This window comes from Rhodococcoides sp. S146-33 (assembly GCF_059489205.1).
The window spans coordinates 571,425-685,658 of the sequence record NZ_JCAJWY010000002.1; the positions used below are offsets into that span (position 1 = coordinate 571,425).

The window sequence follows — 114,234 nt, forward strand, 5'->3', positions numbered from 1 at the left end:
GTGCTGTCGCGGACCAATTTCTCGGACTCGAACTTGGTGCGATGATAGGCCGTCGGAAAACCTTGGCCGAGGTCGAAGTCGTTCTCGGAGAACGTTCCTCGGTAGTCTCCGGCAACTGCGATCGACGAGATGTGGTGCAGGCGGGCACCGGTCCTTTCGGCAAGCGCGATCACCGAGGCGGTACCGGCGACATTGGTCGGTGTCTGCTCGTCGCCTGCGGTCAGGTCGTAGACGGCACCGAGATGGAGGATGTGGTCGATGCCGGACGGCACGTCGGAGATTCCGAGCTGGGGCTCGGTGAGATCACCGATCAACGGACGAATCCGATCGCCGCCGTCGAGCTGCTGCGCGTGTCGCTCGAGGCGAGCCACCGAGGTCGGGCGCACCAGCACGTGGATCACAGCGTTGGCATCACGCTCCAGCAGTCGGGGTAGGACGTTCTTCCCGAGAAACCCGGTACCGCCGGTCACGATGTAGTTCGCCATGCGAGCCGACCTTACTCCGAAGTAAGTTCCTGGGCTAGTGGCCGATACCGGCCTTGTCGTGCACTTTCTTCATCCATGCCGGAGCCCACCAATTGGCCTCACCCATGAGCTTGACCAAGGACGGAACCAGCAGCATACGGATGATGGTGGCGTCGATGATCAGGGCGAGAATGACGCCGAAGCCGAGAAACTTCATGATCGACAGACCCGAGATGGTGAACGCCCCGGTGACCACGATCAGAATCAGCGCTGCTGCGGTGACGATACGTCCGGTGCGCTGAGCGCCGAAGACAACGGCTTCTTCGGTGCTCGCACCCGCCGCGCGAGCTTCGACCATGCGAGACATCAGGAACACTTCGTAGTCGGTCGACAAGCCGAAGATGACTGCGAGGATGAGGACCACGAACGTCGATTCGAGTGGTCCTGGGGTGACGCCGATCAGTCCTGCCCCGTGACCTTCCTGGAACACCCACGTCAGGGCACCGAAGGTTGCGCCCAAGCTCAGGCCTGCCATCAGTACAGCCTTGATCGGCAACACGATCGAGCCGAATGCGAGGAACAGCAGTACCAGCGTCGAGACGACCATGATCGAGATCATCACCGGTAGCCACTTCGCGATGGCCGCGTTTCCGTCGTCGATGTTGGCGCGTCCGCCGCCGACGAGGATCTCGGTACCGTCAGGAGGGGTGATCGAGCGCAGTGCAGACACTGCGTCGGATTGTGATTCGGCCTCGGTCAGTCCGCCGGTCGGTTCGCTGTAGGCCGCCTCGAGGGTCACGAAATCGTCTTTGGAGCCGATGAATTCGGCGCGGGCGATACCGGGCGTGGATTCCACAGCCGAGGTCAGAGCTGCAATGGGTGCGCCCTGAGGCTTCACGCCGTCCAGGCCACGAAGAACGACGGTGGCACCGTCACCGGTCGACTCGAAGTCGGTGCCGAGTGTCTCGAACGCCATGCGCGCAGGGTTGTCTTTCGGCAACGCCGTGTAGTCGACCTCGCCGAGCGAGACCTTGAGGATCGGGGTGGCGATGATCAGCAACCCAGCGACGATGACGGCTGCGACGATCCCTGGATGCTTCATCACACGGGTGACGACACCACCCCAGAACTTGTGTGCCCGTGCATCGCTGCGGTCGGACGCGGTGCGTGACCAGGTCCAGGAATTGATGTGGGTGCCGAGAATTGCGAGCAGTGCCGGAACGACGGTCAGGGACAGGGTTGCGGCGCTCGCCACCGCGGCCATGGCCCCGAAGCCGAGGGATCGGATCACCGCTTGCGGGAAGACGAGCATGCCGGCGAACGCACAGACCAACAGCAGTCCCGAGAAGACGACGGTTTTGCCTGCAGTGGCGACGGTGCGGACGGTCGCCACTGCAGGCGTCGACCCACTGCGTAGTTCTTCGCGGAACCGGCTGACGATGAACAGTCCGTAGTCGATGGCCAGGCCCAGCCCCAACAGTGACGCGACGTTGATCGAGAACGAGCTGACTTCGGTGAACTCGGTGAGGATGCGCAGGATCGCCAGGGAGCTGAGCACGCTCAGGATGCCGACGAACACCGGAACCGCCGCGGCGATCACGCCGCCGAAGATGAAGATCAGCAGCAGCAGTGTGATGGGGACTGCGATGAGCTCCGAGCGGACGAGGTCGCTTTCGAGGGTCTCACTGAGCGACACTCCGACCACGGAGGCTCCGGCGAACTGCGACTCGACGCCGGGTACTTCGAGCTGGGGCGGAAGTTCGCCGAAGGTATTGAACGTGACGCCTGAGTTGGCACCGAGGGACACCGTCACCAGTGCCTTCGTTCGGTCCTTCGAGACCAGGAATTCTTTGCTGACCGGGTCTGCGGTCCAGTACGAATTCACGTTGCCGAGGGTGTATCGACCGGTGAACTCGTCGAGCGTCGCCTGTACTCGGGGTCCGATGTCGTCGATCGTCTCGCCGTCGGGTGCGGTGTAGATCGCCACGATGTCCGGCGTCGGCTGACCGATGCCCTGGACCAGGCGTGCCACCTCCGAGGACTCACTGCCGGCGTCGGCATAGCCGCCCTCGCTCAGTTTCGAGAAGACGCTCAGCCCCAACACCCCGCCGACAGCGACGACGGCAACGACGACTGCCAGCACCCATCGTTTGTGCGATACGACGAACGAGGCCCAACGGGTCACGACGGTGCTCCGGCTCTGTGGAAGGGGTCTGTGGCGACTCGACTGTAGTTGATCGTGTCGGACCCTCGTGCTCTCATTAGAACAAGTGTTCGATGCAGTGATATCGACAAACGGTTGATATCGGCAAACGGCAGTGGCGATGCAGTGAGGGAGGGCTCGATGGGATGGAACGACGGACCACCCACGTGGTCGGAGATGGAACGTGTCCTGTCCGGACGTCCCAAGCCTGCGGCCCAGGGCGATGGCGGCGACAGCCCGGCGTGGTCGCGAAAGCGGGACGTCTACGACCGCACCATCGACAAGCCCGCACTGTCGGTGACGCCGTATGCAGAATTGCATGCGCACTCGGCGTTCAGCTTTCTCGACGGTGCCTCGCAGCCGGAGGAGATGGTCGAAGAAGCGGTACGCCTCGGCCTCGAATCCATCGCCATCACCGATCACGACGGTTTCTACGGAGTCGTTCGCTTCGCCGAGGCGGCCAGAGCCCTCGGCATCGGAACCGTGTTCGGTGCCGAACTATCACTCGACAGCGATCGATCGAGGGCCGGAGCGACCGACCCCGACGGCACTCATCTACTGGTGCTCGCCCGCGGACAAGAGGGGTATCGACGGCTCTCGCGTCGAATCGCGGCCGCGCACCTCGCCGGCGGGGTGAAGGGTAAGCCGCAGTACGACATCGACGAGCTCACCGACGCTGCAGGCGGGCACTGGCAGATTCTCACCGGTTGCAGAAAGGGGCATGTTCGGCAGGCACTCGCGCGCGGTGGTCCGGAGGCAGCCGAGGCCGCGCTGCGCACTCTCGTCGACCGCTTCGGTCCCGACCGCGTCACCGTCGAACTCACCCGGCACGGAATTGCGGACGACGACGAGCGCAACGATGCGCTCGCGACTCTGGCTCGTAAGTACAGCCTTCCGATGATCGCGACCACGGCCGCGCACTACGCGAGTCCGCGCAGTAGGAGATTGGCCATGGCGATGGCCGCGGTACGCGCACGCAGCAGCTTGGACGAGGCCGCCGGTTGGCTGGCGCCGACGGGCGGCGCACATCTTCGGTCCGGGGCGGAGATGGCCGAATTGTTCGCGCACTATCCGGGCGCGGTGCGCGGTGCCGTCGAACTCGGTCGTGAGTGCTCGTTCGATCTGAAACTGATCGCGCCGCGCCTGCCGCCGTTCGAGGTGCCCGACGGATACACCGAGATCAGTTATCTGCGGCGACTCACGTTCGAGGGCGCGGCCCGACGCTATGGCCCGCAATCGGCGAATCCGGCGGCGTACTCCCAGCTCGAATACGAGCTCGACATCATCGAGCGGCTCGAGTTCCCCGGTTATTTCCTGGTGGTCCACGACATCGTCGATTTCTGCAAGACACACGACATCCTCTGTCAGGGAAGAGGTTCGGCGGCGAACTCTGCTGTCTGCTACGCCATCGGTATCACCAACGTCGATCCGGTGGCCAACAAGCTGCTGTTCGAGCGGTTCCTCGCACCCGAACGCGACGGACCACCCGACATCGACATCGACATCGAATCGGATCGCCGCGAGGAGGCGATCCAGCACGTCTACGCCAAGTACGGCCGCACCCATGCCGCTCAGGTGGCGAACGTCATCACCTACCGCGGCAAGTCCTCGGTACGAGACATGGCCCGTGCGCTCGGCTTCTCGCAGGGGCAACAGGACGCGTGGAGCAAGCAGATCACCCGCTGGTCCGGAATCGGTGATCAGGAAGGTGACGGTATTCCCGAGTCCGTCCTCCAACTCGCGCGGCAGATCGAGGGGTTCCCGCGGCACCTCGGCATTCACTCCGGCGGCATGGTGATCTGCGATCGGCCGATCGCAGACGTCTGCCCGGTGGAGTGGGCGACGATGGAGAATCGCAGTGTGCTGCAGTGGGACAAGGACGATTGTGCCGCAGTGGGTTTGGTGAAGTTCGACATGCTCGGGCTCGGCATGCTGTCGGCGCTGCACTACATGATGGACCTGATCGCCGAGCACAAGGGCATCGACATCGACCTCGCCTCGATCGACCTGTCCGAGCCCGAGGTGTACGAGATGCTTCAACGAGCCGATTCGGTGGGCGTGTTCCAGGTCGAGTCACGTGCGCAGATGGCTACTCTGCCGCGGCTCAAGCCGCGTAACTTCTACGATCTGGTGGTCGAGGTCGCCCTGATTCGTCCCGGTCCGATTCAGGGTGGTTCGGTGCATCCGTACATCAAGCGTCGCAACGGACTCGAGCCGGTGATCTTCGAGCACCCGTCGCTCAAGAAGGCGCTCGATCGAACTCTCGGCGTACCACTGTTCCAGGAACAGCTGATGCAGATGGCCATCGATGTCGCCGGTTTCAGTGCCGCCGACGCCGACCAATTGCGTCGCGCCATGGGATCGAAGCGATCACCGGAGAAGATGGAGCTGCTGCGCGGGCGATTCTACGACGGGATGCGCGATCTGCACGGAATCACCGGTGAGGCAGCCGACCGCATCTACGAAAAGCTGTCGGCGTTCGCCAATTTCGGCTTCCCCGAGAGTCATTCGCAGAGCTTCGCCTCGTTGGTCTTCTATTCGTCGTGGTTCAAGTTGCATCATCCAGCTGCTTTCTGCGCAGGCTTGTTGCGTGCCCAGCCGATGGGCTTCTACTCACCTCAATCTTTGGTCGCCGATGCCAGGCGGCACGGGGTGCTGGTGCACGGTGCCGACGTGAACGCCAGTCTCGGCCATGCAAATCTCGAGGGAGACGGCCTCGAGATACGCATGGGTTTGGCCGATGTGAAGTTCATCGGTACCGCACTGGCTCAGAAGATCGTCGATGCGCGAGACTCACAGGGGCAGTACACCTCGTTCCTGGATCTGACGGGTCGCGTCGAACTGTCGGTTGCGCAGGCGGAATCCCTCGCCACGTCCGGCGCCCTGGGGTGTTTTGGAATCACGCGTCGAGAGGCATTGTGGGCTGCCGGCGCGGCGGCGGGGGAGCGCCCAGGCCTGCTCCCCGGCATCGGTGCGTCGACGAAAGCGCCTGCGCTACCGGGTATGACGGACCTCGATCTGGCGTCGGCCGATGTCTGGGCAACCGGGGTCTCGCCCAATTCCTATCCCACCCAGTTCTTTCGAGATCGGCTCGAATCTCTCGGGGTGGTTCCCGCGAATCGGTTGCTGCAGATCCCGGACGGAGACAGAGTCCTCGTCGGCGGTGCGGTGACGCATCGCCAGCGGCCGGCCACGGCGGGAGGTGTCACGTTCATCAACCTCGAGGACGAGACCGGCATGGTCAACGTCGTGTGCTCGGTCGGATTGTGGGCCAAGTACCGCAAGCTGGCGATCACCGCCCCGGCGTTGCTGGTTCGCGGCAAGGTACAGAACGCAGAGGGCGCGGTGACCGTGGTGGCAGACCATCTGCAACTGATGGATCTGCGAGTGGCATCCAGGTCGAGGGACTTTCGCTGACCGGGCCACACCGCTCGCGTGCACAATCGAGTGGTGAAGCTGCTGCTGATTGCCGACACTCATCTCCCCAAGCGTGCTCGCGACCTGCCCGACGAAGTGTGGGCGGCCGTCGACGACGCAGATGTCGTGATTCATGCCGGTGATTGGGTGGACCTCGCATCGTTCGAGGCGCTGTCACAGCGGGCACGTCGTCTGGTCGCGTGCTGGGGAAACAACGACGGCGACGACTTACGGGCTCTGATGCCCGAACGCGCCGACGTCTCGCTCGGCGGGGTTCGCGTCACAGTTGTGCACGAGACCGGTGCCGCGACGGGCCGTGAACGACGCATGGCGGCGACATACCCGGAGACGGACGTTCTTGTGTTCGGGCACAGCCACATACCATGGGACACATTCGCGGACAACGGTTTACGGCTGCTCAACCCAGGATCTCCGACGGACCGGCGTCGACAACCGTTCTGCACATACATGACGGCTGTCGCCGAGAACGGAGAGCTCGACGAAGTCGAACTGCACCGCATCGCACCTCGTTAGTGGCAGCCGAGGCGTTCACATACCGCCGGCCACCCTGATGACGGTTCCGGTGACGTACCGCGCGTCGTCGGAGAGCAACCACGACACCGCACCGGCGATCTCGTCCGGCACACCGGGGCGGCCGAGGGGGATGCTCGACGCCATCTTCCGCGGCCGCTGCCGATCTCGGTGGAAGTCGGTCTCGATGACGCCCGGTGCCACGGCGTTGACGCGGATGTTCTGCGCAGCAACCTCTTTGGACAAACCGACGGTCAACGTGTCCACAGCAGCCTTGGCGGCCGCGTAGTGCACGTACATTCCGGGACTACCGAGGGTGGCGGCAGCGGAGGAGATATTGACTATTGCTCCACCAGATTCGGCCATCGCTTCGATTGCATATTTGCAGCAGGTGAGGACGCCGACCAGATTGACGTCGAGGTCTGCTCTGATGGTCTCGATGTCGTTGTCCGCCAGCATCCCGACGGCGCGTGCCGAACCGGCGTTGTTCACCACACCGGTGACCGAGCCGATCTCCGCGGCCGCTGTGAACAGATCGATCACCGCTTGCTCGTCGGTGGTGTCGGCGCGCACGGCGATCACCGTTCGCCCGGATGCCGACAATTCCGTGGCCAACGCTTCCGCGGCGGCGGCACCGGAGCGGTAACCGATCACCACATGGTGCCCGTCTGCGACCAGTCGTCGGGATATCGCAGCACCGATGCCGCGGCTGCCACCGGTGACGATGGTCAAGGGAGCGCTCATCGTTCGACAATAGCCACCGCGGAGAGGGCACAATTGCAGCAGCAGCGATCGCATTCGACGGAAGGAGGCTGCGGTGATCGATCGGCCGGAGCTGGCCGCTTTTCTACGGCAGCGTCGTGAGTCGTTGCAGCCCGAGGACACCGGCCTTCCGCGTGGGCAGCGCCGGCGAACGCGGGGCCTTCGGCGCGAGGAGGTCGCCGAACTCTGCCACATGTCCACCGACTACTACGCCCGGCTCGAACGTGGGTCCGGTCCTGCTCCGTCGGAGCAGATGATTGCGTCGATCGCGCAGGGTTTGCATCTGTCGCTTGACGAGCGTGATCACGTGTTCCGCCTCGCCGGGCACGCTCCTCCGGCACGCGGAGCGTCGAGCGACCACATCAGCCCCGGATTGCTGCGGATCTTGGACCGACTGAACGACACCCCCGCCGAGATCGTGTCCGAGCTCGGTGAAACTCTGCGCCAGTCGCCGCTGGGCGCTGCATTGACCGGGGATGCGTCGTTGCGAACCGGGCCGAACCGGAGTCTGGGATATCGCTGGTTCACCGACCGAGCTGTCCGACAGACGTACCCACCAGAAGAGCGGGAGGCGCTGTCCAGGGTGTACGCGTCGGGGCTGCGTGAGATCGTCACACTTCGCGGACCTGAGTCGACCGCAGCCCGACTGTCGGCCGAGCTGCAGGAGGTCAGCGAGGAATTCCGAACCCTGTGGGAGAAGCGCGAAGTGGGGGTGCGCCCACCCGAGACCAAACGGTTCCTGCACCCGACGGTAGGCATGCTGCACTTGAACTGCCAGACCCTTCTCGATCCGGAGCAGGCACATCGTCTTCTGGTGTACACGGCGGTCCCCGGTAGCGAGAGCTACGCCAAACTGGAACTGCTCGCGGTGGTGGGAACCCAGGTCCTGACCTGATCCACGGTATCGGTCGTACACGGTGTCGGTCGTATCAGTGGATCGAGAAGTCCTGGATAAGCCCGACACCGCAGTCGAACATGGGACCTGCACGTTCACGCAGAACGATCTCAACCACCCGAGGAGCTTGAAATGGGCCGCATCGCAGATCTATCCATCCCCGACCTCAACGGGAAGCGCGCCGTCGTCACGGGAGCCAGCGACGGGATCGGCACGGTCATCGCGACGCAACTCGCGCGCGCCGGAGCGGAGGTCGTCATGCCGGTGCGCTCTGCCGCCAAAGGGAAGCGCGCAGCCGAGTCCATCCGGGCTGCGGTACCCGGCGCACAGGTAAGCACCCGCGAATTGGACCTGTCGTCACTGGATTCGGTTGCAGCGTTGTCGAGCGAACTCGTCGCCGACGGCCGGCCTATCGACGTGCTCGTCAACAATGCGGGAGTCATGCAGCCACCCGAGCGTCAAGTGACTCAGGACGGATTCGAGCTGCAGTTCGGAACCAACCATCTCGGTCATTTTGCACTCACCCTCGCTCTGCTGCCGCTTCTTCGGGCCGGTGGTGCGCGAGTCACTCATCAGACGAGCATCGCCGCACGATCGGGGACCATCAACTGGGACGACCTGAACTGGGAGCGGTCCTACGCTGTCATGAAGGCATACAGCCAGTCGAAGCTCGCGGTGGCCTTGTTCGCCCGGGAACTCGACTCACGCAGCAGGGCCGGTGGATGGGGGATCACCAGCAACATTGCCCATCCGGGCATTTCACCGACCAATCTACTTGCGGCCCAACCGGGTCTGGGGCGCCCGAAAGACTCCGCAGGACGACGGCTCATCGGTGTATTAGCCCGCGTCGGCATTGCGGGAACAGTGGACAGCGCCGCGCAACCAGGTGTGATCGCGGCGGCAGGTACAGCCTCTCGCGGTGATCAGTTCGTCGGTCCTACCCGGCTGATCGGCGGGCCGCCGGCCGAGGTCGGGTTGTGGAAGCCTTTGCGCAACATGGACGACGCGCGACGACTGTGGGAAGCGTCCGAACAGCTGACCGGAGTGCGATTGACGTCCTGAAGCGATCGATGTCGGCTGCGTCGCACCATCGTCAGTGCGGCGTCGGAGCGGGTTCCCGGGCGTGGTCGACGAGATCGTGCACCAACCCGATGATGACGTCCATCTGGGCAATGACCTCGACCCGTAAGCGATCTTGCTCTTCTTCGGGCATGTTAGGTGCGTCGGGCCTGTCGAGAGACATCAGCAGGTCGATGTTCGTGCGCAGCGCTGTCAGGGGCTCCATGAGACCGGCACCGGCGTCGACGATCAGCCGTCCCTGCCTTGACCGCGACCGAGACAGGGACGCCAACATCTCGTTGAAGCTGTTGGCGAGCGATGCGAGTTCGTCGTCTCCGTTGACGTCGATGGGCTCGAAGTCGCCGGTCCTCGCAACGCGTTCGGTGCCTGCGCGGAGGCGGGTGACGGGTCTGAGGCCGGTGCGGGCAACCGCGGTACCGGCGACGCCGGCAAGCGCGACGAGGAATCCTCCGACGAGGACGAGAGCCAGAGTGAGTTTGGCAAGGAGGCGTGATGCTCCACTGAGCGATTCGGCCACCATGATGGTTTCCCCGGAGGCCGTGCGCTGGGCGGATATGTAATAGCCACGTACTTCGCGCAACGACCGATCCGAGCTGCCGTCTACGACCGACTTCTCGGGGGCATCCAGAACGCCATCGGAGTTCATGAAGGGATCGGCACCGTTCGATGAGGTCATCAATTCCCCGCCGGTCGCGACCAGTGCGACTTTCGCTGTGGAATCTTCGGTCGCAAAACCGAACAGGTAGGGCGAAGCGCCCGACGCTGCACTGGCCATCAGGGCGTCGCTGTTTCGCCCGACGCGGTCGATGACCTGCGAACGAAGGGCCTGTTCCGCGACGAGATAGATCGCCAGAGCACTCACCGCTACGGCGAGCGCCGCCACACTCATCGTCAGCACTCGTATCCGGCCGTGCAACGACAGCGCCCTCGGGCGAGCGGTTGCACGTGAGTAGCTCATCTCTCGAGTATGCAGGTCGACGGATGATGACGATTTCGCAGGCCGCGCAGATCCACCCGGTGTGCGGCCAAGGTCGACATTCGTTCGTGTTCGGCCCTTCCCTCCGCTACCGATACTGCCGAGCACCGGAAGCTGGATCTGATGCCGTTCCAGAGGGTCACTGATCAGAATGGCGGGGCTTCGGTGTCTTCGGCTGTTGGTTCTGCTTCCTGCTCGTGGTTGTCCGGTTGCTGGGGGTAGGCGATGATGCCGGATCGTCTGGGTTTGGTGGGGATGTGTGGGCGCAGGTCGTTGTCGAGGATGGGGACGGCTGTGCCGTTGGCGGGCAGTGTGATTCGGGTGGTCTTCGAGGTGGAGGTCCAGAGGATCGCGCCGCCCGGGAGCATGACGGCGCTCCAGTAGCCGGCGGTTTTGACGGTGTGGTGGAACTCGCAGAGACATTGCAGGTTGTTGACCGTCGTCCAGCCGCCGCCCAGTGGGTCGGCGTGATCGAACGGGATCAAGTGATCGAGTTGGCAGCGGTCTGCTGGACGCTGGCAGCCGGGGAAGCGGCAGTGGCGGTCGCGGAGCCGAACGGCGGCGGTGGTCAGGGCATCGGGTCGGTAGATCAGGGCCCGGTCGGTCAGTGGATCCCGTGCGACGGACGTGCCGAGGGTGGGGTCGGCCGCGATCGCTGCTTCGAGAGCAGCGGCGAGGGAGGCGTTGCCGAGGTAAATACCTGAGGGTGTGCGGGCTGCGGGCGTGTGGCCTACTGCGTGGATCGTCCTGTCGTCGCGCGGGCCTGCGATGGGCATGTCGAGGGCAGAGCTGTGCCGTGTGCCCTTGCCGACGGGTGTGTGGGTACAGAACAGCGCTGCAGCGGAGGCCAGAGATTCCAGGCGATGCGGGTGCCGGTCGTCGCTGGCGGCTGCGGCTGCGGGTGCCGGGTCTGTTCCTGATGCCGGGCCTGTTGGTGGTGCCGGGCCTGTTTCTGGTGCCAGGCCCTCAGCTGGTGTCTGGCCGGAGGCTGCGGGGCCGGATGGTGTTGCAGACGAACGTGATTGCGCACAGCTCGATGCGATATCAGGTGCCGGCGATGCCTGTTCCGGAGACAATCCTGAAGCCGGCGCGGTTTCCGAGGGAACAGCTGCCTCGGGGTCGGTGGCCGACGGTGCGTCCGCCTGCGGGTCGGTCACCGGTGTCCCTGCACGTGTCGCTGCGTTCTTCCGGACAGGCTCGGCGGCATCAGTTTCGGGAATTGCCGACGGATCGGTCGCAGGTACGGGTGTGGACTCGTCGTCCTCCTCGGACCCGGCAGTCTCGTCGACCTCGCCGGTCTTCTCGTTCTCCTCAGGCCCGCCAGTCTCGCCCATCTCGTCTGCCGGCGTCTCTGGTGCCGGAGTGTTTTCCGGCGCACGTTCAGATGCGGGTGCACTGGCCGAAGTCGGTGAGGTCGAGGGACCAGCCTTCGCCTCCGAATCCGTCGCCGACCCGCCTTCCACATCATCAGCAGCATCTGCCGAGTCTGCGTCTGCGTTCACGTCGGTGTCTGCGTGCGTGTCTGTGTCCTCATCCGTCACCGTTCCCGCAGCGGATCCCGCATCGGATCCCGTTGCCGTCCCTGCTTTCTCGCCGCCGCTGCGTCGTTCCCATTCCCCGGTCTCCGGGTTCTGCACCGCCAGGCCGAGCTTCTCCGCGAGAGTGACCGCCTCGGTGAGCAGGACCTGCCATTGACTGTTACGCGCCAACTCTCGTGCGAGATCCGGGTCGATCGAACCGTGACCGGCCAGATACGCAGGGTTCGCAAGCAACCCGATGAGGGTGGCGATGTCGACGGTGACCATCGTCAACGGCACCCGACGATCCGGCAACGCTGCATCTTTTCTCGGGCAGTCCTCGCGTTGGCACAGGCATGCCAGTCGGGGTTCGCCGTGCATCCTCGCCATGAACGCATCACACAACCGGTCCTGCTTGCCGCGAGGATCTTTCGGACAGAGCGTGTCGGCCATCTCCTCGAGCAGCTGCCACGCCGCCGCGGCCTCGGGTGCAGTCAATTCCGCTCGGATCCGCGCCAACTCACCGGCCGGGTTGTAGGAGATGTGCCTGAATCGTTTCGCGAACTCGCGTAGTGCTGCCGCTTCCTCCGGGGCGACTCGCAGCAAGATGTCCCAGATTTCCGTCTCGAGTGGACCGGGCGAATTGCGGCGGGCGGATTCGACGATCTCGTCCTCGACCATGCGCACGATCTCGTCGGAGAGGTTGTCGAGGATCCGGCACACCGTCCGCACTCGCGGAAGATCGATCTCCCCGGCCTCGAATGCTGTCCGTACCAGGGGTAGTCGCGTGTGCAGGGCAACACCGACGGAGATGTACGATTCGGCGACCGTCGCCGAGCAGCCCAACGCGGCCGCCATCTCGGTGCGCCCGTACCGGCTGTAATGCTTGAACTTGGAATCGTGGGTGATCCAGGTCCGATGAACGTCGTAGCAGGCGGCGATCTTGCGGAACGCATGCTGGTTTTCTGCCTGCGCAGCGGCGGTCAACGCCTCCAACGACACGATCGGTACAGCCATCCCCATTCACCCCCCGGTGACCCGAAACAAGAACGCATGTTCGAACAAGATGAACAGTAACCCGGGGCACCGACAGAAACGGATAAAGCCAACGAGGAGTTGATTCGCCCTGTTCAGGGGGATGACCGACGGTGTCGCCTCGCTCGTTCCACCGTTGACCTGTGCTACGCCGCTTCCAATGCCGGACCCAACCCGTCGCCGAGTTCGGTGAGGCGGTCGGAGCTCTCGGCTTCTTCGAGAAGTACTCGAGCGTCGACGACTTACGGCGAAACCTGGCGGCTGCAACGCTGGTGCTGGCGAGATGTTGTCCGTACGTCGCCCGAGTTCGAGGGAGTCGAGAGGCCCATCGGGAAGTCTCCGCAGGAGGCGCGGGTTTCATCGCAGTTCCCAGAGATCGACCACGACCATCGTCGATCGGCGGGGGTGCATTTCCACGGTCGAAAGGTGGTCCCGGTCGGGTGCGAGCCCATTGCCGCCCATAAGCGTGCAGAGAAATGGGCCCTACTCGACTTAATTCGCCACTTCGAGGACGCATTGCCGACTCGAGGAACATGATCGAGGGCACGATCGTCGTCACTCTGCTGGAACGTCGAAACCTCGACGCGGTGGCCGCTCATACCGCACACGGTGCGTCTTCCACAGTCTCTGAGTTCGCTGCGACTGTGTTGTCAGCACGCGTCGGCGGAGCCGATCACCTCAAGCCTTGGCTTCGGGTAACCGGCTCCGTTCGACGACCGGGGATCGAGTCCCCGAAGATCAGCTACCGAGGACGCAGAACTGACCGCTGGAAAGATTCAGCGCCAGAGAGAGCGGTCCGACGCAATCGACACCCCGGCCCTCGGAGGTGGCACCGGAGCCCCACCCGGCGACGGCGAGAGTGGTCTGGCCGGCGTCGGCCCACGAGTGTGCGATGCCTCCACCCAGTGCGAAGGCGTAGGCCGTACCCGCGTTCTTGCTCGCTCCGAGTGCGACGCCGAATCCGTTGGCAAATGTGGCCGTCGATCCGGGACCGTCGTTGACGCTGACCGCGGTACCGCTGTCAGCGGCACCGGCGGTGGCCCGGCCGGTGCCCTCCGAAGTGGCACCGCAACTCGCGGTGCCGTCGACCTGGATGTCGTTGGCCGAGGGCGGAGACACGCAGTTGACTGGGGCGGCCGACGCGGTGGCGGTGCCCATCAGCGCTGCGGCGGTCATTCCTGAACCGAGAGCGAATATTGCTGCGGTACGGGCAATTCGGTTACCGAACCGACTCGACGATCGCGTGGTGGAGGAGTAGGAAGAAGAACGGCGGGGCTGGGAAACAGAGAACAACAGAAAGCTCCTTCACGAACGAAACGGGTCGATGCGGCACACCGTACCCCGCTCGAGTCCTTCACGGCAGCATGCTGCCGAGGTTTGTATAACGGTGCCGCTGGCATCCGGGAATGAATCGTCGCGGAAGTGAGGTTTCCGGACCCTGGCCAAAGCTGTTTGCACCGCCGATCGAGCGCCGAAGGCAGTGTTCCGGCCAGCGGTGAATAAGTCGAATCCAATTCTCTTACTTGCTATTTAGATATTCGGATCAGTCCTGTCCGTCGTGTCGGGCTGGGCTTGGAGCGCTGCCCGGGCGTGTGCACCGACGCCCGTCCATCGCCAGGAAATCGTTACCGACAGCTGTCGACCGGCACTGGGCGCGGGCACGTCGAACACCGCCGATCCCATAGAGGCAGGATCGACGATATCGAGCTCTGAGGGGAGCCGTCGCGGTTCGGTGTCACAGCAGAAGTGTCCGGCCATTTGTCGACGCTCACAATTGATTTCGCGTAACAGAACGGGGCGGCCCGGCCGAAGCCAGGTACGTGGTGAATCGGTCCGTTGTGCTGCAGATGTCATGAAACGCACGCTAGGGCTTCGAGCGCACTCGAACGCAACCCCGTCAGACGCTGCCCTCGTACCCGTGTTGCCGCCATGCCTCGTACATCGTCACCGCCGCTGCGTTGGCGAGGTTGAGTGATCGACGGCCGGGAATCATCGGTATGCGAAGGCGGTCGCTCACGTGTGGGTCGTCGAGAACCTCGTCGGGGAGTCCTGTGGGTTCCGGACCGAAGAGGAGAACATCGCCGGGCTCGTACGCGACGTCGGAGTAGGAGCGTGTGGCGTGGGCGGTGTAGGCGAACACTCGCGTCGGTGCCAGAGCCGACCAGGCCGACGGCAAGTCTCGGTGCACGGTGACGGACGCCAGATCGTGGTAGTCCAAGCCGGCACGTTTGAGCTTCGGCTCGGACATGTCGAAACCGAGCGGACCCACCAGGTGCAGTTCGCATCCGGTGCCGGCGACCAGGCGAATTGCGTTGCCGGTGTTCTGGGGGATTCGGGGCTCGAAGAACATCAGTCGAAACACCCGGTTCACTCTGCCACCACGAACCGAGGGAGTATGGGGCAGGTGGACGACGAGCAGATCATCGGTGAAGATTTTTCCGACTCTCGACTGGACGGGCAGGAGTGGAACGGCAGGCAGTTCGTCCGGTGCACCTTTCGTGATGCCGACATGAGCGGAGTTCGAACCGACTCGGTCGTGTTCACCGAATGCGATTTCACCGGCACCGACCTGACCGAATCGATCCACACGAATTCTGCTTTTCGCTCGTGCACCTTCACTCGGACAAATTTGCAGCACAGTACATTTCGCCACTCGACCATGATGGGTTCGGTGTTCGTGGACAGCCGGATGCGGCCCGCGACCTATGACGAGGTCGATTTCACTCTGGCGGCGTTGGGCAACGTCGACCTGCGCGGTCTCGACCTCACGGGGTGCCGGATGCGGGAGACGAATCTGGTGTCTGCAGATTTTCGGAAAGCAACGGTGCGTTCGGTCGATTTTTCCGGGGCCCGTACCGTCGACGCCAAGTTCGACGAGGCCGACCTACGCGGAGCCGTCGCCGATCCGTCCCTGTGGGTGAGCGCGAGCGTCCGGGGTGCCAAGATCGAGCTGATGCAGGCCGTGGCATACGCGGGAGCGCACGGTCTCGTCGTGGAAGGCTGACGCGGTCTTCGGACCGGCGCGGCACGGGTGACCCCGAGCCTGGAACAATGGCCGGGTGACTGCAACGATCCTCGATGGCAAAGCGACCCGTGACGAGATATTCGTCGATCTCACCGCCCGCGTGGCAGCGCTGCGGGAGCAGGGCATCACCCCAGGGCTGGCCACTGTCTTGGTGGGAGACGACCCGGGTTCTGCGGCGTACGTCCGGGGCAAGCACAACGACTGCGCGAAGGTCGGGATCACCTCGATTCGTCGCGATCTGCCCGCGGACATCACCCAGGCGGATCTCGAAGCAGTGATCGACGAACTCAACGCCAACCCCTACTGCACCGGATACATCGTGCAGCTGCCGTTGCCGAAACATCTCGACGAGAATGCTGCTCTGGAACGGATCGACCCGGACAAGGACGCCGACGGCCTCCATCCGATCAACCTGGGCCGTTTGGTGCTCGGTAAAGACGCTGCGCTGCCGTGCACGCCCCGTGGCATCGTGCACCTGTTGCGTCGCTACGACGTGGCACTCGACGGCGCGCACGCCGTGGTCATCGGCCGCGGCGTCACTGTCGGTCGCCCCATCGGTCTGTTGCTCACGAGACGTTCGGAGAACGCCACGGTCACGTTGTGCCACACCGGGACTCGCGATCTTGCCGCTGAAGTCTCCCGCGCTGACATCATCGTTGCTGCCGCTGGGGTTCCGGGACTGATCACCGCAGACATGGTCAAGCCCGGTGCCGCCGTGCTCGATGTCGGCGTGACCCGCACCGAGGACGGATTGCGCGGGGACGTTGCCGACGGTGTTGCCGAGGTAGCAGGTTTCCTCTCGCCCAACCCCGGCGGCGTCGGACCTCTCACTCGAGCGTTCTTGCTCACCAACGTCGTCGAGCGCGCCGAGCGCACCGCAGCCGAGAGCTGAGCGATCCGAGCATGAACGCCGCCGAGGATGCACGAGCTGAATCCGACCAGGGATTTCGTGCAGCCGTAGCCCGCAACCTGCCGATCGTCGCGGTGTCGGTCGTCGTGCTGGCGGCGCTTGTTCTGGTGTTGGCGGATCGCTGGCGGCGCGGCGCGTTCATCTTCGGATGTGCGGCGCTACTGGCCGCGGTGCTACGACTGTGCTTGCCCGAATCTCGGGTAGGAACCCTGAGCGTGCGCAGTCGTGCATTCGACGTGCTCGCGTTGGGTTGCGTCGGCGGAGCGATCGTGTTCTTGTCGCTGTCGATCGATCCGCTCGGAACCGACTGATTCCCGCAGCGGAGCCGCAGAAGTGTCAGCGGCGTCCGAGGCGAGCGAGCTCCATCGTCTCGGCGAGCAGCTTCGCCACCGAATCGGCTTCGGTGAGGAATCCGTCGTGCCCGTCGCGGGATTGGATCACTTCCAGTCCGCGGCACTGGGGGAGTTCGCGAGCGATCTCCTTCTGCAAGCGCAGTGGATAGAGACGATCCGAATCGACGCCGCCGACGATGGTCGGAACCGGTACCGACGCAAGAGCTTCGGCTACACCGCCGCGGCCACGACCGACGTCGTGACGGTTCATCGCCTCGGTGAGCAGAACGTACGTCGCCGCGTCGAACCGATTGACCAGCTTGGCGGCCTGGTGCTCGAGGTAGCTCTGAACCGAGTAGCGACCGCCGGCCCACGGATCTTCGTCGTTCTGCGCAGAGTTGCCGAACCGAATGTCGAGTTCGCTCTCGGTGCGATACGTCAGATGGGCGATGCGTCGTGCGATGCCCAGTCCGGCCGTCGGAGATGTTCCGGTCGCGTGGTAGTTACCGCCGAGCCACCCCGGATCCGCCTTGATAGCGGCGATCTGCGTTGTCTGGGTGCCGATCTGATCAGCTGTCGCGCGGGCGCCGACTGCCAGAACCAGTGCAGCTGCCACACGATCGGGGCGACTCACGATCCATTCGAGGGTCCGCATGCCGCCCATCGAGCCGCCGACGACAGCGGCGAACCGGTCGATGCCCAGTGCGTCGGCGACGGCTGCCTCGGCCGCGACCTGATCGCGGATGGAGATTTCGGGGAACGTCGAACCGTACGGTGTGCCATCGGGTGACAAGCTGCTCGGCCCGGTGGTGCCGCCGCACCCGCCGAGCACGTTGGTTGCGAGCACACACCACTCGTCGGTGTCGATAGGGCGCCCGGGCCCGACCATTCCGTTCCACCAACCGGGCAGAGCATGATCGGCGTCCGGCGGGCCGGACACGTGCGAATCGCCCGTCAGGGCATGTTCGACCAGAACGACATTGCTGCGGTCGGTGGCGAGTTCGCCCCACCGCTGCACCGCGACGGTGACCTGGGGAATACGAGCGCCGTTCTCGAGATCGAGACCGCCGATGTCTATGGTGCCCAGCCGGCCGTCCGGAGACGGAAGAACCGCCTCCGGACGAACGCCTGTGTCGCAGCTGTGACTCAAGATGCCGCCGCGCTGAAGCCGACCTCGAGGTCGGCGATGATGTCGTCGATTCCTTCGATTCCCACTGCCAGGCGAACCAGGCCGGGTGTCACTCCCGATGCCAGCTGCTCTTCGGGAGTCAACTGGGAATGGGTGGTGGACGCGGGATGAATGACGAGTGAGCGCACGTCTCCGATGTTAGCGACGTGGCTGTGCAGTGTGAGCGCGTTGACGAACTTCTTGCCCGCGTCCACTCCGCCCTTCAACTCGAAGGCGACGATCGCACCCTGCCCCTTGGGCAACAACTCCTGGCCGCGTCGGTACCACGGAGACGATTCGAGTCCGGCGTAGTTGATCGAGACGACGTCGTCGCGGCCGGCGAGGAACTCGGCCACCTTCTGTGCGTTCGCCACATGCCGCTCGATTCGCAGGCTCAACGTCTCGATGCCTTGGCTGATGAGGAAGGCGTTGAACGGCGAGACCGCCGCACCGATGTCACGCAGCAACTGCACGCGTGCCTTCAATGCAAATGCGGGCGCGCCTAGATCGGCGAAGACCACACCGTGGTAGCTCGGATCCGCGGTGGTGAAGTTGGGGTGGCGGCCCTGGGTCCAATCGAAGGTGCCACCGTCGACGATGACGCCCGCGATGGCCGTGCCGTGCCCGCCCAGATACTTGGTCGCCGAGTGCACGACGATGTCGGCACCGTGCTTCAGGGGCTGTAGCAGGTACGGCGTCGCTACCGTGTTGTCCACGATCAACGGGATGCCGTTCTCGTGGGCTACCGCCGAGATACCGGGGATGTCGAGAATGTCGTTCTTCGGGTTGGAGATCGATTCGCCGTAGAACGCCTTGGTCGACGGCGTGATCGCGGCACGCCACTGCTCGAGATCATCGGGATCGTCGACAAACGAGACGGTGATGCCCAGCTTGGGGAGCGTGTAGTGGAAGAGGTTGTACGTGCCGCCGTACAGCCGCGGGCTCGAGACGATGTGGTCGCCTGCTTCCGCGAGGTTGAGAATCGCGAACGTCTCGGCGGCCTGACCCGATGCGAGCAAGAGCGCGGCGACGCCACCTTCGAGGGCGGCGATGCGCTGCTCGACGACGTCCTGCGTCGGGTTGATGATGCGGGTATAGATATTGCCCGGCTCCGCCAGACCGAACAACGCGGCCGCGTGATCGGTGTTGTCGAACGTGTACGAGGTGGTCTGGTAGATCGGCAAGGCGCGAGCGTTGGTAGCGCCGTCCGGGGTCTGGCCCGAGTGAATCTGCTTGGTCTCGAAGCTCCAGTTGGCAGCCGGATCGGTGAACGGATCCTCGGTGGGTGCTCCGGTGGCGTCGACGATGTCGGGGGTCGAATCGGTCATGGCTGGTGATACTCCGTTTTCTTGAGACGAGTCTGTCTACGACGAATCGAATGTCGAATGATGCTCGAGAAGTCGAGCGTTACGGGGCGTATCGGTACAGCAACACATGAGAGAACCTCCTGACAGGCCTCGGCCCCAGGAGGCCGAAGATTCAGTGGGTCCGCTGCCTGCGGACCCGCGCTTGTCGATCCGGTACTCGCGTGCCGGATCGGCCTGGTCGTTCACCCGGGGCACCCCACCGCGGTTGGAGGGTTGCCGGCCAGCAAGCCGGGGCTCGATGCTGGCACTCATGACCTGGCGAAGATGTTACCGGGTGCGGACATGGCACAGAAACAAGGGCTCGGTGCGTCGGCCGGTGGGGCTCGAGCAGATGCTCGGGTGAGGACAATCACCGCGCTGCGACTCGAAAACCAGTTGCCCGAGGGAAGACAATGAACGGGCTGGCTGTTCTCTTACTCGGTTGTGCTGTGCTGAATCGATTCGGCCGGCCGCCGTTCTTGTTGCTCACTCACCCGATCGAAACGAAGGTAGTACCGCTGTGACTGTCACCGATTCCGCTTTGTCCCGAGTCAGCGCTGTGCGCGGCAGGGTGTCGAGTGGTCTGAGTGTCAGTCATCGACCGCACTCGACCCGTCGCAAACTCGCGATGTTGGCCCTGTCCATCGGCGGCTTCGGCATCGGCACCACGGAATTTGCGTCGATGGGCTTGCTGCCGGACATCGCCACCACGATGGGGATCTCCGAGCCTTCCGCGGGTCACATGATCTCTGCCTACGCGCTGGGCGTCGTGGTCGGCGCGCCCACCATCGCTGCCCTGGCTGCGCGCGTTCCCCGGCGGATGTTGCTGCTGGTGCTGATGGTCGCCTTCACCCTGGGCAACATCGGCACGGTGTTCGCACCCAGCTTCAACGAGCTGGTCGCTTCGCGATTCGTCGCCGGCCTGCCGCACGGCGCGTACTTCGGAGTGGCTGCGCTGGTGGCTGCACACCTGGCCGAGCCGGGTAAACGGGCCAAAGCTGTCGCGATGGTGATGATGGGCCTTTCGGTCGCCAACGTCGTCGGCGTACCGGTCGCAACCTGGATCGGGCAGGCGCTGGGTTGGCGCAGTGCGTTCGCTCTCGTAGCGGTCATCGGTGCCCTCACGGTCGCCGCGCTCGCTGTGTGGATGCCGCGCCTCGACGCCATGCCGACCACCAGTCCCATCACCGAACTGGGTGCGCTGCGCCGCAGTCAGGTCTGGATGACCCTGTTCGTGGGCATCGTCGGATTCGGTGGCATGTTCGCGGTGTACACCTACATCGCGTCGACGCTGACCGATGTCGCCGGCCTTGCTCGCGCGCTCGTTCCGGTCGCCCTGATGATCTATGGACTCGGGATGGTTGCAGGCAACTACGCGGGCGGCTGGCTGGCCGACCGATACCAGCTCAAGGGCACTTTCGTCGGCCTGGCTGCAACTGCAGTGTTCTTGGCGATGTTCGTGGCAGCGGCCCACAATCCGGTCACCGCTCTGCTTCTGGTGTTCCTGATCGGCGCGTCCGGCTCCTCGGTGGTTCCGGGGCTGCAAACGAGATTGATGGACGTGGCCGAAGACGCTCAGACGCTGGCCGCGTCGCTGAATCACGCCGCATTCAACCTGGCCAATGCCATCGGAGCCGCAGTCGGTGGTGCCGTGATCGCCGCCGGATTCGGCTACACGGCACCCGCGGCCGTCGGCTCGGGCCTGGCGGTGGCCGGTCTCGGTGTGCTGGCCACCGCCATGTGGATGGACAAGCGCGCGGCCGCGAAGTAGGCCGCCCGGTTCTGTCAGCCGGTGATCGTCGCTGCCGTTCCGTCGAGTGCGTCGGTCAGCGCCGGGGTCAGCTTGTCGATCACATACGGCAGGCTCAGCACGCTTGTGAAATAGATCGCCCCGGCCGTCACCCCGTCGGTGAAGACCAGATTGCCGTCCTGCACCGGCTCCAGCGCGTTGTACACCGCTTCTTTCTCCAACTGCGCGCGGTCGCCGGGCCCCTCGGTTCCCCAGATCAACACGTCGGCGACGTCGAGTACAGACAGGTTCTCCAGCGGAATACTGGCTTGAGCGCTACCGTCGGCCGGAACGTACGCGTCGATGTCGTCGGGGATCGCGAAGCCTAGCTCGGTGAGAAAGTCGGTGCTCAGTCCGTCCTGGTACGCAATCGCCTTGCCCTCGTAGAACGCGTTCTGCAAGAAGATCGCTTTCTTGCCTGCGAATTCCGGGTGGGCGGCAGCGGCGTCCGCGAACTTCTGGTTCACTCCGTCGATCAAGGCATCGACCTCGATCTTCCGGCCCAGAGCGCGTCCGATTTTCTCTGCCTGCACGTCCCACGGCTCGAAGTAGGCGGTCGACGCATCGGACTGCGCGAGCGTCGGTGCGATGTCGCTGAGAGTGTCGTACGTGTCCGCCGTCAGGCCTGCATTGGTGGCGATGATCAGATCGGGCTCGAGTGCGGCGATCTTCTCTGTCTCGAATCCATCGTCGTTCGAGAGAACCTCGGGCTGCGCGTCACCGAGCGCTTCCTGGGCCCACGGCCACGTTGCGTAGGGCTGTTCGCCGTACCACTCGGTGACGCCGACGGGTACGACGCCGAGCGCCAGGACGGTGTCCTGCTCGGTGTACCCCGCCACGACGATGCGAGTCGGTTCCGCGGGAACGACGGTCTCGCCGAACGCGTGCTCGATCGTGACCGGAAATGCGGACGAGCCGGCCGTGGAGCCCGTGCCCGTGCCCGCGGCAGGCGACGGCTCGTCATTCGAGTTCGAGCAGGCGCTGAGGAGCCCCGTGGTGGTCAGCGCTATCGCGAACACCGCCAGAGTCGTGCGGAATGGTCGGGTGTGCATCGACATGCCTTTCGGAAGGGTTGGCTAACAAACAGTAGGATAGCCGACCCTAATTCTTCTGTGCGGCCGAGCACGGAATCGACTTGACGGTAGGACCCGAACCTTCACTGAACCTCCACATTTCCCGACGGGCTCCTCCTTGTGTGCCCTCTAGGGTCAGTTCTCATGAGCCGCACAGTTCTCGTCGTGGACGACGAGCCCACGATCTCCGACGCCGTAGCGGCGCGACTCCGTGGCGAGGGGTACGAGGTCGTCACCGCAGCCGATGGCCCCGCCGCGGTCGAGGCCTGTGCACGATTCGATCCCGACCTTGTGGTTCTCGACCTGATGCTGCCCGGTTACGACGGGCTCGAGGTGTGCCGTCGAATTCAAGCGTCCCGGCCGGTGCCGGTGTTGATGCTGACGGCCAAGTCCGACGAGACCGACATGCTCGTCGGCCTCGGTGTCGGCGCGGACGACTATCTGGGTAAGCCGTTCAGTATGCGGGAGTTGGTCGCTCGCGTGCACGCGTTGATTCGGCGCGCCGAGCGATCGGCCACCGTCGAATCCCACTCCGTCCGAATCGGCGACCTGCAGATCGATCACCGTGAACGACGGGTGTCCAACGACTCCGGCGACATCCATTTGACCAGAACGGAATTCGACATCCTGGCTTATCTCGCTGCCCGTCCCCGGACCGCTGTCTCTCGAGAGACTCTGCTGTCGCAATTGTGGGGCTGGGACGATTCCGCGAGCAGCCGAACCGTCGACTCTCACGTGAAAGCATTGCGCCGCAAGCTCGGTGGCGATCTCATCCGAACGGTGCACGGTGTCGGGTATGCCGTGGAGTCGCCGCGATGATGCGCATGCTGCCGCGCCCGTTGGATCCCTTGCGCTCGTTCAAGCTCAAGGTCTCGTTCGTCGTAGGCACGGTGTTGGTCTTGGCGAGTGTCGTCTTCTGGATCGGGGCGGGCTGGCAATTTCGCTACACCCTGCTCGCTGCGCTCGTGGTCTCCTTGGCCGCAACACAATTCGTCGCTCACGGAATGACGTCGCCGCTACGCGAGATGACCTCGGCAGCCAGGGCGATGGCGCGCGGCGACTACTCGAAACGCGTGCGGGCGACGTCGCGGGACGAGGTGGGAGAGCTGGCCACCGCGTTCAACACCATGGCAGACGATCTGGAAGCCGCCGAGAAGTATCGCCGGGAACTGATCGGCAACGTCTCGCACGAGTTGAAGACGCCCATCGCTGCCCTGCGTGCGGTGTTGGAGAACATGGTCGACGGGGTGACCGACGCGAATCCCGCAACGCTGTCCGTGGCACTGCACCAGACCGAGAGACTGGGCGATCTGGTCAGCGAGCTGCTCGACCTGTCGCGAGTGGAGGGCGGTGTCCTCACCATTGCCCCAGAGGAGTTCGCGGTGCGGCAGTTCCTCGATGATGCGATCTCCGTTCACCGAGAACGAGTGTCGATCGTCGTCGCGCCCGGTGATTCGACCGTCGTGGCCGACCGCTCCCGTATGACACAGGTGATCACCAACCTCGTCGACAACGCGGTGCGGCATTCCCCCCATTCGAGCACTGTGACGCTGCGGGCCCATCGAATCGAAGGAGCGTATGCCTTCGACGTCATCGATCAAGGCCCAGGCATCGCGCCGGCCGACCGCAGTACGGTGTTCGATCGATTCACCCGCGGCGGATCCACCGACGGCGGAACAGGTCTCGGCCTCGGCATCGCCCGCTGGGCCACGGAACTGCACGGTGGAACCATCGAAGTTCTCGACAGCGAATTCGGCTGCCATATCAGAGTGGCCATCCCCGAGCACTGACTTTCTCGATCCATCCGAACCGCGACTGCTCGTCTCCGGACTGCAGCCGCCGACCTTCCATGCCCGAAACACAGAAAAGGGACGAGCCATGAGCACGATCGACATTCCGATTCATCAGAGTACGAAGCACGGGCGCTTTCCCTGGGGGCCGCGCACCTGGCCGGTGCTGCGGTATTCGCAGCCTCCTCGCGCGGCACTCCTCGGGTCGACTCTCGCCGGCCTGATCGGGGCAGTGACGTTGGTGAACATCATGTTCGGTGTGGCGATCACTGCCCTGGCCTTCGTGGGCGTGGTGCTCGCAGTGCGCAGCGGCAGGCTGTCGCGGTGGGAATGGGCGGGCGTGGCAGGGGTACTGGCGTTGGCCAGCGTGTCCGCCCTCCGAGCGGCCGAATGGATCGTGACGATGTCGACGACGCTTGCCATCGTGGTCGGGGTGGTGGTGCTCTCCCGCGCCTGGACCTGGACGGGAATTGCGCTCGGCGGTGTTCTGCCGTTCTTTCTGCCGGTGCGGGTGGCGCGGTGGACCCGACGCGGAGCCGGTTCGATCGATCTGCAGGGGCCTCGCCCGGTGCGGATCGGCATGGTGGCCGTCGTGACTGTGGCGCTCTGCGTCGTGTTCGCGGCGTTGTTCGGTGCGGCCGACAGGCGTTTCGCGGATGCACTGGGCGCGGTGACGCCCGAGTTCGATGCCGCATCGATCGTCGGACGCACCCTCGTCTTCGTATTCACCGCAGCAGGTGCGCTGGCCGTGGCATACGTCGCACTGCATCCGCCTCGGTTCGACCGCCTCGCACCGTCGTCGCGTAGAACACTGCGGTTGTGGGAGTGGATGGTTCCCCTGGGGGCGGTGGACGCGCTGTTCATCGTGTTCGTCGGATTCCAGGTGCCGACGCTGTTCGGCGGCCAGGGGCACGTTCTGACTACCGAGGGTCTGACCAACGCCGAGTACGCGCGGCAGGGCTTCTGGCAGTTGCTCGCGGTGACGGTGCTGACGTTGCTCGTCATCGCGGTCACCGTGACCAAGGCCGAGCGCCTCGCTCAACGCGACCGAATTGCGTTGCGTGTGCTGTTGGGCGCGCTGTGTGTCCTGTCGATGGTGATCGTGGCGTCGGCGCTGCATCGAATGTCGTTGTACGAGGCGCAGTACGGGTACACCACTCTCAGATTGTTCGTCACGGCCGTCGAGTGGTGGCTGGGATCGGTGTTCGTGCTCCTGCTCGCGGCCGGCGTGCGGATGTCGGGTCGCTGGATTCCACGAGCGGTGGGCGTCGGGGCGGTGCTCACTGTGCTCGCATTGGCGGCCCTGAATCCCGATGCGTACATCGCGCGCCACAACGTGGAGCGATTCGAGCAGACCGGCCGCATCGACTCGTTCTATCTGGGTGGGTTGTCGTCCGACGCCGACGCGGAGCTCGATCGACTTCCGGATTACATCCGTCCGTGCGTACAGGCCAGGGGCCCCGTGTTCACCGGTGATACGTGGCACCTGTGCACAGACCCGTCGGTATCTGTACCCTGAGTAACGACTCGGATCAGCGGCACGCCAGGGAGGTGGGGGATGAAGTACCAGAGCTTCGTCGTCACCTCGCTGCTTCTTCTGTCGCTGCTGCTGACGACGCCGGCCACGCCGGTGGACCTGGCACTCGTTCTCGTTGCGGCACTAGCGGTCTCGATGCTGCTCACACGCCGTGTCGATGTTCTGACCCTCCTTCGCCGGTTGTCGAACGTCGGACCCACCGCCGAGGAACGTCACCTACGAGGTGCGTTCCGCCGTCAGCATCGCCCGGATGCTCCGGGCCGTCCACAGCCACGAGCACCCGGCGCCCTGGTGGGGGCACTCTAGTTTCGAGTTCCCCCACGACTTCGCAACCCGTTGTCCGCGAAGCCTGCTCGAGGAACCGACGATGCTCGTATCTCGATCACACCCATGTCGCCTGGATGTTCGACGCCACGCGACCACACTCGTCGGCGTCATCGCCGTCCTGCTTGTTGTCCTCACAGTTGTCGACGCTCAACCTGCCGCCCAGATTGCGATGTTCGGTGCAGTGGTGGCGGCATCGCTGCTGACCTTCGGCGCGCCGGTCGATCCTGGGGCGGTCGCACCACGGTCGACGTGCGCCGGAGCTGCGGACGGCCGACGTCTTCGAGGATCCTTCCGTAGGCAGGAGCACCCCGATACTCCCGGCCGCCCCATGCCGAGAGCGCCCGGTTCGGTCTTTCGACCGGACCGGTGGCTCGTATTCTGCTGAGTCACTGCGAGATCCGGTCGAGACGCCTTCCGACCGACTTTCTCTCACAGTGAGGTGCTCCACCATGCTCGATTTCGTCTACTATCCCGTCTCCGCAGTCCTCTGGTTCTGGCACCGAGTCTTCGGCTTCGTGCTCGGACCCGACAACGGCTTCGCCTGGGCATTGGCGGTGATCTTTCTCGTCTTCACTCTGCGAGCGGTGTTGATCAAGCCGTTCGTCAGCCAGATTCGTTCTCAGCTCCTCATGAAGCAGCTGAAGCCCCAGCTCGAGGCCATCCGGAAGAAGCACTCCGGGGACCGGGCCCGGCAGGCCACCGAAACCCGGAAGCTGCAGCAGGAACACGGATTCAACCCCCTCATGGGATGTCTGCCACTGCTGGCGCAGGCCCCTGTGTTCATCGGCTTGCTTCACGTGCTGCGCTCGTTCAATCGAACCGGTACCGGATTCGGTCATCTCGGTATGACGGCGCAGGAGAATGCGAACACCGCGAACTACGTCTTCAGCGCCGGCGATGTGCAGTCCTTTCTCGACGCACGGCTCTTCGGTGCCCCGATCTCGGCTGCTGTCAGCAGCTCTCAGGAGGTTCTCGAAGCGTTCGGTCCGTTCGGGGGAGTGCCGTCCGTGTGGAGTATCGCGTTCGTTGCGGTGCCGTTGATGATCGTCGCTGCGATCGCGACGCATCTGAATTCCCGGGCGTCGATCGCCCGTCAGGACGCGACGGCGGCTGTGAACCCGCAGACGGCGATCATGAACAAGCTCACGCTCTGGGTGTTTCCGGCCGGGGTGCTGGTCGGCGGCTCGTTTCTACCGGTCGCGGTGCTTCTGTACTTCATGAGCAACAACATCTGGACCTACGTCCAACAGCACGTCGTCTACCGGCGCATCGATCGTGAGCCGGTGGTGGTGCCGGAGGTGACGTCGACGGTCACCGGTCCGAAGCCGGGGGCCAAACCTCGGCGTCGATGACCGGTCTGCGGAAATACCGCCGACGGACGGCGAACTGCCGTCTGTCGGCGGTCTCCGCTACGGTCGTCGGCGTGCCGATCACAATTTCCACAGTCAACGTCAACGGAATACGCGCTGCTGTTCGCAAGGGAATGCTGCCGTGGCTGGAGACCACCGATGCCGACGTCATCTGCCTGCAGGAGACTCGGGCCAACGACGGAGAACTGACCAAGGCGCTGGCACCGGCCCTCGATGCGGGGTGGCACCTTGCGTCGGCCGAACCGTCGGCGAAGGGTCGGAACGGTGTGGCGTTGCTGTCGAAGGCGGCACCCGATGCGATTCGCGTCGGCATCGGCGCTGTCGAGTTCGCCGATGCCGGCCGCTACATCGAAGGTGATTACGGAGATGTCACCGTGGCGAGCCTGTATCTGCCGTCGGGCGAGGTGGGTACCGATCGTCAGGACGAAAAAGAACGCTTCATGACCGCGTTCGCGAAGTACCTGAGTAAGTCGGCCAAGGCCGCGAAGTCCGCCGACCGGGACGTGGTGGTGTGCGGCGACTGGAACATCGCCCACACCGAGGCCGATCTGAAGGCCTGGAAGACGAACCGGAAGAACTCGGGGTTCTTGCCGGAGGAACGTGAGTGGGTGTCGAAACTGCTTGCCGAGAAGGCCCCGTGGACCGATGTCGTCCGGGCGCTGCACCCGGACGTCGAGGGGCCGTACAGCTGGTGGTCGTACCGAGGGAAGGCATTCGACAACGACGCCGGTTGGCGGATCGACTACCAGCTGGCGACGAGTGACCTCGCCGAGCGCGCCAAGGAAGCAATCACCGAGCGCGCCGAGGCGTACGACCAGCGATGGTCGGACCACGCTCCGGTGACGGTGCGCTACCGCTAGGCAAGATCCAGGTGTCGATCGCGCCGTGAAAAGATTGCACCATGTCTTCTCCCGACTCCATCGATACTCCGCAGGGTCCGCGTCGGCGGGTGCTCTCCGGCATCCAACCGACTGCCGATTCGTTCCATCTCGGCAACTACCTGGGTGCGGTGCGGAACTGGGTGGAGTTGCAGGACGAGTTCGACGCGTTCTACTTCATTCCTGATCTGCACGCCATCACTGTTCCGCAGGATCCCAAGGAACTGCGTCGGCGCACCAGAGTCGCTGCGGCGCAGTTGCTCGCAGTGGGTATCGACCCCGAGAAATCGACCTTGTTCGTACAGAGTCAGGTGCCCGAGCATGCGCAGTTGGCGTGGGTTCTCAACTGCATCACAGGGTTCGGCGAAGCGGCGCGGATGACGCAGTTCAAGGACAAATCGGCCAAGCAGGGCCGTGATCACACCAGCGTGGGGCTGTTCACCTATCCGATTCTGCAGGCCGCAGACATCCTGCTCTACCGACCCAACCTGGTTCCGGTGGGTGAGGATCAGCGTCAGCATCTGGAGTTGACACGTGATCTGGCGCAGCGATTCAACACCCGGTTCAAGAAGACGTTCGTTGTGCCCGACGCACACATCATCAAGGGCACCGCGAAGATATTCGATCTGCAAGATCCCACCGCGAAGATGAGCAAGTCCTCTTCCAATCCGGCGGGCATCATCAATATTCTCGACGATCCGAAGGTATCGGCGAAGAAGATTCGCTCGGCGGTGACCGACAACGAGCGCGACATCGTGTTCGATACCGAGAACAAGGCCGGGGTCAGTAATCTGCTGGTCATTCAGTCTGCACTGTCGGGTACGAGCATCGACGATCTCGTGACCGGATATGCCGGAAAAGGCTACGGCGACCTCAAATCCGACACCGCTGATGTCCTCACCGAGTTCGTAGTTCCGCTACGTGAGCGGATGGACGGGTTCATGGCCGACGTCGCCGAGTTGGATCGCATCCTCTCGGCGGGGGCCGACCGCGCCAGAGAAGTGGCGAGTCGAACGCTGGCTCAGGTCTACGACCGAGTGGGTTTCTTGCCCCCCGGCGCATAGCATTTACCACACACCGGGTTTCGCAGCGCAGCGATGCGGCGACACTCTTCGACAGCGGCCGACGACAGCGAAAAGGTGAGCGCGATGCCCGATTTCAAGGCCATGTTCGACGATCGGCGAGCCCGGTGGCCCTGGCTGGACCACACTGTCGTTGCAGCGCAGCGTTATCAAGGTCAGAAGGGTGACTACTACGCGGCCGGTATGACGTACTTCAGTGTGCTGGCATTGTTTCCGCTGCTGATGGTCGCGTTTGCGATCGCCGGCTTCGTACTGGTGAATCAGCCCGACTGGCTTGCCGAGATCCAGTCTCAGATCGCCGAGAACGTGCCGGGCACTTTCGGTGAGACCATCAACGACCTGATTCAGTCGGCCATCGAGTCACGCGCGAGTGTCGGTGTCATCGGCCTGCTCGGTGCGCTGTACGCCGGTCTCGGGTGGATCGCCAACCTTCGAGAAGCGCTGACCGCCATGTGGGAAAGCCAGCACGAGCAGGGTGGCTTTCTGGCGACGAAGGCCAAGGACTTCGCGGCGTTGCTCGGACTCGGAACCGCATTGGTTCTTTCGCTGGGCCTCTCGGCTCTGGCCGGTGGCGGCGTCATGCGCCGCATCCTCGAGTGGGCGAATCTCGACTCCGTACCGGGCGTGGGAGTTGCACTGCGCATATTTTCGGTGCTCCTCGCCTTGGCGGGCACGTGGGCACTGTTCACCTGGGTGATCTCACGCTTGCCGCGCGAACCGGTGTCGTGGCGCAGCGCCGCCAAGGGTGCACTGCTGGCCGCAATCGGGTTCGAGATCTTCAAGCAACTCGGTGCCCTCTATCTGGCGTCGGTGACCAGCGGTCCCGCAGGCGTCGTATTCGGACCCATCATCGGTCTGTTGGTGTTCGTGTTCACGACTTCACGGCTGGTGCTGTTCTCCACGTCGTTCGCCGCGACCACTCGCGAAAGCCTCGCAGAAGCCCACGTTCCGGCACCGGAACCCGCCGTGATCAACACCAGGGTCGAGGTCAGCGACGGGCCGGGTGTAACCGGCGGGCTGGCGTTGGTGGGTGCGGGTGTTCTCGCCGCGGTCGGAGTCGCGGGACTGCGCAACCGACGCCGCTGATACCTCGCGACGGCGGACGACCGAAGAGTCCGATCACCGGTTGCGCGAGAGCCGTCGAGCGCCCCAGAGCAGCCCGATCACCACGATCGCACCGATGACACCGATTGCGATGCGGACCACAGTGTCACCCTGGGCCTGCATCTCGGACTGGCGGGAACTGGACCCCGATGCCGTCGCGGGCGGCTGGGCCAGAGTCGGCGTCGCCTCGCTCGCACGGGTACTCGTCACCGCCGATACCGACTGCGGTTCGACGAGATTCCCGACAGTGCTGTTCGGGCCGAGGGCAAACCCGTAGTCCAGCAGTCGTGCCGCCTGCTCCCACGGACGTATCGGCAGCACATCGCCCTTCATGATGGTCACCACGAGGCGTCGACCATTGCGTTCGGCCCCGGCGACGAACGTCTGGCGGGCGTCGTCGGTGTACCCGGTCTTGCCGCCCAGAGCACCTTCGTAGTTGTAGAGCAGCTGATTGTCGTTGGAGAGTGCGAAGCCGGGTCGGTCCTGATCCTCCGGGATCGCAGGATCTTTCGGGTAGCCCGGAAACTGCACCATCGGCGTCGAAATCAGTTGCGCGAACGTGGAATTCTGCATTGCGGCACGGAAGATCAGGGCCAGATCGTACGCGGAGCTGGCCATCCCGGGGCCGTCGAGACCGGACGGCGTCGCGGTACGCGTGTCGAGTGCGCCCAGCTCTGCGGCCTTGGCATTCATCTTGTCGACAGTGGCCGCGTCCCCGCCGAGTTGGGTCGACAATGCGTGCGCCGCATCGTTTCCCGATGCCATGACCAATCCTTGCATCAGCTGCACATTGGTGTAGACGCCGTTCTTGCCGATGCCGACGGCGCTGCCCTCGGCTTCGGCATCTTCGGCGGTTGCGGTGATCTGGGTGCTCAAATTCAACTCGTCCAGTGCGACGAGGGCCAGCAGGATCTTGATCGTGCTGGCGGGTCGGTACCGTCCGTGTGGATCCTTGGCCGCAAGAACCGCACCCGAGTCCATGTCCGCCACCACGAACCCGGTGGCCGAAAGGTCTGCGGGTAGCGGGGGAGCGCCGTCCGGCACCACGGCTCCGCACTCGGCGAGGCGTTCGCCGCCGACGGCCTCAGCGGGGATCGGGAGTGGTTGCGGGGCAGTGCTTCCAGGGGCCGGTACCTCGGATAGGTCGATCGCCGGGGGAGGTGACGCGGCGTACGGGCATCTGTCTGTGTCCGGCGTCGTGAACGGCGGTGTTGTCGTCGTCGGAACCGCCGGCTCGGCGACAGGCTGCGCCATGGCCGGGCCGGCACCGATACCGACGAGAGCCATCGATATCGCCGACACGGCCAGCACACTTCTGATCCTTTTCATCGCGAATCACCATAGGCGCTGGGTGGCTCGTCGACGCGGCGACTCGCGCTGGCTGACCGACACCTACCCCATGGGTCCGCAGAGACGTCGTCGTACCGGGACGGACCAGCCCCGTGAGGCGGATGAGACGATATTGCGGGCAACGTCGATGCCCGTCCCGACAAACGAGCTGCGACTGTGCTCCGTATATTTCGTTTTCCAGGTAGTGACCGGACCGGCCGGGCCAGGATCGTTCGGTCGTCCGAGAGGAAGTGCAATGACGTTTCGACAGAGGCTCGACGGTGAGCCCACACCGACTCGGAACCGGCCGGGCCGCAGGCCGAGTGCGGTTGTACTGGCTGTTACCGCCGCACTGACCCTCGCTGCCTGCTCGAGCACCGGCGGTGCGCCGCGATCGTCCGACGACGGAAACAATGCGGGCGTTGCCGACACGCCGACCGCGACGATAGCGATGATCACACACGAAGTGCCCGGTGACACGTTCTGGGATCTCGTGCGTAAGGGAGCCGAGGCTGCGGCGGCCAAGGACAACATCGAACTGCGCTACTCCGCAGATCCCGAAGCGCCCAATCAGGCCAACCTCGTGCAGAGTGCGATCGACTCGAAGGTCGACGGCATCGCGGTCACACTGGCCAAGCCCGACGCGATGGCCCCGGCAGTCGAGACAGCCACCGCCGCAGGCATTCCGGTGGTCGCGTTCAATTCCGGCTACGACTCCTGGAAGGACATGGGAGTCCAGCAGTACTTCGGTCAGGACGAGACCATCGCCGGACAGGCTGCTGGGGCTCGCCTCACCACCGACGGTGCTCGCAAGACCCTGTGCATCGTCCATGAGCAGGGTGCAGTGTCGCTCGAGGCGCGATGTTCCGGCGTGACGCAGGGCTTCGGTGGTACCACCGAGATCCTCAACGTCAACAGCAAGGACCTGCCGTCCGTCGAGTCGACCATCACCGCAAAGCTGCAGCAGGACCCGACCATCGACCACATCATCGCGCTGGCCGCTCCGATCGCTCTGACTGCGGTGCAGTCCAAGAACAATGCGGGGAGCGACGCCACGATCGTCACGTTCGACACCAACGCCGCGCTCGTCGATGCGATCGAGGCCGGCGACGTCGCGTGGGCCATCGACCAGCAGCCGTACCTGCAGGGCTACCTGGCAATCGACTCGCTGTGGCTCTACCTCAACAACGGCAACACCATCGGCGGAGGCACCCCGGTACTGACCGGGCCCGCGTTCATCGACCCGACCAATATCGATGCGGTCGCCGAGTACGCCCGTAACGGCACACGCTGAGTGCATCGCCTCGGCGCGGAAGGAACATCATGCCCACACAGGCCGATCCGGCTACGACCGAACACGACGTCGCAGCAGACGAGCGAGTGAAGAGACGGAAACCGTTGCAGCGGTTCTTGATTCGCCCGGAGGTCGGAGCCCTGTTCGGTGCGGTCGCCATTTTCGTCTTCTTCTGCATCGTGGCACCACCGTTTCGGTCGCCCGAGGCACTGGCGACCGTGCTGTACGCGTCCTCGACCATCGGCATCATGGCGATCGGTGTCTCCCTGCTGATGATCGGCGGAGAATTCGACCTGTCGACCGGTGTGGCAGTGACCTTCTCGTCCATCATGGCGTCGATGCTCGCCTACAATTTGCATCTGAACGTGTGGGCGGGCTCGGCGTTGGCGCTGCTCTTGGCACTGTCGGTCGGCGTGTTCAACGGCTATCTGGTGATGCGAACCAAAATTCCGTCGTTCCTGATCACCTTGGCGTCGTTCCTCATGCTCACCGGCATCAATCTGGCCGTCACCAAGCTGGTGACCGGACAGGTTGCGACGCCGTCGATCTCGGACATGGAAGGGTTCGATTCAGCCAAGGCCGTGTTCTCGTCGTCGTTCTCGGTGTTCGGGGTGTCCATCCGCGTCACTGTCGTCTGGTGGATCGTGTTGACGCTGGCGGCGACCTGGGTCTTGATGCGAACGCGCACCGGCAACTGGATCTTCGCCGTCGGCGGGAATCATGAATCGGCGCGAGCCGTCGGGGTGCCGGTCACGAGGGTCAAGATCGGCTTGTTCATGTTCGTCGGCTTCTGCGCCTGGTTCGTCGGCATGCATCTGCTGTTCGCCTTCGATACGGTGCAGTCCGGTCAGGGAGTCGGCAACGAGTTCCTGTACATCATCGCGGCAGTCATCGGCGGCTGTTTGCTCACGGGCGGATACGGCACAGCCATCGGCGCATTCATCGGCGCGTTCATCTTCGGCATGACCAATCAGGGCATCGTCTACGCCGGGTGGAACCCCGACTGGTTCAAGTTCTTCCTCGGCGCGATGCTGCTGTTCGCAGTCATCGCCAACAACTCCTTCCGCAACTTCGCGGCGAAAAGGTGATTCATGATTTCCTCCGCGAATGCGCCCGTCATCGAACTTCGGAACGTGGGCAAGAGTTACGGCAACGTCACTGCGCTGCAGGGAATCGATCTGCGCGTCGGTTCCGGTGCAGTCACATGCGTTCTGGGTGACAACGGCGCAGGAAAGTCCACCTTGATCAAGATCATGGCCGGCCTCCTTCAGCAGTCCGAGGGTCAGTTGCTCGTCGACGGCGAAGCTACGACCTTCGGCTCGCCGAAAGACGCCCTGGACAAGGGCATTGCCACCGTCTATCAGGACCTGGCGGTCGTATCCCTGATGCCGGTGTGGCGCAACTTCTTCCTCGGCCAGGAGTTGCGTCGTGGGAAGGTCCTGAAATCACTCGACATCCAGGCCATGCGCGCGACGACCGTCGACGAGCTCCGCAGATCGGCATCGATCTGCCCGACGTCGATGCCCCCATCGGCTCCCTCTCCGGTGGACAGCGACAGTGCGTGGCCATCGCTCGCGCCATCTTCTTCGGAGCGCGCGTGCTCATTCTCGACGAGCCGACGGCCGCCTTGGGCGTCAAGCAGTCGGGCATGGTTCTGCGTTACGTTTCTGCGGCCCGGGAGCAAGGCTTCGGGGTCGTGTTCATCACCCACAATCCACACCACGCGTACCTGGTCGGAAACCACTTCGTTCTACTCAACCGTGGCCGCCAGACGCTCGACTGTGCGTACGACGACATCTCGCTCGATGACCTCACCGAGCAGATGGCGGGTGGCGACGAACTGGCGACCCTTACCCACGAACTGCGTCGCTGACAGTGGTGCAGGCGGGTCGCATGCGTGAGAAGTGGGCTCGGCGGGTAGAAGAGGAACAAGGGCACCTGATGGCAGGTGCCGGACGAAGGAGCCGACCATGAGCGAGCACGAGCCCCTCGGACCGCTGTCGCCCGATTTTCTCGAGTCCGATTTCTACGGATATCAGGGGATGCTCGACGACGCCGAGATCGAGGTGGTGCTGCGCACACGTCGGTTCCTGCAGGAGGAGGTCGCGCCGCGGGCGAATGAATTCTGGGAGAAGGCGAGCTCGCCGGTACATCTGTTGCCGATGATCGCCGAGCTCGAGATTGCTGGTCTCGGTTACGAGTTCGACGATCGAAAGGCCTCCCGCAAGCTGCTCACCGGATGGCTGGAGATGGAGTTCGCGCGAATCGACCCGTCGACGGGAACGATGTTCAGCGTGCACAGTTCGCTGGCAATGAGCAGTATCTCGATTCTCGGCTCCGAGGAGCAGCGCGAGCGGTGGTTACCTGCCATGCGCCGAATGGAGACGATCGGCGCGTTCGGTCTGTCCGAACCACACGGCGGGTCCGACGTCGCCGGCGGGCTGGAAACCACGGCCCGACTCGAGGGCGACCACTGGATCCTCAACGGCAGTAAGCGCTGGATCGGCAATGCCACCTTCGCTGACCTGACCATCGTCTTCGCCAAGGACGAGGCCGACGGCGAGGTCAAAGGCTTCGTGGTCGAAAAGCACTTCGAAGGATTCAGGGCCGAGAAGATCGAGGGCAAGTACTCCCTCCGCGCGGTCGAAAACGCCGACATCCATCTCGAGAACTGCCGAGTTCCGGTCGCCAACAAGCTCGCCGACGCCAACTCGTTCGCCGATACCGCCAAGGTGCTTCGGTTGACCCGCGGAGGAGTGGCCTTCCAGGCTGTGGGCGTCATGATGGGTGCCTACGAGCGAGCCGTCGCGTATGCACGTGAACGCGAGCAGTTCGGATCACCGATCGCGTCGTTTCAGCTGATCTCCGATCTGATCGCTCGTATGACGGCGAACATCACAGCCTCGCTGGGCATGGCGATTCGCGTCTCTCAATTGCAGGACAACGGCATCCACTATGACGAGCATGCCGCGCTCGCGAAGACGTTTTGTACGACGCGGCTGCGCGAGGTGGTGAGTTGGGCGCGAGAAATAATGGGAGGCAACGGAATTCTGATCGAGCATGATGTCATCAGGTTCTTCGCCGACGCCGAGGCGCTGTACTCGTACGAGGGCACCGCGCAGATCAACAACCTGATCGTCGGCCGCGGTGTGACGGGCTTCAGCGCGTTCGTGTGATGTCGGTACGTGACGCCACTTCGACGACCCGGTCGATCATCTCCATGTTCAGCACTGCGTCATGGGCATCCAACGGTATCGAAGCGCCGTGCAGGACGTGGTTCGCAAAGGCCTCGAGCTGGTAGGTGTAGGACGAGCGTCTACCGAGGTGCTCGGTTCTGCGGTCGCCGTTCACGATCGTCGTCACGCGATCGTCCTCGTTCGGCTTGATGAAGTTGTGCGCCAACGCTTCTCCGCGTGTGCCGGTGATCTTGATTCGGAAATCGTACGCCGGTGCGGCCATGGAGCCAGTGACACTTCCCGTGACACCGCCGGGGAAAGCCAGATCGACGTCGAAGGCGGCGTCCACTCCGGACGGATGTGGGGTGAGTCGGGCTGCGGTGACGCTCGGCCGGCCACCGGCCATAGATCCGAACAGCCGTTGCACATGCAGGCCGTAGCACCCGAGGTCCATCAGGGCACCGCCGGCCAAGTCGGGCCGCCATCTGGGGTCGTCATCGGCCGGGGCAGGCATATGGGTGATCGTCTCGATGCGAAGTAGGTCGCCCAGGGTTCCGTCACTCGCCAACTGCTGCAGGCGCTCGGTGACCGGGTGGAACATGTAGTGGAATCCCTCCATCACCGGGACTCCGGCTCGAGACGCTGCTTCCACAACCAGCTCGGCCTCGGATGCAGTGCTAGCGGAAGGCTTCTCGGTGAGTACCGGTTTCCCGGCTCGGACCGACGCGAGATTCCACGGTCCGTGCATCGCATTGGCGAGCGGGTTGTAGACGACGTCGACCTCCGGATCGTCGAGGACGTGCTGGTAGGAGTCGAGAACCCGCTCCACTCCGTGTCTTTCGGCGAAGCTTTCCGCTCGTGTGCGGTCGCGCGCTGCGCACGCAACCAGTCGGTAGCCGAGAATGTGAGCCGGTTCGACCAGCGCCTGTTCGGCGATCCGGGACGCACCCAATACGCCGATACGCAATGCGCTCACGAGGGTGCCCCCGCACGCAACCGCACGATATTTCGCAAGAACTCGACACTGGCCACGACATCGCGAACCGGCCCTTCGCCGGACGGCTCCTCGGCCAGGATCGTGTCCTGTTCCAGTACGAACCAGCCCTCGAAACCGGCGTCGAGCAGCTGATTCACGACCGAGGAGATGTCGACGTCGCCGGTGCCGAGCGGTGTGTACATGCCTCGAGCTACCGCCTCGGTGTAGGTGAGCTCGCCCGATTGCACCCGAGTGGCGAGTGGTAAAGATACGTCCTTGAGGTGGGCGTGGGTTATACGTTCGGACGCGATGGTCACCAATTCCACTGGATCGGTTCCACCGATGAGTAGGTGGCCGGTATCGAGACACAGCGGGATGCTCGATCCATCGAGCACTCGGAGCACTTCATCGCGTTTTTCGATCATGGTGCCCACGTGTGGATGCAGGACGGCACGGATGCCTCGGCTGTCGGCGGCAGCACGCAGCCGATCGAGGTTGAGCAGCAACGTCGTCCATTGATCGTCGTTCAGGACGGGTCGTGAGTCGTAACCGTCACTGCCGGTGGCAGCGGCGAGCACGAGAACCTCGGCGTGACTCGCGACGAACGCGTCGAGCAGAGGCCCAATCCCTTGTACCGGGTCGTGATCTCGCTCGTGCAGCAGCACCGGCGCGAACCCGCCCACGGATGTCAGGCCGTAACGTTGGAGAGTGCGTGCGAGTTCGGCGGGCTCGGCAGGGAGGAATCCCTCCGGTCCCACCTCCGTGGCCGTCAGTCCCGCGCCGCGCATCTCGGTCAGCACGCGGTCCGACGGGATTTGGTAGCCCCAGCCGGGAACCTCGCACACTCCCCACGAGATAGGTGCTCCGGCAATACGAATGGCGGTCATGGACGTACCTCGTCGATCCGCACCGGTCGGTGCTGTTGTAGGGACAGTGTTGCGGCCTCGGCGATCCATGCGACTTCGAGGGCGTCGCTCGCCGTGCACGGTGAGGGGATGTCCCCGGTGACGACGCGCAGGAAGGCAGACAGTTCGGCCCGGTAGGCCGACTCGAACCGGTCCATGAAGAAGCTGTGCGGTGTGGAATCGGGGAACGTTGCACTCGCCTCGAGGTTGCGCACCGGTAACTGCTGATCCCATCCGGCCACGACGGTGTCGTCGCTGCCGTGGACCTCGAGGCGGCAGTCGTAACCGCGTCCGTTGTATCGAGTGTTGGATACGACGCCGAGCGTGCAGTTCTCGAAAGTGATCGTGGTGGTTGCGGTATCGACGTCGCCGACTGCGGAGAACTCGGGATCGCCCTGGTTGGACCCGGCCGCGTACACTTCGACGACCTCGTGTCCGACCACCCATCGAACGATATCGAAATCGTGCACACTGCAGTCTCGAAAGATTCCGCCGGAGGTGGCGATGTACGACATCGGCGGGGGAGCAGGATCGAGGGTGGTCGAGCGGACGGTATGCAGCCGGCCGAGCTCGCCCGAGACCACAGCGGCCTTGGCGGCGACGAAGGCGGGATCGAATCGGCGGTTGTATCCGATCTGAACCGGCACGGAGCCACCCGAGATTCGCTGCACCACAGCGAGACTCTCGGCCGCGGTGAATGCAATGGGCTTCTCGCAGAACACCGGTATCCCGGCATCGACACACGCCAGAACCAGCCCCGCGTGCGCTGACGTTGCCGCGGCGACGACGATTCCGTCGACCCCCGACGCGATCATCTCGGCCGCGGACGAGGCCGCTGTGGCACCCGATTTCTGCGCCACTGCCTCGGTCACTTCCCGACGCTCGTCTGTGACGACGAGGCTGTCCACGCCGTCGAGTGTGCTCAGCGTGTCGACGTGGAATGCGCCGATACGTCCGAGTCCGATGACACCGATTCGCGAGCCCATCAGTCCTGCCCTCCGATGACCGTTTGATCCCAGTCGATGACGGAACCGGTGACTACTCCGCTGCGCGAGGAGAGCAGTAGGACGACGAAGTCGGCAATCTCGTCCACCTGGCCGAGCGTGCCCATGGGAACACTGTTGTTCGCGGTGGCGGCCCAGTCGTCGTCACCACCGTGGAAGCGCTTCTGTATCTCGGTCTCGCCCTCGGTTTCGGTCCAGCCGATGTTCAGCCCGTTGATACGGATGCGATCCCACCGGTGCGCGTAGGCCGCGTTCTTCGTCAGACCGGCCAGTCCTGCTTTGGCCGCGACGTAGGGGGCGAGGAAGGATTGGCCGCCGTGCTCGGCAATCGAGATGATGTTGACGATGGTCCCGGCTGCACTGCGCGAGAGCATGTTCTGTACTGCAGCTTGCATCGTGAAGAAGGGGCCTCGCAGATTGACGCCGATGTGCTGATCGAACAACTCCGGAGTGGTGTCTACCAGCGTGCCCCGGGTGGTGAGCCCGGCGGCATTGCACAGCGCGTCTATTCGTCCGAACTTGTCCACCGTGTGCTCGACCGATCGTCGAGCGGAGTCGGGGTCCGAGACGTCGGCCTCGATGAAGTGTGTGGTGTGGCCGGCGGCGTTCAACTCGTCCTGCAACGCCGAACCGACGCCGACACGTCGGCCGGTGAAGGCGACTGCAGCTCCTTCTCGAGCAGCGGCTCGTACGACGCCCGCACCGACGCCTTGGGTTCCTCCACTGACGAGAACGACGCAGTTCTCGAGAAGGGGTGTACCGGACAGGAAGGAATTCATGCGTTCAGTGTTGCGGCCGATGAGGTTATGATCAACCGTCGAAACCCCTCAAAAAGGCATCAGGAAACGAGGTCGGTATGAGGCATCGATTCAAGGTCCGTGAGATCGCGCAGCAGGCCGGTCTCAGCGAAGCCACCGTCGATCGTGTTCTGCACGACAGGCCGGGGGTGCGGCAGGACACCAGAGCCGAAGTGCAGCAGGCGATCACAGACCTGGACAAGCAGCGATCGCAACTTCGCCTGAACGGTCGCAAGTTTCTGTTCGACGTCGTGATGCAGACGCCGCCACGATTCTCGGCCGAATACCGTGCGGCGATCGAGGCCGAACTGCCGATGCTCTCGCCTGCGCTCGTCCGATGCAGGTTCCACTTCCGAGATACCGAATCGGTACCTGCGATGGTCGAGACCCTCGAGAAGCTCGTCGCCCGTGGCACTCACGGAGTCATACTCAAGGCCCCGGACGATCCCGACGTCGCTCAGGCAATCGACGCAGTGGTCGGCACCGGTGCCCCGGTGGTGACATACGTGACCGACGTACCGGCCTCGAATCGCCTCGGGTACGTGGGCATCGACAATCGCGCGGCAGGTGCCACCGCCGCGTTTCTGGTCGATCAGTGGCTCGGGGACGTGGATCGGGACGTGTTGATCACCCTGAGCAGCAATACCTTTCGTGGCGAAGAGGAACGCGAGATGGGATTCCGAACGACTCTGCGCACCCTGGCTGCAGAGCGGGGTGCGGGAGTCGGCCGTACCGTCGTCGAGCTCGCCGGTACCGACGGCCTGGACGCGACCGTCGAGACCCTCGTCCGGGAGGCTCTCGGCCGGAATCCGGCGATCGAAGCCGTCTACTCGATCGGGGGCGGGAACACCGCGATCGTCAGAGCATTCGAGGCCGCAGGGCGCAGGTGCCGGGTGTTCATCGGCCACGACCTCGACGAGGACAATCGGGTGCTGCTGCGGTCCGGGGCGGTGTCCGCAGTTCTGCATCACGAGCTACGTGCCGACGCACGGTTGGCCTGCCGAATGATCATGCAGGCACGGGGCGCACTGGACGGCGTGGTCAACGAGGCCTCGCGGATCCATGTTCTGACCCGCTACAACAACGGGTGACCTGTCAGATGCGCCTGCGCCGCTCCTGATCCTCGAGCAGTGCCGTCAACTCGCGAGCGGGCATCGCGGCGTCGACGGCGCGTGCGACGAGTTCGGCCTGCGTCTCACCTGCCAGGCCGGTCGTCGGTCGGTCGCGATCGAGATTGGTGGGGAATGCGTATCCCTCGGCCGACGCCGCAATGACGTTGCCGACGGACGCTGCGCTGCTGCTCGACGCCATCCGAAGCAGGGACGGATAGATGGCCTCGACTATGGCCTTGCGGTCGACCGTGTCGATCGCGCGACCGAACGCAGACGACACCTGCAGTAAATTCGCTATCCGGCGAATGCCCGTCGAGGTGTTGTGGCCGGCAGCATGGAACAGTGCCGGATTGAAGAAGACGGCGTCGCCGACCCGAAGCGGCAGTTGAATGTAGTTCTGCGCGAAGTACTCTCGAAACTCGGGCAAATTGAAAGCGATGTAGCCCGGTTCGTACCGCTGTGAGAACGGTAAGTACATGGTCGGTCCACTCTCGAGCGGCATGTCGCAGTGTGCGACGGCTCCCTGCAGAGTCAGGGCAGGCGACAGTCGGTGCACGTGCGCGGGGAATGCAGCGGCGGTGTCGACCGACATGAATCCCAGGTGGTAGTCACGATGCGGATTCTGTGCGCGACCGCCCGGGTTGACGACATTGACCGACGATGTCACCTGGTACATCGGTCCCAACCAGGCATGCGATACCAATGCGAGGACGTCGTTGGCGTAGTAGTCGGTGAACACCTCGGGTCGATCGACGGCCAGCTTCTGCAATGCAGACCAGACTCGATCGTTGGCACCGGGCGGAGCGAAATGATCGCCCGAGTTCATCCCTGCTGCGTGCTGACCGGCGATGGTGTCCATGAAGTAGTCGGTGGCCTCGCTCACACGGTGGGTTTCGGTGAACGCGCCCTCGAACACGACGATGCCGGGCCCGGTGAGCAGAGCCTGGGCCAGCTCGTTCTGTACCGACTCGCGTGTCGGGGCATCGAGGCCCTCGACCGAGCGGGCGTCGTAGATCAGAACGTTCTCGCGCACACCCGTTGCATGCGGATAGTGCGCGAGGTCGAGTTGCTCGGATACCGATTCACGGAATCGATCGATGTCGCAGTCGTCTTCGCCGAGCCGTCCGGTCCGGGTTGTGCTCGTGTAGGTGGTCATGATCGAAGTCCTTTCGAGGGCCAGGTGCAGAGTTCGACCTCGAGCCTGATCCCTTTCCACCTGCGAATCAACCCTAAAAACCCATCAGAAACACCTCATGTCGCCCGACTGCCGACATCGAATGCCGCGGGGCCGGCATACCGATGCAACACGAAAGCCCCCACGCAGACTGTCTGCGTGGGGGCTTCTGTGGTTCCCGACCGGGAACCGACGATCAGCGAGCGAAGAGCAGCGCGCGCTTGACTTCCTGAATTGCCTTGGTCACCTGGATGCCGCGGGGGCATGCGTCGGTGCAGTTGAAGGTGGTCCGGCAACGCCAGACACCCTCCACATCGTTGAGAATGTCCAGACGTTCGCTTGCACCCTCGTCGCGGCTGTCGAAGATGAACCGGTGTGCATTGACGATCGCAGCGGGTCCGAAGTAGCTGCCGTCGCTCCAGAACACGGGGCACGAGGTCGTGCAGCACGCGCACAGGATGCACTTGGTGGTGTCGTCGAACCGGGCGCGGTCCGCGGCGGACTGGATCCGCTCACGGGTCGGCTCGTTGCCCGTCGTCATCAGGAACGGCTTCACGGCGCGGAACGCGTCGAAGAAGGGTTCCATGTCGACGATGAGATCCTTCTCCACCGGCAGGCCCTTGATGGGCTCGATGGTGATGTTCAGCGTCTTCGACGAGTCCTTGGGGAGCATGTCGCGCATCAGCACCTTGCAGGCGAGACGGTTGACGCCGTTGATCCGCATCGCGTCGCTGCCGCACACGCCGTGAGCACACGAACGACGGAACGTCAGAGTTCCGTCGAGGTAGCCCTTCACGTACAGCAGGAGGTTGAGCAGACGGTCGGTCTCCAAGGTGGGCACCTGGAAGGTGTCCCAACGCTGGCCGTCACCGCTTTCGGGGTTGAAGCGAGCGATCTTGAGGTTCACCATCACCGCGCCCTCGGGCACGGGTGGCAGATCGGACTCGGTCTTCTTGTCCAGGGTAAATGCGCTCATATCAGTACTTCCGCTCCATCGGCTCGTAGCGGGTTTGGATTACCGGCTTGTAATCCAGGCGAATCTCGGTGAGCAGACCTTCGCCCTCTTTGTAGGCCATGGTGTGCTTCATGTACTCGGCGTCGTTGCGCTCGGGGTAGTCCTCGCGAGCGTGACCGCCCCGCGATTCCTTGCGGTTGAGCGCTCCGACGACCGTGACCTCGGCCATTTCGAGAAGGAAGCCGAGTTCGATGGCCTCGAGCAGATCGCTGTTGTAGCGCTTGCCCTTGTCCTCGACGGTGATCTTGTTGTACCGCTCCTTGAGCGCCCGCACATCCTTGAGCGCCGTCTCGAGGCGCTCCTCGGTGCGGAACACCGATGCGTTGTTGTCCATCGACTGCTGCATCTCGGTACGGATGTCGGCTGCGCGCTCGTGACCGTGATCCGACAGGATGAGTTCCAGCCAGTCCTGGACCATCTTGGCCGGCTCCTCGGGGAGCGGGGTGAAGTCGACGGAGTTTGCGTACTCGGCCGCGGCGATGCCGGCACGACGTCCAAAGACGTTGATGTCGAGCAGCGAGTTGGTGCCGAGACGGTTGGCTCCGTGCACCGAGACGCACGCACACTCGCCGGCGGCGTACAGCCCGGGGACGATATCGGTGTTGTTGCGGAGCACCTCGCCGTGAATCTTGGTCGGGATGCCGCCCATGACGTAGTGACAGGTCGGGTAGACCGGCACCGGCTCCTTGACAGGGTCCACACCGAGGTACGTACGTGAGAACTCCATGATGTCGGGGAGTTTCTCGTCGAGCACTTCTTCGGGAATGTGCGTGACGTCGATGTAGACGTAATCCTTGTTGGGGCCACCGCCGCGTCCTTCGAGCACCTCGAGCACCATCGAACGAGCGACGATGTCGCGGGGCGCGAGGTCCTTGATGGTCGGTGCGTAGCGCTCCATGAAGCGCTCACCCGACTCGTTGCGCAGGATGCCGCCCTCACCTCGGACGGCCTCGGAGATGAGAATCCCCAGACCGGCGAGACCTGTCGGGTGGAACTGGTGGAACTCCATGTCCTCCAAGGGAAGACCCTTGCGGAACACGATGCTCATGCCGTCACCGGTGAGGGTGTGGGCGTTGGACGTGGTCTTGTAGATTCGGCCCGAACCGCCCGTGGCGAAGATGATCGACTTCGCGTGGAAGATGTGCAGCTCGCCGGTCGAGAGCTCGTAGGCGATGATGCCCGTTGCGACGGGACCGTCGTCTGTTTCGGTCAGACACAGATCCAGTGCGTAGAACTCGTTGTAGAACTCGACGTCGTGTTTGACGCAGTTCTGGTAGAGCGTCTGCAGAATCATGTGGCCGGTGCGGTCGGCTGCGTAGCACGCACGACGAACCGGTGCTTTGCCGTGGTCGCGAGTGTGACCGCCGAAGCGACGCTGATCGATCTTGCCCTCGGGTGTCCGGTTGAACGGAAGACCCATCTTCTCGAGGTCGAGAACGGCGTCGATTGCTTCTTTTGCCATGATCTCCACCGCGTCCTGATCGGCGAGGTAGTCGCCGCCCTTGACGGTGTCGAACGTGTGCCATTCCCAGTTGTCTTCCTCCACGTTCGCCAGAGCGGCGCACATGCCACCCTGGGCTGCACCGGTGTGCGAACGAGTGGGGTAGAGCTTGGTCAGTACGGCGGTGCGAGCGCGGGGTCCGGCTTCGATCGCAGCACGCATACCGGCACCGCCTGCGCCGACGATCAGTACGTCGTAACGATGTTCCTGCATGTAAGCGTCAGTGTCCTTAGCTCGCCGAGATGTTGGGATCGAACGTGAAGATGACGTAGGTGCCGACGCCCATGATCAGGATCATGGACAGCACCAGCAGCGTCGTCAGCCAGAATCGCGTCGAATCCTTGCGGGAGTAGTCCGCGATGATCGTGCGTAGGCCGTTGCCACCGTGGAGCTGAGCGAGCCACAGCATCGTCAGATCCCAGAACTGCCAGAACGGGCTGGCCCAACGACCGGCGACGAACGCGAAGTTGATGCGGTGCACACCGTCGTCGAGCATCAACATGATGAACATGTGACCGAGTACGAGCACGACGAGTGCCAGACCCGAGAAGCGCATGAACAGCCACGCGTAGAGCTCGAAGTTGCCTTTGCTCTGCCGACGCGGTGAGCGGGGGTTGGCCAAGCTGGCCGGACGGTCGTAATTCGTGCCGAGGACCTTCGCCTCGGGACCCTGCGTCGACATCAGTGACCACCCGCCGTGAACATGTTGTAGAAGATTCGTCCCGCGCCCGGGATCATCACGACGAGCCAGACGACTGCGATGACCCAGAGCATCGGCTTCTGGTACTGCGGTCCCTTGGACCAGAAATCGACCAGCATGACCCGGATGCCGTTCAGTGCGTGATACAGCACTGCGGCCACGAGGCCGAGTTCCATCAGGCCGACGAGCGGGGTCTTGTAGGTCTCGATGATGGCGTCGTACGTTTCGGGATTGACCCGAACCATCGCCGTGTCGAGGACGTGGACGAACAAGAAGAAGAACGTCAACACGCCAGTGATGCGGTGCAGAACCCAGGACCACATGCCCGGATCCCCGCGGTACAGAGACCGCTTACGCTCCTTGACCGGAGCGACTTCCGTCGTGCTACTCATCGAGTGCAATGCCTCCAACGTCGTTGGTGGACGCTTCGAGCCCGGTGGACGGGTCTTGTCCTGACTCGATTTGTCGCGATTCGGCCCTAGTGCTGGTTGTACTAGCCGCTTACTTGAAACTGTAAACCCATTCGAAACACGGAACTAATTCGACTCGAGGTTCGTACGGTGCCGAAATTCGGTGTTAGGTTTGCCTTCCCAATTCGGACACGACGATTCGGGCAGTTCTCTGCATCAATTCAGACAGCGTGATTGGATGGGTAACCATGGATGAAATCGACTGGAATACGTTGCGCGACAACGCTCATGAAGTAATGCGTCATGCTTACGCCCCGTACTCGAACTTTCCGGTCGGTGCGGCCGCTCTGGTGGACGACAATCGAATAGTCACCGGGTGCAATGTGGAGAATGTCTCATACGGTTTGGGGCTCTGCGCCGAATGCGGGTTGGTCTCGAACCTGCACGCGACCGGCGGCGGCAGACTGGTGGCCTTCTCCTGCTGCGATTCTCGTCGTGAGATCCTGATGCCGTGCGGGCGGTGTCGGCAGTTGCTGTTCGAATTCGGCGGCCCAGATCTGCTCGTCGATACCAACTCGGGACCGCGTCGACTGGCAGAGTTGCTGCCGGATGCATTCGGACCCGACAACCTCGACGAAGGACGCGTGAACAACCATGCCTGACGCCGTATCGATCATCAGCGCGAAGCGCGACGGCCGCGTTCTCGACGACGAACAGCTCGAGTGGGTGATCGCGGAGTTCACTCGCGGAACCGTCGCGCCGGAACAGATGTCGGCACTGGCGATGGCAATTCTGTTGCGCGGATTGTCCCGTCGGGAATTGAGCACGTGGACCGGCGCGATGATCGCATCGGGCACCCGCATGGATTTCTCGGCATTGCCGCTGCCCACCGTCGACAAGCATTCGACCGGCGGTGTCGGAGACAAGATCACGCTGCCGTTGGCCCCCCTGGTCGCCGCGTGCGGGGCAGCTGTTCCACAGCTGTCGGGTCGAGGCCTGGGGCATACCGGCGGCACGCTCGACAAGCTCGAGTCGATTCCCGGGTGGCGAGCCGACCTCAGCGGTGAGGAGATGCATCGCATCCTGGCCGATCCGGCGGTGGGAGCCGTCGTCTGCGCCGCCGGTGCCGATCTGGCTCCCGCCGACAAGAAGCTTTACGCCTTGCGCGACGTGACCGGAACCGTCGAGTCCATTCCGCTGATCGCCAGCTCGATCATGAGCAAGAAGATTGCCGAGGGCACCGGTGCCCTCGTATTGGATGTGAAGGTCGGCGCGGGCGCGTTCATGAAGAACGTCGACGATGCGCGCGAACTCGCCACCGCGATGGTCGAGCTCGGAACCGATGCGGGTGTGCGCACCATGGCGGTTCTGACGTCCATGGACATCCCGCTCGGGCTCACCGCAGGCAATGCGCTCGAAGTGCAGGAGTCTGTCGAGGTGCTCGCCGGAGGCGGCCCCGCCGACATCGTCGAGCTGACGATCACGCTGGCCCGGACCATGCTCGCCGCGGCCGGTATCGAGGGCATCGATCCGGCCGACAAGCTCGCCGACGGGTCCGCCATGGATCGGTGGAAGGCAATGATCGCCGCGCAGGGCGGGGATCCCGACGCGGCGCTGCCCGTCGCCCGGGAGAGCCAGGAATTCAAGGCAACCCAGGACGGCATCGTCACCGGCCTGGACGCGATGGGCGTCGGGCTCGCCGCATGGCGGCTGGGGGCAGGCCGCGAGCGTCAGGGTGAGCCGGTGCAGAGCGCAGCCGGTGTGCGGCTGCACGCCAAGCCGGGTGATCGGGTGCGGGCCGGGGATCGGCTCGCAACCCTGTACACCGACACTCCCGAACGGTTCGAGTACGCGCAGCAGGCACTCGACGGCAGCTGGGAAATAGGTGCCACGGCTGTCGAGCCGAGCCCTCTCGTCATCGACCGCATCGGCCAGTAGCAGTCTCGGTCAGATCAGGTTGCCCGCCTCGGTCAAGACGCTGCGCAGGATCTGTTCCATCTCGTCGAACTCCTTCTGACCACAGATGAGTGGCGGAGCCAGCTGCACTACCGGATCGCCGCGGTCGTCGGCGCGGCAGTACAGCCCTGCGTCGAACAGAGCTGTGGACAGGAACCCGCGGAGGATGCGTTCTGCTTCGGCGTCGTTGAACGTTTCCTTCGTGGCCTTGTCCTTGACCAGTTCGATGCCGTAGAAGAACCCTTCGCCGCGCACGTCTCCGACGATCGGCAGGTCGTGCAGCTTCTCGAGCGTCGAGCGAAACGCCGGTGCGTTGTCTGCGACGTGGGCATTGATGCCCTCGCGCTCGAAGATGTCGAGATTGGCCATGGCCACCGCTGCGGACACGGGATGGCCGCCGAAGGTGTACCCGTGCGCGAAGCTGGACGTGCCGTCGTCGAACGGCTCGAAGAGCTTGTCGGAGGCGATCATTGCGCCGATCGGGGAATAGCCCGAGGTCAATCCCTTGGCGCAGGTGATGATGTCCGGGACGTAGCCGAAGTCGTTGCACGCGAACATGGATCCGATCCGTCCGAACGCACAGATCACCTCGTCCGAGACCAGGAGGACGTCGTAGCGGTCGCAGATCTCGCGGACCCGCTCGAAGTATCCGGGAGCGGGAGGGAAGCACCCTCCGGCATTCTGGACCGGCTCGAGGAACACCGCGGCCACCGAATCGGGGCCTTCGAACTCGATGGCCTCGGCGATGCGATCTGCAGCCCAGATTCCGAACGCCTTCGGATCGGTGTCCAGGGGAGCCGGAGCGCGGTAGATGTTGGTGTTCGGCACCCGGAACGCACCCGGTGTCAGCGGCTCGAAAGGCTCTTTGAGCGCCGGAATTCCGGTGATCGCGAGCGCACCCTGCGGGGTGCCGTGATAAGCAATGGCCCGCGAGATCACCTTGTGCTTACCGGGCTTGCCGACCTTCTTGAAGTACTGCTTGGCCAGCTTCCATGCGCTCTCGACGGCCTCGCCGCCACCGGTGGTGAAGAAGACCCGGTTCAGGTCGCCGGGGGCGTACCCGGCGAGGCGTTCGGCCAGTTCGATGGCCGGTTCGGTGACGTACGACCACAGCGGGAAGAATGCCAATTCCTTTGCCTGCTTTGCCGCCGCCTCGGCCAGTTCCTCGCGGCCGTGACCGACCTGAACCACGAACAGGCCCGAGAGCCCGTCGATGTAACTCTTGCCGTTCGAGTCCCAAATGGTCGCGCCTTCGCCGCGGGTGATGATCGGGGGCGTGACCCCGGCACCGTGGCGGGTGAAGTGACCCCACAGGTGCTTGGCTGCGGAGGCGTCGAGTTCGGCTGTCGTTCGTGTCATCGGGTTCCCCAATTGTATTGCTGCTTGACGAGTTTGAGATAGACCAGGGTTTCGGTACTGGTGACACCGTCCAGGCTGCGGATCTGCTTGTTGAGAATCTGCAGGAGCTGTTCGTCGTCCTCGCACACCACTTCCACAACGACGTCGAACGACCCTGCGGTGAGGACGACATAGTCGATTGCGGCGATGGCCGACAGTTCCTCGGACAACGCGTAGCTGTCTCCGGTGCACTTGATGCCGATCATCGCCTGCCGCTTGAATCCGACCTGTACCGGATCGGTCACCGCGACGATCTGCATGACGCCGGAATCAGTCAGACGCTGAACACGTTGGCGAACAGCAGCTTCCGAGAGTCCTACGGCTTTGCCGATCGCGGCGTACGAGCGTCGCCCGTCCTCCTGGAGTTGTTCGATGATCGCCTTGGAGACGTCGTCGAGTGCGATGGGTGGCTGCTCGGGCATACGTCGATCTTGTCATTGTCGCGGTGGTGAACACAACCCTTCGACGATGAAATGCGTATTAATTGCCCATTCGGACGACAGAATCAGTTGTCGAGAGGCGAGAAACTGAGAGAATCAGTAGCTCGGGCGGTACTGTGCAGGTATGGCGAACATTCCTGGTTGTTGGATCGACGGGCGCGCGGTGGACGGTAGTGGTCAGCGATATGCCGTAGACGATCCCGCGACGGGGGCGGTGGTGGCCGAGGTCGGGCTGGCGACGGCCGATGACGTCGATTCGGCACTCGCACATGCTCGGTCGGCATTTCCGGAATGGTCCGGCGCAACGCCGGCGCAGCGCAGCGCGGTGCTGGCAGAGCTGGCTCGGCTGGTTGCGGCCGACGCCGATTCCTTTGCGACAGAGGAAGTGGCACAGACCGGCAAAGCGGTGCGGCTGGCACAGGAATTCGACGTTCCGGGCAGCATCGACAACATCGAGTTCTTCGCCGGAGCGGCGCGGAACCTCGATGGCAAGGCCGCAGCGGAGTACTCGGGTGAGCACACCTCCGTAATCCGTCGCGACGCCGTCGGAGTGGTCGGGTCGATCACTCCGTGGAACTATCCGCTGCAGATGGCGGTGTGGAAGGCGATTCCGGCTCTGGCGGCAGGGTGCGCCATCGTGCTCAAGCCCAGTGAACTCACCCCGCTGACCACGCTGCGTCTGGCGCGCTTGGCCACCGAGGCCGGAGTTCCCGATGGGGTGTTCAACGTCGTGACCGGAACCGGTGAAGACGCCGGAGTGGCACTGTCCTCGCACGTGGGCCTCGATCTGATGACCTTCACCGGCTCGACTCCTGTCGGCAGGCGCGTCATGGCGCAGGCCGCCGCCCACGGCACTCGGGTCCAACTGGAACTGGGCGGCAAGGCCCCGTTCGTGGTGTTCGACGACGCGGATCTCGAGGCCGCCATTCACGGCGCGGTCGCCGGATCGTTGATCAACGGTGGCCAGGACTGCACGGCGGCCACCCGCGCCATCGTCGCCGAGTCCCTCTACGACGACTTCGTTGCCGGAGTGGCAGAGTTGATGGGACGCGTCGTGATGGGAGACCCGACCGATCCGGCGACCGACATGGGTTCGCTGATCTCGAACGCCCATCGAGATCGTGTGGCGGCCATGGTGGATCGAGCTCGCGACGCGGGGGCCAGGATCGTCACCGGAGGCCGCGTGCCGGAGGGGCGAGGTGCGTTCTATCCGCCCACCCTGATTGCCGATGTCGGTGAGCAGGACGAGATCTATCGCGACGAGGTGTTCGGCCCGGTGCTCACGGTATCCAAGCATCACGGCGACGACGATGCGATCCGGCGCGCCAACGACACTGCGTTCGGACTCGCGGCTTCCGCGTGGACCCGAGACGTGTACCGCGCAGGACGAGCGACGCGCGAGATCGCCGCCGGCTGTGTGTGGATCAACGATCACATTCCGATCATCAGCGAGATGCCACACGGCGGTTTCGGGGCCTCGGGCTTCGGCAAGGACATGTCGAGCTATTCGCTCGACGAGTACCTCACCGTCAAGCACGTCATGACCGACATCACGGGTGTGGCCCGAAAGCCCTGGCATCGAACGGTCTTCGCCGACGTTCAGGAACAAGCCCGGTGAGCGGCGTGTGGGCCACCGAGCCCTCCGAACGCGGTGTAGCAATGGTGGCGGGTGCAACGCCGGAGTCCTATTGGCTCGACCGTCCCGAACGGCCCGCTCCGCGCAGTCGGCATACCGGCTCTGCAACAGCAGATCTGGTGATAGTCGGCGGCGGATTCACCGGCCTGTGGGCGGCGGTGCATGCGGCAGAAGAGAACCCGAACCGATCGATCGTGCTGCTCGAAGGCGACCGCATCGCCGAGGGTGCAACCGGTCGCAACGGCGGCTTCTGCGCGGCCAGCCTGACGCACGGACTGAGCAACGGGCTCGACCGGTTTGCCGACGAACTCCCCGAGTTGCTGCGGATGGGCACGGAGACGCTCGACGCGATCTGCGCGACTGCGGAGAAGTACGGAATCGACGCCGACATCGAACGCACCGGCGAGCTCGACATCGCCAATTTCGACTGGCAGGTGGACGACCTGCGCGACCTCGGTGACGAGGGCGCACGCCTGTCGCAGCCGATGGAATACCTCGACGCCACTGCAGTGAAATCCAGGATCACCTCACCGATGGCGCGAGGTGCACTGTTCGACCCCGACGTCGCGATGATCGACCCCGCCAAACTGGCCTGGGGCCTGGCCGACGCGGCCGAGTCGCTCGGCGTACACATTCACGAGAACACCAAGGCACTGTCGATCGACAAGTTTGGCAACGGTATTCGGGTGAAGACGGGCTACGGAACCATCGAGGCGGGCAAGGTTCTGTTGGCCACCTCGGCATCGAAGTCGTTGCGCCGCAAACTCCGCCACTGGATCGTGCCCGTGTGGGACTACGTCATCATGACCGAGCCTCTGAGTCCGTCTCAGCTCGCCGACATCGGCTGGTCCGGCCGCGAAGGATTGGCCGACTCCGGCAACCGATTCCACTACTTCCGGTTGACGGCGGACGATCGCATCCTGTTCGGCGGGTGGGACGCGCACTACTTCTACGGTAGCGACACCGACCCTCGCCGAACCCAGCGTCCCGAAGAGTTCGCATTGCTCGCCGAACACCTGCTGCAGATGTTCCCGGGCCTCGAAGGAATCCGCGCCACCCACGCCTGGGGCGGATCGATCGACACGTGCTCGCGGTTCAGTGCGTTCTGGGATCTCGGCATGAACGGACGGGTGGCCTCGGTGGCCGGGTTCACCGGCCTCGGCGTCGGCGCGTCGCACTTCGGGGCCCGCACCGCGCTCGATCTACTGGACGGCAAGGACACCGAACGAACACGGCTGAAGATGGTGCGCAGCATGCCGCTTCCGTTTCCGCCCGAGCCCCTCAAGTCCATCGGCATCAACATCACCCGTGCTGCATTCGCCCGAGCCGACCGGAACGGCGGAAAGCGCGGCCTGTGGCTCAAGGGTATGGACGCGCTGGGTCTGGGCTTCGACAGCTGACGGAGCGGCTTCGCCGCACGTGCACGGAAACTCGTTCTCTGCTACGAAGTTTCGCTCACATGCGGCGGAGCCGCTCTACTCGTGCGGAACGACAACCACCGGCACCGGGGCGGCCCGCAGTATCTTGGTCGCACTCGATCCGAGGAACACGCGCTTGGGGCTTGCCAATCCACTCGAGCCGAGAAACAGCACATCGCCCGGCTTCCAGTCGAGGTTGCCCATGGCCTCGTCCAACGAAGACCCGTCGGCGACGACCGACTGCAAGCCGTCGATACCGGGAAGAGTGCGGGCCGCGAGCTCGAGGTTCTCTTGCGCTGCCGCGACCTGTCGTCGACGCGTGTCCAGTGAGCTCTCGTCGCTGGGTGCTCCGGTCGGCTCGAGGGAGACCAGCGACACCAACCGGACCGGCACATGGGCCGCGCTGGCAAGGGTGATCGCGAACGGCAACGGATTCGAGGCCGATGCTCGGGTGGGGACCGCGACGGTGAGGTCGGTGATCGGAGCGTCGGAGAGCCGGTAGCCCCGCGGTGCGAGTGCCAGCGGTACCTCTGAGGCGTGCAGAAGCTGACCGGCAACCGACCCGATCGAATGCCGATTCAGCAGGCCGTCGCCTGCGCCGCCGACGACGATCATGTCGGCACCGGTCTGTACGGCGAAGTCGATGAGGGCCCGGGCGAAAGACTCGTGCGAGAGCACGTGGGTGGTCACCGCGATGCCCGACGGGACCTGGGCGGCGGCGTCGTCCAGCCACCCCTTCGCCTTGGCCTCCAGCACTTTTCGGTACGGGCCGCTGCCTTCCATGACCGGTTCGTCCACGGCCATGACCAGCACGATGTCGATGGAGGCGTCGAGGGCACGAGCGAGGGCGATGGCCAGGGCTACGCCGTCGTCGCCGCTGGGAGTGGCGAGGTAGCCGACGGTGATCTTCATGAGTTTCGGTCCTTCTCTTCTAGTAAGTGTCCGGAACCTTGACTTCGGTGGACGCGGTGAGTGTTTTGCCCTGGAAGAAGTCCTTGTTGCCCACGAAGCACAGCAGCATCAGCGGGATTCCGAGTACCAGCATTCCGACGCCGAGGACGAACACTCCGCCGATCGATCCGTAGACGGTGTAACCGTAGTCGGGCTTGATCATGTCGATGGCACTCTGGACGAACGCCCAGGTCATCGACAATCCGCCGAGCAGCGGAAAGATGCCGCGCATGAACAGGTTCCGGGCGGACGAGAACAGCGTTCGGCGGAAATACCACGTGCATGCGTACGCGGTGATGCCGTAGTAGAACGCGACCGCGAGCCCGAGCGAGGCCACCGAATCCTGCAGCGCATTGGCGCTGACGAAGGTGAGCACGAGGTAGAACAGCAGAGCCGCCGCGCCCATCACGAGTGTGCCGAAGCCGGGCGTCATGTACTTGGGCTGGACGCTGGCGAACCGCTTGGGAATGGCCTCGTACACGGCCATCGACAGGGTTCCTCGGGCCGTGGGCAGAATGGTTGTCTGAGTCGAGGACAGAGCCGAGATCGAGACGGTCAGCAATAGCAACGACGCCACGATCGAGCCCGCGACGGGATCTCCGAGGATGGTGAGCACGTCGTCGACGTTGTCCGGGTTGTTCAGGCCGATACCGGTATCGCCGAAGCCGGCGAAGGACTGCACGGCGTAGCCGACGAGAACGTACGTGGCGACGAGGATCAGCGTGGTGATCACCGCGGCGCGTCCCGGCGTCTTCTCGGAATCTTTCGTTTCCTCGCCGACGGCCAGGCAGGCGTCCCATCCCCAGTAGATGAAGATGCACAGAATGATTGCCTGGGCCGCGTCGGACATCGTCACCCCGGTGGGAACCAACCAACTCCACTGGGGCGTGATGGCCTGAGGTCCGGCGGTGCCGGTCCCCACCTTGACCAGTGCCGTCACCGACACCCCGATGAGTACACCGAACTGCACGACCAGCAGTACGTTCTGCATGCGTTCGCTGATCAGGATGCCGCGGAAACTGACGTAGGTCATCGAGGCGATGAAGAACGAACCGAGTGCCACCTTGGCGGCAGTGGACTCCGCCAAGTCCGAGAGGCCGAGGAACTCGAACAGATAGATGGCAGCGATCTCGGCCACGTTGGCGAGCACGATGATCGCCGAGACCGCCAGCCCCCATCCCGCCATCCAGCCGACCCACGGGCCGAACGCCTTGGTGCCCCACGTGAACGATGTTCCGCAGTCCGGGGTGTCGCGTCCCAATTCTCGGTAGGCGAAGGCCGTGAGCAGCATCGGGACGAACGCGATGAGGAACATCGACGGTGCTTTGTCGCCGACGGCCAGGACGACGTAGCCGAGGGTGGCGGCCAGGCTGTAAGCCGGCGCCACCGCCGACAGTCCGATGACGATGTTGCCGACCAACCCGAGAGCGCCGGTGTTGAGTCCTTTACCCGGAATGGTGTTCGGCGGTTCCGCAATCGACATAGGTCTCTCCGAGGTTCGAGTCGACCGAGGACGTCGGAAGGAGACCCGACAGAATCGGTCGCGTGTGTTGGATGAACACTACGATTTCCGTCGCCGATCCGCTGTGTATCGACGGAATTGTTTTCATCGGAGTAACAATGCAACGAAATAGGTCGCATAAGCAGCACGGTTCGCCGGAATCCGCGGACTCGCCGTGTGGCTCCGGCGGACGCGCGGACGCACGGGCTGCGCGCTACCGTCGACACATGAGCACCACGGAGAACACACAGTCTTCGATCGGTGGCAGTGCGCCACTCGATCTCGCGTCGATCAGGACAGCTCCGAAGGCATTGCTGCACGATCACCTCGATGGCGGACTTCGACCGCAGACCGTGCTGGAACTGGCCGACGAGTGCGGTTACGACGGACTTCCCGCCACCGACGGCGCAGCATTGGGCACCTGGTTCCGCGAATCCGCCGACAGCGGCTCGCTCGTGCGCTACCTCGAAACGTTCGCGCACACGGTCGCCGTGATGCAAACCCCCGAGGGCCTGTTTCGGGTGGCGCGCGAATGCGCCGAGGATCTCGCCGACGACGGCGTCGTGTATGCCGAGGTGCGCTTCGCCCCGGAGCAGCATCTCGAACGCGGACTGACCCTCGACGAGGTCGTCACCCACACACTCGCAGGTTTCGAGGCGGGAATCTCCGCAGCCAAGGTGCGAGGCAAGAACATCACGATCGGCACCCTGCTCACCGCGATGCGACATGCAGCCAGGTCGCGGGAGATCGCCGAGCTGACGGTTCGATTCCGCGATCGCGGTGTCGTCGGCTTCGACATCGCCGGTGCCGAAGCGGGCTTTCCTCCCAGCCGCCACCTCGACGCCTTCGAGTACATGCGAGCAAGTAACGCGCACTTCACCATTCATGCGGGTGAAGCGTTCGGGCTGCCGTCCATTCAGGAAGCAGTGGCGTTCTGCGGGACCGACCGGCTCGGGCATGGAGTGCGGATCACCGACGACATCACCCGCGAGGCCGACGGCTCGCCGACGCTCGGTTTGCTGGCCGCATACGTTCGTGACACCCGTATGCCGCTCGAACTGTGCCCGAGCTCCAACGTGCAGACCGGCGCGGTCGAGTCGTTGGCGACACACCCGTTCGATCTGCTTGCACGCCTGCGCTTTCGGGTCACCGTGAACACGGACAACCGGTTGATGAGCGACACCTCGATGAGTCGCGAGATGGTCAAGCTCGTCGAGACGTTCGGCTACGGGTGGAGCGATCTCGAGCGGTTCACCATCAACGCGATGAAGTCCGCGTTTCTACCGTTCGACGAGCGACTGGCGCTGATCGACGACGTGATCAAGCCCGGTTATGCGGTCCTGATCGGCTGACCTCCGTGCGAGGTCGCGCACTACTTCTTGCGGAGCCGACCCTCGAACTCGCGCTCGAGCGCGCGCCACGCTTCGGCCTCGACGGCGAACGGCGCGCTCGGAGCGAGCCGATCGGGGCTCGGTTCGAGTGTGTACGACACGTACCAGCCCAACGGCGTGGACGTGGCAAGCGCTTCCTCGACTGAGTCGTCGCCGGCGAACTCGGCTGCATCGGTGAACAATTCGACGGCCAGATCCAGTTGATCCGCGTCGACGGCAGTGGGGCCCTCGGCCAGATCGTCGGCCAGTCCGGGTAAGACGTACACGTTGTCGTCGGTGATCGAGATGTCGAGCGAGCCGTCGATCGCGGCGGTCTGAATGTCGGAGAACGTGCTGACCTGCGCCAGATCGTGATCGTGATCGTCGGCCAGGTACCGGGCGAGCGAGCGCTCGGAGCCGAAAACGCTGATCGCACCGCCGCGGCCGAGGAACACCGGTTTGTCGCCGAGGTAGCAACGCAGGGTGTACAGAGTGTCGTCCGAGGTGATGATCCGGATCGGATCGATGCCGACAGTGGTCCAGAACGTCTCCTCGGCGGCCGCCGCGGCGATCGGATCACGATCGACATCCTCGTCGTCGGAATCGTCGTCGTCGGAATCGGAGTCGATGTCGTCCGTGGCGTCATCGGCGTCGACGGCGTTCTCGGCCGCCGCTGTGATCTCTGCTTCCGCTACGGCAACGGCAGCGGAGTCGACGTCGGGCGAGGTGACGATGGAGTCGACTGCGTCCAGTACGTCGTCCCAGTGTTTGGCGACCGCAGCTCCGATGCGATCCCACAACTCGGCTCCCTCGCGACCGAGAAAGTTCTCGACGCCTCCGCCCACTGCGCCGACGAACGAATTTGAACCGAAAAAGCTTGTGACGGGACGCAATTCGCATACATCGCCGATGGAGGCGACGATGTCGAAGGTTGCCTGCAATTCGGCGAGGACGTCGGCTTCGGGGTCCGAGGCCACCAGCTCCGGTACCGCAACCAGATCGAAGCGATGCAGATCGTCGGGCTCGAGCTCGTACGCAGCCAGAGCGGAGACCACCGGCCACGACGGGTGGTCGGTGAGATCGTTGTCGTCGTCGGATCGGACGAACGCCGCAAGTTCAGCGACGGTCGAGAATCCGTACAGATCTTCCTCGTGTCCGAGGAATGCCTCCCATTCGTCGTCGCCTTCTCTCCACTCCGGTGCCCAGAGAGTCGAGAAGTCACCGGCGGTGAGACCGAGTTCGATCGGGATGATGTCTCCAGCCATGGCGCGAAGCCTATCTCAGGAGTCTGTGAACGATGCCTGCAGACTTTGCAGGATGTCCGCTCGCTGGTCGAGGGCTCCAGCGGCGGCCTCGGCGGCCACCGAAGTGATCGTCGAGGCGAGTGCGCGAGCGGTCACCGATCCGAGGTTCTCGGCGAGTTCGAGTTCGACCATGGCACCCGATCCATCGGCGACGACGGTCGCCAGGTTGTCGGCAGAGGTGACTCGAAACCTGATGCGGTCCAGCCGCTCGTGAGTCTCGCGCAGGGTATCCAGACTGTGCTGGGCTCTGCCGACCAGAGCGTCCAGTTCGGTGGTGTGCGCGTGGGTCATACCGGCCTCAGCCAACTCGCGGGCGCAACGTCGTCGGCGAGGTCCTCGTTCGCGGCGGCCGCGACTCGGGCGCTCGTGGGTAGTCCGAGGCGATCGAGAACCTCGGCAGGAACGCCGTCTTCGGCCAGCACGGTCCGGCGTCGGGCGCGAGCTGTGGCGCTCGCCCGTTCGCATTGCTGCAGAATTGTCGCTGCCAACACGGTTCCGCCGTAACGCATTTCGCGGTCATCGATGGCGACTGCGATCGGTAGCCCGTGTTCGGTGGAGCGCACCGTCACCGATCCAGATCTGGTGCCCGACACCGCGGTGAAGGTCGAGTCGGTTGTTGCCTGGCCCGTCATCAGGTCGCCTCTCATTCGGTCGGACGGTAGAAGCCGGCGTAAGTGCGGCCGCCGAGCCCACGACGGATGCTCCGGTGCCGGCATCGGTGAGGGCATACGAGACGGCCGATGCCGTGGCCGCGGACCCTATGCTGGCCACCGCTCCGGCCAAGCGCACGACGGCGTCCGTATGCGCAAGATGGGTACCGGCGGCGGCCCCCAGAAATTCTTGTCCGATCAGACCGAACACCGGTGCGAGCACGGCGGGCCCGCACGCAGCTGCGGCAGCACCCGCCGCGGCGATCTGTTGGGCCATGGTCGACGCCACCGCACTGTAGGCGAGGACTCCCTCGGTATCGACGACGAGTTCGGCCATCAGTGCCCCCTGAGAAAAGCAATCGATTCACGGCCGCCGAGTGCGACGCCCAACTTGTTCGACGCGGATGCCCGGCATTCGGTTCCCCTGACTTGCCGTTCGCGTCCGACCCCCGAAGTCCTATCCTGGACGGCATGGAAACACACGTGGTCGACCACCCACTGGCCGCAGCACTGCTCACCACGATGCGGGACGAGCGCAGCGACAATGCCACGTTCCGGACGGCTCTTCGCCAACTGACCCACATGCTGGTCTACGAGGCCACCCGAGACGCCGCCATCGACACCTTCGAGGTGCGCACCCCCGTCGCCGTGACCGAGGGCACCAGGCTGGCTCGCCCGCCGCTGCTCGTACCGGTTCTGCGTGCAGGTCTGGGCATGGTGGAGAAGGCCAGCAGTCTGATCCCGCAGTCCGGCGTCGGATTCGTCGGGATGGCCCGGGACGAACAGACGCATCAGCCCGTCCCGTACATGGAGTCCTTGCCCGACGACCTCTCGCAGACGCCGGTTTACGTGCTGGACCCCATGCTGGCCACCGGCGGTTCCATGGTGCACACCATCGAACTGCTCGTCGGTCGCGGTGCAGCGGAGGTGACGGCCATCTGCGTCGTGGCCGCTCCCGAAGGTGTTGCCGCGCTCGAAGCCTCGGGTCTGCCGGTGCGATTGGTGGCAGCGAGCATCGACGACGGCCTGAACGAGAATGCGTTCATCGTCCCCGGTCTCGGTGACGCGGGCGATCGTCAGTTCGGTCCGCGCTGACCGGCAGTCCCGCGGCGAGGTTGGTGCTGGGAGTCTCGTGGCCTTCGGACGCGTCCACCAGTCCGAGCCTGCGGTTGCTCGACGTCGATACAGAGCAGCTCGAGTTCCTCGAATTGGTCGGACGCAGACTCGGTTTTCGTGCGCTGGGTTCCTCGACCGATCGCTACTGCACCGGGCGAACGGCCTTCAGGGCAGACGGTCCACCGCGCTACGTTCCGTGCCCCGGTAGGAAGCGGGCTGTCGGGGCGAGTCAGTGCGAGGCGTGCGCCGGCAAGGACAGCTTCAGGTTCGTGCACACCGTGCATCGCAGCGGCTTCGTCTCGCGTGATCTGGAAAAGCATGTCATGCAGCCACATTGGCTCTATCTGGCCGCTTTTGCCAACGGAGCCTTCAAGATCGGCACGGCGGCCGACACACGCAAGTGGGGCCGGCTCGCCGAGCAGGGGGCTATCAGTGCGCGGTACGTCGCCCACGCCGACGACGGGAAAGCGGTTCGGGTGGCCGAGGATCTCGTGACCGAGTCGATGGGGCTTCGGCAAGCAGTGCGATCCACGGTGAAAGCGGCCTCGCTGTGTCTACCGATCGACGTCGGGAAGATCGACGCCGCCACCGCCCGCCGCGCAGCACAGGTCCGCGAGATGTTGTCCGGCGCGGGCATCGCTGGGTGCACTCCGATCGACGATCGGTGGACGCCGCCTGCTGGTCGTGAAGCGTTGAGCGAGAACGTCAGTCGCGTTGCCTACCCCGCGGATGTCGCGACCGGATCCCACGGACTCGCGATCAGGACATGCGTCGGGCAGGCGGTGATCGCGACCGTGGACAACGACACCTACGTCGCGGATCTGGCAGCACTCAAGGGCCGGCGAATAGAACTCGGGGCCTTCACGTCCGATTTGCCTGCCGTGCAGTCCGCCCTCTTCTGAGGGTTCGTCGACGCCTAGAGGTGCTGGGCGAAGTCGGTCAGTTCGGCGAGGATTTCGCCTGCTGCTGTCCGTGCTCTCGGCAGGTCCTCTGGGCCGTCGACCGGCTCGATCACTTCGAGGTAGGCCTTGAGCTTGGGTTCGGTACCGGACGGCCGCACGATCACCCGTAGCCCCGGTCCGCTGATTTCGACTGCGTCGGTGCGCAATTCGTCGTCGCGCTGGGCATAATCCTGAACGGCGACAGCGCGGCCGGCCAGTGTCGTCGGTGGTTCACTACGCAACCTGCGCATCATGTTCCCGATCTCGGCGAGGTCCTCGACCCGCCGCGAGACCTGCGCACCCAGGTGCACCCCGAACTCGACCGCGAGCTCGTCGAGTACGTCGAGCAGAGTGCGACGATCCTGCTTCAAGCCGGCGGCCAGATCTGCGAGCACCACCGCCGCCGAGATACCGTCCTTGTCGCGCACCACATTCGGATCGACGCAGTGCCCGATCGCCTCCTCGTAGGCGTACACGAGGCCGTCGCCGGCGCGGACCAACCACTTGAAACCGGTCAGCGTGCGGGCATAGCGGGCACCACGCGCCGGAGCGAGTGCAGAGAGCAGCTGCGACGAGACGATGGTGTTGGCCACCAACGGGTCGGCCGTCGAACCGCTCAGCACGTAGTTCGCGAGCAAGGCTCCCGTCTCGTCCCCGGTCAGCATTCGCCACCCGTCCGGCCCCGGAACTCCGACCGCACAGCGATCGGCATCGGGGTCGAGGGCGATCGCGATATCGGCGTCGATCTCGGCCGCAAGAGCGAGCACCGCATCGGCGGCACCCGGCTCCTCGGGGTTGGGGAACGTGACGGTAGGGAAAGCCGGGTCGGGCTCGAATTGCTCCTCGACCACCTGAACGTCGCGGAAACCTGCTCCACGCAGCGCGGCGGTGGCCAGCTCGCCGCCGACGCCGTGCAGTGCCGTGAGAGCGATGCGGAGATCTCGGCGAGTCGAACGGGGCAGTGCAACAACCGAATCGAGGTATCGCGCAGCGATGTCGCTACCACTGGGTTCGACGATCGAACGGGGAACGTCGACCGCGTCACCGGTGGCGGCGATCAGCGTCTCGATCTCCGCGTCACTCGGCGGGATCAGTTGCGAACCGCCGCGAAGGTACACCTTGTAGCCGTTGTCCGCCGCGGGGTTGTGCGACGCGGTGATCTGCACGCCGAGTTCGGCTTCGAGGGCCCGTACCGCGAAGGCGACGACGGGAGTCGGGAGCGGTCGAGGCAGCAACACCACCGAAAAGCCCTGAGCGGTCAGGGTTTCCGCGGCCGCGAAAGCGAACTGTTCGGAGCCGGTTCTGGCGTCGCGACCGACGACGACGGTAGAGCCGCCGAGGCCCTTCTCGATCAACCAGGCTGCGATACCGGCAGTGGTCTTCACCACCACCGCGACGTTCATGCCGTTCGGTCCCGCGCGTACCGGTCCTCGCAAGCCCGCCGTCCCGAACGTCAGGGGGCCGCTGAACCGATCGGCGAGTTCGGCATGGGACAGGCCGTCCAGTTCGTCGCGGGTAGCGGGGTCCGGATCGCCGGCGATCCAGCGCTGCACGCGTTCGGCGAGCTCCTCGGTCACAGTCGAGAGACCAATTCGTGCAGCAGGGCACCCATTCGGGCAGCGGAATCCTTACCGGCAGCGAGTACTTCGGTGTGGTTCAGGTGCTCGCCGGTCATTCCGGCCGCGAGATTGGTGACCAGTGAGATGCCGAGGACTCGAGCGCCCTTCGCCCGCGCGGCGATCGTCTCGTGCACCGTCGACATACCCACGAGGTCTGCGCCGAGAGTGCGTAGCATCCGGATCTCGGCGGGCGTCTCGTAGTGGGGGCCGGGTAGACCCGCGTAGACGCCGTCTTCGAGCGACGGATCGATCTGGGTTGCCAGAGCGCGAAGTTCGGGTGAGTACGCGTCGACCAGATCGACGAACTCGGCACCGACCAGAGGCGAGCGAGCTGTGAGGTTGAGGTGGTCGGAAATGAGGACGGGCTGCCCGACGCTCATGCCGTCGCGGATTCCGCCTGCGGCATTGGTCAGCACGACGGTGGTCGCGCCTGCGGCGATCGCCGTGCGCACGGGGTGCACGACGCGTCGCAGGTCGTGACCTTCGTAGGCATGGGTGCGCCCCTGCAGCAGCAGGGTGTGGGTGCCGCCGACGTCCACCGAGGTGATGGTGCCGGAGTGACCCGATGCCGACGGCGGCGCGAAACCGGGCAGGTCGGCCATACGCACGGTCGCGGTGGGGGAGCCGAAGACGTCGGCTGCTGCTTGCCAGCCGGAGCCGAGGACGATGGCCACGGAGTGGGTGTCGACTCCGGTCGCCGCGGCGAGAGCGTCGGCGGCGGTGCGTGCGGCCCCCTCGGGATCGGTCACGGGGTCGGTCTCATGTGCGTCGGTGGTTGCCACGATGAACAACAGTAGGAGATCGACGCGATGGATGTGCGACCGATGGAGGTTGCCACCAGCAAGTTACTCCCGAGTAGTATCCGCTGCATGCCTTATCTCGAACGCGACGGCGACGTCCATATCCTGTTCCTCGGTGCCCAGGACGGCGCGAACAACCCGGAGAATCGATTCCACCCGGACTGGATCGACGCCGTCCACGCGCTGCTCGACGAGGTCGAGGCGTCGACCGGTCCGGCGGCACTGGTCACCACGTCGGCGGGCAAGTTCTACACCAACGGTCTCGACACCGATTGGCTCTTCGCCAACCTGGACAAGATCACCTGGTATCTCGATCGCGTCCACACGCTCTACACCCGCTTGCTCGCCTTCCCGATGGCCACCGTCGCTGCTGTGCAAGGCCACGCGTTCGGAGCCGGCGCGATGCTCGCCACCTCGCACGACTTCCGCATCCAACGCGTCGATCGCGGCTTCTACTGCTTGCCCGAGGTCAACCTGAACATGCCGTTCACCGTGGGAATGTCCGCATTGATCAATTCCCGGCTTCCCAAGCAGACCGCCGTCGACGCCATGACGACCGGACGCCGTTACGGCGGTGCCGACGCGCTGGCCGCGGGAATCGTCGAGTCGACTGCTCCCGAGGAATCGCTCGTCTCCGACGCAGTTGCCAAGGCTTCGGCACTGACCAGCACCCGGGGCGCGAACCTGGCGGGGATCAAGAGCCGCATTCACGTGGACCTGCTGGCCGCGCTGAACACCGCAACCGACGACAGCAACTTCAGCTTCGGAAAGTAGGCGCCTCGTCTCTTTCTTCAACTCGGCACAGCCGTTCCGACTCTCGGCCACGCTAGTGACACACTGTCTCTCGTGATCGACGAATCGAACAGCGCTGCGGCGGGCGAGGCGATGGGGCGCGCCCTGGCGACCGTCACGGACGAACTGGTCGCGCTGTCGCACTCGATTCACGCGGAACCGGAGCTGGCGTTCGAGGAACATCGCAGCGTCGCCAAGATTCTCGATACGCTCCGAGCTCACGATTTCGAGGTCGAGACGGCCGTCGCAGGTCTGGACACCGCGTTCACTGCGTCGTTCGGCAGCGGTGATCTGGTGATCGGTATCTGTGCGGAGTACGACGCCCTGCCCGAGATCGGTCATGCGTGCGGACACAACATCATTGCGGCGTCCGCGGTGGGGGCGGCGCTGGCACTCGCTCCGGTAGCCGATGATCTGGGCATCACTGTCCGAGTGCTCGGCACCCCGGCCGAGGAGACCGGCGGCGGCAAGGTGCTGATGCTCGAGCGCGGAGTGTTCGACGGCATCGGTGCGGCTCTGATGGTCCACCCCGGGCCGTTCGACATCGTCGGGGCGACCTCGCTGGCACTGGCCGACGTCGCCGTGAAGTTCACCGGACGCGCCGCGCACGCGTCGGCAGCTCCCGAATGGGGAATCAACGCCGGCGATGCGGTGACCATCAGCCAGGTGGCACTCGGTCTGCTGCGTCAGCACCTGGCACCGGGTCAGCAATTCCACGGCATCGTCAGCGACGGCGGGGTGGCACCGAACATCGTTCCCGGCCATGCCGAGTTGTTGTACTACCTGCGGGCGAACACCACGGAGTCGCTCGAGACTCTGACGACGAAGGCGTTCGCGTGTTTCGAGGCCGGGGCCCTCGCCACCGGGTGCACGCACGAGATTCGTACGGTCTCACCGACATACGCTGCGTTGACGCCGGATTCGTGGCTGGTCACGGCTTTTCGTCAGGAGATCGAAGCGTTGGGCCGATCGCCGTTGGCTCCGGATTTGGAAGGATTTCGCCCGTTGGGCAGCACAGACATGGGAAACGTGACGAATGTTCTACCCGGAATTCATCCCGTTGTCGGACTCGACGCGGGTGGGGCGGTGACGCATCAGCCGGAGTTCGCCGCCGCATGTGTCACCGAGTCCGCCGACCGAGCACTGCGTGACGGTGCCCTCGGTCTGGCCAGGACTGCCGCGCGAGCTGCGGCCGATCCCGGTACTCGGGCCCGCCTGCTCGACGGCGTCATCGCCCGCTCGGCGGGGCAGTCATGAGTACCCGCGAAGACGCGATCGATCGGTGGATCCAGTCGCACACAGCAGATCTGTCTTTGTGGCGGCGGCACATTCACGCCAACCCGGAACTTGCTCGACGCGAGTTCGGCACAACGGCATTCGTGATCGAGCAACTCGAAGCAGCGGGTCTGTCGCCCAAGCCCCTCCCCGGCGGAACAGGGTTGATCTGCGACATCGGACCCGACGGGCCTCGTGTCGCGTTGCGGGCAGACATGGATGCCCTACCGCTGCAGGAGAACACCGGCGCGGCCTATTCGTCGACTGTGCCCGGGGTGTCGCACGCCTGTGGGCACGATGCACACACCACGGTGCTGCTCGCGACGGGTCTGGCGCTGGCCTCCCTGCCGGACCTGCAGTACGGCGTGCGCCTGATCTTTCAGCCCGCCGAGGAGGTCATGCCGGGCGGTGCGCTCGACGCAGTGGCCGCGGGAGCACTCGACGGAGTCACCAAGATCTTTGCGCTGCACTGTGATCCGCGGCTCGAGGTGGGGCAGGTCGGCGTGCGCCTCGGTGCGATCACCTCTGCGGCAGACACCGTCGAGCTGCGGCTGGATTCACCCGGCGGACACACGTCTCGCCCGCACCTGACCACCGATCTGATCTACGCATTGGGCACCGTCATCACCGGCCTGCCCGGAATGCTGAGCAGGCGCATCGATCCGCGGACGAGCACGGTCATGGTGTGGGGAGCGGTGGTCGCGGGCCAGGCCCCCAACGCCATTCCGCAGACCGGCATGCTGACCGGGACCGTCCGCACCGGCGACCACGAGACCTGGGCGTTGCTCGAACCGTTGGTCCGCGACATCGTCACCGGCTTGCTCGCACCCACCGGGGTGCAGTTCGAGTTGCACTACCGCCGCGGCGTACCACCGGTTGTCAACGATCCGGCGTCCACGCACACGTTCGAGAAGGCGATCGGCCGGGTCGGACCCGACGCGTTGGCCGACACTGCGCAGTCCGGTGGCGGCGAGGATTTCTCGTGGTACCTCGAAAGGGTGCCGGGGGCGATGGCTCGGCTGGGCGTCTGGCCCGGTACCGGGCCTCAACTCGACATCCATCAGCCGACGTTCGATCTCGACGAGCGAGCACTGGCCGTGGGCGTGAAGGTGATGACCGGAATCGCGCTGGATCCGAACTAGGGGCAGGGGCTGGATGGCTATCGAAGTGTTGCCGATCGGAATCGTTCGATCCGATCGCGCCGAGGTGGTGGACGACAACTGGGGATCGGTCGAGTCCGTCATCGAACTCGACGAGACCGTGCTCGACGTCGACGCGACTCTCGGTCTTGCCGAGTTCTCTCACCTCGAGGTCGTCTACGCCTTCCATCGGTGTGATCCCGGCGCGACGACCACCGGTGCGCGCCACCCTCGCGGTGATACGGCGCTTCCTCGGGTGGGAGTCCTGGCCCAACGGGTCAAGGACCGGCCCAATCATCTCGGGGTGTCGCGGTGCGAGATCGTCGGCGTAGATGGACTGTGCATCCGAGTTCGAGGTCTCGACGCGATCGACGGCTCACCTGTCCTCGACGTCAAACCGTTTCTGCATTCCATGGTTCCGGATCGGGCGGACGTGACCGAGCCGGCCTGGGTGGCGTCGGTGATGAAGAACTACTTCTGATCCGTCCTTCGCGCTACGAGGCTGTTCCGGGACCGACGTTGCGGCTGTTGCGGGTTCGTAGGTCTCGCACGTATTCGGCTGGGGCACCGGCAATTTCCGCTGCTTCCGCCATCACTCCGAGGTAGCGGGCCGACGGCAGGCCACCTTCGTACGCGTCGAGTACGTACATCCACGCCAGGACCGGCTCACGGCCGGTCTCGATGCGCAGTCTGATCTTGCGGTGAATGCCGAGTTCGGAGCCCTCCCAGCGATCGAGACTCTCCTCGTCCTCGTCGGACACGTCGTAGAGCACGACGAAGACCTGCGAGTCGGGATCTTCGACGATCGTGGCCAGTGCGCCTTCCCAGCCGATGTCGCCGCCGCCGAAGGTCAACCGCCATCCGTGCAGCCACCCGGTTCCCGACAGGGGCGAGTGTGGGCATCGCTGCAACATCTGCTCCGGATGCATGTTCGATCCGTAGGCGGCATAAATTGGCACGTCGGCCAGCCTAAACCGTATCGGTGCCGGTTGACGCGTCGTGGTCCTGTTTCGGTGAGTCGTCGCAGGTACGCCTGCTTCCGGGGTGACCGAAGCCAGCCCTACCGACGCGCCGGGGCTGCCTCTGCAATACCGTTGAGGGGACAAGGCGAGAGAATTTCGAGCACGCGAGAAGAGGATCAATGACCCGGATTGTGATCATCGGTGGTGGTCCGGCAGGGTACGAAGCAGCTTTGGTGGCCGCCCAGCACGGCGGACAGGTGACGCTTGTCGATTCCGACGGTATCGGCGGTGCCTGCGTTCTGTGGGATTGCGTGCCGTCGAAGACGTTCATTGCGTCGACCGGCATACGCACCGAGATGCGTCGTGCCAGCGATCTGGGCATTTCGCTCGATCCATCGCAGGCCGCCGTCGCGCTTCCGAAGATTCACGACCGAGTCAGAAGCCTTGCGCAGGCGCAATCGGCCGATATTGCCCACCGCGTCACCTCGGTCGGCGTCGAAATCCTGGCCGGCCGCGCCGAGATGATCGACAGCCACGTCGGTATGGCCTCGCATCAGATCAAAGCGGTACTGGCCGACGGCGAGGAGCGGATCCTGGACGCCGATGTCGTGCTCATCGCGACCGGTGCCCGGCCCCGCGTGGTCAAGGGAGCCGAGCCCGACGGCGAGCGAATTCTGAACTGGCGTCAGCTCTACGATCTCGAGGCCCTGCCCGAGCACCTGGTGGTCGTCGGATCCGGTGTGACCGGTGCCGAGTTCGTCTCGGCCTACACCGAGATGGGCGTCAAGGTCACCGCGGTCTCGAGCCGTGATCGCGTCCTTCCGCACGAGGACGAGGACGCTGCTCTGGTCCTCGAAGACGCGTTCAACGAACGCGGCGTCACTCTCGTCAAGCATGCCCGGGCCGATTCGGTCGTCCGGACCGAGAACGGCGTTCTCGTCACGCTGTCGGACGGACGCACCGTCGAGGGCAGCCACGCGCTGATGACCGTCGGATCGGTTCCCAACACCTCCGGTCTGGGACTCGAGAAGGTCGGCATCGAACTCGACCAGGGCGGCTACCTGCGGGTGGACCGCGTCTCTCGTACCGCGGTCGCGGGAATTTACGCAGCCGGTGACTGCACCGGGCTCCTCCCACTGGCATCGGTAGCAGCGATGCAGGGACGTATTGCGATGTACCACGCGCTGGGTCAGGCCGTCAGCCCGATCAAGCTGAAGACCGTGGCCTCGGCTGTGTTCACGCGACCCGAGATCGCCTCGGTCGGCGTCGCGCAGTCCAAGATCGACGCCGGTGATGTGCCGGCGCGCGTGGTGATGCTGCCGCTCACCACAAATCCGCGAGCGAAGATGAGCGGGCTCAAGCGCGGCTTCGTCAAGATCTTCTGCCGCCCGGCCACCGGCGTCGTCATCGGTGGCGTGGTGGTCGCCCCGAGCGCGTCGGAGCTGATTCTGCCCATCGCGATGGCGGTGCAGAACAATCTGTCGGTGAACGACCTGGCGAACACGTTCTCGGTGTACCCGTCGCTGTCCGGTTCGGTCATCGAGGCTGCGCGTCAGCTGATGGCGCACGACGATCTGGACTGATCTCACAATGTGAGAATTGCGTTTCATATTTCGGTAGCACATGAGACAGTCGAGGGAGCGGACACACCCGTCCGCTCTCTCCTCGACTCAGCGGATCCGCGGGCCGTTCCCTCGTTCCTGCTGCCCCGGAGTCTCTTTCATGTCTTCTACTCACTTTCCAGCCGGCTTGGCCCGACGCACCGCGTCGCTGTCCAGCTCGGCCATCCGTGATCTTCTTGCCCTCACCGCGCGCGACGACGTCATCAGCCTGGCGGGCGGTCTACCGGCCACGGATCTGATCCCGATCGACCGCATCGCGTCAGCTGCCGAAGCGGTGCTGCGGAGCCCCGATTCCGTCCAATACTGCGAGACCGCCGGTCATCGCACGCTGCGCAGTGTGATCGCGTCCCGAGAGAGCGCCGTGCGTGGGGGAGTGACGGTTCCGACGGACACCGTCGTCGTGACGCACGGATCGCAGCAGGCCCTGACCCTGCTCGCGCAGGCACTGATCGACCCGGGTGCCGTCGTCGTCGTCGACGAACCCGCGTATACCGGTGCGCTGCAGGTGTTCTCGATCGCCGAAGCGCGGATCGTGGCCATCCCCATCGACGCCGACGGAATGGACACCGCCGAACTGGAACGACGGTTGACGGCGGGCCTGCGCCCTGCCGTGGTCCACACGGTGGCGAACTTCCACAATCCTCGCGGGGTCACGATGAGTGAGCAGCGTCGGCGGCACCTCGCCGCGCTGGCCGATCACTACGGATTCTGGGTGATCGAGGACGACCCGTACGGCGAGATCTGGTTCGCCGCAACGGACCCAACGCAGGGTACGGGCGCTCCGCCACCGCCGATAGCCTGTTTCGGTGATCGAGTCATTCGGCTGTCCAGTGCATCGAAGATCCTGGCTCCTACTCTGCGCGTCGGCTGGTTCGTCGCACCGCCCGACGTGTGTGCAGCTGTGGAGCTCCTCAAGCAGGGTGCGGATCTGTGCGGTTCCTCGATGACGCAGCTGATGGCAGCGAACATGCTGGGCGACACTGCGTGGTTGGACACGCACTTGACGACACTGCGTCGCGAGTATGCCTGCCGTGCAATGGCATTGACCGGCGCGCTCGACGCCCAGTTCTCTGGGCTCACGGTCTCGAGCCCGACGGGCGGAATGTTCGCCTGGGCCACGTTCGAGGACGGGACCGACACGAGCGTGTTGCTCGAGGCCGCCCTGGAGCATGGAGTCGCTTTCGTTCCCGGTTCCGCGTTCGCGTCGGCCGAGCAATACGGACGTTCGCTTCGGTTGAGCTTCGCGGGATCGGCCCCGAAGGAGCTGGCGGATGCGGTTCGGCGACTGGGCAGCGCACACGCGGCCATTCGAGTGCCCTGAGCGTCGTCAGCAGGTTCTGCGCCTGGCGGACCTGGGACGGTAACCTGACATGCACGCAGTGTGCCGGGGTTTTTCGACGGATAGGGAGCGTCACAGTGAGCAACCGATCGAACACGAAGTTCCTCGGACCGACTCAGCGGGTGGAGGCGTGGGATCAGCTCGGAACCGAGCAGTTCGACGTCGTGGTCGTCGGCGGTGGCGTCGTCGGCTCCGGTGCGGCCCTCGACGCGGCGACGCGGGGACTGAAAGTAGCTCTGGTCGAGGCGCGAGATTACGCGTCGGGTACCTCGTCTCGGTCGTCGAAGATGTTCCACGGCGGTCTTCGCTACCTCGAGCAGCTCGAGTTCGGTCTCGTGCGCGAGGCGCTGCACGAGAGGGAACTGTCGCTGTCCACGCTTGCACCGCACCTGGTCAAGCCGTTGAAGTTCCTGTTTCCGCTCACCCATCGCCTGTGGGAGCGCCCGTACATCGCCGCGGGCATCTTTCTCTACGACCGAATGGGTGGGGCCAAATCGGTTCCGCAGCAGAAGCATCTGACGCGTTCCGGCGCATTGCGGATGTCGCCCGGCATCAAACGGAAGTCGCTGATCGGCGGAATTCGGTACTACGACACCGTCGTCGACGATGCCCGGCACACCATGACGGTCGCCAGAACGGCTGCTCACTACGGCGCGGTGGTTCGCACATCCACCCAGGTCGTCGGGTTCCTCCGTGAGGCAGATCGGGTGTCGGGTGTGCGAGTCCGAGATTCCGAGACCGGTGCCACCACCGAGGTGCGCGCACACGTGGTGATCAATGCCGCCGGAGTGTGGACCGACGAGATCCAAGCCCTGTCCAACATGCGCGGACGGTTCCGGGTAAGAGCCTCGAAGGGCGTGCACATCGTGGTGCCCCGCGATCGAATCGTCAGCGAGGCGGCGATCATTTTGCGCACCGACAAGTCCGTCCTCTTCATCATCCCGTGGGGTGCGCACTGGATCATCGGTACCACCGACACCGACTGGAATCTCGATCTTGCCCATCCGGCCGCGACCAAAGCCGACATCGACTACATCCTGGGTGAGGTCAACGGCGTGCTCGTCACCCCGCTCACCCACGAGGACATCGACGGTGTGTACGCGGGCCTGCGGCCGCTGCTGGCAGGCGAGAGCGACGAGACCTCCAAGCTCTCCCGCGAGCACGCGGTCGCTCGCGTGGCGCCGGGACTGATCGCCATCGCCGGCGGCAAGTACACGACCTACCGAGTGATGGCCGAGGACGCCGTCGATCTGGCCGCGGAGGACATCCCGGTCCGGGTGGCGTCATCGATCACCGAGAAGGTGCCCCTCGTCGGTGCCGACGGCTATTTCGCTCTGGTCAATCAGGCACCGCATCTGGGCGAGATGTACAACTTGCATCCGCATCGGGTGACGCATCTGCTCGATCGATACGGTTCGTTGATCGACGAGGTGCTGGCCATGGCCGACGGCAAACCCGAACTGCTGCAACCACTCACCGATGCACCGGCATACCTCCAGGTGGAGGTGGTGTACGCAGCTGCCGCGGAAGGCGCGTTGCATCTGGAGGACGTGCTGTCGCGTCGCACCCGAATTTCCATCGAGTACTCGCATCGGGGGATGAACTGCGCGGGTCAGGTGGCAGCGTTGATCGCACCCGTTCTGGGATGGGACGAGGCCATGGTCGATCGTGAAGTCGAGACCTACCGCGCCCGGGTGGAGGCCGAGATCGAATCGCAGCGCCAGCCCGACGACGAGTCGGCAGACGCGCTGCGGGTCGTCGCTCCGGAAGCCCGACAGGAAATCCTGGAACCGGTTCGCGGGTTCTGAGTCAGCGCGCTCGAACCAGTGTCTTCGGTGCGTGAGCCGCCGTCGCGCCGGAGACGGCCATGACCAGCAGGGTGAGAATCGCCAATGTCAACATGGGATCCATGGTGGTACGTGAAGCTGTGAGCAGGCTTGGTCTTCGCTGACAGAACACCGTCAGACGGGTCCGGGTTGGCAGTGCGGGCAGTGGTAGATCTGCCGCTCCTCGAGCGGGTTGTCACCGATCAGGCCGAATTCTATGGTGTTTCCACAGCGTCGACATGGCTTGTTCTCGCGCCCGTACACCCAGAAGTGTCGTCCCGGGCGCCGATCTCCGGTGGTGACACGTTGGTTCCGATCCTTGTTGGCCATGATCAATCGATAGGACAGGTCGATCGTCTTCTTCAGGTCGCCGGCGTCGCCGACCGGTGTACGTGGGTCGACTCCGCGCAGAAAACAGATCTCGTTTCGATAGACATTGCCGAGCCCGGCGATGTTGCGCTGATCGAGCAGCGCGAGCCCTATCGGCCGGGCCGGATCCGATTTCAGATTGGTCAGGGCGGCTTCTGGGTCCCAGTCCGTACCGAGCAGGTCGGGTCCGAGGTATCCGACGGCCTCCTCCTCGTCCTCGATGATGTCGAGCACTCCGAGTTCGAACCCGATGGCCTGCGCGTTCGCGGTGTTCAAGATGATGCGGGCCTGGAACGCCGGGCGACGCCACCTCGCACCGGGTGCATAGACGTGCCAGGTGCCCTCCATCTTCAGGTGCGAATGGATGGAGTAGCCGCCGACTCGAATCAGCAGATGCTTGCCGCGCGACGCGACAGAGTCGACCGTCTTGCCGGTGAAATCCACTGTGGCATAGCGTGGTACGCGCACATCGCAGGTGGTGAGTTGCTGGCCTTCCAGCGCCGCCCGCAGAGTGTTGGCCGCGCGCCAGACCGTATCGCCCTCGGGCATCGGTGTCGGTGTCCTCTCTGGTGTTCTTATCGGTCACGGATGATTCAGCGGCGCAAGCGAAGCCCACGTGGTGTTGCCGAGAAACCTGCTTCGGTCAGCGTCTTGGAGAAGTCCGTGCCGTGGATGTCGTGACCGTTGATCCTCTCGACCAGCAACTTGTCGACACCCCCGCGCCGGACGGTGGCTGCCAATGCGGTTGCTGCAGCGCCGATGTCCTCGGCATTTTCGCCGAACGTCAGCACCGACTTCCCGCCGCGTTCGACGAACATCGTCAATTCGCCTCGGACGAGAACGACCAATGCGCCGGCTTTGCGGCCCGGGCGATGCTTCGTCGTCTCGTCCGGCTTCTCTGTGCCACCGGCCTCGCCGCTGCCGGCTTTCGGCCAGGGCAGTGCGCCGCCGTAGGGGTTGGCCGGATCGCACGATGCGAGCACGACAGCGGTGGCGTTCTTCTTCGGTTCGTCGTAGCTGCGTAACCGGTCGACGACGTCGGAGGTGGAGAACTGAGCGCCACCGAGCGAATCGACGAAGTAGCCCCGCCGGCAGCGGCCGGAATCCTCGAATCCGGTCAGTACCTTGTACATCGTGGCGAATCCGCCGGGGACCCCTTCGTTCATCACCGAACCGCGGGTCACCACGCCGTAGCGCTCGAGCAGCACATCCGCGGTGGCGTGGGCGCGGACTGTGAGATCGGGTTCGAGTTCGGGCAATCGTGACCATCGACCGCCGGCCGTCGGTGGTCCCGTCCTGGTGGGCAGCGACGGCCGCTCGAACTGACGGTAGGAGCGCAGGCGTGGAGTTCGACGCGGTGCACGATGACTCGGAGCCGAGCGAGTGGCGGTGGAGTTCAACAGCGCTCGCAATGGCGCGAACGTGTCGTTGCTGAGCCGTCCGGCCCACACCAGCTCCCACAGCGCAGCCTGCAGAGCGGTGTCGTCAGTGCTACCGACGGTGTCGGAGAGCTGCCGGAAGAAGTACGCACCTCCGCCCGCGACTGCGTCCTGGATACGAATCTGCAATTCCGACAGATCGGATTCGGCGGCGGGCACCAAAGTCAGTGGCGCGGTGTCGGCCATGTGCAGGCTCACCCAGCCGTCCTTGGACGAGATTGCTCCGTGCCCCGCCCACAGAACTTCGCCGGTTGAGGTCAGCTCGTCGAGCATGGCGGGGGTGTAATCGGTCACTCGCGACGAGAGCACCAGCGATTCCCAGGCCGATGCCGGAACAGGAACGCCCGCAAGCTGTTCGATCACGGTTGCGACACCGTCGATTCCGCTCAGGCGTCGGCTGTCCACGTGCTGCCAGGCCGGCAGGAACCGGCCGAGCGTGGCAGTGGAGACGGGTTCGACTTCCTGCCGTGCCGCTGCGAGGGATCGACGCCGTAGTCTGCGAAGAACCTCGGCGTCGCACCACTCGCTTCCCGTGGCACCGGGACGGAATTCGCCTTCGACGACGCGTTTGTCGACGGCCAGCCTGCGCAGGACGTCGCGTACCACGGCGGTACCGACACCGAACCGCGCCGCAGCGTCGTCGAGGGTGAACGGTCCGTGGGTTCGGGCGTACCGGCTGATCAGGTCGACCAGCGGGTCGTCGACGGGTTCTATGAATGCGGCCGGGGTGCCGATGGGTAGTGGAACACCGAGTGCGTCGCGCAAGCGTGCCGCGTCCTCGATGGCCGCCCACCAGGTCTGTCCCGTGAACGAGACCTCCATCGCTCTCTTGGCATCGGCCAATTCGGTGAGCCACTGCGGGAATTCGTCGCCGTTGGTCCGCAGGCCGATTTCCTCGACGGTCAACGGGCCGAGCAGCCGCAGCAGATCCGCCACACCTTCGATGTCCTTGGCGTGTCTGTCCTCGGGCAGTCTCTGCAACTCGAGCTCGGTGGTGGTGATGACGGTGTCGTCCAGCAACTCTCGGAGCTCGACGCGGCCGAGCAACTCGGCCAGCAGTGCGGAGTCCAGTGACAGTGCAGCGGCCCGGCGCTCGGCGAGGGGGCTGTCGCCCTCGTACATGAAGGCGCCGACGTAGTTGAACAGCAGCGAATTGGCGAACGGTGACGGTGATGGTGTCTCGACGTCGACGATCCTGATCTGGCGCCGACCGATGCGGGCCAGGATGTCTTCGAGGGCGGGGAGGTCGTAGACGTCCTGCAGGCATTCGCGCACGGTTTCGAGCAGGATCGGGAACGTGGGGTACTTGCGAGCCACGTCGAGTAGCTGCGCCGAACGCTGCCGCTGTTGCCACAGCGGGGCTCGCTTACCCGGGTTGCGGCGGGGCAGAAGCAGTGCACGAGCGGCACATTCGCGAAATCTCGACGCGAACAATGCCGATCCGCCGACCTGCTCGGTGACGATGTCGGCAATCTCGTCGCGCTCGAACACGAACAGCTCTGCGCCGGGGGGCTGATCGTCGGTGTCGGGAAGTCGGACGATGATGCCGTCGTCGGAGGCCGTCGGTGCGGCGTCGATGCCGTAGCGCTCGATCAGCCTCGCGCCCACCGCGAGTGCCCACGGTGCGTGTACCTGTTGGCCGTAGGTGGAATGCAGTACCAGTCGCCAGTCGCCCAGTTCGTCACGGAACCGCTCGACGATCATCGTCTTGTCGGTGGGTAGCTGGCCGGTGGCCTCGAGTTGCTCGTCGAGCAATGCGATCAGGTTGTTCACCGCGTTGGCGTCGAGACCGTCGGTGCTCAGTCGCTCGGCCAGGTTGCTACGGTCGGTGGTGCTCCGCAGGAACTCGCCCAGTGCCTGTCCCAGTTCGGCCGGTCGACCGAGACCATCGCCGTGCCAGAACGGGAGCCTGCCCGGTTGGCCGTACGCCGGGCTGACCAACACTCGGTCGTGGGTGATCTCCTCGATGCGCCAGCTGGTGGCACCGAGCGCGAAGACATCGCCCACTCGTGATTCGTAGACCATCTCCTCGTCGAGTTCACCGACTCTGGACTGCTTTTCGCCGACCATGTAGACGGTGAACAATCCACGGTCGGGGATGGTTCCGCCTGAGGTGACCGCCAATCGCTGCGAACCGGGACGGCCGGTGAGGGTGTTTGCGTCGCGGTCCCACACGAGCCGTGGCCGTAGTTCCGCGAACTCGTCCGAGGGGTAGCGGCCCGAGAGCAGATCCAGGGTCGACTCGTAGGCGGATCTGGGCAGGGTGGCGAAACTGCCTGTGCGCCTAACGGAATCGAACCAGTCCTCGGCGTCGATGGGCTCGAGTGCGCACGCCGCGACGGTCTGTTGAGCCAGCACGTCGAGGGGGTTGGCGGGTACGAAAAGAGCCTCGATCTTGCCCGACGTCATGCGTTCGACGGTGACCGCACAGTGGATCAGGTCGGTGCGGTGTTTGGGGAACAGCACGCCCTTCGAGATCTCGCCGACCTGGTGCCCCGCGCGGCCGACGCGTTGGAGCCCGCTGGCCACCGACGGCGGTGCCTCGACCTGAACGACCAGATCGACTGCGCCCATGTCGATTCCGAGTTCGAGGCTGCTGGTGGCGACGACGCAGCGCAGCCTACCGGTCTTGAGGTCGTCCTCGATCAGCGCTCGTTGATCCTTGCTGACGCTGCCGTGGTGGGCCCGGGCCAACAACGGATCGGCACCGTGGTTCACGTCGTTGGGAGTACCGACCTGCGAGGGCGGCTTGTGCTGAGTGTCGACGCCGTCGCCGATCCGTTCGGCATACACCTCGTTCAGCCGCGCCGTGAGTCGCTCGGCGAGCCTTCGCGAGTTCGCGAATACGATGCACGAACTGTGCTCGAGGATGAGATCGACCATCTTCTCCTCGACGTGCGGCCAGATCGAGCCCTGCGCGGGGGGAGCAGCGGAGGTATCGGCGTTCGGATCGGTGACACCCAGTTCGGTCATGTCCTCGACGGGTACCTGGACCGTCAGGTCGAATGTTTTGGGGGCAGGCGGCGCGACGATCTCGATGGGAGCAGCACCGGCCAGGAACCGTCCGACCTCCTCGTGCGGGCGAACCGTCGCAGACAGGCCGATGCGTTGTGCGGGCTTGTCCAGCATGCCGTCGAGCCGTTCGAGCGACACCGCGAGGTGTGCGCCGCGCTTGGTGCCGGCCACGGCGTGTACCTCGTCGACGATCACGGTGTCGACCTCGGCGAGAATGTCTCGCGCTGCCGAGGTGAGCATGAGGAACAGCGACTCCGGGGTGGTGATGAGGATGTCCGGGGGAGTCTTGATCATGTTCCGACGGTCGGCCGCGCTGGTGTCACCGGAGCGCACGCCCACCGAGATGTCGGGTGGATCGAGGCCGAGTCGCTTGGCCGTCTGAGTGATACCGACCAGGGGTGCGCGCAGGTTGCGCTCGACATCGACCGCCAGCGCTTTGAGTGGCGAGATGTAGAGGACCTTTGTCTTGCGCTTGCTGTCCGCGCCCAGTTGCGCTAGTTCGTCCAGAGCCCACAGAAAAGCCGAGAGGGTCTTGCCCGATCCGGTCGGTGCGACGACGAGGGTGTGAGCGCCGCTCGAGATCGACGACCAGGCACCGAGCTGCGCGGAGGTGGGGGCCGGAAAAGCGCCGGTGAACCACTCACGAGTGGGCCGGGACAGCTTCTGCATCACCGACAGGTCTTCCGCGACGTCGGGGGTGCTGTGCCTGGCCATCTCATCATCATGCCCCGGGGCACCGACAGATAATCCCTTGCAGCTCGGAGGCGGTGTTGTTTCGTTCGATTCGGGTACCCCGACGGCATGACCGACGACCAAGAGATCATGCAGAAGATTTCCGCGAAACTCGACGCTCTGCTCGGCAGTAAGACCAACGGCCTGCAGAACGAGGTCCCCCCAGGGGCGAGCGTCCAGTCCGACGAGGACGACGCCGAGCAGGGGCCACTCGGTCGGGATTACCACCTGGCCAGCAAGTACGCGCAGGCGCTCGCGATCAACGAGCCGCAGGTGATCGACCGTGACGAGTTCGACCGGTTGGTTGCCGAATACGGCTGACCACACAAGACTCGTAGCGGTGGACCTGGCGAACCTCGCGGCGTCGGATCTACAGTCGATGGGGTGACCGAACGGAAGAAGCCAGGAGTCACGTTCGAGTCCTGGGTGGACAAGCAGATCCGACAGGCCCAGGACGAGGGTGCCTTCGACGGGCTCGAGGGGGCCGGTAAACCGATTCCGCTGGGCGATCCTCGGGACGAGCTGTGGTGGGTTCGCGGTTACCTGAAACGGGAGAATCTCCCGGCCGACGCGTTGTTGCCCACGGCGCTGCAACTTCGCAAGGAGATCGAGCGGCTGCCGGCCACGTTGATCGGCATCAGGCGCGAGGATTCGGTACGAGATGTACTGGACGAGTTGAATACTCGCATAGTCGACTGGATTCGGTTTCCGACGCCGCCGATTGTTCCGCTGGGACCGGTCGACGTCGATGCTTGGCTCGAAAAATGGCGAACCAACCGAGCCGAGGTCGACCGACTCGAGCGTGAGCACCGCTCGCAGTCGGTCGAACCAACGGCAGCCGCGACGCGTACCTCTGAAGGATCGTGGTGGACAAGAGTGCGTCGAACATTTACCTTGCGGCGCTGAGACCCGTTGTCGTAGTGGCCAGAGGCAGCGCTTCAGCGGCCGTCGAGACGAACGGAATACCGGCTGTTCCGTCGACCCGAACCTTCGACGGCAGCAACCCGTCGGAGTGCGTTGGTTCTTCCAACGTCGTCCAGCCGGTGGCCCGCTTGAGAATCCCGCCGATCAGAGTGTCCGACGCATGACGGGTTCCGCTACGTGCGGTGATCGGCGCGGTATCGAGCTCGACTCGCGCGAACCTCAAGGCCGCGTCAACGGCCTCGGTGGTCTGCGCCGCCGACGATCGGCCGCGTGGACCGGTGCTCAAGCCGTGGCCGGGTAGGTCGAGGACCACAACATCGACGCCTCCGGCAGCGATGTCAGCGGCCAACGGGGTGAGGTACCGCGCATGTAGTCCTGCGTCGGCGACCAGCACCACCGACTGCTCACACGCGGCTACCGCACGATGGATCTCGACGTGCACGCTTCCGTGACCGGTATCCAGCTGTCTATGTTCCACGTCCAGCGCGGCGACATCCGCTCGGTTCAGCGCGACAGCCTCCGATGCCGGGCGTAACGCTGCTTCACACGCCGTGTTGCGCGCCAGGGCGTCGCCACGTCGGAGCAGCGGCTTACCTTGCAGCAGAATCATCACCGCTGCACTCTCGTGGGCCGAGAGTGTCGGTGCCCAGCCGGTGGCTCGGCCGAGAGCCGAGGAATCGACGATGGGTTCGCCCGGTGTGACCCACTGACCGGAGAAGGGGGTGAGCCCCAGTCGGAACGCCACGTTCGCGACATGTGTTGCAGCTTTCTGCGGAACGTCGAACATCAACTGGCCCTGCATCGCTGCGAGTTCGCGCACACCGACCCAATCCACCGGACCCAGGTTGTACGGCCCGATGAGATCGGTCTTGGCCGCGCGGTGGAAGGCGTCGGCCATGTCGTCTTGATACAGGAATTGATACGACGCTCGATCCGCCTCCGGGAATGCACCGATCGGTCCGGTGAATTGGTCGATCCCGTCGTTGGCGAAGTCGGGTCCGATGATGTAGGTGCACCGCAACATGGAGATGGTCATCTCGCCGGGGTGCCGACGGAGCCACCACTCCGCGTAATGTTCGACCTCGGCCTTGTCGTAGAAGTAATAGCGATCGGGATCGCCTACGGGGTAGCTGTTCTCGGTGAGCGGCTCCGGAGCGATCTCCGCACCATATGCGTTGATGCTCGATGCGATCACCATTCTCGCGACGCCCGCTCGATACGCAGAATCGATGACGTTGCGTGAGCCGCGGAGGTTGATGTCGTGGGTCTCGGCCTTGTCCTTGAGCTCCTCGACCACGAACGCCAAATGCAGTACGACGTCGCATCCAGCGAACGTCTCGTCGAGGTCGGGAGAGCGAATGTCCGAGCGAAGCGAGGTGAACTTCGGATGCGTGATTCGGGCTGGGCGACGGGCTATTCCGATGACCGTGTCCACCTCGGGATCCTCGAACAGCCTCGGCAGTATCGCGGCCGCGAAGTCGCTGGTGGCTCCGGTGACCGCGATACGCAGACCGCGTGGCTCCTCGCTCATGCCGGCAATCCTGCGACCGCTTCCACTATCTGCTCGGTGGCGGTGGCCAATTGCTGTTCGGTGTGCGTGGCCATGACACACAGCCGAAGCAGGGCACCGGATTTTGGCACGGCTGGATGCAGTGCGGCGCTGGTGAAAATCCCTCGGTCGTACAACGTCTTCCACAAGCCCATGGCCACCAGATCGTCGCCCACGTGCAGTGCCACGATCGGTGAGGCCGTGTCACCGGTGAGGGTATTGGACCGTCCGGCCACATCGAGGCCTGCCGATTGCAGTCCGCCACGCAGGATTTCGGCGTTTTCGAGGACGCGTCGGGCACGGTCTTTGCCCTCCGCGCTGCGGATCAGGCGGACCGAAGCCAAGGCGGCACCCAGGGCGGCAGGCACACCGGAGGTCGTGAACAGGAAAGCGCGCGCCTTGATCCGAAGAGTGTCGATGAGATCACTCGAACCGGTGACGAAGCCGCCGGTGGAACTGGGGCTCTTGGAGAGCGACGCCATCGCAATGTCGACATCGTCGTTGATCTCGAACAGTTCGGCAGCGCCGGTGAGCTCGGGACCGTAGATGCCGAGGCTGTGAGCTTCGTCGACCATCAATGCCGCGTGATAGCGCAGGCAGAGATCCGATACAGCATCGAGCGGGGCGAGATCACCCTCCATGGAGTAGAGGCCGTCGACGATCACCAGAACGGCACCGTCGTCGACGACGGGCAGCTGCAGTTTCGCTTCCAGGTCGGCCATGTCGTTGTGCTTGAACTTGACCACTGTCGCGCCGGACAGAGCGCTGCCGTCGCGAATCGACGCATGCGCTGCCGAGTCGACGATGATCGTGTCGCCGGGTCCGACAATCGCGCTGATCGTCCCGAGATTTGTTTGATAGCCAGTGGTGAAGACCAAGGCATCCTCGGTCCCGTGCCACTGCGCGATCTCGTGCTCGAGTTCGACGTGCAGGTCCAGGGTGCCATTGAGCAATCGACTACCGGTCACGGCGCTACCGAACGTGTCCAATGCATGTTGGGCACCCTCGACGACCTTGGGGTGGTCGGCGATGCCGAGGTAATTGTTCGACCCGAGCATGATCTTGTCCTTGCCCTCGACCCGTACTACGGGCGCAACGGCGGACTCCATCTTTCGGAAATACGGGACGACATCTGCTTCCCGTACGGCGCGAAGAAGGTCGACTCGTTCGTCCCCGCCGAGCCGTTTGATCAGTCTGTTGACAACCATCGTGGACCAGAACTCCTCACAGAGTTGATTGTGGTTTGTCGCGAATTCATGAGTTGATTCGGAGCGAGCTGCACAGTCGATTGGTATTCGGCGGAAGAATATTCAATGCTTCAAAATGGGCTCTCGTAACGGAAATTGGTTGGTAAAAGCCTCCGGAAAAATAATCTGGGTATCTTTCCGCCCGTGAAATTTTACGATATCTTTAGTTTAACTTCCCAGGTCACAGGGTATTGTCGACGGTCAGCGCGAATTCACCTGCTCCACCGCTGTGTTTGTGGTTCTTCGGCCGATTTGTCGCGATCATGTGATGGTACAAATTGTCGAACCGCATTCAATTAGTGGCACACAATCGATTAGTGACACAAGGAGAAGAACTGTGACTGGATTAATGGTGCGCGAAAGAGAAACCCTCGAGAAGTACATGCCGGGTTTGATGCACTATCTGGACACAACCCCGCTGGACAAGCTCGAGTCCCGGGAATCGGACGCGATCGACAAGTTCCGAGAGTTCGGTGGTACCGGTTTGGTGGTCCCGGGCGAACTAGGCGGTCTCGGCGCTCCCGCCATCGACGCGGTCCGGGCGCAGCGGGCGATCGGGTCTCGCTCGCCCTCTCTCGGCGCGGGAACCACGATGCACCATCTGTCGCTCGCATCCCTGACCGAGTTCGCTCGCGATGCGACCGAGGACGACCGCGCCCTGATCAAGGGATTGGTCGAACAGAAGGCGATCGTCGCTTCCGGATTCTCCGAGGGTGTCACCGGAGGAAGTGTGTTCATTCCGACGATGACAGCCGTCAAGAAGGGCGACAACTACATCGTCAACGGAAGCAAGAAGCCGTGCAGTCTGGCCCGTTCGATGGACTTGCTCACCTGCAGTGTCGAGATCGACTCGGGTGACCGCGCCGTCGCGCTGATTCCGGCCAGCCTCCCGGGTATGAGTGTCAAGCCGTTCTGGACCACCGACATTCTGGCCGGCGCGCAAAGCGAAGAAGTGTTGCTCGAAGACGTCGAAGTGCCCGCAAGCCTGGTGCTGCCGAACAAGGACGACGATCCCGATGGCGTGCACGAGATGACCGGTTACCTCTGGTTCGGAATGCTGATCTCTGCCAACTACATCGGTGCAGCGACGTCTCTGCTCGAGCGGATGATCGAGCAGAACAAGGGCGACTACGAGGGCTACGTTCGGGCGGCAGCCGAACTCGAGGTATCCATGGCGGCTATCGAGAACGTCGCCCGCGCTTTCGACGAAGGTGAACGCGGACAGGACATTTCGGTGAAACTGTTGTTCAATCGCTTCGCGATACGTGACGCACTCGTCCGTAGTAGTTCGGCTGCCATCGAATCGCTCGGCGGAATCGGCTTCATCAAGTCACCCGAGATAGCGTACGTGGCTTCGGCATTGCACGCCTTCGCATTTCATCCGCCATCACGACGATCCATTTCGGAGACCCTGGCTCGCTTCCACGCGGGTGAGGATTTCGCCTTCGTCAAGTAGCGGTCAGTCTTCGGTGCGTTCTTCCTCGTTCAGTTTGTCCTCGCCCCGGTTGCGGAAGAACTTGAACCCGGGGATGCCGATCACTGCGCGTCGGACATCTTTGGTGACTCCGAGCAACTCGTGGATCTCGGGCGACACGGTGTCGAGGGTGGCAAGGATGGGGAGCAGAGCTTCCATGTGATCGAGAAGGCCGGGCAATTGATCGACCATGGCGATGGCGGCGTCGACCTCTTCGTCGGACAGGTTGTCGATGAACCTGCGCGCCATGGGCTCGGCCTGCTTGGCGATCGGATCGAACATTTCGATCAGCTCGAGCGCAGTGTGTGAGGCGACCGATGCCGACGCGACGACCTCGTCCGCGGCACCGGTCGTTCTCTGCACATTGGCAACAACCGCGTCGGCCGAGTCGATCAACCCGTCGATGCGTGTCATCAATGTCTCTATGTGGTTCATCAGTGCTTCGATTCGGCCGGGCAGGGTAAGCGCGAATTCGGTTGTGGTGAGCATCCAGCTCACACCGACCCGCGCCACCGCGACTCCGCGCCGGAGCACCGTTTCGGTACCGAGTGGATCGGGGAGCACCACACCTGCCAACACCAGAGCCATAGGAGCGACAATGCCACACCGACACCACGCCCCGAGTGCCGTTAGCCTCGTAGCATGAGAGCTCTTGTCACCGGTGCCAGCGGATACATCGGGTCGCGGCTGGTGGCAGCTCTGCTGGCAGACGACACCGATGTCGTCGTCGGGTCACGTACCCCGAGCAATCTGCGCACTTTCGACTATTACGACTCCGTCACCGCTGTATCGCTCGATGTCACCGACCAGCAGTCGTGTGCGGATGCGTTCGCAGAATCCGGGCCCATCGACATTGCGTACTACCTGGTGCACGCCATCGGTGAGTCCGACTATCGTGCGCAGGATCGGCGGTCCGCCGAACAGTTCGCCGCAGCTGCGGCCCGGGCGGGTGTGCAGCGGATCGTGTATCTGGGTGGTTTCGTACCCGACGACGACCACCTCTCCGAGCATCTCGCCAGTCGTGCTGACGTGGGAGAAGCGCTGACGGTGGACGGCGTCGAGTTGGTCTGGCTCCGTGCGGCCATCGTCATGGGGGCCGGTTCGACGTCCTACGAGATGTTGCGTTACCTCGCCGACCGCTTGCCGGTACTGCCGCTGCCGAGCTGGCTCGCCGAGCCCGTGCAGCCGATCGCCGTCGACGACGTATTGCACTATCTGGTGGCGTCCGCGGACGCCGAGACGGTGCCGGCGGGCTCGTACGACATCGGCGGGCCGGACGTGGTGCCGTATCGCGATCTGGTGTTCGCGTACGTCGAAGCTGCCGGTCTTCAGCGGATCGGGGTGCCGGTGCCGTTCGTACCGACCTCGCTCGCAGGCAAAGTGATAGGCCTGATCATTCCGGTTCCGGGTGGGCTCGCCGAGGATCTGGTGGGGTCGTTGCACAACACGATGACGACGTCGGAGAGCCGGATACGTGACCTCGTTCCCGACCCTCCACGGGGTTTGACCACCATCGCAGACGCCATGGCCCGTAGTGTGCGAGGCATGGTCGGTGAGCCTCCCGGTGTGTGCGCGCTGAAGGATCCGCTTCGGCTGGCGAACACGGACGCGGCGTGGAGCGGCGGCGACGCCTTGGGAGTCCGGCGCCGCGGTGTGGCAGCGTCCTCGGACCGTACCTGGGGCTTGATCGAAGCCCTCGGCGGGCGGCGACTGCTGTCCTCGAAGCCCGTCGCGGCAGCGGTGCGAACCAACCTGGACGTGGTGGCCGGTGTGAACCGACGCGTGACGTCGGCCGTGCGTCGCTTGACCGATACCGAGGAGGCGTGATGGGAACGTGGTCCACGACCGCACTCAACGTGATGAAGTCCGCTCTGGTCGATCCCGTCGAGCGAGACCACCGACAGTCCGACGCAGCGTTCCGTAAGCGGCGCATCGTCGTGTTGATCACATTGGTGATCGGTGCCACGGTGCTCTACTTCTCGCTCAAGGTCGAGCCGGGCGATCCGGTGTTCTACGCGCTGACGCTGCTGCTGGCGGCGGTGTGGACGGTGGGCGGATTTCTGTCGGGCCCATTGCATCTCGGGCGTATTCAGGTCGGGGGATCGATCAGGCGGCCGATTGTCACGCCCATCCTCATCGGTCTCGCCGTAGGCGGGGTGTTCATGCTCGGCGGTCTCGTGGTGCGTCAGATTCCGCCGCTGGCCGACTTCACCGAGAACGTGCTCGCGCACGCCAGGGTGGGCTCGCTGGTGCTGATCGTCTTCATCGCGCTGCTCAACGGCGTCGCGGAGGAGATTTTCTTCCGCGGAGCGTTGTACGCGGCGATCGGCGTCAAGAACCCGGTGATCATCTCGACCGTCGTGTACGCGATCGCCACTCTCGCGTCCGGCAATCCGATGCTCGGGTTCGCCGCTGTGCTGCTGGGATACGTAATGGGCCTTCAGCGGCGTGCATCGGGTGGAATCCTGGCACCGATCCTCACGCACGTCAGTTGGTCGGCCGTCATGGTCCTCGCACTGCCCCCACTGTTCGTGTGATCGCCGATGTTCGACGGGAAAGAGGCGTGAACACCGATTCGGTCGGCAGAAACGGTCCTGCGTGCTGATTCCTTCCGGAACTGGGCTAGATTGCGCAGGTGAGTGAAAATCTCGATCGCGTCGATCGTCTGATCATCGACGAGCTGGTGTCCGACGGCCGCGCTACGTTGGCGACGCTGGCGGAAAAGGCGTCCTTGTCCGTGTCGGCCGTCCAATCCAGAGTCCGACGGCTCGAGTCGCGGCGCGTGATTCGTGGCTACACCGCCCAAGTGGATCCCGAAGCTCTGGGTCGGCCGTTGTCGGCCTTCGTGGCCATCACTCCCATCGATCCGGCCCAACCCGATGACGCTCCCGCCAGGCTGAAGCACCTCTCGGCCATCGAATCATGCCATTCGGTTGCAGGCGAGGAAAGCTACGTGCTGTTGGTGCGGGTCGAGTCACCCCGTGCACTCGAGCGGCTACTGCAGGAAATCAGGGCCACCGCCAACGTGCAGACACGCAGCACCATCATTCTGCAGACGTTCTACGATCGCTGACGGCCCGCCACACGCGGTCCGAGGACATTGGTAGGTCGTACAGCCTCGCCCCCACGGCATCACGGATGGCGTTTGCCAGCGCAGGAGCGACCGGGTTGTACGGAGACTCGCTCATCGACTTCGCACCGAAAGGGCCCAACCGGTCGTAGGTGTCGGCGAACAGAACTTCGGTCCGCGGAATGTCCGCGAACTGCGGAACGTGATAGCTCCGGATGGTATCGGTGGTGACCAGACCGGCACCGTCGGTGCGGATTTCCTCGTACAGGGCGCTGCCGATGGCCTGCGCAACGCCGCCTTCCACCTGACCGCGGCACTGCTGGGGGTTCATCACAGTTCCGGCATCCGCGCTCTGCACCGAGTGCAGAATCCGCACGGTGCCGGTCTCCTCGTCCACCGCCACCCGGAAGGCCTGGACGTTGAAGGCCAGCGATCGCGGTAGCCCGCCGCTGTTGCCCTCGGTGACCAGCGATCCGCCCGCCGTCGCCAGGATGTCGTCGAGGGTGACGAACCGATCGCCGCACCGCACGCCTTCGGGACCCAGGATGCAGTCCGAGTTACGTTGTCCGGCAACGGTTGCCGCGATATCGACGATCCGCGCAGACAGGGCGCGTACTGCCGCGTACAGAGCCTTGCCCGCAACCACGGTGCCGGCCGAACCGAAGGCTCCGGTGTCGTAGGTGGTGGAATCGGTGTCGGACTGATCGACCTCGATGCGATCGACCGAGGTGCCCAACTCGCTCGCTGCGATCTGGGTGTGCACGGTAGTGGTGCCGTTCCCGAATTCTGCTGTCCCGACGCGTATCTCGTACCGACCCTCGGGCAGCAGTGCTACGGAAGTCTCGGCGCGATGACCGCGTGGTGGAATGGTTGCGATCATCGCCACCGCCATTCCTTCGCCGACTTTCCATCCTGTCGGGGCATGCTCACCGTTGCCGCGTCGCAGAGCTGCCTGGGCCAGGTCGATGCACTGATCGAGGCCGTAACTTCCGAACTGCAGGTCGTCTTCCTCTAAATGCGCGGCGACGATGTCGTCGCCGGGGACGATCACGTTGCGCCGGCGAAACTCGAACGGATCGACGTCGATCTCTCTCGCAAGGTCGTCCATTGCCGATTCGATCGCGAACATCACCTGTCCCAGTCCGTAGCCACGGAACGCTCCGGACGGAATGTTGTTGGTGTAGACGGTTTTCGCATCGACTCGCTTGTTGGCGCACCGGTAGATCGCGACGGACTCGCCGCACCCGTGGAACATCACTCCGGCACTGTGATTGCCGTAGGCCCCGGCATCGGTGAGAACGTCGATCGACAACGCGGTCAACGTGCCGTCGGCACTCGCGGCAGCGGTGACGTCGACCCGGAACGGGTGCCGACACGGGGACACCGTGAACTCGTCGGTCCGGGTGAACTCGAATTGCACGGGTCGACCGGTGCGGAGCACTGCCAGCGCCACGACGTCCTCGGTCAGCAACTCCTGCTTACCGCCGAAGCCGCCGCCGACACGTGCGGTGAACACCCGCACCCGCTCGCGTGGAAGGCCGAAGATCTGGCAGATCTCGTCACGTACCAGGAACGGAACCTGAGTGCTGGTGCGCAGATTCAGCTTCCCCGTCTCGTCCAGCCACCCGATGGTGCCGTGGGTCTCCAGGTGCACGTGTTGAACCCGCTGCGTCGTCCACCGTCCGGTGACCACCGCCGCTGCGTCTCGGACCGCTGCGTCGACGTCTCCGGTGCTGCCGTGCAACTCTGCCACCAGGTTTCGTGACGGATCCGCAATTCGAGCGGCGGCATCCTTGTCGCCGTGGATCTTCGGCGCGTCGGGTTCGAGCGCGGATTCGGGATCGAACACTGCGGGTAGCACGTCGTACTCGACATCGAGGGCGCGGCACCCTTCCTCCGCGGCAGCGACCGAATCTGCGACCACGATCGCGACCCGCTGGCCGATGAACCGTACGACGGTGTCGAGCACGTGGGTGTCGTCGGGATCGTCGACGCGGCGATCGTGGCGTGCAGTCGAAAATGCAGTCGGGGGGCTGTCTTTCGCGGTGAGGACCAGCACAACCCCGGGCACCCGCTCCGCGGCAGTGACGTCGACGGTGACGATGCGCGCGTGCGGGTGCGGACTGCCGAGCACCGTGGCATGCAGTAGTCCCGGAGGTGCGTGATCGAGGGTGTAGGGCTCGGTTCCGGTGACGATCCGGGCACTGGCGGGTGCAGCGACGGACCGCCCGCAGGCCGGTCCGTCGACGGCTTTCTCGGTGTTCACCACACCACCTACTGCGTCGGCTATGGCCCGGTACCCGGTGCAGCGGCACAGATTCCCTTTGAGCCGCTCGGGGAGTTCGTCCATATCGTTCTCGGTCAGGGTCGATGCAGTGACGACCATTCCTGCTGTGCAGAACCCACACTGGAAACCGGCGGCCTCGACGAAGCGACTCTGCATGGGATGCAGGTCTTCCGGAGTCCCGAGCCCGGAAACGGTGGTCACGGACCTGTTGGCGGCACGGAATGCGGGGAAAATACAGGAATGCACCGGTTCACCGTCGACGAGCACCGAACATGCTCCGCAATCGCCCGCGTCGCAGCCTTTCTTCACTTCGAAGTGTTCGTGTTCGCGCAGCATGGTTCGCAGGCACTGGCCCGGCCGCGGATCGACGTCGGTCGGTACACCGTTGATGTCGACGATCATGACAACTCCTCGCGAATCTGCTGGGCTGCAGTACAACTGATGTGTCGACGCCAGTCCGGCGCACCGTGGGGGTCGTCGTACCAATGCTCGGGACCGATTGCCGCGGCAATCGTGTCGTCGAGCTCGGCGGCCGTCGGCAGAGCGGGAAAGCGAAGTACGAACGGGCGGACGGTCGATGCGCTGACCGTCAGCACGAACTCGCCGCCGGCGTCGACCCGCCCGATGACCACCGCGGCCGATCGGCCGAGTGGCGACAGCGCGAGCGTGCGTATCGCGGTCCTCGCCTCGAGTGCACGCCGTGGAATCTCTATGCTGCGCAACACGTCCCCAGGGCGAAGGGCGTTGGTGTGCGGTCCGGTGATCAGCTCGTCGATAGCGATGTCGTAGTCGTGTTCGGGACCGTCTGCCGACCACACCTGCCCGATGCCGTCGAGGGCTGCGGTCACCGAGATCATCGCGCCGGCGGGCAGGGCCAACGCGATGTTGCCACCGACGGTGGCGGTCTTCCAGATCTTGAACGAGGCCAACAGTGCTGCGGCGCAGCGAGGAAACAGTGCGGCCGCAGGCCAGGGCGAATCGAATCGTGCCAGCGTCTCGATCGTGCACGTGGCGGCGATCTCGAGCCCGGCCTCGGTGACCGTCAACGGCTCCCAGCCCAAGGCGGTGATGTCGACGAGGGTACTCAGATGATCCTGCTTCTCCGAGAACAACCAGGTACCACCTGCGAGTACTGCGGTGTCCGCGCGTCCCGGCGGCAGGTCCGACCGGGAGTCGGGAAGCAGAATGCTGTCGACAGTGCCGAGATCCATGGTCTTCGTTCACCTCATCCTCGCCGGGAGCGTCCACCGCGCCGGCAGGTCCACCACCCGATGTGTCACCTCGAACTGTAGTGAGTTTCTGTTACCGATCCGCGGTGGTCCGGCGATCCGTCCGAAACTCGGCGGAAACAACACGCACCTAGGGTTGCCTCGAACGAGCGCAGCAATGCCGAGCCGGGGGAGGGCAACAGTGCAGGTCAAGGACTTGCTCGACGCCTCAGGGCTCTGCATTCGATTACTCACCTCCGACCCCGATGCGCTGGCACGTACGTTGCGGTGGACGTACACCACCGATCTGCCGGATCCGTCGCGCTACATCGCCGGCGGTGAACTGGTCATCACCGGCCTCGTATGGCGTCGAACGCCGGCCGACAGCGAGGTGTTCGTCCGAGCTGTCGCAGAATCCGGGGCCTCGGCGCTGGCGGCGGGGGAGGGTTTGCTCGGCCATATTCCAGCAGATCTGATCGACGCCTGCGAGCGGCACGGACTTCCTCTGCTCGCTGTGCCGGACAATGTCTCGTTCGGCGAGGTCACCGAGTTTCTCGTCGGGCGAGTCACCGGTGATCGAATTGCCTCGCTCAACAACTCCCTCGTTCGGCACCGCCAACTGCTCACCGCGGTCGCGGACGGTAGGGCCCTCGACGAGCTGGCCCTGCACACCTCGAGGGAAACGGGCATGGCATGCCTGATCTTCACCGCTACCGGACGCCGGTTGGTAGCCGAAGTCGTCGCGTTCTCCGATGCCGACGTCGACACCTTGACACACGCCGCGCTGTCCTCCGAAAGGCTGCCCACGACAACGACTCTCAGTGATGGCGAGCCGTACAGCATTTTCGGGATCGGCCCGTCGCTCGCGCAGAGAACCACGCGGTGGTTCCTCGCGGTGGCGGGAGACATGGACACGTTCCTTCCCGCGATCTCGGACGCGTTCGGTCAGCTGGCAGCCATCGCCGCCCTCGATCGCGCTCGACGTGAGGAAGGACGGCTGGTCCGGCGCGAAATAGCAGACCAGGCCGTGGCATTGCTCGAAGCCGACAGCAGCAGGCCCGAGGCGCTGACTCGGCTGCGTCAGGCAGCCGTCGATCCAGATCGTTCGCTGGTCGTCATCAGGATCGTGCACAGCGGCAAGGTCGATCTGCGCGAGGTGTTGCGGACGGTGCTCAGTGACACTCTGACCTCTTTCGGTGGCGGCTGCGTCGGTGCCAGCACACACGGCGACATCGTCGGGATCGTGAACACCGAAGATCCCCACATCGCGCATACCCTCCGAACCCGATTGTCCCGCCTGGGTTCCGGTATCGGTCGCAGCCGCCTGCTCGTGGGCGTCAGCTCGGAGGCCACCGGACTGACCATCGACGGCGCGCTGCGTTCGGCCCGGCACGCCCTCGACATGAGCAGGCAGGGGACCGGCCCCGTCACGGTGACCACGGGTGCGCAGCTGACGTCGGCAGTGTCGATGCTGTCGGCACTGCCCGACGACGTGCGTCGATCTTTCGTCGAGCATGTTCTGGCTCCCCTGCTCGAGTACGACCGGCGCGCCGACGCCGGTCTGATCGACACACTTCGTGAGTTTCTTGCCACCGGCGGATCCTGGAACCGAACCGCCGACTCGTTGCACGTGCACCTCAACACCGTCCGGTATCGAATCAAGCGTGTCGAGGAACTGCTCGGCCGCGACCTGGGCTCCACCGAGGACAGACTGGACGTCTACCTCGCTCTGCAATCCATCCCTCGGTCGTCGGCCACGGGGGCGGCATAGGATCGAGGAATGACAGGCTTCACCGGAATCCCTTTCGCTGCGCTGGACTTCTACGAGGACCTCGAGGCCGACAACAGCAAGCTCTGGTGGAACGAGCACAAAACGGTCTACGAGAACGCGGTCAAGGGGCCGATGACGGCGTTGCTCGCGACACTGGAACCGGAGTTCGGTACTGCCAAGGTCTTCCGCCCCTACCGTGACGTTCGCTTCTCCAAGGACAAGACCCCGTACAAGACTCATCAGGGCGGATTTGTCGCTCGCGGTGACAGTCTGGGCTACTACGTCCAGATCGACCCCGCCGGATTGTTCGTCGCCGGAGGCTTCTACAACTCCTCGACCGACGGTGTTGCCCGCTATCGCCGCACCGTCGACGACGACGTGCGCGGAGCCGAGCTCGAGCGGATATTGGCGACGTTGACCAAGGCCGGATACGAGATCGGGGGAGACAAACTCAAGACCAAGCCGCGGGGATACGAGCTCGATCACCCGCGCATCGACCTTCTGCGCCACAAGTCACTCACCGCGGGTAAGCATTTCGGCTCACCCGAGTGGCTGAAGACACCGAAAGCCGCGACGAAGGTGCGCGACGCCTGGCGGGCGCTCACCCCGTTGGTGGAGTGGACCGCGGCGCTGCACACGTGAGCGCAGCGCTCTATCCAACGACAGAGTAAGTCCGCCAGGCACTTCCGGCGTCCGGGGCATCCTCACGCTCGACGGTTGCCTGAATCAGACCGTACGGCCGATCGTCCGCGTTGAACACCTCGAGGTTGTTCTCGATACCGAACTTGCCCAGGTCGTAGACGAAGTGGTGCTTGTTCGGGGCCGACATCGAGATCTCGGCGATGAACGGATACTTCTCCAGCACCGCCTCGCCCATGGCGTACAACGTCTGCTGCAGCGCCAAGGACTGCAGATTGGCGAACCGTTCGATCATGGCGGCCTTCACCCCGGCGTACACCTCGTCCCACTCGACATCGGTTGTCGTGTAACGCCATTGGGCGGTCAGTGACGTCGCCATCACACGGTCGGTGGTGGGCTCGAGTATCGTCAGGTCGTCCTCGAGGAAGCCGTGGAACTCCGAACCCGTCGACTTCAGGATCACCATTTCCTTGAAGCCGCTGATCACCCACGTCCGCTGGGCATCACCCTTGCCTTCGACGGTCACTGCCGACGTGCGGATCTCCTCACCCTTGCGTGTCCACGTGTGATCGTGCTCGACGCCGTCGATCACCGCTCGAGCCCAGGCGTACTCCTCGAGCTCGATGCGGGCACCGTCGACGGGCTCGACGTCGTCGACGTAGTGGCGAGCCAAATCGAGGCCGTAACTCTCCAGGTGCAGTAGGCCTTTGGTCTTGGCGTACGCGTACGCGGTCTGCTTCTGGGTGTCGGTAGGCAGCACGTTGGATTGATCACCCACCAGATGTGCGGGGGAGAAGTTACCGCGCAGCGCGCTCGACACGTTGATGTCGTGAATTTCGTGCCGCGGCGAGTCTCGATAGATCCGCACCACGCGGTTCTCCGCCTTGCCGTACTGATTGGATCCGAGGACGATCTTGCCGGTCAGGTCGGTCATGTCAGCTCCCGCGATAGGTCGAATAAGCGAAGGGGGACAACAGCAGAGGCACGTGATAGTGCGCATCGGGATCGGCGACGGTGAACGAGATGGACACCTCGGGGTAGAAAGTAGGTGTCGCTGTCGCCTCGAAGTAGTCACCCGTGTCGAACGAGAGACGGTAGACGCCCGGATCGATCGGCCCGGGTACAACTTCACCGATGCGTCCGTCCCCGTCCGTGGTAGCGGTGGAGATCTCACCCTTCTCGGGGTGGAACAACCGCACCCGCATTCCGACCGCCGGGGTCCCCGAGGTGGCGTCGAGCACGTGCGTCGACAACCCGGTCACTGCTCCGGACCCAGCATGCGGCCGAGGCGAATTCGATTGATCTTGGCCAGTTCCACGCGGAGCACCCGTCTCTCGGTTTCGGCATCGTTGTCGAGCCTCTCCTCGAGGATAGCGAGCAGGTCCTCCGCGGACCTGCCGGTGGCACACACCAGATAGACATGGCCGAACTTGTCCTCGTACGCACGGTTTCCCGCCGCCAATTTCTCGAGCACCGCGGTGCCGGCGGTCGTGACCGCCGCCTGCTCCCGCTTCGACGACGGATTGTCGGCCTTGCCACCGATTCGAGGATGGCCGTCGAGCGCATGATCGATCTCGGCTTCGGGTAGCTCGGCGAGCACTCGATCGGCTCTGTCCAACAGTAGATCTCGATTGTCGAACGGGCGGCCCTGGGCCACTCGACGGGCCCAGATCGACGACGCACAACACTCGTAGAGCGCGTGCATCGCTTGTCGATCGCTGAGCCGATTGAACCCGTCGAGCCCTATCCATTCGTGTAGCAACGTGCGCTCACTATCTGAAGTCGTTGATGCGACCGAACCGCGCGGCCGCGATCGGGTTGGCATCTGCCACCAGATCGTCGAAACGGTAGTTCGCGATCTTGGCAATCTCGATCATGGCAAACGACCGCTCTGCCGACGGCGCATTCTCGACGCGCGACCAACCATTGGCCAGGACTCGATCGTAGCGCTCGGTCTCCCGCGCGCAGATCACCAGCGGGAAGCCGAAGTGCTCGCGGTATTCGGCGGCGAGTTGCACGATGTTGTCGTGCTCGTCCTCCTCCAAGTTGGACAAGCCGACGTGGTCCGCTGCGTTGAGGGTGCCGGTGGCGTCCTCGCTGCCGAGATCGGGGTAGCTGTTGATCAGCTCGATCTGTTCCTCGGTGGTGCCGGCCAACAGTGCTTCCTGGAACGCCTCGCGCAGACCGTGCGCATCGGCGAAGGGCCGCTGCTGGTAAGCACGCTCGACAACCCACGGTGTGCCCTGCACCAAGCCTCCGAACGTGGCAGCGAAGTCCTCGGATGACATCTCGTTGACCTGGTCGAGGGTGATGCCCTTCCCTGGACCACCGGCGACGGCCTGTCCGCGATTTCCGATATGGAAGAACAACACGTTGAGCACGATTGCCGAGACAGCGCCAAGAACGATGCCACTGCCGAACAGCATTGCGAGCCAGTCCGGTACGCCTTCCGAGACGGTGGGCTGGATGGTGACGAGCATCGCCAGTCCGAGACTGGTAGCAACGATGATCAGGTTGCGGTGATCGGTGAAGTCCACCTTCGAGAGCGTCTGGATTCCGACCACAGCGACGGTCGCGAACAGCGCGAGCGCGGCTCCGCCGAGCACCGGCGGCGGGATGGATGCCACGACTGCTGCCGTTTTGGGGAGCAAGCCGAGCAGAATCATGATGCCACCGGCGGTGGCTACCACCCATCGGCTGCGAACGCCGGTCAGCCGGACCAGACCGACGTTTTCCGAAAATGCCGTGTACGGGAACGAGTTGAACGTGCCGCCGATGACGGTAGCAACGCCGTCTGCGCGCAGGGTCGCGGCGATGTCGTCCTTCTTGATGCGTTTGCCGACGATCTCACCGGTGGCATACACGCTGCCGGTGGTTTCGACCGCGATGATGAGCATGACGACGATCATCGAAATGATTGCGATGACACTGAATTTGGGAACACCGAACAGGAAGGGTTGAGTGAAACCGACCCATGATGCTTCCGAGGTGCCGTCGAAGTTCATGTCTCCCAGCACGAATGCGACGGCGCTGCCGATGACCAGGCCGAGGAGCACGGCAATGGTGGCCATGAATCCTTTGAAGAACCGTTGGATCAAGACGATGATCAGCAGAGTGCCGATCGCGTACGCCATCCACCGCCCGTTGGTCGGGTCCTGTTCGTGCGTAGCGGGATTGGTCACCGCATCGTTGACGGCCACCGGCAGCAAGGCGACACCGATGATCGTGATGACGGTGCCGGTCACCACCGGCGGGAAGAAACGCAAGAGCTTGCTGAAGTACGGTGCCATGAAGAACGTGACGAGTCCGGCCACGATGACGGCGCCGTAGACGTACAGCAACCCCTCGGTGCCGCCGCCGTTCGCCATCGCGATTGCGATCACCGGAGAGACACCGGCGAACGTCACGCCCTGCAGCAGCGGCAGGCGGACACCGATCTTCCAGAATCCGACCGACTGAATGATCGACGCGATGCCGCAGGTGAACAGATCGGCATTGATCAGATGAATCAGTTGTTCGTTGGTCAGTCCGATCGCGCTGCCGATGATGATCGGTACCAAGACCGCGCCTGCGTAGAACGCGACGACATGTTGGAACCCGTAGGCGGCAAGTTTCGGAACGGGGAGCACTTCGTCGACGGGATGGACACGTTTGCGTGTGGTGGGCTTGACGGACATGGGTGGGCACCTCGCGGAAGCAACAGGGCAGGATTCCTGCGACGCTGCAGGAGAAGTGCACTAAGAATCGGTCATCGCGCCTATCCTCGCTAGTCGAGCGCGCACAAACTTCGGGGCGTACTCGACGTGGCCGTTGTACGAACATCCAACACCGGCCCAGCGACGGAAGGAGCCAGGGTGTCCGACTCTGCCGCAGGAGTGCTTCTGGCTGCCGGTGCCGGAACGCGGTACGGCTCGCCGAAAGTACTCGCTCACGACGGGCTGTGGCTTCGCACAGCAGTACAGGCATTGCGCGACGGCGGCTGTGACCGCGTGATCGTGGTGCTGGGCGCGGCCGATGCCGATGTCCCCGACGGCGCGATCGCCGTGCTTGCACCCCAGTGGGAACAAGGAATGAGCGCGTCGTTCGAGGCCGGTCTGACCGCGGCGTCGGATGCGGACTACGCGGTGGTGCATGTGGTCGATACGCCGGACGTGGGAGCCGAGGTGGTTGGGGCCGTTCTCGATGCTGCGCGGGAAACCGGTCTCGCCAGGGCCGTGTTCGACGGCCGCCCCGGCCATCCCGTCGTGTTGGCGCGGCGTCATTTCGAGGCCGCTGCGGCGTCGGCGTCGGGCGATGTCGGTGCCCGGGGCTTTTTGAAAGGCCGCGACGACGTGAGTGCCGTCGAGTGCTCGCAGTGGGCAACGGGAATCGATCACGATTATCGGTAGTTGCCCTACTTTCTGAAGCCGGCCGCGATCGCCTCGATCATGCCGTCGAACTGATGACCACCCGTCGGGAACTCGACCACTTTCGCCGATGGGAGAGCCGTCGAGTTCAGCGCCAGGTGGGAAAAGGGAACCACCTCGTCGTCCCGGCAGTGGAGGAGCGTCAGGTCGGTCTCCGGCTCCTGGGTGGTGAACGCGTAGTCGGCGACGTCCCAGCCACGCGGAGTCCAGTCCGGCATCGCCAGTAGAGCAGCCCGGACGGGCCGATCCCGGCCACGTTCTGCCAGGACCCTGACGAGGATCGATGCACCGAAGGAATGCGCAATCACCGAATCCTCCGGTCCGAGCCGGTCCAGGTGCTGCCGAATCGGATCGGCCCAGTCCTCGAAACCCATGGCGGTGTCGGACAGCTCCGGCATACGAAGGTCGAGACGCAGAGCACCGGCCAACCCGTGCGCGAGCCCCGCGTCGTCGACGAATCCGCCGGCACCATGAACGAACAGAAGTCGACCGACCATGCTGGGGTCCTTTCCTCGGCAATGCTGTCATGGAAGAAGACCGAATCGGGGCGGTGAAGTCACCGGTAGTCGCACAATTCTGTCGTGCGCGTTTTGCGTAGCCACAGCTACGCAAAACGCGCACGAGGGTTGACCGGGTTTCAGGGTTCGTGGAACCATCGGCGGCAGCGTCGCGTGTCGATGACGGACTGCGTCAGGCATGGAGGCGTCGTACTGCCCAGGAGGCAGCGCATGTCCATCTCTTTCGATCACACCATCATTGCCGCGAAGAACAGTTCGGCATCGGCCGAATTCTTCCGCACCCTGTTCGGCTTACCAGAGGCTCCGTCATGGGGGCCGTTCGTGAACGTGCAACTCACCGACGGCACACTGATTCAGTTCGCCGAACCGCCGATGGACGACATTCAGTTCCAGCACTACGCTTTTCGAGTCAGCGAGGACCTGTTCGACGATGCATACGCCCGGCTGGTCGACAACGATGTCGAAACATTGGGCAGACCCCCGAATGACCGAACCAGGAACGGTCAATACCGGACACGGCGGCCGCGGAGTGTATTTCCGTGATCCCACCGGCCACTTCTTCGAGATGCTGACACACTCGTACCTGACCCCGCAGGGTGTACCGGTACCCTAGCGATTGTGGCCGAGCAGCAGCATGTTTCGATGACGAGAACTGCCTACGACACTGTTGCGGAGAGCTACGCAGACCTCGTTCGTGGTGAGCTCGACGGCAAGCATCTCGAGCTGGGTCTCTTGGCGACGTTTGCCGACCGAGTGCGGGGCGGCGAGGTTCTCGAGGTCGGTTGCGGTTCCGGCCGCATCACCGAGCACCTACACGGTCTGGGTGTAGACGTCGCTGGAATCGACTTGTCGACCAACATGATCGACGTTGCTCGACGCGAATTGCCACATCTGAGATTTCGTGTCGAGTCGATGGAGTCACTGTCGGCGTCAGACGGCTCGGTTGCAGGGATTGTTGCGTGGTACTCGATCATTCACACTCCTCCAGCGGAGCTGCCTGCGATATTTGCAGAACTGAACCGAGTGATGGCAGCGGATGCTCTGCTTCTGCTGGCATTTCAATCCGGCGACGAGCGAGTGCGGCTCGAACATGTTTACGGACATACAGTCTCGTACGACGCCTATCGACTGGACCCCGACGCCATTGCACAGATGGTGGTCGACGCCGAGTTCGAGATCGAGGTTCGAATACACCGGGCCCCGGTGGGAAACGAGCCGACACCGCAGGCATATCTGATGGCGCGCAAGCGAACAGCGTGACTGCCTCGGATTACGGCCGATGTCCTGCCGGCCACCTCTCGGATGGGTAGTCTTTGCCCGATGTGTGCATACCGTCCGCGTGTTCTCTTCGTCACCGACCTGGCTTATCTGTCGAAGGGCCGACGCTACTGCGACGAAGACATCTTCCTCTCGTCGCAGCTCCGCGAGTGGGTCGACATTGCGCTGTGTCACCCGCTCGACGCGCGGGCGCTGATGGACGTGTTCGACGTAGTCGTTGTCCGAAACTCGGGGCCCGTGCTGGGGTACCAGGATGCGTTCGACGCGTTCGCTCGCCACGCACGCGAGAACGGCACGAAAGTTTTCACGCAGCTCACCGGCAAAGGTGACCAGAAAGGCAAGCAGTACCTGGTCGATCTCTGTGCAGACGGTTTTCCGGTCATCCCTACCGTCGACAATCCGCGGGATGTCTCGCGCTTGCCCGAGGTGGATACCTATGTGGTGAAACCGAAATGGGGCGCCGACTCGATCGGTATGCGAAACATCGGGCGCGCCGAACTGACGGACGTGGAGCCGAACACTCTGATTCAGCCGCGAATCGATTTTGTGTACGAGGTGTCGTTCTACTTCATCGGCCGCACTCTGCAATATGCCTTGTACGCTCCGGATCCCGGCCGACGTTGGGAGTTGGAGCCGTACTCGACTTCTGCTGAGGACGAAGAGTTCGCGCAACGATTCGTCGACTGGAACGACATCGACCACGGAATCACGAGGGTCGACGCGTGCCGCACCGTCGATGGGGCTCTGCTCTTGGTCGAGCTCGAAGACCTGAACCCGTACCTCTCACTCGACCGGTTGCCCGAGTCGGCGCGTCGAGAGTTCGTGAACCACATGGCAGAGGCGATCGTAGCCCTGAGCGCCCAACCGTAGGGGGCGAACTCAGTCGGGTACAGCACGCGCGACGCCGCATCGGTGCTGACGATTGGATAGCGTCGAGTCCGTGATTCTCGAACCGAACGATGCAGTGTCCCATCGGCCTTCGAGGATCGTCGTTGCGGGGACGTCCGGCTCCGGCAAAACCACGCTGTCTGCCCGTCTCGGATCGATTCTGGGAATCGAACACATCGAGATCGACAGTCTCTATCACGGGCCGAATTGGACGCCGCGGGCGACTTTCGAGTCCGACGTGGAGGAGTTCATTGCGCGCCCGTCGTGGGTTACCGAGTGGCAGTACCAAGCTGTGCGGGATCGCCTCGCCGATCGTGCGGATCTGATGTTGTGGCTCGACCTACCGCGGCGAACGGTGATGCGGCAGATCGTGATTCGAACGTTGCGTCGACGATTCGGCAGGCGCGAACTGTGGAACGGTAACGTCGAGCCGCCGCTGCATCGAATCTTCTTCGACCGTGACCACATCATTCGATGGGCATGGCGTACGTACCCCCGGACCCCGGAGAGAGTGCATCACCTCAACGTTCGGCGTCCGGAGTCGATAATCGTACGCTTCGAGTCACACAGGGAAGTGGACGCCTGGATTGCGCATCGCCTCCGTCCGGCCGCGCCGAGCTGAAGCAGCCGAACGTCAACAGTGCAGTTGTGTGGCGAGGGACTCGATCGAGTCGACGCTGTAGGTCCAGTCCGACTCTGCCACCAGGTCGGCAGTCTGTCCCGGTCCGTGTTCGAGTGGACGGGCTACGAACGCCGTCGCGAACCCGCAGTCGGCTGCCGCGACGAGATCGCTGTTGTGCGCGGCCACCATCATGCAGTCACGCGGCTCGAGACCCAGAATATCGGCGGTACGCAGGTAGGCGTCCGGGGTGGGCTTGTACGCCCGAACCGGTTCTGCGCCGAGGATTGCATCCCACGGCAGTCCGGCGTTCTTTGCCATGTCGAGCAGCAGGGAGATGTTGCCGTTCGAGAGCGGGGCGATGATGAATTCGGTACGAAGCCGGGTGAGCCCGGGGACCGAATCCGGCCAGGGATCCAATCGGTGCCACGCCTGATTCAGCTCGGCAATGCTGTCGTCGGACAGCCGAATGTCGAACTCGGACAAGATGACTCGAAGCGATTCGAGATGCAGTACGTCGAGCCGGGTGAATGGCCTGCGGCCGGATCGGACCTCTTCCATCGCCGGCTGATACAGGCTGCGCCAGCGGTCTGCAAAGGAATAGCTGTCGACTTGCGGCCCGCACCGAGTTCGTACCTCGCGAGCGATAGTGGTGCGCCAGTCGACGACGGTGCCGAAAACGTCGAACAGAAGCGCCTTCAACGGTTCTTCTTCTTTTTCTTCGGACTCTTCGAGTGACCGCCCGCGGACAGCAATGCACCGGCCAGAGGAATGAGAAGGAAGAACAGCCACTTCTGGTCGAAGTCGGTAAGGAAGAACAACGCCAGCGAACCGAAGATCACGATCGGCATGACCACTGCACGCCAATCCAGGCCAGCACTGGTATCGGCCGAAGCAGGCGTACGCGGCGTCGTCGACGTAGCGGGGAGATCGACGAATACCGTGTCGAGCTCCCCGCGCGTCGTGGCGGAAGCGATAGTGGCACTGCGCTCGTCGAACTCGGGGACCGTGAGGCGACCCTCGCTGAAGTGCAGGCTCAGCGCGTTCAGCGCCTTTTCGCGATCAGCGGTACCGATACGAATTTCCGGAAGCTCGGACATCGCTACAGGGTAACGCTATCCAAGGCCCGGATTCGAGCCGAAATTTGCATCGCTACCGATATGTCGTTATTTGATTTCGGTGAGGACGGTGCCTTGGGTGATGGCGTCGCCTGCGGTGACGGACAGGCCGGTGACGGTGCCGGCTTTGTGGGCGGTGACGGGGTTTTCCATCTTCATCGCTTCGAGGACGGCGATGAGGTCTCCGGCTTCGACGGTTTGTCCTTCTTCGACGGCGACTTTGACCACGGTGCCTTGCATCGGGGCGGTGACCGCGTCACCGGACGCCGCCCCTGCTCCGGCACCGCCACGGGTGCGGGCTTTCGGCTTGCGCCGCACCGCACCGGCAGGTCCACCGTTGCCGCCGCCTCCGTTGCCGCCGAGGGACAGTTCCCCGGGCAGGGACACCTCGACGCGGCGGCCTCCGACCTCGACGACCACCGATTGGCGCGGCAGCATCTCCTCGTCGTCGATCGGTTGTCCGGCGGTGAACGGGGGAACCTGGTTGTCCCATTCGGTTTCGATCCACCGAGTGTGCACATCGAACGAGTCGCCGTCGCCGACGAACGCCGGATCGGAGACCACCGCAGCGTGGAACGGGATCACCGTCGCCAACCCTTCGACGGTGAATTCGGCCAACGCCCGACGCGAGCGGGCGAGGGCTTGTTCGCGGGTGGCTCCGGTGACGATGAGCTTGGCGAGCATCGAATCGAACTGGCCACCGATCACCGAGCCGGATTCGACACCCGAATCCACGCGCACTCCCGGACCGGACGGGGCGGTGAAGGTGGTGACCGGTCCGGGGGCGGGCAGGAACCCACGTCCGGCGTCTTCACCGTTGATCCGGAACTCGAACGAATGCCCCCGCGGGGTCGGGTCTTCGGTGATGGACAGTTCCTCGCCGTTGGCGATCGCGAATTGTTGCAGGACGAGGTCGATGCCGGAGGTTTCCTCGGTGACCGGGTGCTCGACCTGCAGACGAGTGTTCACTTCCAAGAACGAGACGAGGCCGTCCTGGCCGACGAGGTATTCCACCGTCCCGGCGCCGTAGTAGCCCGCTTCGAGGCAGATGGCTTTGGCGGAGGCGTGGATTTCTTTGCGTTGGGCGTCGGTGAGGAACGGGGCGGGGGCCTCTTCGACGAGTTTCTGGAAGCGGCGTTGCAGGGAGCAGTCGCGGGTGCCGGCGACGATGACGTTGCCGTGCTGGTCGGCGATGACCTGGGCTTCGACGTGGCGGGGCTTGTCGAGGTAGCGTTCGACGAAGCATTCCCCGCGCCCGAATGCGGCGACGGCTTCGCGGGTGGCGGAGTCGAACAGTTCGGGGATTTCCTCGCGGGTGCGGGCCACTTTCATGCCGCGTCCGCCGCCACCGAAGGCGGCTTTGATCGCAATGGGGAGGCCGTGTTCGTCGACGAACGCCAAAATCTCGTCGGCGTCCTTGACCGGTTCGGAGGTGCCGGGGACCGAGGGTGCTTTGGCGCGGGCGGCGATGTGGCGGGCGGTGACTTTGTCGCCGAGGTCGCGGATCGATTGTGGGGAGGGTCCGATCCAGATCAGGCCTGCGTCGATGACGGCTTGGGCGAAGTCGGCGTTCTCGGAGAGAAATCCGTAGCCGGGGTGGATGGCGTCGGCTCCGGACTTGGCGGCGGCATCCAAAATTTTGTCGATCACCAAATAAGATTCCGCCGACGACTGCCCGCCGAGTGCGAATGCTTCGTCGGCGAGGCGGACGAAGGGGGCATCGGCGTCGGGTTCGGCGTAGACAGCGACACTGGCCAACCCGGCATCAGCAGCCGCCCGGATCACCCGCACCGCGATCTCACCACGATTGGCAACAAGAACCTTGGTGATCTGAGCACTGGCATGGCTGGGCACTGAGCCTCCTACGAATGAGTCTTATCGTTGCGAACGTCAGGTCGGAGTCTAAGCACCGGCTCGGGCATCGCTGTAATCGGACTGCACCGCCACGCCGAGGGGACACAGGCTACTGGCTGGTAGGGATTCGACCACCGTCGATCCGACCGTCACGGAACGACTCCGTGGCGGTGCCGGAGATCTGAGCGGTCCCGGTGTCCGCGACTTCGGTGAGCAGCCTGCGCAAGGCGCCGATGTACTCGTGTACCCGTGCCGTCGCCTGTTCGGTATTCGGGTACCGAGCGGCGATGTTGATTCCCTGCGGAGTGCGGTTGATCCACACGTACACGTCGTGTTGATATTGCTTGCTGCGCAGCGCACGTGCATTCCAGTCCGGCCAGTGCTCGGCCGCAGGCGCGAACCGAACGTCCATGAACGACACGACGAAACGTGGGCGAGCCGAGTAGCCGAGAGTGGCGAACACCCGATCGAGAGGAACGCGGGCGATCGGTTTGGTTTTCTTCACCTCCGCCGAGGCGGCCGAGATCACCGATCCGAACGAATCTTTGCCGTCGATGTCGAAGGAGATGGGGCACAATCCGACGAACCATCCCAGCGCGGATGCCCACTGAGGTTCGTCGCGGGTGTGCACCGGAGTCACCGTGCGGAAGCGAGTGCCGCCGCCCAGCTCGGTACCGGTGATAGCCAGGACCGCGAGCAGTCCCGCGAACAGGCTGTGCCCGGTCTTGCGGCAGGCCGTCGAGAAAGCGTCGGCCTGGTCGGGGTCGAGAACCCACGCGGACAGACCTCCCTGCGGCACATCTTCCGGGCTCGGATCGCCGATGTCGAGGGGGAACGCAGGCAGTTCACCGTCGCCGTCGACGAGGAAGTCCCGCCACATCCTCACCGCATCGTGGGAGTGCTCGAGTTCGGCATGGCGCTCGCGTTCGGAGGACCCGAAATCGAGGTAGCTGCCGGCCTCGAACAGGGCGGCAGCCGGACCACCCAGTTCCTCTGCGTACAGGGCTGCGATCTCGTGCGCGACGAGAACGGTGGAGAGACCGTCGATGATCGAGTGATCGGCTGCGAAGAACACGGTGATCGGCCGTGTGTCGTCGAGCGGTTCGAGAGTGACGAAGGCGTACGCGGGCCAGATGAGCGGTGAGGTGAACTCGTCGAACAGATATTGCAGATGCTCGAAGACCTCACTCGACTGGCTGCACCGCTCCTGCTCCACCTGCCAGATGTCGATGGCACCCTCCGCGGCGGTGACCCGCGACATCTCGCCCGTCGTCTCGTCGATCGACGCGCTCGATCGCATGGCTTCGTGCCGGTCGATCCAGTTGAGAACCGCTTGCCGAAATGCCGGCTTGTTCAGCGGGCCTGCGACCTCGAAGGCAGCACCGAGCCACGATTCTCGGCCACGACGTGGACTGCTCAGACTCGTACGAAGGTGCGCCTCGTGGACGTAGGACGTCGGTCGAGTGTCCGGACGCCACCCTGCGGCCTCAGGAGTGCGGGCCTGCGGGCCGACACTGGGTATCCACTCGGTGAGCGTGCCTGCGGGAACCGCGTAGTCCGCTAACTCCGTGAACTCCATGTCGGCAGCAACCAGCCTTCGTTCGACCACATCGGGGGTGAGGGTGAATAGAGCATCGACGCTCGTGCGAAGAGTCTACCGATCACGCAATGTATCGATCAAGACGACAGCGGCGTGCGCTGTCAGCGCAAGTGCCGCTTGATGCGAGCCAACATCGCCGACATCCCGCGCAGTCGCAACGGGCTGACCGCGTCACTCAGTCCGAGAGCCGAATAGAAGTCGTCCGGTACATCGAGAATCTGCTGCGCGCTCAGACCGTCGAGCCCCTGAGCGAGGATCGAGGCGAAGCCGCGGGTGGTCGGGGCCTCGGGCGGGGCGCTGAAGTAGAGACGAATCTGCGTCCGGTCACCGGCATCGACCGACAGAAACAGCGGCGACTGGCACTCCGGCACCGGCTCCATCGCATCCTGCGCCAGGTGCTCCGGCAGCGGAGGGAGTTCGCGACTGAACTCCAGCAGCAGCTGCAGTTTGTCCTGTCCCTCCACTGCGGCGAAGTCCTCGACAATCTCGGCGAGCGATTCCGGAAGCGCGCTCATCGAGTGGCCGGTGCCGATCCGGGCTCCTCGCCCTTGGCGATCGGGACTCGAACGGCGTTGCCCCATTCGGTCCACGAGCCGTCGTAGTTGCGAACCGAGTCGTAACCCAGCAGATGGGTCAGAACGAACCAGGTGTGGCTCGACCTCTCACCGATGCGGCAGTACGCGATCACATCGTCGGTTGCGGAGGTACCGGCGTAGATCTCGTCCAACTCCTTGCGGGAGCGGAAGCGTCCGTCCGGTGCGGCCGCCTTGGCCCAGGGAATGCTGACGGCAGTGGGAATGTGCCCGCCGCGCAATGCGCCTTCCTCCGGATAATCCGGCATGTGGGTGCGTTCGCCGGTGTACTCGGCGGGGGAGCGCACGTCGATCAGCGGCACCGTACCGAGAGAGCCGAGCACGTCGGACGCGAATGCGCGAATGGGCGCATCGTTACGTTCGATCACGGGGTAGTCCGTTGCCGGGTACTCGGGTACGTCGAGAGTGGTGTCGCGATTTTCGGACAACCAGGCGTCACGGCCACCGTCGAGCAGGCGCACGTCCTGATGGCCGAACAACGTGAACACCCACAGCGCGTAGGCAGCCCACCAGTTGCTCTTGTCGCCGTAGACAACGATGGTGTCGTCTCGTGAAATGCCCTTGCGGCTCATCAGTTTCGCGAACTGCTCGCCGTCGATGTAGTCGCGGGTCACCGGGTCGTTGAGGTCCAGATGCCAGTCGATCTTGACCGCACCGGGAATGTGGCCGACGTCGTAGAGCAACACGTCCTCATCGGATTCGACGACGCGAAGGCCCGGGGTACCGAGATGGGCGGAGAGCCATTCGTTCGATACGAGTCGATCCGGATGCGCATAGTCGGCGTACGTTGCATTGGAATCGGTTGGTACAGGCACGTATCGGCTCCTACGGAAGATATTCGTCTGGCGGCCCGCCCGGGGGTGAGCGGTCTGCACCATCGATCCTATGCGGTATCGCCGCCGACATGCGCGAGTGGAGTCTGCGCACCGGAGTTGAGTCAGGTCGTCAGCGCACCGACGCCCGCGTTCGCCGTGGACGCACGCAGCAGAGCGACGAGTTCGTCGACGAACGCGCTCATCACCGACCGCGCCACCGCGGTATCGGGGAAACGTGATCGCAATGCCAAGCCCGACCGTGTGCGGGAGATCCAGAACTGGGCATCGTCGGACACGGTGGCGTTGCTGATGTGATGAGCGTTGGACTCGTCGAACCGTTCGTGTCCCTCTACTTTGGTGTAGTCGATGTACGACACCATGAACACGTCCTGCCGCGACAGCGTGAATGCGTCGCCGAGGTCGGCCAGAACCTGCGGGATCGGAACGGTGCTGAGCGGGAGAGCGGAGCGAAACGCGCTGTGGGCGGCACGGATGGTGTCGGGTAGGTCGGCTCCGACGGGCACGGTCATCGGGGCGTTGGTGGTGAACCACCCGAGTGCACGCGAGAACTGCGGACGGTGTCGGGTGTGCAGTGGAAACAGGAAGGGCACGTGATCCGGCCCGCCGATGCCGGCAACGGCCTGCGCGATGGCGGCGACGACTCCCGCGAACATCCCGGCACCGGATCGAGCGCAGAGGTGCTCGAAGTGAAGGGTCTGCGAGGCGTCGAGCAGTGTGTCGACCGTCGTGGCCTGCACAGCTGTGTCACCCTCCGCGACCCCGAGATCGAACGGGAACCTCGGCGTGGTGCCGCCGCAGTCGAGGAGAAAGTTCGACCACTGAACCATTCGTTCGTCCGCGGGGTGCACGAGGGGCTCGGTGGCTTCGATGCGGCAGTACTCGACGAAACCACCGACCGGAGGTAAATCGACCTCCGGGTTCGAGGGGCAACGGCGGTGGGCGTCGTACAGCGCGCGGATCTCGTCCACGACGACTGCGATCGACATGGCGTCGACGTTGGCGTGGTCGAACGCGCACAACACCGTCGAGGTGTCCGGTCGGTCGATTCCGAAACAGGTGTACGACGGGAATCGCCTTGTATCGCAGTGCAGTTCGAGTGAGGTCCGGAGATGGTCTCGTAGCGTGGATGTCGAGGAGAAGGCGGATCGATCGGATTGTGTCATCTCGATCGATCCTGGCCCGTAGAGCACCCGCTGGACACCTGTTGTCGTGGACACGAACGAGCTTCGCAGCGTGTCGTGGCGGTCGACAAGGTACTCGAACGCCCACCCGAGTGCTTCGACGTCGAGGCTGCCCGGCACATCGAAGGCTCCGGCGATCCATACCCGTTCGGCCTCACCGAGGTCGCCCAGGTGAAACCGCTGGTTGAACGACGGTGGAATCGACGACGGCTCCGGATTGCCGACGACGCGTGCGGAGAACTCGACCAGGGCACCTGCGCGCGGGGCGTACTCAGTGATCGAGGTGACCTGCACCGGCCGGCTCCTGAACGAGATGGTCGAGCGAGAGCACGTAATCGCCCTCGCGTGCAATGGTTTCGAGCACGTGCGCCAAATGTGTGTGGTAGCGCTCCACCGATGCGGCAGCAGTATCGGTATCCGGCGTCTGCGCTACCAGGTACAGGTGCTCACCGTCTCGATTGATCCACATCGATGCGTTCGATGTGGAGCCTTCTCCGGTGAAATGCTTCGCTCGCGTGTCCGCATCCCGTCCGACCCCAGGAAACCAGCGAAAGTCGATGTAGGAGAGCATGTTCGGGCTGACGGCGAGCTCACTGCCCAATGTCCCGTCCGCAGCGAGTGCACCCAGCACCGCGTGCACGGGTGCCTCCGCGATCTGCTTGGCGCGTTCGAACCCCGCGTGAGCCAGTGGTGCGACATCGGAGAATTTTGCGTTGCCCGCCACCTCGAACGCGACCGGCGCGAAATTGACGAACCAACCCTGAGACTGTCCGTAATCGCCGTGATGGCGGGTGCTCAGCACGGTGATCCCGAAATACTCTGCGGTGCCTGCGAGCTCGAAATCGGTGATCCCGACGGCGGCGAATATGCCGCTGCTCATCCTGCCCCCAGCGGCTTTGCATGCGGCGTCGAACGCGGCCGTCGAGGCTGCGTCCAACAGGTGGCGTTCGACGATACGGACCGGGGCCCGTTCTCCTGGCTCGAGTCCCAGATCGAGCGGGAACCGCGGCATGGATCCGTCGTGCCGAGCGAAGATGTCTCGCCACGCGGCGATCTCTGGGGAGTCGGGCCGGTAGGTTGCGGCTCGCGCTCGTTCGTCCGCGGCGTAGGCGAGGTGGCTGCCTGCCTCTGCCGGCTTCGGTGCCGTGTCGCCGATCTCGAGCGCATACAGATCGGCGAGTTCGCTGATGACCAACGCCTGCGAACCGCCATCTGTGAACGCGTGGTCCGCACCGTAGTACAACGTGAAGCTCTCCGGCCTCGACACGACGCCGAGGACGAATCCAGGCCAGATATCTGCGGTCGCCTCGGTCGAGAAGCGATGCCGCACATAGCGTTGGAACTCATCGTCGTCCGTCGACTCGCCGGCGTCCAGCACTTCGAATTCGGCGACCTCGGGTTCTGCGAGATGGCGTACGACCCCGGTGTTCTCCACCGCGAACCAGCATCGAAGACCCTCGTGTCGCAGAACGTAGGTTGCGAGAGCTCGGCTCATCGCATCCGTGTCCACGTCGCCGTCGATCTCGGTGGCCACCCCGGTGTACGCGGTATGAACATCACCGTGCTGCCGCGCCGTCCACGCCGCCTTCAGATGGTCTTCCTGCAGGAACGAGGGCGGAGTCGAATCGACCGGTGCCACTGCGGCTCTCGCCCGGGCAGCCGGTGTCGGATGCCACTCGAGCAGACGGCCCGGGGCAGGATTCCAGCTGCCCATTGCGGTGATGATCATCGTTGCTTCATCCTTTGCGATACGAGCCGCGGACCGGTCGAGTGTCTCACTCTGCGGCGACGGTCACCGACTGCGAGACCGACGTGAGCACCGTATCGGTACCGGCGTCGGATTCGATCACCGCGGTCAACACGGCCACGAATTCGGTGATGAAGCGATGGACGTTGGTGGACGCGACATCCGAGCTGGGGAAGCGCGCCGAGATGTTCAGCCCTTCGAGCGTCCGGTTGACCCAGAAGTAGACCTCGTCGTCCGCGTGGCAGTTGCTCCGCAATGCGCGACCCTTGCGCGCCTGCCACTGGGCAGCATCCGGGAGAAATCTCAGGTCGATGTACGAGACGACGAATCGGGGGATCTCCGTCGACTCCATAATCTGGGCGATTCTGGAATACGGCATGCGCGCGAGCCCTTTGTTCGCCGAGCCCGCCGACGCCGCGGCCGCGAGAGCCTCACCGAAGGTGCGCGCGCCGTCGAGTTGGATCTCCATGGGCAGGATCCCGACGTACCACCCGACCGAGGCCGCCCACTTCTGTTCGTCTCTCGTGTGCATCGGCATCACGGTGCGCAGCGACGTACGACCGGACAGGCGCGCGTTCGTCACCGCCAGGGCCGCGAGTATCCCTGCCTGCATGTTGTACCCGGCCGCGCGGCACGCGGCGTTCACTGCGTCCGACTGATCCGCGGTGAGCAGCCACGAGGAGATACTGCTCTGAGCGGCAGGACCGTCGGTCGTGGATGCACGTTCGGCCGCCACGGGAAGCGGGAAGCCCGGAAAGCGTCCGTTCTCCACGGCCAGGAAGTCCTGCCACGTGCGGACGGCACCGTGGTCGCTGGTCAGGGTGTCGCCCAGCTCGCGCTCGGAGTGACTGAAGTCCACATAACTGCCCACCTCGGGCAATTCCGGATCGGTGCCCTCCAGGGCCTGCGCGTACAACCGATCGATTTCGTTGATGGCGTATATCTGACTGTAGGCATCCATTACCGAGTGGTCGGCAGCGAATGCGAGCAGAAACGACTCGCCCGGACCGTTCGAGAGGGCACGCGAGGCATCGTCGGGCTCGATGGTCGCGAGCACGAAGTGCGGCCAGGCCGTAGGCGACACGGTCTCGCCGAACCAGGAGTGCAGATGGCTGAACACCTGTGTTTCGGTTCGTGGTTCGGTGTGCGCGTGATCGACGACCTGCACGGCGTCCGTCGGCGCTGTGTAGCGTTGCCACGTACCGGATTCCGCATCGCGACTGACCTTGGTCCGGAAGGCTTCGTGGCGTCCCATGTATGCGTGGATGGTCGAGCGCACGGCCTCGACGTCGTAGCGGCGATGAATCTCGAACACGGTCCCGATCCACGATCCCGGCGCGCTGCGCTCGCAATGATCCTGATGGGTGAACGACAGCCCGCGGGAGTCCGATGCCCAACGGTCGTCGTCGACGCGCGGAACCCACTCGGTGAGCCGTCCAGCGGGAAGTGGGTAGTCGGCGAGTTCGGTGTATTCCATGTGAGTCCTCTTCCATCCCGGGCCCGGCCAGCGGTGTTCGGCGTCAGTTCGGTATCGGTAAGTGTTTGATTACGGTCGAGCCGTGTCTGTAAAGCGGAGGTGTCGTGGCCGCGTATTCGACTCGTCGTTTATCCGATTGCTGCTTTCCTCATTGAAAGAACAACGTTTTTGCCGTCGACCCGAAGTGATTCCGAAAGACACGATAGGGGCTGTCCGAAACTATTTCGCGGCGCATAGAAGTAATACTTCTCACTGCCGAAGCTCTTGACCACAGATCTTCGTTCACACAAGGTCGTCGTACTCGGTTGTCGTATCCTACGACTAATTCACTGCATTTGCACTCCGCCTTGATGATGGGTCACAATAACCGCGCGATCGGTATTGAATTCCGGGGGGATAGGCGACCCGCGCCACCTCGGATCGCGAACATGGCGCGAGACACAGCCAGGAGATTGTCGACGCATCTATTGCCGATTGCGAATGCATTTCCCGGGCGAATTCTCACCGCTACTTCGATGCGTGGATGTAGTAGGTTCGGCGCGTGACTCGAATTGGATTTGCCGATCACCTGTTCTTGCGAATGCATCATGGCATCGGATATCCCGTCTATAACCAGTTCTTATGGTGGTTCGACGAATCGATCCAGCGGGAAGACCTGGAAAAGCTACGCGACAACCTGTCCGACGGTTTGCTTGCGCGTCGCGTCAGCGGCCCGTCGGTGCCGACAGCCCGTGAACGTTGGGTGAACTCCTCGGTGTCTCATCCACTCGATTTTCACCCCGAGTCCATCGAGTCCTCGGAGGTGTTGGCGTGGGCCGACGACTGCCTGGGTTCGGATATCGACCCCGAGACGGGCCTCGGGTGGCGGCTGGCGGCCGCGCCGTTGGCGAAGGGTGGGACGGTTCTGTCGTTGACTGCCTCGCACATGGTCGCCGACGGCGGCGCTCTGGTCGCCGCGTTCCGGCTTGCGAATTCCCGGTCCGCGGACGCACCGGCCGAGCAGCCGCGGCTGACGCCGGCCGAGCACGGACCGGCCGCAATCGTCGCGGACGTGAAAGATGCGGTCGAGCAGCTTCGATCCGCCGCCGGCTGGCTGCTGAACTCTGCCGTAGCAGCCCTGCCGATCCCGACCCGATCCGTGCCGACGCCCGCATCCCCGCGAGCGACCCCTACGCGCTCCGAGGTCGCGACCGACCCGACAGTCGACTCGGAGTGGACATCGCCTCACATGGTTGCCGAGGTGGACGCAGTCACGTGGAATGCGGTGGCCCAAAAATGGGGCGGCACGTCGAACTCGCTGTTCGTCGCGGTTCTGACGGCTGCGTCCGCGAACGCCGGACGCGCCTCGATCGGAGACACCGTGCAGTGGTCGCTGCCCGTCAGCGATCGCACCGACACCGATATCCGTTCCAACGCAACCAAGATCGTCAAGATCGACGTTCCTGTCACCGAGTCCACCGCTCTCGACCTGGCGCAGATCCGTTCGATCAGCAAAGCGGCATTCACTGCGTTCGCCGCGACGCAGGCGGCCGGTCACGCGCCCGCCGGAATCTCTCAGGCACTCGTTCAAATGCTGCCCGACGCCGTGGTTGCGCGCGTTCCGCAGCCTCGGGACGGTGCCGAAGGGTTGGCGTCCAACCTGGGTGTGTTGCCCGACGACTTCAGTACGGTGGCAGGTGTCCGAGCTCGTGCGGTGTCCGGCAGAGCGACTTTCTTCGGGGCCGACGCGGAGTTCGCTCGATCTCTGGACGGCGGACTCACGGCCTGGGTGTGCGAAACGGATGCCGCCGTCACCCTGACCGTCCACGCCATGGACCCCGATCGATTCCCCGACTACCGAGCGCTGAGTGACCACGTGGCCGCTGCGTTGACTCGATGGGGACTGTCGGCGCACTTCTGGTGAGTGCGTCAGCGGTCGCGCGCGGCGTCCTCGGCGATGTCTGCTGCGGCCGTGACGGCTGCGTCGGTCGGTACCACGGTATGTGCCAGCTCTCGTGCTGCACTTCTGGCCGCATCGGTCGTGATGTCGGTAATTCCTTGTAGCAGAACGGATTCGGACAAGGCCGAGAACTTCGTGCTCGATCCGGCCCCTATTCGGCGAAGCGCAGCTCCCCAGAACGGCTGGTCGGCGCTGAACCAGCACACGAGCGTCGGAAGGCCTGCGCGCGCGCTGGCGGCCGTCGTACCGGCACCGCCGTGGTGGACAGCGGCAAGGCACCGCGGGAACACGCTCGCATGATCGACCGATTCGACGATCATGATGTTCTGATTCATCTGAGCTGCAGTTGATTCAGCACCGGTGAGATCGCTCCAACCGGCACAGATGAGGGCCCGTAGGCCCAGCTGTGTCGTTACGTTGTCGATCATGCGCAACAGCGCTGCTGGGTCGGGAACCGGCATGCTGCCGAAGCCGAAGTAGACCGGCGCGGGACCCGCGTGCAGCCATTGCGCGAGTGCGGGATCGGCTTCCAGTCGCCCGGTGCTCAGCCCGAGAAACCCGACGAACGGACGCAGCGGTCCCCACTGCTCGGCCAGCCCGGGAAAGAGCGCCGACTCGTAGGCCTGTATTTCGACGCCGCCGTACCGCTCGGATCGTCTGGGTAACGAATCACGAGTGGGTGCCAACCCCAGGGCTTTTCTCTGGATATTTTCGCGAGTCTTCATCGACTTCCAACGCAGTGCCTCGGCCAGCGCCCACGTCGATCGGTTGACAATGGCCGGCAGTGTGGCCCCTGGAATCACCGGGACGACACCGTTTCGTCGGAGCGGGCAATAGTGCAGCGCCACAAAGGCATTGCCGGTTGCCTCGGCCATGTTGAACGCCATCTCCTGCCCCAGTGAGCCGGTGACGATCGCGTCGCTGCCCTCCGACATCTGCGCGAGTTGGGCCGTCATCTGGTCCCAACCGTGATTGGCCAATTCCGCCAGCGCCGTCATTCGAGTCCGCGGGTTCGCCGACTTGATCCGCACCCGGATGAGCTCCGACTCCAACAGGCGGTGGGTGTCCGGGCCGAACGAGACCACGTGCACACGTTCGTGATCAGCTGTGTTCGAGCGGGCGAAGTCCACAAGATTAGGGGGTGCGCCGAACACCACATCGTGCCCGCGACGAGCAAGCTCCACACCGAGCGCCACGCCGGGTGTCACGTCACCGCGGCTCCCGTTGAAGGGCATCACGAACTTCATACGGTCCTTCGCAGCACGTCGACTTCGGATCGAAGACAACTTATCAGTACCGTCTGCCTCGGTTCGATACGGAAAACTTATGGCGGGAAACACAATTGCGCCCCACCTGCGTGCGTACGCCCACAGCGATAGGCTCTCGTGGTGGAAAGACTGACGTACGACGACGACCTCTTCCTCCGCATGGAGTGCGTTCTCGGGGTACCCGTGGTCAATCAGATCGTCTGGCGATTCGATCGGCCGGTCTCGGTCCACGCACTCGACGCGATGTGGCATCTGCTCGCCGCGGGCCCTATCGATCGATCCGTTCGGCGGGTGCGAGTCCCCGGAGCACGTGACAGTTGGACCGCGGCCCGCAGACCGGCCGATCCCGTCGTCGTCGACGCTCCGATTGCGCGCGCAGCAGTCGACCGCTGGATCGAGGACGAGGCCGCTGTGCGATTGGACCCGATCCAGGGGCCTGCGTGGCGGTTGTCCGCCACAGCGGTCGAAGACGGCGGCACGATCGTGTCCTTGGTGGGTTCGCACGTCGTCGGCGACGGAGGAGCTCTGACCTCGGCCGCCGCCTCCGCGCTGGCCGGACGCGCGGTTCCCGACGATTTCGAGAGAGTGGGACTCGACCACTCCGACTCCGTGTCGGCTCGCTCGGGTGCCGACATCGTCGACGGTGTCGGTCGGATCGGTGCGGCGCTCACGGGTGCGGCCCGAGCTGTCGGCGGTGCCGCGGTGGATGCGGTGCGAGCATGCACCACGGGCTCCGGCTCGGTATCCATCGACGCGAAGGCGGACCGCCCGCGCGTGATGGTGGCACCGGCGGAGGGTGCGTGGGTACCGAGCACCGTCGTCGTCGATTGCATGTCTGCGGACTGGACTGCGGCCGCAGCGAGCAAAGGCGGCAGCTCCAACAGCCTGCTGGTTGCTGTCGTACTCGGCATCCTGACTCGCAGTGGACGAATCGGCACGGACGAGAAGGTTCGGGTCGCGCTCCCGGTCAGCACCAGGAGAGTGGGAGATCGGCGAGCCAATGCGACATCCGGCGTCTCGATCCACGTAGATGCGGGAGCGGCGTACCGCGACGATCTGCGTGCAATACGAGCAGCGAGCAAACAGGCATTCCGAGCCCAGGCGGACCGGACCGTCACGACGACCTTCG

Annotated in this window: 103 protein-coding genes, 1 pseudogene and 1 riboswitch (2 of these 105 running past the window's edge); of the genes and pseudogenes, 51 read left to right on the forward strand and 53 right to left on the reverse strand. The window is 64.2% G+C overall.

Annotated elements, in window-relative coordinates:
- Both AC5WEY_RS11170 and AC5WEY_RS11175 read right to left on the reverse strand, forming a co-directional pair.
- Positions 1-485: the 5' portion of an SDR family oxidoreductase gene (locus AC5WEY_RS11170; protein ID WP_495645949.1), read on the reverse strand. Its footprint begins 1,516 nt before the window's first position; only the first 485 of its 2,001 coding nucleotides appear in the window; it begins with the start codon at positions 483-485; its stop codon lies off the left edge, out of view.
- 34 nt (positions 486-519) lie between these two features.
- Positions 520-2,649 carry an MMPL family transporter gene (locus AC5WEY_RS11175; protein ID WP_495645950.1) on the reverse strand — a complete coding sequence of 710 codons (2,130 nt, stop codon included), beginning with the start codon at positions 2,647-2,649 and terminating at the stop codon, positions 520-522.
- A 159-nt stretch (positions 2,650-2,808) separates the two neighbouring features.
- On the opposite strand from AC5WEY_RS11175, the gene AC5WEY_RS11180 reads away from it, so the two are divergent.
- Entirely contained in the window at positions 2,809-6,084 is a 3,276-nt protein-coding gene (locus AC5WEY_RS11180) for an error-prone DNA polymerase (protein ID WP_495645951.1), read from the forward strand.
- Between the two features lie 33 nt (positions 6,085-6,117).
- A complete protein-coding gene (locus AC5WEY_RS11185; RefSeq protein ID WP_495645952.1) occupies positions 6,118-6,618 on the forward strand; it encodes a metallophosphoesterase family protein in 501 nt (166 codons plus the stop codon).
- Between the two features lie 15 nt (positions 6,619-6,633).
- Here the strand turns inward: AC5WEY_RS11185 and AC5WEY_RS11190 are convergent, their stop codons facing one another.
- Positions 6,634-7,359: an SDR family NAD(P)-dependent oxidoreductase gene (locus tag AC5WEY_RS11190; protein ID WP_495645953.1), complete on the reverse strand. Its 726-nt coding sequence runs from the start codon at positions 7,357-7,359 to the stop codon at positions 6,634-6,636.
- Between the two features lie 73 nt (positions 7,360-7,432).
- On the opposite strand from AC5WEY_RS11190, the gene AC5WEY_RS11195 reads away from it, so the two are divergent.
- Both AC5WEY_RS11195 and AC5WEY_RS11200 read left to right on the forward strand, forming a co-directional pair.
- A complete protein-coding gene (locus AC5WEY_RS11195) occupies positions 7,433-8,272 on the forward strand; it encodes a helix-turn-helix transcriptional regulator (RefSeq protein WP_057475614.1) in 840 nt (279 codons plus the stop codon).
- Positions 8,273-8,404: 132 nt separating this feature from the next.
- Positions 8,405-9,334, forward strand: coding sequence for an SDR family oxidoreductase (locus tag AC5WEY_RS11200; RefSeq protein ID WP_495645954.1), 930 nt, complete (start codon positions 8,405-8,407; stop codon positions 9,332-9,334).
- A gap of 31 nt (positions 9,335-9,365) precedes the next feature.
- Here AC5WEY_RS11200 and AC5WEY_RS11205 read toward each other — a convergent pair whose 3' ends face one another.
- From AC5WEY_RS11205 to AC5WEY_RS11220, 4 genes are all read right to left on the reverse strand, one after another.
- Positions 9,366-10,310: a HAMP domain-containing protein gene (locus tag AC5WEY_RS11205; RefSeq protein WP_495645955.1), complete on the reverse strand. Its 945-nt coding sequence runs from the start codon at positions 10,308-10,310 to the stop codon at positions 9,366-9,368.
- 164 nt (positions 10,311-10,474) lie between these two features.
- Complete coding sequence (locus tag AC5WEY_RS11210; RefSeq protein ID WP_495645956.1) at positions 10,475-12,862, reverse strand: DUF222 domain-containing protein; 2,388 nt, start codon at positions 12,860-12,862, stop codon at positions 10,475-10,477.
- Positions 12,863-13,618: 756 nt separating this feature from the next.
- Positions 13,619-14,173, reverse strand: coding sequence for a DUF6764 family protein (locus AC5WEY_RS11215; protein WP_495645957.1), 555 nt, complete (start codon positions 14,171-14,173; stop codon positions 13,619-13,621).
- A gap of 604 nt (positions 14,174-14,777) precedes the next feature.
- A complete protein-coding gene (locus AC5WEY_RS11220; protein WP_200936495.1) occupies positions 14,778-15,242 on the reverse strand; it encodes a tRNA (cytidine(34)-2'-O)-methyltransferase in 465 nt (154 codons plus the stop codon).
- A 33-nt stretch (positions 15,243-15,275) separates the two neighbouring features.
- On the opposite strand from AC5WEY_RS11220, the gene AC5WEY_RS11225 reads away from it, so the two are divergent.
- Genes AC5WEY_RS11225 through AC5WEY_RS11235 form a run of 3 tightly spaced genes read left to right on the forward strand, consistent with a single transcriptional unit; the run spans position 15,276 to position 17,126 of the window.
- Positions 15,276-15,884: a pentapeptide repeat-containing protein gene (locus AC5WEY_RS11225; RefSeq protein ID WP_495645958.1), complete on the forward strand. Its 609-nt coding sequence runs from the start codon at positions 15,276-15,278 to the stop codon at positions 15,882-15,884.
- A gap of 55 nt (positions 15,885-15,939) precedes the next feature.
- Complete coding sequence (locus tag AC5WEY_RS11230) at positions 15,940-16,797, forward strand: bifunctional methylenetetrahydrofolate dehydrogenase/methenyltetrahydrofolate cyclohydrolase (protein ID WP_495645959.1); 858 nt, start codon at positions 15,940-15,942, stop codon at positions 16,795-16,797.
- An 11-nt stretch (positions 16,798-16,808) separates the two neighbouring features.
- Complete coding sequence (locus AC5WEY_RS11235) at positions 16,809-17,126, forward strand: DUF3017 domain-containing protein (RefSeq protein ID WP_057475606.1); 318 nt, start codon at positions 16,809-16,811, stop codon at positions 17,124-17,126.
- 25 nt (positions 17,127-17,151) lie between these two features.
- Here AC5WEY_RS11235 and metX read toward each other — a convergent pair whose 3' ends face one another.
- Both metX and AC5WEY_RS11245 read right to left on the reverse strand, forming a co-directional pair.
- Positions 17,152-18,297, reverse strand: coding sequence for a homoserine O-acetyltransferase MetX (metX, locus tag AC5WEY_RS11240; protein ID WP_057475605.1), 1,146 nt, complete (start codon positions 18,295-18,297; stop codon positions 17,152-17,154).
- Positions 18,294-19,643, reverse strand: a complete 1,350-nt coding sequence (locus AC5WEY_RS11245) for a bifunctional o-acetylhomoserine/o-acetylserine sulfhydrylase (protein ID WP_080730450.1) — start codon at positions 19,641-19,643, stop codon at positions 18,294-18,296. The genes metX and AC5WEY_RS11245 overlap by 4 nt, the downstream gene beginning before the upstream one ends.
- A gap of 172 nt (positions 19,644-19,815) precedes the next feature.
- Positions 19,816-19,938, reverse strand: a riboswitch (SAM riboswitch).
- 351 nt (positions 19,939-20,289) lie between these two features.
- Here AC5WEY_RS11245 and AC5WEY_RS11250 point away from each other — a divergent pair.
- Entirely contained in the window at positions 20,290-21,432 is a 1,143-nt protein-coding gene (locus tag AC5WEY_RS11250; RefSeq protein ID WP_057475786.1) for an MFS transporter, read from the forward strand.
- Between the two features lie 14 nt (positions 21,433-21,446).
- Here the strand turns inward: AC5WEY_RS11250 and AC5WEY_RS11255 are convergent, their stop codons facing one another.
- Positions 21,447-22,502, reverse strand: a complete 1,056-nt coding sequence (locus AC5WEY_RS11255) for an ABC transporter substrate-binding protein (protein ID WP_495645960.1) — start codon at positions 22,500-22,502, stop codon at positions 21,447-21,449.
- A 165-nt stretch (positions 22,503-22,667) separates the two neighbouring features.
- Here AC5WEY_RS11255 and AC5WEY_RS11260 point away from each other — a divergent pair, with 165 nt between their 5' ends.
- The 9 genes from AC5WEY_RS11260 (at position 22,668) to yhjD (ending at position 30,593) form a co-directional block, all read left to right on the forward strand.
- Positions 22,668-23,342 (forward strand): response regulator transcription factor, encoded by a 675-nt coding sequence (locus AC5WEY_RS11260; RefSeq protein WP_057475603.1) that lies wholly within the window; start codon positions 22,668-22,670, stop codon positions 23,340-23,342.
- Complete coding sequence (locus AC5WEY_RS11265) at positions 23,342-24,313, forward strand: HAMP domain-containing sensor histidine kinase (protein WP_082520774.1); 972 nt, start codon at positions 23,342-23,344, stop codon at positions 24,311-24,313. Before AC5WEY_RS11260 ends, AC5WEY_RS11265 begins: the two co-directional genes overlap by 1 nt.
- Before the next feature lie 88 nt (positions 24,314-24,401).
- A complete protein-coding gene (locus AC5WEY_RS11270) occupies positions 24,402-25,832 on the forward strand; it encodes a DUF4153 domain-containing protein (protein WP_495645961.1) in 1,431 nt (476 codons plus the stop codon).
- Positions 25,833-25,871: 39 nt separating this feature from the next.
- Complete coding sequence (locus AC5WEY_RS11275) at positions 25,872-26,156, forward strand: DUF6412 domain-containing protein (RefSeq protein WP_057475600.1); 285 nt, start codon at positions 25,872-25,874, stop codon at positions 26,154-26,156.
- A 61-nt stretch (positions 26,157-26,217) separates the two neighbouring features.
- The gene (locus tag AC5WEY_RS11280) at positions 26,218-26,562 is read left to right on the forward strand and encodes a DUF6412 domain-containing protein (RefSeq protein WP_235581514.1); all 345 of its coding nucleotides are present in this window, start codon (positions 26,218-26,220) and stop codon (positions 26,560-26,562) included.
- A gap of 64 nt (positions 26,563-26,626) precedes the next feature.
- Positions 26,627-27,529, forward strand: a complete 903-nt coding sequence (gene yidC, locus AC5WEY_RS11285; protein ID WP_495645962.1) for a membrane protein insertase YidC — start codon at positions 26,627-26,629, stop codon at positions 27,527-27,529.
- Positions 27,530-27,600: 71 nt separating this feature from the next.
- Positions 27,601-28,407: an exodeoxyribonuclease III gene (locus AC5WEY_RS11290; RefSeq protein ID WP_495645963.1), complete on the forward strand. Its 807-nt coding sequence runs from the start codon at positions 27,601-27,603 to the stop codon at positions 28,405-28,407.
- Between the two features lie 41 nt (positions 28,408-28,448).
- On the forward strand, positions 28,449-29,489 hold the full coding sequence (gene trpS, locus AC5WEY_RS11295; RefSeq protein ID WP_495645964.1) for a tryptophan--tRNA ligase: 1,041 nt from the start codon (positions 28,449-28,451) through the stop codon (positions 29,487-29,489).
- Positions 29,490-29,573: 84 nt separating this feature from the next.
- Positions 29,574-30,593 carry an inner membrane protein YhjD gene (yhjD, locus tag AC5WEY_RS11300; RefSeq protein ID WP_495645965.1) on the forward strand — a complete coding sequence of 340 codons (1,020 nt, stop codon included), beginning with the start codon at positions 29,574-29,576 and terminating at the stop codon, positions 30,591-30,593.
- 33 nt (positions 30,594-30,626) lie between these two features.
- Here yhjD and AC5WEY_RS11305 read toward each other — a convergent pair whose 3' ends face one another.
- Positions 30,627-31,940, reverse strand: coding sequence for a D-alanyl-D-alanine carboxypeptidase family protein (locus AC5WEY_RS11305; RefSeq protein ID WP_495645966.1), 1,314 nt, complete (start codon positions 31,938-31,940; stop codon positions 30,627-30,629).
- 256 nt (positions 31,941-32,196) lie between these two features.
- Between AC5WEY_RS11305 and AC5WEY_RS11310 the strand changes: the two genes are divergently transcribed.
- From AC5WEY_RS11310 to AC5WEY_RS11325, 4 genes and pseudogenes are all read left to right on the forward strand, one after another.
- Positions 32,197-33,234 (forward strand): sugar ABC transporter substrate-binding protein, encoded by a 1,038-nt coding sequence (locus tag AC5WEY_RS11310; protein ID WP_495645967.1) that lies wholly within the window; start codon positions 32,197-32,199, stop codon positions 33,232-33,234.
- 29 nt (positions 33,235-33,263) lie between these two features.
- The gene (locus AC5WEY_RS11315; protein ID WP_495645968.1) at positions 33,264-34,322 is read left to right on the forward strand and encodes an ABC transporter permease; all 1,059 of its coding nucleotides are present in this window, start codon (positions 33,264-33,266) and stop codon (positions 34,320-34,322) included.
- A gap of 3 nt (positions 34,323-34,325) precedes the next feature.
- A pseudogene (locus AC5WEY_RS11320) lies at positions 34,326-35,107 on the forward strand (ATP-binding cassette domain-containing protein).
- A 97-nt stretch (positions 35,108-35,204) separates the two neighbouring features.
- The gene (locus AC5WEY_RS11325) at positions 35,205-36,410 is read left to right on the forward strand and encodes an acyl-CoA dehydrogenase family protein (protein WP_495645969.1); all 1,206 of its coding nucleotides are present in this window, start codon (positions 35,205-35,207) and stop codon (positions 36,408-36,410) included.
- Here AC5WEY_RS11325 and AC5WEY_RS11330 read toward each other — a convergent pair.
- From AC5WEY_RS11330 to AC5WEY_RS11345, 4 genes are read right to left on the reverse strand one after another with little or no spacing between them, the layout of a single operon-like run.
- On the reverse strand, positions 36,394-37,386 hold the full coding sequence (locus tag AC5WEY_RS11330; RefSeq protein ID WP_495645970.1) for a Gfo/Idh/MocA family protein: 993 nt from the start codon (positions 37,384-37,386) through the stop codon (positions 36,394-36,396). The two genes, AC5WEY_RS11325 and AC5WEY_RS11330, sit on opposite strands and share 17 nt — an antisense overlap.
- Positions 37,383-38,273 carry a sugar phosphate isomerase/epimerase family protein gene (locus AC5WEY_RS11335; RefSeq protein ID WP_495645971.1) on the reverse strand — a complete coding sequence of 297 codons (891 nt, stop codon included), beginning with the start codon at positions 38,271-38,273 and terminating at the stop codon, positions 37,383-37,385. Before AC5WEY_RS11335 ends, AC5WEY_RS11330 begins: the two co-directional genes overlap by 4 nt.
- Entirely contained in the window at positions 38,270-39,277 is a 1,008-nt protein-coding gene (locus AC5WEY_RS11340) for a Gfo/Idh/MocA family protein (protein ID WP_495645972.1), read from the reverse strand. The genes AC5WEY_RS11335 and AC5WEY_RS11340 overlap by 4 nt, the downstream gene beginning before the upstream one ends.
- Positions 39,277-40,074 carry an SDR family oxidoreductase gene (locus tag AC5WEY_RS11345; protein ID WP_495645973.1) on the reverse strand — a complete coding sequence of 266 codons (798 nt, stop codon included), beginning with the start codon at positions 40,072-40,074 and terminating at the stop codon, positions 39,277-39,279. Before AC5WEY_RS11345 ends, AC5WEY_RS11340 begins: the two co-directional genes overlap by 1 nt.
- Before the next feature lie 77 nt (positions 40,075-40,151).
- Here AC5WEY_RS11345 and AC5WEY_RS11350 point away from each other — a divergent pair, with 77 nt between their 5' ends.
- Positions 40,152-41,183: a LacI family DNA-binding transcriptional regulator gene (locus AC5WEY_RS11350; protein WP_057475587.1), complete on the forward strand. Its 1,032-nt coding sequence runs from the start codon at positions 40,152-40,154 to the stop codon at positions 41,181-41,183.
- Between the two features lie 4 nt (positions 41,184-41,187).
- Here AC5WEY_RS11350 and AC5WEY_RS11355 read toward each other — a convergent pair whose 3' ends face one another.
- The 5 genes from AC5WEY_RS11355 to sdhC all read right to left on the reverse strand — a co-directional run bounded on the left by AC5WEY_RS11355 (position 41,188) and on the right by sdhC (position 45,917).
- Positions 41,188-42,360 (reverse strand): phytanoyl-CoA dioxygenase family protein, encoded by a 1,173-nt coding sequence (locus tag AC5WEY_RS11355; RefSeq protein ID WP_495645974.1) that lies wholly within the window; start codon positions 42,358-42,360, stop codon positions 41,188-41,190.
- A gap of 214 nt (positions 42,361-42,574) precedes the next feature.
- The gene (locus AC5WEY_RS11360) at positions 42,575-43,354 is read right to left on the reverse strand and encodes a succinate dehydrogenase iron-sulfur subunit (protein ID WP_495645975.1); all 780 of its coding nucleotides are present in this window, start codon (positions 43,352-43,354) and stop codon (positions 42,575-42,577) included.
- A 1-nt stretch (position 43,355) separates the two neighbouring features.
- On the reverse strand, positions 43,356-45,107 hold the full coding sequence (sdhA, locus tag AC5WEY_RS11365; protein ID WP_032376833.1) for a succinate dehydrogenase flavoprotein subunit: 1,752 nt from the start codon (positions 45,105-45,107) through the stop codon (positions 43,356-43,358).
- 16 nt (positions 45,108-45,123) lie between these two features.
- A complete protein-coding gene (locus AC5WEY_RS11370) occupies positions 45,124-45,576 on the reverse strand; it encodes a succinate dehydrogenase hydrophobic membrane anchor subunit (protein ID WP_027496419.1) in 453 nt (150 codons plus the stop codon).
- Positions 45,576-45,917, reverse strand: a complete 342-nt coding sequence (sdhC, locus tag AC5WEY_RS11375; protein WP_032378103.1) for a succinate dehydrogenase, cytochrome b556 subunit — start codon at positions 45,915-45,917, stop codon at positions 45,576-45,578. Before sdhC ends, AC5WEY_RS11370 begins: the two co-directional genes overlap by 1 nt.
- 335 nt (positions 45,918-46,252) lie before the next feature.
- Here sdhC and AC5WEY_RS11380 point away from each other — a divergent pair, with 335 nt between their 5' ends.
- Both AC5WEY_RS11380 and AC5WEY_RS11385 read left to right on the forward strand, forming a co-directional pair.
- Complete coding sequence (locus AC5WEY_RS11380; RefSeq protein WP_057475584.1) at positions 46,253-46,666, forward strand: cytidine deaminase; 414 nt, start codon at positions 46,253-46,255, stop codon at positions 46,664-46,666.
- Entirely contained in the window at positions 46,659-47,942 is a 1,284-nt protein-coding gene (locus AC5WEY_RS11385) for a thymidine phosphorylase (protein WP_495645976.1), read from the forward strand. The genes AC5WEY_RS11380 and AC5WEY_RS11385 overlap by 8 nt, the downstream gene beginning before the upstream one ends.
- Positions 47,943-47,951: 9 nt before the next feature.
- On the opposite strand, the gene AC5WEY_RS11390 is transcribed toward AC5WEY_RS11385, so the two are convergent.
- Together AC5WEY_RS11390 and AC5WEY_RS11395 are read right to left on the reverse strand one after the other, a co-directional pair.
- A complete protein-coding gene (locus AC5WEY_RS11390; protein ID WP_495645977.1) occupies positions 47,952-49,319 on the reverse strand; it encodes an aspartate aminotransferase family protein in 1,368 nt (455 codons plus the stop codon).
- Positions 49,316-49,780 (reverse strand): Lrp/AsnC family transcriptional regulator, encoded by a 465-nt coding sequence (locus tag AC5WEY_RS11395; protein ID WP_057475581.1) that lies wholly within the window; start codon positions 49,778-49,780, stop codon positions 49,316-49,318. Before AC5WEY_RS11395 ends, AC5WEY_RS11390 begins: the two co-directional genes overlap by 4 nt.
- A 142-nt stretch (positions 49,781-49,922) precedes the next feature.
- On the opposite strand from AC5WEY_RS11395, the gene AC5WEY_RS11400 reads away from it, so the two are divergent.
- Together AC5WEY_RS11400 and AC5WEY_RS11405 are read left to right on the forward strand one after the other, a co-directional pair.
- A complete protein-coding gene (locus AC5WEY_RS11400; RefSeq protein ID WP_495645978.1) occupies positions 49,923-51,416 on the forward strand; it encodes a gamma-aminobutyraldehyde dehydrogenase in 1,494 nt (497 codons plus the stop codon).
- Entirely contained in the window at positions 51,413-52,834 is a 1,422-nt protein-coding gene (locus AC5WEY_RS11405; protein WP_495645979.1) for an NAD(P)/FAD-dependent oxidoreductase, read from the forward strand. The genes AC5WEY_RS11400 and AC5WEY_RS11405 overlap by 4 nt, the downstream gene beginning before the upstream one ends.
- 75 nt (positions 52,835-52,909) lie before the next feature.
- Here AC5WEY_RS11405 and AC5WEY_RS11410 read toward each other — a convergent pair whose 3' ends face one another.
- The gene (locus tag AC5WEY_RS11410; RefSeq protein ID WP_495645980.1) at positions 52,910-53,764 is read right to left on the reverse strand and encodes a universal stress protein; all 855 of its coding nucleotides are present in this window, start codon (positions 53,762-53,764) and stop codon (positions 52,910-52,912) included.
- A 19-nt stretch (positions 53,765-53,783) separates the two neighbouring features.
- The gene (locus tag AC5WEY_RS11415; RefSeq protein ID WP_495645981.1) at positions 53,784-55,286 is read right to left on the reverse strand and encodes an APC family permease; all 1,503 of its coding nucleotides are present in this window, start codon (positions 55,284-55,286) and stop codon (positions 53,784-53,786) included.
- Positions 55,287-55,531: 245 nt separating this feature from the next.
- On the opposite strand from AC5WEY_RS11415, the gene AC5WEY_RS11420 reads away from it, so the two are divergent.
- Positions 55,532-56,656, forward strand: coding sequence for an adenosine deaminase (locus AC5WEY_RS11420; protein WP_057475577.1), 1,125 nt, complete (start codon positions 55,532-55,534; stop codon positions 56,654-56,656).
- Between the two features lie 20 nt (positions 56,657-56,676).
- Here the strand turns inward: AC5WEY_RS11420 and AC5WEY_RS11425 are convergent, their stop codons facing one another.
- From AC5WEY_RS11425 to AC5WEY_RS11440, 4 genes are read right to left on the reverse strand one after another with little or no spacing between them, the layout of a single operon-like run.
- Positions 56,677-57,939 carry a SatS C-terminal domain-containing protein gene (locus tag AC5WEY_RS11425; protein WP_495645982.1) on the reverse strand — a complete coding sequence of 421 codons (1,263 nt, stop codon included), beginning with the start codon at positions 57,937-57,939 and terminating at the stop codon, positions 56,677-56,679.
- 15 nt (positions 57,940-57,954) lie between these two features.
- Positions 57,955-58,269 carry a YbaB/EbfC family nucleoid-associated protein gene (locus AC5WEY_RS11430; RefSeq protein WP_495645983.1) on the reverse strand — a complete coding sequence of 105 codons (315 nt, stop codon included), beginning with the start codon at positions 58,267-58,269 and terminating at the stop codon, positions 57,955-57,957.
- Entirely contained in the window at positions 58,266-58,541 is a 276-nt protein-coding gene (locus AC5WEY_RS11435; protein ID WP_495645984.1) for a hypothetical protein, read from the reverse strand. The genes AC5WEY_RS11430 and AC5WEY_RS11435 overlap by 4 nt, the downstream gene beginning before the upstream one ends.
- Positions 58,495-58,965: a hypothetical protein gene (locus AC5WEY_RS11440; RefSeq protein WP_495645985.1), complete on the reverse strand. Its 471-nt coding sequence runs from the start codon at positions 58,963-58,965 to the stop codon at positions 58,495-58,497. The genes AC5WEY_RS11435 and AC5WEY_RS11440 overlap by 47 nt, the downstream gene beginning before the upstream one ends.
- A gap of 134 nt (positions 58,966-59,099) precedes the next feature.
- On the opposite strand from AC5WEY_RS11440, the gene upp reads away from it, so the two are divergent.
- Positions 59,100-59,723 carry a uracil phosphoribosyltransferase gene (gene upp / locus AC5WEY_RS11445; RefSeq protein ID WP_057475572.1) on the forward strand — a complete coding sequence of 208 codons (624 nt, stop codon included), beginning with the start codon at positions 59,100-59,102 and terminating at the stop codon, positions 59,721-59,723.
- A 23-nt stretch (positions 59,724-59,746) separates the two neighbouring features.
- Complete coding sequence (locus tag AC5WEY_RS11450) at positions 59,747-60,646, forward strand: DUF2797 domain-containing protein (protein ID WP_495645986.1); 900 nt, start codon at positions 59,747-59,749, stop codon at positions 60,644-60,646.
- Positions 60,647-60,660: 14 nt separating this feature from the next.
- Here the strand turns inward: AC5WEY_RS11450 and AC5WEY_RS11455 are convergent, their stop codons facing one another.
- Both AC5WEY_RS11455 and AC5WEY_RS11460 read right to left on the reverse strand, forming a co-directional pair.
- Positions 60,661-62,262, reverse strand: a complete 1,602-nt coding sequence (locus AC5WEY_RS11455) for a phospho-sugar mutase (protein ID WP_495645987.1) — start codon at positions 62,260-62,262, stop codon at positions 60,661-60,663.
- Positions 62,259-63,053 (reverse strand): purine-nucleoside phosphorylase, encoded by a 795-nt coding sequence (locus AC5WEY_RS11460; RefSeq protein ID WP_495646531.1) that lies wholly within the window; start codon positions 63,051-63,053, stop codon positions 62,259-62,261. The genes AC5WEY_RS11455 and AC5WEY_RS11460 overlap by 4 nt, the downstream gene beginning before the upstream one ends.
- A gap of 120 nt (positions 63,054-63,173) precedes the next feature.
- Here AC5WEY_RS11460 and AC5WEY_RS11465 point away from each other — a divergent pair, with 120 nt between their 5' ends.
- From AC5WEY_RS11465 to AC5WEY_RS11480, 4 genes are all read left to right on the forward strand, one after another.
- Positions 63,174-63,878, forward strand: a complete 705-nt coding sequence (locus AC5WEY_RS11465) for an enoyl-CoA hydratase/isomerase family protein (protein ID WP_495645988.1) — start codon at positions 63,174-63,176, stop codon at positions 63,876-63,878.
- Between the two features lie 111 nt (positions 63,879-63,989).
- On the forward strand, positions 63,990-65,153 hold the full coding sequence (locus AC5WEY_RS11470; protein ID WP_495646532.1) for a M20 family metallopeptidase: 1,164 nt from the start codon (positions 63,990-63,992) through the stop codon (positions 65,151-65,153).
- Entirely contained in the window at positions 65,150-66,313 is a 1,164-nt protein-coding gene (locus AC5WEY_RS11475; RefSeq protein ID WP_495645989.1) for a M20 family metallopeptidase, read from the forward strand. Before AC5WEY_RS11470 ends, AC5WEY_RS11475 begins: the two co-directional genes overlap by 4 nt.
- A gap of 13 nt (positions 66,314-66,326) precedes the next feature.
- Positions 66,327-66,791, forward strand: coding sequence for a TrmO family methyltransferase domain-containing protein (locus AC5WEY_RS11480; protein WP_495645990.1), 465 nt, complete (start codon positions 66,327-66,329; stop codon positions 66,789-66,791).
- 13 nt (positions 66,792-66,804) lie between these two features.
- Here the strand turns inward: AC5WEY_RS11480 and AC5WEY_RS11485 are convergent, their stop codons facing one another.
- Positions 66,805-67,269 carry a gamma-glutamylcyclotransferase family protein gene (locus AC5WEY_RS11485; protein WP_032404793.1) on the reverse strand — a complete coding sequence of 155 codons (465 nt, stop codon included), beginning with the start codon at positions 67,267-67,269 and terminating at the stop codon, positions 66,805-66,807.
- A 182-nt stretch (positions 67,270-67,451) separates the two neighbouring features.
- Between AC5WEY_RS11485 and AC5WEY_RS11490 the strand changes: the two genes are divergently transcribed.
- The 3 genes from AC5WEY_RS11490 to glpD all read left to right on the forward strand — a co-directional run bounded on the left by AC5WEY_RS11490 (position 67,452) and on the right by glpD (position 72,041).
- Positions 67,452-68,855: an NAD(P)H-quinone dehydrogenase gene (locus AC5WEY_RS11490; protein ID WP_057475568.1), complete on the forward strand. Its 1,404-nt coding sequence runs from the start codon at positions 67,452-67,454 to the stop codon at positions 68,853-68,855.
- 139 nt (positions 68,856-68,994) lie between these two features.
- Positions 68,995-70,215, forward strand: coding sequence for an aminotransferase-like domain-containing protein (locus tag AC5WEY_RS11495; protein WP_495645991.1), 1,221 nt, complete (start codon positions 68,995-68,997; stop codon positions 70,213-70,215).
- Positions 70,216-70,310: 95 nt separating this feature from the next.
- Positions 70,311-72,041 carry a glycerol-3-phosphate dehydrogenase gene (gene glpD, locus AC5WEY_RS11500; protein WP_057475566.1) on the forward strand — a complete coding sequence of 577 codons (1,731 nt, stop codon included), beginning with the start codon at positions 70,311-70,313 and terminating at the stop codon, positions 72,039-72,041.
- Between the two features lie 153 nt (positions 72,042-72,194).
- Here glpD and AC5WEY_RS11505 read toward each other — a convergent pair whose 3' ends face one another.
- Both AC5WEY_RS11505 and AC5WEY_RS11510 read right to left on the reverse strand, forming a co-directional pair.
- On the reverse strand, positions 72,195-72,977 hold the full coding sequence (locus AC5WEY_RS11505; RefSeq protein ID WP_495645992.1) for a DNA-formamidopyrimidine glycosylase family protein: 783 nt from the start codon (positions 72,975-72,977) through the stop codon (positions 72,195-72,197).
- A 44-nt stretch (positions 72,978-73,021) separates the two neighbouring features.
- A complete protein-coding gene (locus tag AC5WEY_RS11510) occupies positions 73,022-77,596 on the reverse strand; it encodes an ATP-dependent helicase (protein WP_495645993.1) in 4,575 nt (1,524 codons plus the stop codon).
- 87 nt (positions 77,597-77,683) lie between these two features.
- On the opposite strand from AC5WEY_RS11510, the gene AC5WEY_RS11515 reads away from it, so the two are divergent.
- Positions 77,684-77,935 (forward strand): modification methylase HgiDII, encoded by a 252-nt coding sequence (locus AC5WEY_RS11515; protein WP_495645994.1) that lies wholly within the window; start codon positions 77,684-77,686, stop codon positions 77,933-77,935.
- 63 nt (positions 77,936-77,998) lie between these two features.
- On the forward strand, positions 77,999-78,520 hold the full coding sequence (locus tag AC5WEY_RS11520; RefSeq protein ID WP_495645995.1) for a DnaJ family domain-containing protein: 522 nt from the start codon (positions 77,999-78,001) through the stop codon (positions 78,518-78,520).
- Here AC5WEY_RS11520 and AC5WEY_RS11525 read toward each other — a convergent pair.
- Both AC5WEY_RS11525 and AC5WEY_RS11530 read right to left on the reverse strand, forming a co-directional pair.
- The gene (locus AC5WEY_RS11525) at positions 78,504-80,069 is read right to left on the reverse strand and encodes an NAD-dependent epimerase/dehydratase family protein (RefSeq protein WP_495645996.1); all 1,566 of its coding nucleotides are present in this window, start codon (positions 80,067-80,069) and stop codon (positions 78,504-78,506) included. The two genes, AC5WEY_RS11520 and AC5WEY_RS11525, sit on opposite strands and share 17 nt — an antisense overlap.
- Complete coding sequence (locus AC5WEY_RS11530; protein ID WP_495645997.1) at positions 80,066-81,295, reverse strand: aminotransferase class I/II-fold pyridoxal phosphate-dependent enzyme; 1,230 nt, start codon at positions 81,293-81,295, stop codon at positions 80,066-80,068. The genes AC5WEY_RS11525 and AC5WEY_RS11530 overlap by 4 nt, the downstream gene beginning before the upstream one ends.
- A 376-nt stretch (positions 81,296-81,671) precedes the next feature.
- Here AC5WEY_RS11530 and AC5WEY_RS11535 point away from each other — a divergent pair, with 376 nt between their 5' ends.
- Positions 81,672-82,790: an acyl-CoA dehydrogenase family protein gene (locus tag AC5WEY_RS11535; RefSeq protein WP_495645998.1), complete on the forward strand. Its 1,119-nt coding sequence runs from the start codon at positions 81,672-81,674 to the stop codon at positions 82,788-82,790.
- Positions 82,791-82,793: 3 nt separating this feature from the next.
- Here AC5WEY_RS11535 and AC5WEY_RS11540 read toward each other — a convergent pair whose 3' ends face one another.
- Positions 82,794-83,396 carry a ribulose 1,5-bisphosphate carboxylase large subunit gene (locus AC5WEY_RS11540; protein ID WP_495645999.1) on the reverse strand — a complete coding sequence of 201 codons (603 nt, stop codon included), beginning with the start codon at positions 83,394-83,396 and terminating at the stop codon, positions 82,794-82,796.
- A 54-nt stretch (positions 83,397-83,450) separates the two neighbouring features.
- On the opposite strand from AC5WEY_RS11540, the gene AC5WEY_RS11545 reads away from it, so the two are divergent.
- The 3 genes from AC5WEY_RS11545 to AC5WEY_RS11555 all read left to right on the forward strand — a co-directional run bounded on the left by AC5WEY_RS11545 (position 83,451) and on the right by AC5WEY_RS11555 (position 85,881).
- Positions 83,451-84,635: an NAD(P)H-binding protein gene (locus tag AC5WEY_RS11545; protein ID WP_495646000.1), complete on the forward strand. Its 1,185-nt coding sequence runs from the start codon at positions 83,451-83,453 to the stop codon at positions 84,633-84,635.
- Positions 84,635-85,345 carry a CPBP family intramembrane glutamic endopeptidase gene (locus AC5WEY_RS11550; protein ID WP_057475558.1) on the forward strand — a complete coding sequence of 237 codons (711 nt, stop codon included), beginning with the start codon at positions 84,635-84,637 and terminating at the stop codon, positions 85,343-85,345. Before AC5WEY_RS11545 ends, AC5WEY_RS11550 begins: the two co-directional genes overlap by 1 nt.
- Before the next feature lie 98 nt (positions 85,346-85,443).
- Entirely contained in the window at positions 85,444-85,881 is a 438-nt protein-coding gene (locus AC5WEY_RS11555; protein ID WP_032376860.1) for an Lrp/AsnC family transcriptional regulator, read from the forward strand.
- Here the strand turns inward: AC5WEY_RS11555 and AC5WEY_RS11560 are convergent.
- Both AC5WEY_RS11560 and AC5WEY_RS11565 read right to left on the reverse strand, forming a co-directional pair.
- The gene (locus tag AC5WEY_RS11560) at positions 85,853-88,567 is read right to left on the reverse strand and encodes a molybdopterin-dependent oxidoreductase (RefSeq protein ID WP_495646001.1); all 2,715 of its coding nucleotides are present in this window, start codon (positions 88,565-88,567) and stop codon (positions 85,853-85,855) included. The genes AC5WEY_RS11555 and AC5WEY_RS11560 overlap by 29 nt on opposite strands.
- Positions 88,564-89,376 carry an FAD binding domain-containing protein gene (locus AC5WEY_RS11565; RefSeq protein ID WP_495646002.1) on the reverse strand — a complete coding sequence of 271 codons (813 nt, stop codon included), beginning with the start codon at positions 89,374-89,376 and terminating at the stop codon, positions 88,564-88,566. Before AC5WEY_RS11565 ends, AC5WEY_RS11560 begins: the two co-directional genes overlap by 4 nt.
- Positions 89,377-89,575: 199 nt before the next feature.
- Here AC5WEY_RS11565 and AC5WEY_RS11570 point away from each other — a divergent pair, with 199 nt between their 5' ends.
- Both AC5WEY_RS11570 and AC5WEY_RS11575 read left to right on the forward strand, forming a co-directional pair.
- Positions 89,576-91,144 (forward strand): PucR family transcriptional regulator, encoded by a 1,569-nt coding sequence (locus AC5WEY_RS11570; RefSeq protein WP_495646003.1) that lies wholly within the window; start codon positions 89,576-89,578, stop codon positions 91,142-91,144.
- 9 nt (positions 91,145-91,153) lie between these two features.
- A complete protein-coding gene (locus AC5WEY_RS11575; RefSeq protein ID WP_495646004.1) occupies positions 91,154-91,786 on the forward strand; it encodes a DUF2461 domain-containing protein in 633 nt (210 codons plus the stop codon).
- Positions 91,787-91,796: 10 nt separating this feature from the next.
- Here the strand turns inward: AC5WEY_RS11575 and pucL are convergent, their stop codons facing one another.
- The 4 genes from pucL to uraD (AC5WEY_RS11595) are packed head-to-tail and all read right to left on the reverse strand — an operon-like array spanning position 91,797 to position 95,460.
- Positions 91,797-92,717, reverse strand: a complete 921-nt coding sequence (gene pucL, locus AC5WEY_RS11580) for a factor-independent urate hydroxylase (protein ID WP_495646005.1) — start codon at positions 92,715-92,717, stop codon at positions 91,797-91,799.
- 1 nt (position 92,718) lies between these two features.
- Entirely contained in the window at positions 92,719-93,045 is a 327-nt protein-coding gene (gene uraH / locus AC5WEY_RS11585; RefSeq protein WP_495646006.1) for a hydroxyisourate hydrolase, read from the reverse strand.
- The gene (gene uraD / locus AC5WEY_RS11590) at positions 93,042-93,545 is read right to left on the reverse strand and encodes a 2-oxo-4-hydroxy-4-carboxy-5-ureidoimidazoline decarboxylase (protein WP_495646007.1); all 504 of its coding nucleotides are present in this window, start codon (positions 93,543-93,545) and stop codon (positions 93,042-93,044) included. The genes uraH and uraD (AC5WEY_RS11590) overlap by 4 nt, the downstream gene beginning before the upstream one ends.
- Positions 93,546-93,555: 10 nt before the next feature.
- Positions 93,556-95,460 (reverse strand): 2-oxo-4-hydroxy-4-carboxy-5-ureidoimidazoline decarboxylase, encoded by a 1,905-nt coding sequence (uraD, locus tag AC5WEY_RS11595; RefSeq protein WP_057475551.1) that lies wholly within the window; start codon positions 95,458-95,460, stop codon positions 93,556-93,558.
- 177 nt (positions 95,461-95,637) lie between these two features.
- Between uraD (AC5WEY_RS11595) and AC5WEY_RS11600 the strand changes: the two genes are divergently transcribed.
- Positions 95,638-96,171 carry a nucleotidyltransferase family protein gene (locus tag AC5WEY_RS11600; protein ID WP_495646008.1) on the forward strand — a complete coding sequence of 178 codons (534 nt, stop codon included), beginning with the start codon at positions 95,638-95,640 and terminating at the stop codon, positions 96,169-96,171.
- Positions 96,172-96,176: 5 nt separating this feature from the next.
- Here the strand turns inward: AC5WEY_RS11600 and AC5WEY_RS11605 are convergent, their stop codons facing one another.
- Positions 96,177-96,686, reverse strand: a complete 510-nt coding sequence (locus tag AC5WEY_RS11605; protein ID WP_495646009.1) for an alpha/beta hydrolase — start codon at positions 96,684-96,686, stop codon at positions 96,177-96,179.
- A 231-nt stretch (positions 96,687-96,917) separates the two neighbouring features.
- On the opposite strand from AC5WEY_RS11605, the gene AC5WEY_RS11610 reads away from it, so the two are divergent.
- The 4 genes from AC5WEY_RS11610 to AC5WEY_RS11625 all read left to right on the forward strand — a co-directional run bounded on the left by AC5WEY_RS11610 (position 96,918) and on the right by AC5WEY_RS11625 (position 99,495).
- The gene (locus AC5WEY_RS11610; RefSeq protein ID WP_495646010.1) at positions 96,918-97,250 is read left to right on the forward strand and encodes a VOC family protein; all 333 of its coding nucleotides are present in this window, start codon (positions 96,918-96,920) and stop codon (positions 97,248-97,250) included.
- Positions 97,251-97,349: 99 nt separating this feature from the next.
- Positions 97,350-97,967 carry a class I SAM-dependent methyltransferase gene (locus AC5WEY_RS11615; protein WP_495646011.1) on the forward strand — a complete coding sequence of 206 codons (618 nt, stop codon included), beginning with the start codon at positions 97,350-97,352 and terminating at the stop codon, positions 97,965-97,967.
- A gap of 60 nt (positions 97,968-98,027) precedes the next feature.
- Positions 98,028-98,855, forward strand: coding sequence for an ATP-grasp domain-containing protein (locus AC5WEY_RS11620; RefSeq protein WP_495646012.1), 828 nt, complete (start codon positions 98,028-98,030; stop codon positions 98,853-98,855).
- Between the two features lie 70 nt (positions 98,856-98,925).
- Entirely contained in the window at positions 98,926-99,495 is a 570-nt protein-coding gene (locus tag AC5WEY_RS11625) for a P-loop NTPase family protein (RefSeq protein ID WP_495646013.1), read from the forward strand.
- Between the two features lie 12 nt (positions 99,496-99,507).
- Here the strand turns inward: AC5WEY_RS11625 and AC5WEY_RS11630 are convergent, their stop codons facing one another.
- From AC5WEY_RS11630 to AC5WEY_RS11670, 9 genes are all read right to left on the reverse strand, one after another.
- Positions 99,508-100,194 (reverse strand): haloacid dehalogenase type II, encoded by a 687-nt coding sequence (locus tag AC5WEY_RS11630; protein WP_495646014.1) that lies wholly within the window; start codon positions 100,192-100,194, stop codon positions 99,508-99,510.
- Positions 100,191-100,592, reverse strand: coding sequence for a DUF1707 SHOCT-like domain-containing protein (locus tag AC5WEY_RS11635; protein ID WP_495646015.1), 402 nt, complete (start codon positions 100,590-100,592; stop codon positions 100,191-100,193). The genes AC5WEY_RS11630 and AC5WEY_RS11635 overlap by 4 nt, the downstream gene beginning before the upstream one ends.
- 66 nt (positions 100,593-100,658) lie before the next feature.
- A complete protein-coding gene (locus tag AC5WEY_RS11640) occupies positions 100,659-102,464 on the reverse strand; it encodes an acetyl/propionyl/methylcrotonyl-CoA carboxylase subunit alpha (protein WP_495646016.1) in 1,806 nt (601 codons plus the stop codon).
- A 109-nt stretch (positions 102,465-102,573) separates the two neighbouring features.
- Positions 102,574-104,043 (reverse strand): condensation domain-containing protein, encoded by a 1,470-nt coding sequence (locus tag AC5WEY_RS11645; protein ID WP_495646533.1) that lies wholly within the window; start codon positions 104,041-104,043, stop codon positions 102,574-102,576.
- A gap of 122 nt (positions 104,044-104,165) precedes the next feature.
- Positions 104,166-104,579: a SufE family protein gene (locus tag AC5WEY_RS11650; RefSeq protein WP_057478214.1), complete on the reverse strand. Its 414-nt coding sequence runs from the start codon at positions 104,577-104,579 to the stop codon at positions 104,166-104,168.
- Positions 104,576-105,472 (reverse strand): sulfurtransferase, encoded by an 897-nt coding sequence (locus AC5WEY_RS11655; RefSeq protein WP_032404103.1) that lies wholly within the window; start codon positions 105,470-105,472, stop codon positions 104,576-104,578. Before AC5WEY_RS11655 ends, AC5WEY_RS11650 begins: the two co-directional genes overlap by 4 nt.
- Positions 105,473-105,594: 122 nt before the next feature.
- Positions 105,595-106,968 carry a condensation domain-containing protein gene (locus AC5WEY_RS11660; protein WP_495646017.1) on the reverse strand — a complete coding sequence of 458 codons (1,374 nt, stop codon included), beginning with the start codon at positions 106,966-106,968 and terminating at the stop codon, positions 105,595-105,597.
- Positions 106,946-108,403 carry a condensation domain-containing protein gene (locus AC5WEY_RS11665; protein ID WP_495646018.1) on the reverse strand — a complete coding sequence of 486 codons (1,458 nt, stop codon included), beginning with the start codon at positions 108,401-108,403 and terminating at the stop codon, positions 106,946-106,948. The genes AC5WEY_RS11660 and AC5WEY_RS11665 overlap by 23 nt, the downstream gene beginning before the upstream one ends.
- A 46-nt stretch (positions 108,404-108,449) precedes the next feature.
- Positions 108,450-109,898: a condensation domain-containing protein gene (locus AC5WEY_RS11670; RefSeq protein WP_495646019.1), complete on the reverse strand. Its 1,449-nt coding sequence runs from the start codon at positions 109,896-109,898 to the stop codon at positions 108,450-108,452.
- Between the two features lie 541 nt (positions 109,899-110,439).
- Between AC5WEY_RS11670 and AC5WEY_RS11675 the strand changes: the two genes are divergently transcribed.
- Entirely contained in the window at positions 110,440-111,801 is a 1,362-nt protein-coding gene (locus AC5WEY_RS11675; RefSeq protein ID WP_495646020.1) for a hypothetical protein, read from the forward strand.
- A gap of 5 nt (positions 111,802-111,806) precedes the next feature.
- On the opposite strand, the gene AC5WEY_RS11680 is transcribed toward AC5WEY_RS11675, so the two are convergent.
- The gene (locus AC5WEY_RS11680; protein WP_495646021.1) at positions 111,807-113,084 is read right to left on the reverse strand and encodes a glycosyltransferase; all 1,278 of its coding nucleotides are present in this window, start codon (positions 113,082-113,084) and stop codon (positions 111,807-111,809) included.
- A 141-nt stretch (positions 113,085-113,225) separates the two neighbouring features.
- Here AC5WEY_RS11680 and AC5WEY_RS11685 point away from each other — a divergent pair, with 141 nt between their 5' ends.
- A protein-coding gene (locus AC5WEY_RS11685) for a hypothetical protein (RefSeq protein ID WP_495646022.1) crosses the window boundary here: on the forward strand, positions 113,226-114,234 show its 5' portion. 356 nt of this gene lie beyond the right edge of the window; only the first 1,009 of its 1,365 coding nucleotides appear in the window; it begins with the start codon at positions 113,226-113,228; its stop codon lies off the right edge, out of view.

Bases quoted from the DNA above. Each gene is read 5' to 3' on its own strand.
- AC5WEY_RS11385 (WP_495645976.1), top strand. From the start codon at position 46,659: ATGCCTGACGCCGTATCGATCATCAGCGCGAAGCGCGACGGCCGCGTT.
- AC5WEY_RS11380 (WP_057475584.1), top strand. From the start codon at position 46,253: ATGGATGAAATCGACTGGAATACGTTGCGCGACAACGCTCATGAAGTA.
- AC5WEY_RS11265 (WP_082520774.1), top strand. From the start codon at position 23,342: ATGCGCATGCTGCCGCGCCCGTTGGATCCCTTGCGCTCGTTCAAGCTC.
- AC5WEY_RS11620 (WP_495646012.1), top strand. From the start codon at position 98,028: ATGTGTGCATACCGTCCGCGTGTTCTCTTCGTCACCGACCTGGCTTAT.
- upp (WP_057475572.1), top strand. From the start codon at position 59,100: ATGGAAACACACGTGGTCGACCACCCACTGGCCGCAGCACTGCTCACC.
- AC5WEY_RS11480 (WP_495645990.1), top strand. From the start codon at position 66,327: ATGGCTATCGAAGTGTTGCCGATCGGAATCGTTCGATCCGATCGCGCC.
- sdhA (WP_032376833.1), bottom strand. From the start codon at position 45,107: ATGCAGGAACATCGTTACGACGTACTGATCGTCGGCGCAGGCGGTGCC.
- AC5WEY_RS11200 (WP_495645954.1), top strand. From the start codon at position 8,405: ATGGGCCGCATCGCAGATCTATCCATCCCCGACCTCAACGGGAAGCGC.
- AC5WEY_RS11470 (WP_495646532.1), top strand. From the start codon at position 63,990: ATGGGGCGCGCCCTGGCGACCGTCACGGACGAACTGGTCGCGCTGTCG.
- AC5WEY_RS11530 (WP_495645997.1), bottom strand. From the start codon at position 81,295: ATGGTTGTCAACAGACTGATCAAACGGCTCGGCGGGGACGAACGAGTC.
- AC5WEY_RS11395 (WP_057475581.1), bottom strand. From the start codon at position 49,780: ATGCCCGAGCAGCCACCCATCGCACTCGACGACGTCTCCAAGGCGATC.
- AC5WEY_RS11280 (WP_235581514.1), top strand. From the start codon at position 26,218: ATGCTCGTATCTCGATCACACCCATGTCGCCTGGATGTTCGACGCCAC.
- AC5WEY_RS11565 (WP_495646002.1), bottom strand. From the start codon at position 89,376: ATGGATCTCGGCACTGTCGACAGCATTCTGCTTCCCGACTCCCGGTCG.
- AC5WEY_RS11665 (WP_495646018.1), bottom strand. From the start codon at position 108,403: ATGATCATCACCGCAATGGGCAGCTGGAATCCTGCCCCGGGCCGTCTG.
- AC5WEY_RS11410 (WP_495645980.1), bottom strand. From the start codon at position 53,764: ATGAAGATCACCGTCGGCTACCTCGCCACTCCCAGCGGCGACGACGGC.
- AC5WEY_RS11680 (WP_495646021.1), bottom strand. From the start codon at position 113,084: ATGAAGTTCGTGATGCCCTTCAACGGGAGCCGCGGTGACGTGACACCC.
- AC5WEY_RS11440 (WP_495645985.1), bottom strand. From the start codon at position 58,965: ATGGCCGAACTCGTCGTCGATACCGAGGGAGTCCTCGCCTACAGTGCG.
- AC5WEY_RS11350 (WP_057475587.1), top strand. From the start codon at position 40,152: ATGAGGCATCGATTCAAGGTCCGTGAGATCGCGCAGCAGGCCGGTCTC.
- AC5WEY_RS11495 (WP_495645991.1), top strand. From the start codon at position 68,995: ATGTCTTCTACTCACTTTCCAGCCGGCTTGGCCCGACGCACCGCGTCG.
- AC5WEY_RS11615 (WP_495646011.1), top strand. From the start codon at position 97,350: ATGACGAGAACTGCCTACGACACTGTTGCGGAGAGCTACGCAGACCTC.
- AC5WEY_RS11345 (WP_495645973.1), bottom strand. From the start codon at position 40,074: ATGAATTCCTTCCTGTCCGGTACACCCCTTCTCGAGAACTGCGTCGTT.
- AC5WEY_RS11400 (WP_495645978.1), top strand. From the start codon at position 49,923: ATGGCGAACATTCCTGGTTGTTGGATCGACGGGCGCGCGGTGGACGGT.
- uraD (WP_057475551.1), bottom strand. From the start codon at position 95,460: ATGTCCGTCAAGCCCACCACACGCAAACGTGTCCATCCCGTCGACGAA.
- AC5WEY_RS11515 (WP_495645994.1), top strand. From the start codon at position 77,684: ATGACCGACGACCAAGAGATCATGCAGAAGATTTCCGCGAAACTCGAC.
- AC5WEY_RS11370 (WP_027496419.1), bottom strand. From the start codon at position 45,576: ATGTCGACGCAGGGTCCCGAGGCGAAGGTCCTCGGCACGAATTACGAC.
- AC5WEY_RS11255 (WP_495645960.1), bottom strand. From the start codon at position 22,502: ATGCACACCCGACCATTCCGCACGACTCTGGCGGTGTTCGCGATAGCG.
- AC5WEY_RS11510 (WP_495645993.1), bottom strand. From the start codon at position 77,596: ATGGCCAGGCACAGCACCCCCGACGTCGCGGAAGACCTGTCGGTGATG.
- AC5WEY_RS11425 (WP_495645982.1), bottom strand. From the start codon at position 57,939: ATGGCTGGAGACATCATCCCGATCGAACTCGGTCTCACCGCCGGTGAC.
- AC5WEY_RS11305 (WP_495645966.1), bottom strand. From the start codon at position 31,940: ATGAAAAGGATCAGAAGTGTGCTGGCCGTGTCGGCGATATCGATGGCT.
- AC5WEY_RS11415 (WP_495645981.1), bottom strand. From the start codon at position 55,286: ATGTCGATTGCGGAACCGCCGAACACCATTCCGGGTAAAGGACTCAAC.
- yhjD (WP_495645965.1), top strand. From the start codon at position 29,574: ATGCCCGATTTCAAGGCCATGTTCGACGATCGGCGAGCCCGGTGGCCC.
- AC5WEY_RS11430 (WP_495645983.1), bottom strand. From the start codon at position 58,269: ATGACCCACGCGCACACCACCGAACTGGACGCTCTGGTCGGCAGAGCC.
- AC5WEY_RS11550 (WP_057475558.1), top strand. From the start codon at position 84,635: ATGGGAACGTGGTCCACGACCGCACTCAACGTGATGAAGTCCGCTCTG.
- AC5WEY_RS11260 (WP_057475603.1), top strand. From the start codon at position 22,668: ATGAGCCGCACAGTTCTCGTCGTGGACGACGAGCCCACGATCTCCGAC.
- AC5WEY_RS11315 (WP_495645968.1), top strand. From the start codon at position 33,264: ATGCCCACACAGGCCGATCCGGCTACGACCGAACACGACGTCGCAGCA.
- AC5WEY_RS11525 (WP_495645996.1), bottom strand. From the start codon at position 80,069: ATGAGCGAGGAGCCACGCGGTCTGCGTATCGCGGTCACCGGAGCCACC.
- AC5WEY_RS11310 (WP_495645967.1), top strand. From the start codon at position 32,197: ATGACGTTTCGACAGAGGCTCGACGGTGAGCCCACACCGACTCGGAAC.
- AC5WEY_RS11245 (WP_080730450.1), bottom strand. From the start codon at position 19,643: ATGACCGATTCGACCCCCGACATCGTCGACGCCACCGGAGCACCCACC.
- AC5WEY_RS11270 (WP_495645961.1), top strand. From the start codon at position 24,402: ATGAGCACGATCGACATTCCGATTCATCAGAGTACGAAGCACGGGCGC.
- AC5WEY_RS11540 (WP_495645999.1), bottom strand. From the start codon at position 83,396: ATGGCTCTGGTGTTGGCAGGTGTGGTGCTCCCCGATCCACTCGGTACC.
- AC5WEY_RS11670 (WP_495646019.1), bottom strand. From the start codon at position 109,898: ATGGAATACACCGAACTCGCCGACTACCCACTTCCCGCTGGACGGCTC.
- AC5WEY_RS11275 (WP_057475600.1), top strand. From the start codon at position 25,872: ATGAAGTACCAGAGCTTCGTCGTCACCTCGCTGCTTCTTCTGTCGCTG.
- AC5WEY_RS11355 (WP_495645974.1), bottom strand. From the start codon at position 42,360: ATGACCACCTACACGAGCACAACCCGGACCGGACGGCTCGGCGAAGAC.
- AC5WEY_RS11545 (WP_495646000.1), top strand. From the start codon at position 83,451: ATGAGAGCTCTTGTCACCGGTGCCAGCGGATACATCGGGTCGCGGCTG.
- sdhC (WP_032378103.1), bottom strand. From the start codon at position 45,917: ATGTGGTCCTGGGTTCTGCACCGCATCACTGGCGTGTTGACGTTCTTC.
- AC5WEY_RS11190 (WP_495645953.1), bottom strand. From the start codon at position 7,359: ATGAGCGCTCCCTTGACCATCGTCACCGGTGGCAGCCGCGGCATCGGT.
- trpS (WP_495645964.1), top strand. From the start codon at position 28,449: ATGTCTTCTCCCGACTCCATCGATACTCCGCAGGGTCCGCGTCGGCGG.
- AC5WEY_RS11205 (WP_495645955.1), bottom strand. From the start codon at position 10,310: ATGAGCTACTCACGTGCAACCGCTCGCCCGAGGGCGCTGTCGTTGCAC.
- AC5WEY_RS11505 (WP_495645992.1), bottom strand. From the start codon at position 72,977: ATGCCCGAGGGCGATACGGTCTGGCGCGCGGCCAACACTCTGCGGGCG.
- pucL (WP_495646005.1), bottom strand. From the start codon at position 92,717: ATGACCGACCTGACCGGCAAGATCGTCCTCGGATCCAATCAGTACGGC.
- AC5WEY_RS11650 (WP_057478214.1), bottom strand. From the start codon at position 104,579: ATGAGCGCGCTTCCGGAATCGCTCGCCGAGATTGTCGAGGACTTCGCC.
- AC5WEY_RS11420 (WP_057475577.1), top strand. From the start codon at position 55,532: ATGAGCACCACGGAGAACACACAGTCTTCGATCGGTGGCAGTGCGCCA.
- AC5WEY_RS11250 (WP_057475786.1), top strand. From the start codon at position 20,290: ATGTTGGCCCTGTCCATCGGCGGCTTCGGCATCGGCACCACGGAATTT.
- AC5WEY_RS11390 (WP_495645977.1), bottom strand. From the start codon at position 49,319: ATGACACGAACGACAGCCGAACTCGACGCCTCCGCAGCCAAGCACCTG.
- AC5WEY_RS11605 (WP_495646009.1), bottom strand. From the start codon at position 96,686: ATGGTCGGTCGACTTCTGTTCGTTCATGGTGCCGGCGGATTCGTCGAC.
- AC5WEY_RS11465 (WP_495645988.1), top strand. From the start codon at position 63,174: ATGCCTTATCTCGAACGCGACGGCGACGTCCATATCCTGTTCCTCGGT.
- AC5WEY_RS11490 (WP_057475568.1), top strand. From the start codon at position 67,452: ATGACCCGGATTGTGATCATCGGTGGTGGTCCGGCAGGGTACGAAGCA.
- AC5WEY_RS11235 (WP_057475606.1), top strand. From the start codon at position 16,809: ATGAACGCCGCCGAGGATGCACGAGCTGAATCCGACCAGGGATTTCGT.
- AC5WEY_RS11645 (WP_495646533.1), bottom strand. From the start codon at position 104,043: ATGGAGTTCACGGAGTTAGCGGACTACGCGGTTCCCGCAGGCACGCTC.
- AC5WEY_RS11560 (WP_495646001.1), bottom strand. From the start codon at position 88,567: ATGATCGTCGACATCAACGGTGTACCGACCGACGTCGATCCGCGGCCG.
- AC5WEY_RS11210 (WP_495645956.1), bottom strand. From the start codon at position 12,862: ATGGCTGTACCGATCGTGTCGTTGGAGGCGTTGACCGCCGCTGCGCAG.
- AC5WEY_RS11325 (WP_495645969.1), top strand. From the start codon at position 35,205: ATGAGCGAGCACGAGCCCCTCGGACCGCTGTCGCCCGATTTTCTCGAG.
- AC5WEY_RS11225 (WP_495645958.1), top strand. From the start codon at position 15,276: ATGGGGCAGGTGGACGACGAGCAGATCATCGGTGAAGATTTTTCCGAC.
- AC5WEY_RS11475 (WP_495645989.1), top strand. From the start codon at position 65,150: ATGAGTACCCGCGAAGACGCGATCGATCGGTGGATCCAGTCGCACACA.
- AC5WEY_RS11180 (WP_495645951.1), top strand. From the start codon at position 2,809: ATGGGATGGAACGACGGACCACCCACGTGGTCGGAGATGGAACGTGTC.
- AC5WEY_RS11610 (WP_495646010.1), top strand. From the start codon at position 96,918: ATGTCCATCTCTTTCGATCACACCATCATTGCCGCGAAGAACAGTTCG.
- AC5WEY_RS11340 (WP_495645972.1), bottom strand. From the start codon at position 39,277: ATGGGCTCGCGAATCGGTGTCATCGGACTCGGACGTATCGGCGCATTC.
- AC5WEY_RS11635 (WP_495646015.1), bottom strand. From the start codon at position 100,592: ATGTCCGAGCTTCCGGAAATTCGTATCGGTACCGCTGATCGCGAAAAG.
- AC5WEY_RS11575 (WP_495646004.1), top strand. From the start codon at position 91,154: ATGACAGGCTTCACCGGAATCCCTTTCGCTGCGCTGGACTTCTACGAG.
- AC5WEY_RS11360 (WP_495645975.1), bottom strand. From the start codon at position 43,354: ATGAGCGCATTTACCCTGGACAAGAAGACCGAGTCCGATCTGCCACCC.
- AC5WEY_RS11335 (WP_495645971.1), bottom strand. From the start codon at position 38,273: ATGACCGCCATTCGTATTGCCGGAGCACCTATCTCGTGGGGAGTGTGC.
- yidC (WP_495645962.1), top strand. From the start codon at position 26,627: ATGCTCGATTTCGTCTACTATCCCGTCTCCGCAGTCCTCTGGTTCTGG.